The sequence below is a fragment of the Waltera acetigignens genome (genome assembly GCF_025567015.1).
GTDB classification, from domain to species: domain Bacteria; phylum Bacillota; class Clostridia; order Lachnospirales; family Lachnospiraceae; genus Acetatifactor; species Acetatifactor acetigignens.
In genome coordinates this window covers 1-92,792 of the sequence record NZ_JAOQJO010000018.1, presented here as the reverse complement: position 1 = coordinate 92,792, position 92,792 = coordinate 1, and the positions used below count along the sequence as shown (strand labels likewise).

The 92,792-nt window shown below is 47.1% G+C and carries 95 protein-coding genes and 1 pseudogene; 87 read left to right on the top strand and 9 right to left on the bottom strand.

Annotated elements, in window-relative coordinates; translation table 11 throughout:
* Positions 1–745 precede the first annotated feature (745 nt).
* From OCV96_RS15790 to OCV96_RS15760, 7 genes are all read left to right on the top strand, one after another.
* Positions 746–1,507: a hypothetical protein gene (locus OCV96_RS15790; protein WP_262594905.1), complete on the top strand. Its 762-nt coding sequence runs from the start codon at positions 746–748 to the stop codon at positions 1,505–1,507.
* Positions 1,508–1,787: 280 nt separating this feature from the next.
* Positions 1,788–3,077, top strand: a complete 1,290-nt coding sequence (locus OCV96_RS15785) for a CapA family protein (protein WP_262594904.1) — start codon at positions 1,788–1,790, stop codon at positions 3,075–3,077.
* Between the two features lie 285 nt (positions 3,078–3,362).
* Positions 3,363–5,417, top strand: coding sequence for an oxidoreductase (locus tag OCV96_RS15780; RefSeq protein WP_262594903.1), 2,055 nt, complete (start codon positions 3,363–3,365; stop codon positions 5,415–5,417).
* Positions 5,418–5,431: 14 nt separating this feature from the next.
* Entirely contained in the window at positions 5,432–6,712 is a 1,281-nt protein-coding gene (locus OCV96_RS15775; RefSeq protein ID WP_176862334.1) for an aconitase X, read from the top strand.
* Positions 6,709–7,152 carry an aconitase X swivel domain-containing protein gene (locus OCV96_RS15770; protein ID WP_262594900.1) on the top strand — a complete coding sequence of 148 codons (444 nt, stop codon included), beginning with the start codon at positions 6,709–6,711 and terminating at the stop codon, positions 7,150–7,152. The genes OCV96_RS15775 and OCV96_RS15770 overlap by 4 nt, the downstream gene beginning before the upstream one ends.
* A gap of 190 nt (positions 7,153–7,342) precedes the next feature.
* Positions 7,343–7,873 (top strand): RNA polymerase sigma factor, encoded by a 531-nt coding sequence (locus tag OCV96_RS15765; protein ID WP_118549976.1) that lies wholly within the window; start codon positions 7,343–7,345, stop codon positions 7,871–7,873.
* The gene (locus tag OCV96_RS15760; protein WP_262594899.1) at positions 7,851–9,014 is read left to right on the top strand and encodes a DUF4179 domain-containing protein; all 1,164 of its coding nucleotides are present in this window, start codon (positions 7,851–7,853) and stop codon (positions 9,012–9,014) included. The genes OCV96_RS15765 and OCV96_RS15760 overlap by 23 nt, the downstream gene beginning before the upstream one ends.
* Positions 9,015–9,190: 176 nt before the next feature.
* On the opposite strand, the gene OCV96_RS15755 is transcribed toward OCV96_RS15760, so the two are convergent.
* Positions 9,191–9,628, bottom strand: a complete 438-nt coding sequence (locus tag OCV96_RS15755) for a GatB/YqeY domain-containing protein (RefSeq protein WP_262594898.1) — start codon at positions 9,626–9,628, stop codon at positions 9,191–9,193.
* Between the two features lie 328 nt (positions 9,629–9,956).
* On the opposite strand from OCV96_RS15755, the gene OCV96_RS15750 reads away from it, so the two are divergent.
* From OCV96_RS15750 to OCV96_RS15630, 25 genes are all read left to right on the top strand, one after another.
* Positions 9,957–10,613: an HD domain-containing protein gene (locus OCV96_RS15750; protein WP_262594897.1), complete on the top strand. Its 657-nt coding sequence runs from the start codon at positions 9,957–9,959 to the stop codon at positions 10,611–10,613.
* A 1,085-nt stretch (positions 10,614–11,698) separates the two neighbouring features.
* Complete coding sequence (locus OCV96_RS15745; RefSeq protein WP_227061430.1) at positions 11,699–12,373, top strand: DNA alkylation repair protein; 675 nt, start codon at positions 11,699–11,701, stop codon at positions 12,371–12,373.
* A 17-nt stretch (positions 12,374–12,390) separates the two neighbouring features.
* Positions 12,391–12,963, top strand: a complete 573-nt coding sequence (locus OCV96_RS15740; RefSeq protein ID WP_262594896.1) for a GNAT family N-acetyltransferase — start codon at positions 12,391–12,393, stop codon at positions 12,961–12,963.
* A 46-nt stretch (positions 12,964–13,009) separates the two neighbouring features.
* Positions 13,010–13,969, top strand: a complete 960-nt coding sequence (locus OCV96_RS15735) for a GTP-binding protein (protein ID WP_227061428.1) — start codon at positions 13,010–13,012, stop codon at positions 13,967–13,969.
* Complete coding sequence (locus OCV96_RS15730; protein WP_227061427.1) at positions 13,957–14,703, top strand: DUF5058 family protein; 747 nt, start codon at positions 13,957–13,959, stop codon at positions 14,701–14,703. The genes OCV96_RS15735 and OCV96_RS15730 overlap by 13 nt, the downstream gene beginning before the upstream one ends.
* Positions 14,704–14,892: 189 nt before the next feature.
* A complete protein-coding gene (locus OCV96_RS15725) occupies positions 14,893–15,714 on the top strand; it encodes a hypothetical protein (protein WP_262594894.1) in 822 nt (273 codons plus the stop codon).
* Positions 15,715–15,812: 98 nt separating this feature from the next.
* Complete coding sequence (locus tag OCV96_RS15720) at positions 15,813–17,252, top strand: M20/M25/M40 family metallo-hydrolase (RefSeq protein WP_262594893.1); 1,440 nt, start codon at positions 15,813–15,815, stop codon at positions 17,250–17,252.
* 12 nt (positions 17,253–17,264) lie between these two features.
* Positions 17,265–17,813 carry a phosphohydrolase gene (locus OCV96_RS15715; protein WP_262594892.1) on the top strand — a complete coding sequence of 183 codons (549 nt, stop codon included), beginning with the start codon at positions 17,265–17,267 and terminating at the stop codon, positions 17,811–17,813.
* Positions 17,803–18,171, top strand: coding sequence for a hypothetical protein (locus OCV96_RS15710; RefSeq protein ID WP_262594890.1), 369 nt, complete (start codon positions 17,803–17,805; stop codon positions 18,169–18,171). Before OCV96_RS15715 ends, OCV96_RS15710 begins: the two co-directional genes overlap by 11 nt.
* Before the next feature lie 175 nt (positions 18,172–18,346).
* On the top strand, positions 18,347–19,147 hold the full coding sequence (locus OCV96_RS15705) for an SDR family NAD(P)-dependent oxidoreductase (RefSeq protein WP_262594889.1): 801 nt from the start codon (positions 18,347–18,349) through the stop codon (positions 19,145–19,147).
* A 150-nt stretch (positions 19,148–19,297) separates the two neighbouring features.
* On the top strand, positions 19,298–19,831 hold the full coding sequence (locus OCV96_RS15700; RefSeq protein WP_118537807.1) for an RNA polymerase sigma factor: 534 nt from the start codon (positions 19,298–19,300) through the stop codon (positions 19,829–19,831).
* Positions 19,828–20,700: a ferritin family protein gene (locus OCV96_RS15695; protein WP_262594888.1), complete on the top strand. Its 873-nt coding sequence runs from the start codon at positions 19,828–19,830 to the stop codon at positions 20,698–20,700. Before OCV96_RS15700 ends, OCV96_RS15695 begins: the two co-directional genes overlap by 4 nt.
* Positions 20,701–20,966: 266 nt before the next feature.
* Complete coding sequence (locus OCV96_RS15690; protein WP_118537805.1) at positions 20,967–21,335, top strand: BlaI/MecI/CopY family transcriptional regulator; 369 nt, start codon at positions 20,967–20,969, stop codon at positions 21,333–21,335.
* Positions 21,332–23,074: a M56 family metallopeptidase gene (locus OCV96_RS15685; RefSeq protein ID WP_262594886.1), complete on the top strand. Its 1,743-nt coding sequence runs from the start codon at positions 21,332–21,334 to the stop codon at positions 23,072–23,074. Before OCV96_RS15690 ends, OCV96_RS15685 begins: the two co-directional genes overlap by 4 nt.
* Positions 23,075–23,358: 284 nt before the next feature.
* A complete protein-coding gene (locus OCV96_RS15680; protein WP_172594791.1) occupies positions 23,359–25,896 on the top strand; it encodes a PRD domain-containing protein in 2,538 nt (845 codons plus the stop codon).
* A gap of 17 nt (positions 25,897–25,913) precedes the next feature.
* Positions 25,914–26,231 (top strand): PTS lactose/cellobiose transporter subunit IIA, encoded by a 318-nt coding sequence (locus OCV96_RS15675; RefSeq protein WP_118503411.1) that lies wholly within the window; start codon positions 25,914–25,916, stop codon positions 26,229–26,231.
* Between the two features lie 21 nt (positions 26,232–26,252).
* A complete protein-coding gene (locus tag OCV96_RS15670) occupies positions 26,253–26,552 on the top strand; it encodes a PTS sugar transporter subunit IIB (protein WP_118537803.1) in 300 nt (99 codons plus the stop codon).
* Positions 26,553–26,601: 49 nt separating this feature from the next.
* Entirely contained in the window at positions 26,602–27,894 is a 1,293-nt protein-coding gene (locus OCV96_RS15665) for a PTS sugar transporter subunit IIC (RefSeq protein ID WP_118537802.1), read from the top strand.
* Complete coding sequence (gene ascB / locus OCV96_RS15660; protein ID WP_262594885.1) at positions 27,894–29,396, top strand: 6-phospho-beta-glucosidase; 1,503 nt, start codon at positions 27,894–27,896, stop codon at positions 29,394–29,396. Before OCV96_RS15665 ends, ascB begins: the two co-directional genes overlap by 1 nt.
* Positions 29,393–29,659: an HPr family phosphocarrier protein gene (locus OCV96_RS15655; RefSeq protein ID WP_118503419.1), complete on the top strand. Its 267-nt coding sequence runs from the start codon at positions 29,393–29,395 to the stop codon at positions 29,657–29,659. The genes ascB and OCV96_RS15655 overlap by 4 nt, the downstream gene beginning before the upstream one ends.
* A 15-nt stretch (positions 29,660–29,674) precedes the next feature.
* Positions 29,675–31,336 (top strand): phosphoenolpyruvate--protein phosphotransferase, encoded by a 1,662-nt coding sequence (ptsP, locus tag OCV96_RS15650; protein WP_262594884.1) that lies wholly within the window; start codon positions 29,675–29,677, stop codon positions 31,334–31,336.
* A gap of 85 nt (positions 31,337–31,421) precedes the next feature.
* Entirely contained in the window at positions 31,422–32,039 is a 618-nt protein-coding gene (locus tag OCV96_RS15645) for a TetR/AcrR family transcriptional regulator (protein WP_176862629.1), read from the top strand.
* Positions 32,040–32,275: 236 nt separating this feature from the next.
* Positions 32,276–34,051, top strand: coding sequence for an ABC transporter ATP-binding protein (locus tag OCV96_RS15640; RefSeq protein WP_262594882.1), 1,776 nt, complete (start codon positions 32,276–32,278; stop codon positions 34,049–34,051).
* Position 34,052: 1 nt separating this feature from the next.
* Positions 34,053–35,789: an ABC transporter ATP-binding protein gene (locus tag OCV96_RS15635; protein ID WP_118730860.1), complete on the top strand. Its 1,737-nt coding sequence runs from the start codon at positions 34,053–34,055 to the stop codon at positions 35,787–35,789.
* Positions 35,790–35,929: 140 nt separating this feature from the next.
* Positions 35,930–37,291: an MATE family efflux transporter gene (locus OCV96_RS15630; protein WP_118730859.1), complete on the top strand. Its 1,362-nt coding sequence runs from the start codon at positions 35,930–35,932 to the stop codon at positions 37,289–37,291.
* A gap of 12 nt (positions 37,292–37,303) precedes the next feature.
* Here OCV96_RS15630 and OCV96_RS15625 read toward each other — a convergent pair whose 3' ends face one another.
* Both OCV96_RS15625 and OCV96_RS19655 read right to left on the bottom strand, forming a co-directional pair.
* Positions 37,304–38,782: an alanine/glycine:cation symporter family protein gene (locus tag OCV96_RS15625; RefSeq protein ID WP_118730858.1), complete on the bottom strand. Its 1,479-nt coding sequence runs from the start codon at positions 38,780–38,782 to the stop codon at positions 37,304–37,306.
* 330 nt (positions 38,783–39,112) lie between these two features.
* On the bottom strand, positions 39,113–39,295 hold the full coding sequence (locus tag OCV96_RS19655) for a MerR family DNA-binding transcriptional regulator (protein WP_334303217.1): 183 nt from the start codon (positions 39,293–39,295) through the stop codon (positions 39,113–39,115).
* Between the two features lie 360 nt (positions 39,296–39,655).
* Here OCV96_RS19655 and OCV96_RS15615 point away from each other — a divergent pair, with 360 nt between their 5' ends.
* Positions 39,656–40,798: a hypothetical protein gene (locus OCV96_RS15615; RefSeq protein ID WP_118537793.1), complete on the top strand. Its 1,143-nt coding sequence runs from the start codon at positions 39,656–39,658 to the stop codon at positions 40,796–40,798.
* Positions 40,799–40,806: 8 nt separating this feature from the next.
* On the opposite strand, the gene OCV96_RS15610 is transcribed toward OCV96_RS15615, so the two are convergent.
* Positions 40,807–41,670, bottom strand: coding sequence for an AraC family transcriptional regulator (locus tag OCV96_RS15610; RefSeq protein WP_262594881.1), 864 nt, complete (start codon positions 41,668–41,670; stop codon positions 40,807–40,809).
* A 368-nt stretch (positions 41,671–42,038) separates the two neighbouring features.
* On the opposite strand from OCV96_RS15610, the gene OCV96_RS15605 reads away from it, so the two are divergent.
* Positions 42,039–42,965 (top strand): helix-turn-helix transcriptional regulator, encoded by a 927-nt coding sequence (locus OCV96_RS15605; RefSeq protein ID WP_262594880.1) that lies wholly within the window; start codon positions 42,039–42,041, stop codon positions 42,963–42,965.
* Here the strand turns inward: OCV96_RS15605 and OCV96_RS15600 are convergent.
* Complete coding sequence (locus tag OCV96_RS15600) at positions 42,907–43,608, bottom strand: response regulator (protein WP_262594879.1); 702 nt, start codon at positions 43,606–43,608, stop codon at positions 42,907–42,909. The genes OCV96_RS15605 and OCV96_RS15600 overlap by 59 nt on opposite strands.
* 63 nt (positions 43,609–43,671) lie before the next feature.
* Positions 43,672–44,808 carry a sensor histidine kinase gene (locus tag OCV96_RS15595; protein WP_262594877.1) on the bottom strand — a complete coding sequence of 379 codons (1,137 nt, stop codon included), beginning with the start codon at positions 44,806–44,808 and terminating at the stop codon, positions 43,672–43,674.
* A 294-nt stretch (positions 44,809–45,102) separates the two neighbouring features.
* Here OCV96_RS15595 and OCV96_RS15590 point away from each other — a divergent pair, with 294 nt between their 5' ends.
* The 4 genes from OCV96_RS15590 to OCV96_RS15575 all read left to right on the top strand — a co-directional run bounded on the left by OCV96_RS15590 (position 45,103) and on the right by OCV96_RS15575 (position 49,247).
* Positions 45,103–45,795 (top strand): PrsW family glutamic-type intramembrane protease, encoded by a 693-nt coding sequence (locus OCV96_RS15590; protein ID WP_118537788.1) that lies wholly within the window; start codon positions 45,103–45,105, stop codon positions 45,793–45,795.
* Between the two features lie 109 nt (positions 45,796–45,904).
* A complete protein-coding gene (locus OCV96_RS15585; RefSeq protein WP_262594876.1) occupies positions 45,905–47,440 on the top strand; it encodes a DUF1538 domain-containing protein in 1,536 nt (511 codons plus the stop codon).
* 11 nt (positions 47,441–47,451) lie between these two features.
* Complete coding sequence (locus OCV96_RS15580) at positions 47,452–48,141, top strand: P-II family nitrogen regulator (RefSeq protein WP_262594875.1); 690 nt, start codon at positions 47,452–47,454, stop codon at positions 48,139–48,141.
* Entirely contained in the window at positions 48,138–49,247 is a 1,110-nt protein-coding gene (locus tag OCV96_RS15575) for an acyltransferase (RefSeq protein WP_262594874.1), read from the top strand. Before OCV96_RS15580 ends, OCV96_RS15575 begins: the two co-directional genes overlap by 4 nt.
* A 56-nt stretch (positions 49,248–49,303) precedes the next feature.
* Here the strand turns inward: OCV96_RS15575 and OCV96_RS15570 are convergent, their stop codons facing one another.
* On the bottom strand, positions 49,304–50,203 hold the full coding sequence (locus OCV96_RS15570) for a class I SAM-dependent methyltransferase (RefSeq protein WP_262594873.1): 900 nt from the start codon (positions 50,201–50,203) through the stop codon (positions 49,304–49,306).
* A 251-nt stretch (positions 50,204–50,454) separates the two neighbouring features.
* On the opposite strand from OCV96_RS15570, the gene OCV96_RS15565 reads away from it, so the two are divergent.
* The gene (locus OCV96_RS15565; protein WP_262594871.1) at positions 50,455–58,431 is read left to right on the top strand and encodes a YDG domain-containing protein; all 7,977 of its coding nucleotides are present in this window, start codon (positions 50,455–50,457) and stop codon (positions 58,429–58,431) included.
* A 160-nt stretch (positions 58,432–58,591) separates the two neighbouring features.
* Here OCV96_RS15565 and OCV96_RS15560 read toward each other — a convergent pair whose 3' ends face one another.
* The gene (locus OCV96_RS15560; RefSeq protein WP_172594787.1) at positions 58,592–59,383 is read right to left on the bottom strand and encodes a DUF3800 domain-containing protein; all 792 of its coding nucleotides are present in this window, start codon (positions 59,381–59,383) and stop codon (positions 58,592–58,594) included.
* Positions 59,384–59,684: 301 nt separating this feature from the next.
* Here OCV96_RS15560 and putP point away from each other — a divergent pair, with 301 nt between their 5' ends.
* From putP to OCV96_RS15390, 34 genes are all read left to right on the top strand, one after another.
* A complete protein-coding gene (putP, locus tag OCV96_RS15555; protein ID WP_118537783.1) occupies positions 59,685–61,220 on the top strand; it encodes a sodium/proline symporter PutP in 1,536 nt (511 codons plus the stop codon).
* 1,238 nt (positions 61,221–62,458) lie between these two features.
* Positions 62,459–62,776, top strand: a complete 318-nt coding sequence (gene rpsJ, locus OCV96_RS15550; RefSeq protein ID WP_117465468.1) for a 30S ribosomal protein S10 — start codon at positions 62,459–62,461, stop codon at positions 62,774–62,776.
* 178 nt (positions 62,777–62,954) lie between these two features.
* Positions 62,955–63,638, top strand: coding sequence for a 50S ribosomal protein L3 (gene rplC, locus OCV96_RS15545; RefSeq protein ID WP_022154515.1), 684 nt, complete (start codon positions 62,955–62,957; stop codon positions 63,636–63,638).
* 26 nt (positions 63,639–63,664) lie between these two features.
* Positions 63,665–64,285, top strand: a complete 621-nt coding sequence (gene rplD, locus OCV96_RS15540) for a 50S ribosomal protein L4 (protein WP_117465469.1) — start codon at positions 63,665–63,667, stop codon at positions 64,283–64,285.
* The gene (gene rplW / locus OCV96_RS15535; RefSeq protein ID WP_022154315.1) at positions 64,285–64,584 is read left to right on the top strand and encodes a 50S ribosomal protein L23; all 300 of its coding nucleotides are present in this window, start codon (positions 64,285–64,287) and stop codon (positions 64,582–64,584) included. The genes rplD and rplW overlap by 1 nt, the downstream gene beginning before the upstream one ends.
* Before the next feature lie 79 nt (positions 64,585–64,663).
* A complete protein-coding gene (gene rplB / locus OCV96_RS15530; protein ID WP_022154314.1) occupies positions 64,664–65,506 on the top strand; it encodes a 50S ribosomal protein L2 in 843 nt (280 codons plus the stop codon).
* A gap of 16 nt (positions 65,507–65,522) precedes the next feature.
* Positions 65,523–65,804: a 30S ribosomal protein S19 gene (rpsS, locus tag OCV96_RS15525; RefSeq protein WP_117465471.1), complete on the top strand. Its 282-nt coding sequence runs from the start codon at positions 65,523–65,525 to the stop codon at positions 65,802–65,804.
* Between the two features lie 178 nt (positions 65,805–65,982).
* Positions 65,983–66,372 (top strand): 50S ribosomal protein L22, encoded by a 390-nt coding sequence (gene rplV, locus OCV96_RS15520; protein ID WP_117465472.1) that lies wholly within the window; start codon positions 65,983–65,985, stop codon positions 66,370–66,372.
* Between the two features lie 22 nt (positions 66,373–66,394).
* Positions 66,395–67,054, top strand: coding sequence for a 30S ribosomal protein S3 (gene rpsC / locus OCV96_RS15515; RefSeq protein ID WP_118537781.1), 660 nt, complete (start codon positions 66,395–66,397; stop codon positions 67,052–67,054).
* Entirely contained in the window at positions 67,054–67,485 is a 432-nt protein-coding gene (rplP, locus tag OCV96_RS15510; RefSeq protein WP_022154310.1) for a 50S ribosomal protein L16, read from the top strand. Before rpsC ends, rplP begins: the two co-directional genes overlap by 1 nt.
* Positions 67,482–67,685, top strand: coding sequence for a 50S ribosomal protein L29 (gene rpmC, locus OCV96_RS15505; RefSeq protein ID WP_022154309.1), 204 nt, complete (start codon positions 67,482–67,484; stop codon positions 67,683–67,685). Before rplP ends, rpmC begins: the two co-directional genes overlap by 4 nt.
* Positions 67,686–67,715: 30 nt before the next feature.
* Positions 67,716–67,970 (top strand): 30S ribosomal protein S17, encoded by a 255-nt coding sequence (gene rpsQ, locus OCV96_RS15500; RefSeq protein WP_022313401.1) that lies wholly within the window; start codon positions 67,716–67,718, stop codon positions 67,968–67,970.
* Positions 67,971–68,028: 58 nt separating this feature from the next.
* Positions 68,029–68,397 (top strand): 50S ribosomal protein L14, encoded by a 369-nt coding sequence (gene rplN, locus OCV96_RS15495; protein ID WP_022154307.1) that lies wholly within the window; start codon positions 68,029–68,031, stop codon positions 68,395–68,397.
* A gap of 12 nt (positions 68,398–68,409) precedes the next feature.
* A complete protein-coding gene (gene rplX / locus OCV96_RS15490; RefSeq protein ID WP_022154306.1) occupies positions 68,410–68,721 on the top strand; it encodes a 50S ribosomal protein L24 in 312 nt (103 codons plus the stop codon).
* Positions 68,722–68,744: 23 nt separating this feature from the next.
* On the top strand, positions 68,745–69,284 hold the full coding sequence (gene rplE / locus OCV96_RS15485) for a 50S ribosomal protein L5 (RefSeq protein ID WP_022313402.1): 540 nt from the start codon (positions 68,745–68,747) through the stop codon (positions 69,282–69,284).
* An 18-nt stretch (positions 69,285–69,302) separates the two neighbouring features.
* A complete protein-coding gene (locus tag OCV96_RS15480) occupies positions 69,303–69,488 on the top strand; it encodes a type Z 30S ribosomal protein S14 (protein ID WP_022154304.1) in 186 nt (61 codons plus the stop codon).
* 333 nt (positions 69,489–69,821) lie between these two features.
* The gene (gene rpsH / locus OCV96_RS15475; RefSeq protein ID WP_022154303.1) at positions 69,822–70,223 is read left to right on the top strand and encodes a 30S ribosomal protein S8; all 402 of its coding nucleotides are present in this window, start codon (positions 69,822–69,824) and stop codon (positions 70,221–70,223) included.
* Between the two features lie 144 nt (positions 70,224–70,367).
* Positions 70,368–70,910: a 50S ribosomal protein L6 gene (rplF, locus tag OCV96_RS15470; RefSeq protein WP_118503467.1), complete on the top strand. Its 543-nt coding sequence runs from the start codon at positions 70,368–70,370 to the stop codon at positions 70,908–70,910.
* Between the two features lie 20 nt (positions 70,911–70,930).
* Positions 70,931–71,299 (top strand): 50S ribosomal protein L18, encoded by a 369-nt coding sequence (gene rplR / locus OCV96_RS15465; RefSeq protein ID WP_022154301.1) that lies wholly within the window; start codon positions 70,931–70,933, stop codon positions 71,297–71,299.
* Positions 71,300–71,320: 21 nt separating this feature from the next.
* On the top strand, positions 71,321–71,830 hold the full coding sequence (rpsE, locus tag OCV96_RS15460; protein WP_117465474.1) for a 30S ribosomal protein S5: 510 nt from the start codon (positions 71,321–71,323) through the stop codon (positions 71,828–71,830).
* Positions 71,831–71,878: 48 nt separating this feature from the next.
* Positions 71,879–72,064 (top strand): 50S ribosomal protein L30, encoded by a 186-nt coding sequence (gene rpmD / locus OCV96_RS15455; protein ID WP_022154299.1) that lies wholly within the window; start codon positions 71,879–71,881, stop codon positions 72,062–72,064.
* A 21-nt stretch (positions 72,065–72,085) separates the two neighbouring features.
* Positions 72,086–72,526, top strand: coding sequence for a 50S ribosomal protein L15 (gene rplO, locus OCV96_RS15450; RefSeq protein WP_022154298.1), 441 nt, complete (start codon positions 72,086–72,088; stop codon positions 72,524–72,526).
* On the top strand, positions 72,526–73,839 hold the full coding sequence (secY, locus tag OCV96_RS15445; RefSeq protein ID WP_117465475.1) for a preprotein translocase subunit SecY: 1,314 nt from the start codon (positions 72,526–72,528) through the stop codon (positions 73,837–73,839). The genes rplO and secY overlap by 1 nt, the downstream gene beginning before the upstream one ends.
* A gap of 175 nt (positions 73,840–74,014) precedes the next feature.
* Positions 74,015–74,656: an adenylate kinase gene (locus OCV96_RS15440; RefSeq protein ID WP_022312016.1), complete on the top strand. Its 642-nt coding sequence runs from the start codon at positions 74,015–74,017 to the stop codon at positions 74,654–74,656.
* A gap of 57 nt (positions 74,657–74,713) precedes the next feature.
* A complete protein-coding gene (gene map, locus OCV96_RS15435) occupies positions 74,714–75,466 on the top strand; it encodes a type I methionyl aminopeptidase (RefSeq protein WP_022312015.1) in 753 nt (250 codons plus the stop codon).
* A 45-nt stretch (positions 75,467–75,511) separates the two neighbouring features.
* Entirely contained in the window at positions 75,512–75,784 is a 273-nt protein-coding gene (locus tag OCV96_RS15430; protein WP_022312014.1) for a KOW domain-containing RNA-binding protein, read from the top strand.
* Between the two features lie 48 nt (positions 75,785–75,832).
* On the top strand, positions 75,833–76,051 hold the full coding sequence (gene infA, locus OCV96_RS15425) for a translation initiation factor IF-1 (protein WP_022154292.1): 219 nt from the start codon (positions 75,833–75,835) through the stop codon (positions 76,049–76,051).
* 24 nt (positions 76,052–76,075) lie between these two features.
* Complete coding sequence (locus OCV96_RS15420) at positions 76,076–77,386, top strand: hypothetical protein (protein WP_262594870.1); 1,311 nt, start codon at positions 76,076–76,078, stop codon at positions 77,384–77,386.
* Between the two features lie 67 nt (positions 77,387–77,453).
* Positions 77,454–77,567: a 50S ribosomal protein L36 gene (rpmJ, locus tag OCV96_RS15415; protein ID WP_031271335.1), complete on the top strand. Its 114-nt coding sequence runs from the start codon at positions 77,454–77,456 to the stop codon at positions 77,565–77,567.
* Between the two features lie 322 nt (positions 77,568–77,889).
* Entirely contained in the window at positions 77,890–78,261 is a 372-nt protein-coding gene (gene rpsM, locus OCV96_RS15410) for a 30S ribosomal protein S13 (RefSeq protein WP_022154290.1), read from the top strand.
* Between the two features lie 76 nt (positions 78,262–78,337).
* Positions 78,338–78,733 (top strand): 30S ribosomal protein S11, encoded by a 396-nt coding sequence (gene rpsK, locus OCV96_RS15405; RefSeq protein ID WP_022154289.1) that lies wholly within the window; start codon positions 78,338–78,340, stop codon positions 78,731–78,733.
* 137 nt (positions 78,734–78,870) lie between these two features.
* A complete protein-coding gene (rpsD, locus tag OCV96_RS15400) occupies positions 78,871–79,464 on the top strand; it encodes a 30S ribosomal protein S4 (RefSeq protein ID WP_022154288.1) in 594 nt (197 codons plus the stop codon).
* Positions 79,465–79,568: 104 nt separating this feature from the next.
* The gene (locus tag OCV96_RS15395; protein ID WP_022154287.1) at positions 79,569–80,528 is read left to right on the top strand and encodes a DNA-directed RNA polymerase subunit alpha; all 960 of its coding nucleotides are present in this window, start codon (positions 79,569–79,571) and stop codon (positions 80,526–80,528) included.
* 153 nt (positions 80,529–80,681) lie between these two features.
* Positions 80,682–81,287, top strand: a complete 606-nt coding sequence (locus OCV96_RS15390) for a bL17 family ribosomal protein (RefSeq protein WP_022154286.1) — start codon at positions 80,682–80,684, stop codon at positions 81,285–81,287.
* A gap of 137 nt (positions 81,288–81,424) precedes the next feature.
* Here OCV96_RS15390 and OCV96_RS15385 read toward each other — a convergent pair whose 3' ends face one another.
* Positions 81,425–82,366: a M15 family metallopeptidase gene (locus tag OCV96_RS15385; RefSeq protein ID WP_262594868.1), complete on the bottom strand. Its 942-nt coding sequence runs from the start codon at positions 82,364–82,366 to the stop codon at positions 81,425–81,427.
* 226 nt (positions 82,367–82,592) lie between these two features.
* Between OCV96_RS15385 and OCV96_RS15380 the strand changes: the two genes are divergently transcribed.
* From OCV96_RS15380 to OCV96_RS15315, 14 genes and pseudogenes are all read left to right on the top strand, one after another.
* Entirely contained in the window at positions 82,593–83,456 is an 864-nt protein-coding gene (locus tag OCV96_RS15380; protein ID WP_227061375.1) for an energy-coupling factor transporter ATPase, read from the top strand.
* Positions 83,457–83,503: 47 nt separating this feature from the next.
* Positions 83,504–84,364 carry an energy-coupling factor transporter ATPase gene (locus OCV96_RS15375; protein ID WP_262594867.1) on the top strand — a complete coding sequence of 287 codons (861 nt, stop codon included), beginning with the start codon at positions 83,504–83,506 and terminating at the stop codon, positions 84,362–84,364.
* A gap of 97 nt (positions 84,365–84,461) precedes the next feature.
* Positions 84,462–85,271, top strand: coding sequence for an energy-coupling factor transporter transmembrane component T family protein (locus OCV96_RS15370; RefSeq protein WP_262594865.1), 810 nt, complete (start codon positions 84,462–84,464; stop codon positions 85,269–85,271).
* A 122-nt stretch (positions 85,272–85,393) separates the two neighbouring features.
* Positions 85,394–86,173 (top strand): tRNA pseudouridine(38-40) synthase TruA, encoded by a 780-nt coding sequence (gene truA / locus OCV96_RS15365; RefSeq protein WP_262594864.1) that lies wholly within the window; start codon positions 85,394–85,396, stop codon positions 86,171–86,173.
* 373 nt (positions 86,174–86,546) lie between these two features.
* Positions 86,547–86,975: a 50S ribosomal protein L13 gene (gene rplM / locus OCV96_RS15360; RefSeq protein ID WP_117465480.1), complete on the top strand. Its 429-nt coding sequence runs from the start codon at positions 86,547–86,549 to the stop codon at positions 86,973–86,975.
* Positions 86,976–87,000: 25 nt separating this feature from the next.
* The gene (gene rpsI / locus OCV96_RS15355) at positions 87,001–87,396 is read left to right on the top strand and encodes a 30S ribosomal protein S9 (protein ID WP_022154279.1); all 396 of its coding nucleotides are present in this window, start codon (positions 87,001–87,003) and stop codon (positions 87,394–87,396) included.
* A 467-nt stretch (positions 87,397–87,863) separates the two neighbouring features.
* Positions 87,864–88,685: a ParA family protein gene (locus tag OCV96_RS15350; protein ID WP_005335951.1), complete on the top strand. Its 822-nt coding sequence runs from the start codon at positions 87,864–87,866 to the stop codon at positions 88,683–88,685.
* Positions 88,642–89,577: a ParB/RepB/Spo0J family partition protein gene (locus OCV96_RS15345; protein ID WP_215650771.1), complete on the top strand. Its 936-nt coding sequence runs from the start codon at positions 88,642–88,644 to the stop codon at positions 89,575–89,577. The genes OCV96_RS15350 and OCV96_RS15345 overlap by 44 nt, the downstream gene beginning before the upstream one ends.
* 12 nt (positions 89,578–89,589) lie before the next feature.
* Positions 89,590–89,865 carry a DUF5720 family protein gene (locus OCV96_RS15340; RefSeq protein ID WP_118626762.1) on the top strand — a complete coding sequence of 92 codons (276 nt, stop codon included), beginning with the start codon at positions 89,590–89,592 and terminating at the stop codon, positions 89,863–89,865.
* 18 nt (positions 89,866–89,883) lie between these two features.
* Complete coding sequence (locus OCV96_RS15335) at positions 89,884–90,075, top strand: hypothetical protein (RefSeq protein ID WP_425609812.1); 192 nt, start codon at positions 89,884–89,886, stop codon at positions 90,073–90,075.
* 67 nt (positions 90,076–90,142) lie between these two features.
* The gene (locus OCV96_RS15330) at positions 90,143–91,003 is read left to right on the top strand and encodes a helix-turn-helix domain-containing protein (protein ID WP_262594862.1); all 861 of its coding nucleotides are present in this window, start codon (positions 90,143–90,145) and stop codon (positions 91,001–91,003) included.
* A gap of 50 nt (positions 91,004–91,053) precedes the next feature.
* Positions 91,054–91,365, top strand: a complete 312-nt coding sequence (locus tag OCV96_RS15325) for a DUF5720 family protein (protein ID WP_008728385.1) — start codon at positions 91,054–91,056, stop codon at positions 91,363–91,365.
* Positions 91,366–91,462: 97 nt separating this feature from the next.
* Positions 91,463–91,963: a PcfB family protein gene (locus OCV96_RS15320; RefSeq protein ID WP_004797477.1), complete on the top strand. Its 501-nt coding sequence runs from the start codon at positions 91,463–91,465 to the stop codon at positions 91,961–91,963.
* Positions 91,960–92,721: pseudogene (locus OCV96_RS15315) on the top strand (type IV secretory system conjugative DNA transfer family protein); the annotation flags it as partial. The gene OCV96_RS15320 and the pseudogene OCV96_RS15315, both read left to right, overlap by 4 nt.
* Positions 92,722–92,792 lie beyond the last annotated feature (71 nt).

The window sequence follows — 92,792 nt, the reverse complement described above, 5'->3', positions numbered from 1 at the left end:
ATTTTCACTACTTCTTATATGCTTGTAAGTACATAATTTTTGCAGTCATGACACAAGAAAAGCTCCCTCACAGGAAGGAGCTTTGTCTACAGTCTGTGGGGAAGTACTTGTACTTCCCCATTTTTTTACACAATAACGCAGAATAGTAACGCAGAATAATAATTCAAAAAATTAATTCAAAGATCAGTTTTTCTTTTAACCATTTAATGACACAGCTCTGTGTCGGATATTTCAAGATATTTATTTCAATTATTACTTTAATAACATTATTTTTTTAGAGGTTAGTTTGTGAAAATTATACATGTATAGGAAATATATGAGGAGCAACGTGTAAAATACATGCGAGGGAGGGGAGAATTATGGATTAGGTATGTGCCAGAAGCAAAGGAATACATGCGAAATAAGAAAAAAGATGAAATAGGTATGTGCCAGAAGCAAAGAAATACATGCGGAAACAGAAAAAAGATGAAATAGGTATGTGCCAGAAGCAAAGGAATACATGCGAAATAAGGAAAAAGATGAAATAGGTATGTGCCAGAGGCAAAGGAATACATGCGGAAACAGAAAAAAGATGAAATAGGTATGTGCCAGAGGCAAGAGAATACATGCGAGAAAGAGAAAAATACAGATTAAATGAAAAGCAATAAATGAAAAAAATGTACAACGGGAGGAAAAGGCTATAAAGGACTTTCTATATGAACAATTGCTAAAAAGAGAACGTTGGCTAAGGGATTTGAAACAAAATTTGGAAACGAGTATACATAATGCACCTTTAGGCAATCTGAAAGTAATTAACTGCAGAGGAGTTGAGCAATATTATTTGGACTCTGCTGAAACTAGAACATCCTATCCAAATGGAAAATATCTGCGAAAATCTGATTTTGAATTGGCAGGTAAGCTTGCACAACGAAATTATGATGAAAAATTGCTGTCAGAGGTAGAAAAGCAATTAAAGAATATACAAAATATTATTATAAAATATGAAAAACAAGAAATAGTACAGGTAGAAGAACTATATAGTGTCTATGACAGAATGAGTCCATCCAGGAAAAAAATGGTGGATGCGAGGATAATATCGGATAAGGAATATGTGAATCAGTGGTCAGCAAAAATATATTCAGGTAAAGATTTTGCAGAAGGACAGGCGGAAATCTACACAGAAAAGAAAGAAAGAGTCAGATCAAAGTCAGAAAAGATCATTGCAGATATGTTGTACCATAAAAATATCCCATACAAGTATGAATGTCCTATAAACCTAAAGGGTTTGGGAATGATATATCCGGATTTTACATGCCTGCGGTTAGCAGATCGTAAAACGATTTTATGGGAGCATTTGGGAATGATGACAGATCCGATTTACTGTCAGAAAGCTATGAAAAAAATAGACATTTACGCCAAGAATGGGTTTATACAAGGTAGAGACATTATATATACATTTGAATCAGAAAAATACAGTCTAAACACAATGAGTGTGGAAAATCTCATCAATCAAATATTTAGTACATAAAAGATGTCTGAAAAAGGAAGCAAATCAATCCCATATAATCAAACAGTTTCTGATCATATATGCTGATAATCCCACGATATGCGAATAGAGGGTAGGGTGCTATGTGCCAGTGGCACATGTTTAGCACGGACCGAAGCGGAGCGGAGACGTGGGAGTGCATAGCACGGAGCAATCCGTAGGCATCAAAGTCGGGGGCTTTTGACCCCGAAATCATAGGTATGTTATAATGGGACATAGTAAGAAGAAAAAAATACAGAAAAATCAGTGAAAAGGTAGAAAAATGTCAGATAGAAGATTTTTGACTTTAAGAAAAGCAATAATGTTTTATATTTGTATAGGGAACATTTTTTTATTATTCGGCTGTGCGAAGACTGAGGTGGTGTCTGAGGACAATACAGTAACAAATGAAAATATTGCCAGTACCACAGGAACTATTGCAATAGAAACAGAAGCAATAGAAACAGAAACGCAGGATGCAATCCAGCCATCTTCCGACCAACCACCGGAAGCCACCCCAGAGTACAAGATCATCATGGTAGGGGATGTACTGCTTCACACTCCAGTGGAGGAAAGCTGTCTGCAGCCGGATGGAAGTTACGACTATGATTCGCTGTTTTCCAACACAAAAGAGGAGATCGCGGCGGCAGATCTTGCCCTGGTGAACCAGGAGGTGATCATAGGCGGTGCGGATCTTGGAATCTCCGGGTATCCCTGCTTCAATGCGGATTACAGTCTCTGCGATTCACTGGTGGGAGCAGGATTCGATGTCATCTGTCATGCCACGAACCATGCTATGGACAAGGGACGTGCGGGCTTGGTAAACTGTGCGGAGTACTGGAGGGACGAATACCCGCAGATCACTGTCCTGGGTATACATGATACTGCGGATACCTCCACTTCCTGTGGCGCAGACCCATCGATCATTGAGCTGGGAGACATGCGGATTGCAGTCCTGAACTACACTTACGGAACCAACGGAATTTCTCTGCCGGCGGATATGCCCTATGCGGTGGATCTTTTGAATGAGGAACAGGTGGCGGCAGATATTCAGAGGGCAGAGGAACTGGCGGATTTCACCATCGTATGTCCGCACTGGGGAACGGAGTACAGGCTGACATCAGATGCTTCGCAGGAGAAATGGACCAAGATATTCGCGGAAAACGGTGCGGATCTGATCCTGGGTACCCACCCGCATGTCATTGAACCCATAGAATGGGTGACAGATGAAGCGAGCGAGCATGAAATGCTTGTGTATTATTCGCTGGGAAATTTCGTGAACTGGACCTCCGGCACCGGAGAGGGAGTCGCTAACCGCATGGTGGGCGGCATGGCAGAGGTAACGATTACGAAAAATGATCATGGAGAGGTGGAGATCGCAGACTATGGGGTGAAACCGATGATCAGTCATGTGGCTTCCGGTCCCGAAGGTGTGACAACATATTTTCTGGAGGATTATCCGGAAGAACTGGCAGAGGAAAATGAGATCGTTTCGCAGGATCCGGAGTTTTCCAGAGAATACTGTGTCAATTTGTGTGATTCCATATGGGGAGATCTCTGGAAGGCAGAGTAGACAAACTGTAACATGTTTGTTACAATAAAGAAGTTGTTGACAACGCAACAAAACATGAGGGAAGTTTACAGGAGAAGAACGAAATGATGTTCTGAAATTTTGAAGCGTATGCAGAACGGTCGTTAAATGGATAGCAGTACATTCTGGTTCATGCAGGGCATTTGTCTGGAAACCGGTGAAGAATTTTATTCCAGGGAATGAGTTATCAGGGGAATACTATTAAAATGTGTTATTATAAGATTGTGTAATGGGGTAAGCAAGAGAGAAGGCAAAGGAGGAGTTACGATGAAACAACAGTTGGAACCGTTGTTTACGCCGTGGAAGATCGGAAACTGCGAGATTAAGAACCGCATTGTTCTGACATCCATGGGTGGCACAAACCTGTTGGGATGGATGGAAGTGAACCATTTTGACAAGGATGGTGCGAAATTTATTCTGGAGGTAGCGAAAAATAATTGCGGTCTGGTGCTTCCGGGATGTCAGCCGGTATACAATCCCATGTACGGACAGTGGCTATATAAGAAGAAAAAAATGTATGAGGATCTGGCAAAGTGGATGCCGGAGTTCCACAAGACAGGAGCAAAGCTGTTCGTCCAGCTGACGGCAGGTTTCGGCAGATCATTTACCATCAGTGAAATGATGGAGACCCTGTACACCAATAAGGCATTGCGGGTACTGGCGAAACCTTTTATGGATCTCGACAAGATCACAGCCGCACCCAGCCCGTCTCCGAACCGCTGGTCAGATAAAGTGCCTTCCCGGGAGATGACCGTGGAGGAGATTCAGGAGTTCATCACTGCATTCGGCAAGACAGCAAAATTATTAAAGGATGCCGGTGTGGACGGTGTGGAGATCCATGCGGTACATGAAGGCTATCTGCTGGACCAGTTTACTTTAAAATATGTGAATCAGCGTACCGATGAATACGGCGGTTCTTTTGAAAACAGATATCGTTTTGCTGTAGAGATCGTAAAAGAGATCAAGAAAGTCTGCGGGCAGGATTTCCCTGTGTCTCTTAGGTACAGTGTGGAATCCAAGACCAAGGGCTTCCGTGAGGGAGCACTTCCCGGAGAAAGCTTCACAGAAGCAGGCCGTGATATGGCAGAATCCGAAAAAGCAGCGAAGTATCTGCAGGATGCCGGTTATGATATGTTAAACTGCGATAACGGTACTTACGATGCCTGGTACTGGGCACATCCCCCTATCTATATGCCGGAGAACTGCAATCTGGAGGATGTGGCGCATATCCGTAAATTCGTGGATATCCCTGTGGTATGCGCCGGACGTATGGATCCGGAGACGGCTGCGGCTGCTATTGCAGACGGAAGAATCGATGGTGCCGGATTCGCCAGACAGTTCCTGGCAGACCAGGAATGGGTGACCAAGCTGATGAATGATAAGGAGGACGACATCCGTCCCTGTATTCTGTGCCACAACGGTTGCTTCAACATGTGTCACTATAAGGGAGTTCCCAATGATCAGGCATTATCTGATTCTCTGCATCTGGCACGCTGTGCGGTAAATGCCGAGACCATGCAGTGGGAGAAGCACAAGATCGTCCCGACCACCAGCCCGAAGAAGGTACATATTATCGGTGGAGGTATCGGCGGCATGGAGGCTGCCAGAGTACTGAAGCTGCGGGGACATGAGCCGGTGATTCACGAGCAGACAGACCATCTGGGCGGAACCTTTATTGCCGCCAGCGCGGAAAGCTACAAGGGAAAACTGCGGGATCTGCTGACCTGGTATCGGAAGCAGATGGCAGATTTGGGAATCGAGATTCATTACAATGAAAAAGTGGAGAGCATCGCTCCGTTTGCCGGTGCTCCTATAATCATCGCTACCGGTGCAGTGCCCAGAGTACTGAGAAAAGTGCCCGGTTATGAGAAGATGGTTGAGGCATGCGAATACCTTACCGGTACTCTCGTAGGAGAAAAGGTTGCCGTCATCGGCGGCGGACTCACCGGCTGTGAGATTGCTTATGAACTGGCTCTGCAGGGCAAACAGCCTGTAATCGTAGAGATGAAAAACGATCTCATCGCCCAGACCGGAGTATGCCTGGCCAACAGCTCCTATCTGAGAGAGTGGTTCGCCTGGAAAAAAGTGCCCGTATATCTGGAAACTACGCTGCAGGAAGTAAAGGATGACAGCATCGTATGCAAGGATGCTTCCGGAAAAGAGATCACAATTCCCTGTGACAGTGTGATCAGCTCCGCAGGATACATTCCCAATCCACTGGCACCGAAGGGCAGCAATGTCAGCCTGGTAGGTGACTGTGACGGTGTAGGCAATCTGCGAAGTGTCGTATGGCGCGCTTATGAAGTTGCCATGAAGATTTAAAGGGAGGGAAATCAATGAACTTAACAAAAGAACAACAGGAAATATATGATGGAAAACAGGGAGCGACCCTGGCGAAGGTCATGCAGACGCTGGTGCGCTACGGCGAGCTGTTCGGTGCGGACGGTATGGTGCCTGTGACCAGTAAATACAACCATCTGGTAACCTCTTTCGGATTGAAAGCACTGGCGCCGGTGTATGAACTGATGAATCAGCTGATCGAATCCGGCAATGTATCCAAACAGAAATTTTCCGCCGATCCGAGACCACTGGATCCCAATGTGCCCAGTTCTTTTTTACAGGATTTTGTGTTCAAGAATTTCATGTACTCCAAGCAGGATGACTACGAGAAACAGCTGACACAGCTGGGTATCATGGAAAAGGATGCTTACACCTGCACCTGTTACATGGATGAAGTGGGAAATACCCCGGCCATGGGAGAGGTGCTGTCCTGGTCGGAATCTTCCGCAGTGGTTTATGCCAACTCCGTATTGGGGGCAAGATGCAATCGTAACTCTGGTATCATTGACCTCATGGGCTCGGTAGTAGGCTATGTGCCCCGTTTTGGTCTGTTAACGGATGAAGGCAGAAAAGCCACCTGGATCGTGAAGATCGAGACCACGAAAAAGCCGGAAGCACAGCTGCTTGGATCTGCCATCGGTATGAAAGTGATGGCGGATGTTCCCTATATCGTAGGACTGGACAAGTGGCTGGGCGGTGAACTGGATGATGCAGCAAAGACCTATCTGAAAGACTTCGGCGCAGCGACTGCTTCCAACGGTGCGGTAGGTCTGTACCATGTGGAAAATATCACTCCGGAGGCTGTAAAATACGGAAAAGATCTGATTGCGGAGGATGCAAAAGTCTACGTGGTAGATGATGCGGAACTTCAGAGGGTCTATGAGAGCTATCCGGTGATCTGGAAAAAGAAGGATGCAAAGCCGAAGCTGTGTTTCATGGGATGCCCCCATATGAGCTTACAGCAGCTCATCGACTGGACGGAAAAAGTCTCTCAGAGCCTGAAAGAAGCCGGTAGAGCCAGAGTGTGTATTCCTACCGTATTCACAGCGGCACCTGCGGTACTGAAAAAGTTTCAGGAGACCCCTTATGCGGAGACATTAAAAGCAACGGGAGTCATTACTTCCTATATCTGCCCGTTAATGTATATGAATAATCCTCTCAGCGAGAAGATGCCGGTCATTACTTCCAGCAACAAGCTGCGTACCTATACCAGCGCAAGATATTATACCGATGCTGAGATCTTAGAGCAGATTACGAAGGGAGGAGCGGACAGATGAAAGAATTTAAAGGAAGAATCGTAGCCTCCGGAACTGTAACAGCCAAGGTACTGGTATCTCACGGGGGTCTGAACACACTGGCATCTTTCCAGAAGGCATTGCAGTTCGGCGATAAAAAAGCAACCTGCGGAGATCAGAATAACCCCGATCTCTACGGCAAACAGATGGCGGGCAAGGCCTTGTGCCTGCCGACGACCATAGGATCTACCACCGGCGGACTGGTACTTTACTGTGCCTGCTCCATGAACAGGCAGCCGGCATGTATGCTGTTTTCCGAACCCATTGATTCCCTGGCAGCAGCCGGAGCTATTCTGGCAGATGTGTGGCTTGACAATGTGCGGATGCCTGTCATTGACAGTCTGGGGGAAGAGTTCCTGGAATATGTGAAGGATGATATGGATATTACCGTAAAAGAAGACGGTACGGTAGTAGTGGAATAGTTTAAATAGCTTTAATAGTTTTAAGAACAGCTTTCGGAGGAAACTTCGGAAGCTGTTTACTATTTTATGGAAAAAACTTTTATGAAAAAAATTTATTTTTCTGCAACCGAAAATACGATATGCTTATCTAATGTATGTGAACACAAAATACCTTGCAAGGCATCCGGCCGGATGAAGAACGGGAGGAACCATGGAGAAACTGGTGAAAAAAGCGAAAAAAGGAGACGCGGAAGCTTTCATCGCTCTGATGGAACAGAACAGGCAGAGCATGATACGGATCGCGTTCGCTTATCTGGGGAACGAAGAGGATGTTGCCGATGCCATGCAGGAGAGCATACTTTCAGCTTTTGAAAAGCTGGATACCTTACGAAGAGCTGAATATTTCAGAACCTGGCTGATTCGTATTCTGATCAACCAATGTATTGCAATGAGACGGCACAGGAGTCGGACGGTTCCCATGAACGAGGCGGAGGAAGCTTCACAGTTCTATGATTTCAGTACGGATCTGGAATTCAATGATCTGTTGAAAACTCTGCCGGAGGACAGCCGGCTGATCTTCCAGATGTATTATGGGGAACAGTTTTCCATAGGAGAGATCGCACAGCTGCTCCATATGAAAGAAAATACGGTGAAGAGTAAAATTCACCGGGGCAGAGAACATCTGAGATCGCAGATGGGTGTAGGAAAGGAGAATAGCCATGACAAACAGTCCGTTGATTGACAGAAAAATAGAGGAAGCATACGGAATTATCAGAGAAAGATCGGAAAAGAAAAAAAGACAGAGTCGAAAAAGAAAGTTTGTGCAGACGGGGGCTGCAGCTGCAGCGATTGTTGTAGCTATTGGATTCTGTGCGGCAAATCCGGTCTTGGCAAAAGAACTGCCTCTGATCGGCAGCGTGATAGAACGAGTACAGGAGCTGCTGGGGTTCCAGGAGATTCCGACAGAAGAAATTGTAACGCTGGTACCAACAGGGCAAGGAAAATACAATGCCGGGGAGAGAGAAGAGGCTGGGGACAACAATACCGGAGCCACTGGGATCCAGAGTACGGAAACCAGTGTGGAAGCTACAGAACCGGCGCAGTATCAGGTATCGGATCAGGGCTACACCATTACCTTGACGGATTATTATGCCACAAACCAGGCAATTTTCCTGGGGGTAAAAATGGAGAGCGAAGAGGGATTCCCGGAGATGTCAGCGGACAGCGACGGAAAAAGTCAGATCATGATCGCAACGCTGGAGGAGTATTCCTTCCGAAGCGGCGATCCGGTACACGGGGGCAGGGCGCTTGTGGGGCAACTTGTGGATAAACATACTTTTCTGGGACTGATCCGTATCGATTACAAATCGATCCAGACAGGGAATCAGGGATACTATGAACAGATTCCGGAAGACATGACACTGCAACTGGAAATCCCGTATTTTTTCCTATATCCGAAGGGGGCTTCTAAGGAGACAGTACGCGGAAGTTGGAAATTCCCGGAGTTTTCCATTGCGCAGAGCGATAAGGAAATGCAGGTCATAGAGATAGGCGAAACGAATGCAGCGGGCTTCGGGCTGGACAGAATCGAAGTCTCTCCGGTGGAGCTTACGGTATATGACATTTTCCCGGAAGATCATCTTGTTATGACCGTGGTGTTGGATAAAGATGGAAGAAAACTGACATACGCAGGAAACAATACCAACGAGCTGGCGGTCAGCGGATACGATATATCCGAGATCACAGTGTACCTCTATGATTATGACGAATACATGGAGATCAAGGGGCTGGCACTGGGAGAAAATTCGACAGCATTCCGGGAAATACTTGAGAAAAATGCTCTTTATGAAAAAAAGATTTCGATAGAAACAGACAAGTCGTAGTATATCTGCTGTGCCAGCCGCAATGACAGCTGAAGGCGTAGTTAGCATAGCTGCGGTTCATGGAAAGCAGAAAATAGTGAAGCTACAGGCGAAGTGGAAACAAAAACGGCTTTCGGAGATCTCCCGGAAGCCGTTTGATGATGGAATTCAAAATCGCTGATAATGCAGCGCGCATATTATTTGGTCAGTTCAGCAACGACCTGATTGATGACCTTGCCGTCAGCCTTGCCCTTCAGCTCTCCCATAACAGCCTTCATGATCTGACCCTTATTTTTCGTAGCCAGAACATCTGCGAATTTCTCTTCCAGAATAGCTTTCACTTCTTCGGCGGAAAGCATCTTGGGAGCAAACTCGCTCATGATCTCGTAGCGCTTTTTGTATTCTTCCAGCAGCTCGGTACGCTCTGCGGGGCAGGTGTCGATCTGTTCTTTTACGGACTTGATCTCTTTTAAGATAGCTTCATTGGCCATCTCATCGGGGATATTGTCGCGGCAGCCGTTGTCGATTCCCTTTTTCTTTACAGCAGATACCAATGCGGAGATGGCATCCTTTCTGAATTTATCTTTTGCCTTCATGGCAGCGATCATTGCGTCCTGTAATTCTTTTAATTTCATTGTGGTCTCCTCTCTGGAACAAAATCTCCAAATATTTTCTGTGTTTTATTATACTCTCACAGATGAAAACTGAAAAGAAGAAAATGTGAATATCTGTCAGCTTATATCCGGCTTGTTTACACAGATATTACATGTTGTTTACCCGCCCGGGATAGTGTTGCTGAAACGGTTTTGGTAATATAGAATGCGCCTTGGAGAAAAAGCAACTGCGAAACAGGATGTAGAGTATCATAGCACGAATTCGTGAGCGTATGGTACAATGAACACGAAATAAGATGTATATAAAGACACGGGAATTAACACAGGATGGAAGGAAAGAAGTAGAAGAATGACATATAGTGAAATCAGAAAAAATGAAGAAGTACTGACATTTATTAAAAAAGGAAATGCGGATCTGGGTGCCATGGGATTCACCGATCATTCGGAGGCACATTCGGGACTTGTGGCAGAGCGGGCAGCAGAGATTCTGAAAAAAATCGGCTATCCGGAAAAAGATATTGAACTTGTGAAGATCGCCGGATTCATGCACGATATCGGAAATGCGGTGAACCGTAGCCATCATGCAGAGTACGGGGCGCTGCTTGCAAATGATATTCTGAAGAAGACAGATCTGCCCCTGGAGGACCGGGTGCAGATCGTGTCTGCTATCGGATTGCATGACGAATCTACCGGCGGTGCTACCGATCCCATCTCAGCGGCGCTGATCATTGCAGATAAGACCGATGTCCGCAGGAGCAGAGTCCGGGAGAAGAATAAGGCGACCTTCGATAAACACGACCGCGTCAATTATGCGGTTACCGATACAAAGCTTAAGATCAATGTGGAGAAGAGAGTGATTTCACTGAATCTGCAGATTGATCCGAAGATCTGCAGTATGTATGAGTATTTTGAGATTTTCCTCGGACGCATGATGATGTGTAAGCGCGCAGCGGAAGTGCTGGAGGCGTCTTTCAAGCTGACCGTGAATGGGGCAAAGGTATTGTAAATAGAAAGTTACGCGAGCAATGAGCCGCGCATAGGCATAGTGAAGACAGCGATGGGCGCTTGCGCACAATTCGCTGTCTTTACTTATGCCGAGATGCGGCGAACGCCGCGATATGAAATAAGATTGGCAGCGTTCTTTGCTGACAATCTTATGAATAGCGTGGCTCATTGCGGATGGTAGTTTCAAATCCACGAACGTCCACAGCAAACGGAACATCCTTCCGCGGTGGGCATCGCAGCATTTATTATAGCCTACGTTACGAAATGCCTTGTAATCTACATTTTTTCTCTGCTGAGCCCCGGAAGATTCCGACAAGCGGGGCGTAATTCGTGTTTTTTCTCTGCTGAGCCCCGGAAGATTCCGACAAGCGGGGCGTAATTCGTGTTTTTTCTCTGCTGAGCCCCGGAAGATTCCGACAAGCGGGGCGTAATCTACATTTTTTCTCTGTTGAGCCCCGGAAGATTCCGACAAGCGGGGCGAAATCCGTGTTTTTTCTCTGTTGAGCCCCGGAAGATTCCGACAAGCGGGGCGTAATCTACATTTTTTCTCTGTTGAGCCCCGGAAGATTCTGACAAGCGGGCGTAATCTACATTTTTTCTCTGTTGAGCCCCGGAAGATTCCGACAAGCGGGGCGTAATCTACATTTTTTCTCTGCTGAGCCCCGGAAGTTCCTGACAAGTGGGGCGTAATCCATTTTTTTTCTCTGCTGAGCCCCGGAAGTTTCCGACAAGCGGGGCGTAATCCATGTTTTTTCTCTGCTAAGCCCCGGAAGTTTCCGACAAGCGGGGCGTAATCTACATTTTTCTTCTACTATGTCCCGAAGATAAAACCCTCCGCAATGAGCCACGCTATTCATAAGATTGTCAGCATAAAACGCTGCCAATCTTATTTCATATCGCGGCGTTCGCCGCATCTCGGCATAAGTAAAGACAGCGAATCATGCGCGAGCGCCCATCGCTGTCTTCACTATGCCTATGCGCGGCTCATTGCTCGCGTAACTTTCCAGTTACATGCATGACTGTTTTGCATATACATATAGCTTGTGTTACAATAAACAGAAAAGCAGGAATTGGGGAGAGAATTGTATGAAAGCACAGGGATTATTGTTTCAAGTGCAAGATAAAGGTTACCGTGATTTTCAGAGCAAGCTGATCCCGACGATCCCGGCGGAGACGATTATTGGCGTCCGCACGCCGGCTATACGGAAGCTAGCAAAAGAATATGCCAAGGATCCGGAGAGTGCAGCGTTTTTGATGCAACTGCCGCATACTTATTACGATGAGAATATTCTGCATGCCTTGCTGGTGGCGGAGATAAAAGATTACGACACCTGTGTAAAAGAGGTGGAACGTTTCCTGCCCCATGTGGATAACTGGGCAGTGTGTGATATTTTTTCTCCGAAGGTGTTTAAGAAAAACAGAGACAGATTAATCAAAAAAATAAAAGAATGGACAGCTTCGGACCACCCCTACACCTGCCGCTTCGGAATGGAAATGCTGATGATGCATTTTCTGGATGAGAATTTTCGACCGGAATATCTGGAGATCCCGGCAGCGGTGCATTCCGAAGAATATTATGTGAACATGATGATTGCCTGGTTCTATGCCACGGCACTGGCAAAACAGTGGGATGCTGCCGTCAGCTATATCGAAGAGAAGCGCCTGAATCCATGGACACATAATAAGACCATACAAAAAGCACGGGAAAGCTACCGGATCACACCGGAGCAGAAGGAATATTTGAAGACACTGAAGGTGTAAACGGAGGATAGGACAGCATGAAGGATTGTTATATGGAATTTCGCAGGGCACGCAGAGAAGAAGCAGAAGAGATCCTGCAATTATACCAGTCACTGATTGGAACCGAATATTGTGTCTGGACAGAAAATTATCCCACAGAGCGGGAAGTGGAATTTGACCTGTCGAGAAATGCATTGTTTTGTCTGTATGAGAGAATGCCGGAACCTGACGAGAGAGAACAGGGGGCGAGGCTGTCGGAAGAGCAGACAGCGGGACATCTGCCGGTTACGCGAGGACGATTAATGGGTGTGATCTCTATGGATGATGACCCAGAAGTGGAGGCACTGTCCTGTTGGTCAGAGGACCTTACCCCGGTGGCAGAACTGTCCAGACTGGGAGTGGCAGCAGAATATCAGAATCGCGGTATTGCCAGGATCCTGTTGCAGGAAGCTATGGCGGAATTGAAATCACAGGGTTATAAGGCGGCACACATATTAGTGGCAAAGGACAACGTGAAAGCCCTGCGTTCTTATGAAAAATTGCATTTTACCACGGCAGGGGAATGTGAACTTTTCGGGCATTCCTACTGGTGTTATGAGAAAGAATTATAGAAGTGATCACTATGCAAATCAATGAAACAGAGAGGAAAGACGATATATGGTAACGATCGATCTAATCACAGGCTTCCTGGGATCCGGAAAGACTACTTTTCTGAAAAAATATGCAGAGTACCTGATGGATCAGGGACTGCATATCGGTATTCTGGAAAATGATTTCGGTGCCATCAACGTGGATATGCTGATGCTCCACGAACTCAGGGGAGATCAGTGCGAACTGGAGATGATCGCCGGAGGATGCGATGCGGAGAGCCACAGGAGGCGTTTCCGTACGAAGCTGATCTCCATGCGAATGTGTGGTTATGACAGGGTGCTGGTGGAACCGTCGGGAATCTATGATGTAGATGAGTTTTTTGATGTACTTCGGGAGGAGCCGCTGGACCAATGGTACGAGATCGGCAATGTCATCGCCATACTGGATGCGAGACTGGAGAAAAATCTTTCACAGCAGGCAGACTATCTGCTGGCATCGGAGGCTGCCAATGCCGGAAAAGTGATCCTGAGCCATGCGGATGCAGCCACCAGGGAACAGTGTGAGGACACGGTGGCACATCTCAACCGGGCACTGGAACAGATCCGCTGCGACCGGAGAATCGACCCTGAAAAAGATATCTTACAGAAAAATCTCACGGATCTGACAAAAGAAGATTTAGAGGAAGTATCAAAATGCGGTTATCGTCTGGAAAGTTACCGTAAGATGGATTTAGAGAATGAGCAGAGCTTCGACTCTTTATTTTTCATGGAAGAGAAGATTACCTCGGAAGCTTTGGAGCGGGCGGTCCCCAGGCTGTTTGCCGACAAGTCCTGTGGGGAAGTATTCCGTATTAAGGGTTTTGTGAAAAATAAGGACGGACAATGGATGGAATTAAATGCAACCCATGACAGCAGAACATTAGACCCCATCGCAGTGGGGCAGGAGGTGCTGATCGTCATCGGAGAGCATTTACAAGAAGATAAAATCAGAGAGATTCTGAAGGAGGAAGAGACATGTCAATCTTAAGCCAGTTAAACAGTGTACCGATGTACCTGATCTGTGGAGGTATCATTGCTTTTGTGGCGGTGGTCTGTGTGATTTTTCTGGTGAGGGCTTACTGCGCCGGGCAGGCACTTGGTATGGATACCACGAAAATGAAGCGTACGATTATCTCCAGTGCGACCTTTTCCCTGTTGCCCAGTGTGGGGATTCTGTTAGGTGTCATCGCCCTGTCGGGAAGTCTGGGAACGCCCTGGCCGTGGCTTCGATTATCCGTGATCGGTGCCCTGCATTATGAGACCCAGGTGGCACAGGCAGCAGCGGAGCAGGTGGGAATGGATACATTGTCTGCTGCGGAAATGACACCACAGGCATTTTCCACGATTGCACTGCTCATGAGTATCTGCATTATCTGGGGAATGACATTGTCCATTTTCCTGAATAAAAAATATACACAGAAGTTGACCTCGAATAAAAAATCCGGCAAGCCGGGCTTCGGAGATATGGCAATGACTGCCATGTTCATCGGACTGGTCAGCACCTACATCGGAAGATATTTCGGTGGTTTTGTATCGGAGAACGGATTGTTTACGTTTCACGGAGATTACATTCCGTTAGTGGTAATGGCGGTATCGGCACTGGTGATGGCAGGTTTTGTATACCTCATTGAGAAAAAAGGAAAAGCCTGGGTGGACAGCTTTTCCATTGCCGGAAGCATGATCATCGGCATGACGGCAGCCGTACTGGTGGGGTTGCTGTAAAGTGCTCTTCTGAAAAAGTTTTAAGTATCTATGAAATGTCGGAAAGCAAATGAAATAGTTGAAATAAAGATATTGTGTGGAAAACAGAAAAGCTGAAATCTGAAACAGATATTCAGGATTGAGCGTCCGAAGCTGAAAGCTGAATCATTAGGAAGAGCAATATATTCCAAGATGAAAGGAATAAAAATTATGGAAAATAATTTAGAATTAAATAATATCGAACTAGATAATACAGGTGTAAATACCCCCGACACAGTCGGTGTCGATGCAAATACACAGCAAACACAGGGTGACAAGTCTGCCTGGGATATTTATACAAAGAAAACACATGTCATCGGGCGGACTGTGAGCATCATTACGCTGGTGATGCTAGTGGGAGCACCGTTTCTCATCGGTAAGCTTTTAGGTGCGTATCCGGATCTGGGGGCTGTCGGAAAGGGGTTTCTCTCTGTGGGAATCGTATGGCTGGTCAGCAGCATCGCGGAGTTTTTGATCTACACACCGATGCTGGGAGCCGGCGGCGGATACCTGGCATTTATCACCGGTAATCTGATCAATATGAAGATTCCCTGTGCCGTCAATGCCAGAGATATGGTGGGAGCCAAGACAGGAACCCCGGAGAATGAGATCATTTCCACAATCTCTATTGCTACCTCTTCTCTGGTGACGATCCTGGTACTGGCACTGGGAGTATTGCTGATGGTGCCCCTGCAGCCCGTTTTGCAGAGTGAGGTGTTGCAGCCAGCCTTTGAAAATGTGGTTCCGGCGTTGTTCGGTGCCATGGCGTACAAATATTACCGGAAAAATATGAAGATCGCTGCATTGCCGCTGATCCTCATGAGCCTGTTGTTCATCCTGGTGCCGTCACTGATCGGCTCCACCAGCTTTATGATCGTTCCGTCCGGTGCCATTGCCATCGGTGTGGCATATCTGATGTTCCGGAAAAAGAATATGCAGAGCCCGGAACAGACAAAAGCTGATCCCGACAGGGCAAATACCGGGGATGAATAGTCAGAAGGCTATACGAACAGAAAACAGATGAATGGAAAAAGGGCCAAACCTGTCAGGTTATGTGAGTAATAGAAGGAAGCGCCCGGAAAAGAGGAAATATGAAATATATAGGTTTCATTTTACTGGCAGTGATCATCGCAATTATATTGTTGTTACTGATCGCGGTGATCCGTACCTTACTGATGCCTGGGAAGACTTCTTCCTACGTAGCAGAGGAACCGGAGGAGGAATCCCTGGCACTGGCACAGAAACTGTCGAAAATGATCCAATATGACACCACCTCCTATACCAACGTGGCAGAGGTGGAGAAATTCTTAGGCTTCCATAAGGTGCTGGAGGAACTGTTCCCTCTGGTACATGAGAAGCTGGAGAAGACAGAAATCGATGGGAATCTGTTATTTTACTGGAAGGGAAAAAGCTCTGAGAAGCCGATCCTGCTCATGAGCCATCAGGACGTAGTGCCGGCGGAGGGTGAGTGGATCCATGCACCTTTTTCCGGAGATATTGCGGAAGGAAAGGTATGGGGGCGAGGTGCGTCCGATACCAAATGCTCTGTGATGGCATTTTTCCAGGCAGTGGAAGAATTGTTGGCAGAGGGCTTCATACCACCCACTGATGTCTATCTGGCAAGTTCCTGTACGGAAGAGTGGGGTGGGGACGGTGCACCGAAGATCGTAGCGGAGCTGCAGCGCAGGGGGATTGAACTGTTCCTGGTATGTGATGAGGGCGGTGGTATCATCACGGAGCCCATCGGTGGAATCCACGGTAATTTTGCCATGGTGGGAGTATTTGAAAAAGGCAAGGCGGATGTGAAATTTACCGCGAGGAGCAACGGCGGCCATGCCAGCACACCGGTAAAGGGAACCCCTATCGCCAGATTGTCGGCATTCGTCAATGAAGTGGAGACGCATTCACCGTTCCGGAAAAAGATGCTGCCGGAGGTATCCGCCATGTTCACAGCACTGGCGCCTTATGCCGGGTTTGGAATGAAACTGGTATTTGGAAATCTGTGGCTGTTTGGCCCCTTATTAAAAGCGGTGATGCCATCGCTCAGTGCACAGGCAGGAGCGATGTTAAAGACCACGATAGCGTTTACGGTACAGAAGGGATCCGATGCCTATAATGTGCTGCCCCAGGAGGCTTATGTGGGTGCCAACATGCGTTTTATTCCCCATCAGGGAGAGAAAGAGAGCCTGGAGATCATCAAAAAAGTGGCAGACAAATACGGTCTGGAGACCGAAGTGCTGCATGCCAATGATTATACGCCCCCTGTGGATATTCATGGAGAAGCATTCCATCTGGTGGAGCAGACCATCGCAGATACTTTCCCGGGACTGCCTTCCAGCCCTTATGTTATGACAGGCGCGACAGATGCACAGTTCTATCAGCCTATCTGTAAGAGCTGTATCCGTTTTGCACCGGTGATCTATGGACCGGAGCAGATGAAGGGAATGCATGGATTGAACGAAAATATTGAGTATAACTGTCTGCCCGGAGCAGTCCGTTTTTACAAGAATCTGATCCGTGCGGAGAAATAAGGAGCAAAAGCTATGAACACCATGACGACCTATTCCGGCAGAAAATTCGATCCCATGCAGATGACACCGGGAGATGTCTATATCGAAGATATCGCCCATGCGCTGAGCTTACTGTGCCGGGGCGGTGGACAGCTGACCTATTTTTATTCGGTGGGACAGCATTCGCTCAACTGTGCTACGGAAGCGAAAGCCAGAGGGTGGTCGGAGAGGCAGCAGCTCGCCTGTCTGCTTCATGATGCCAGTGAGGGATATATTTCTGATATTATTCGCCCGGTGAAGATATACCTGTCCAATTATCTGGAAATTGAAAGTAAGATTATGGGAACGATCCTCACGCATTTCGGACTGGATGACCTGACGGAAGAAGAGAGCTGTCGTTGGAAGCAGATTGATGATGAGATCCTGGAACTGGAACTGAAGACATTGCTTCATGGCGAAGAGAACAGAGCAGTGCCGCCGCTTTTTTCCGTGCCGGATCTGGCGGAGCATACGCCCGGAGAGATTGAAGTCAGATTCTTACAAGAGGCAGAGCGGCTGGGGGTGTACGGAAGTGATCGTTGAGAAAAAGCCGGAGCGCAGTTATTCTACGACAGTAATGTACCTTCTGGCATATTTGGATCGTTATGGCTATCCGGTATTGATTCTGATAGCCGGAGCGCTGGCAGATTTCTACCGGGGGAGAATTACAATGTTGTTTGTACTGGCAGTGGGAATATTATTGGATGGCATCTATAATCTGGTGGGGTATCTGTGTCGTTGGAGACATATTTATCTCTGCTATCAGAGCATGTGCCATACGAAGATGACACCTTCGCGGATTGAGTGGGATCGGCTGGCAAAAAAAGATGCTTACGGTGTGCCGGCTGCGCTGATTATTGGCGGAATCGTGGGGATATTGGTGAGTATTTTTCTCAAGTAGTGGGAATAAATACTGAATATGTGAAAAAAGTTGTGGAAAAGTCTGACAAGTGTGCTATAATAAATGTAAGTGCTTACATGGACTTGTATCATAAATAGAAATCAATGACATATGTTCCGGAAGGCATGGTATATTTTAGAATAGCAGATCGTCAGATTGGAAAGGGAGGTTATTTATGGGATTTTTAACAGGAAAGACAGCAATCATCACAGGCGGAGGAAGAGCGGTATTGAGTAACGGAGAGTGCGGATCCATCGGTTATGGAATCGCCACCGCTTATGCAAAAGAGGGTGCCAATCTGGTGCTGACCGGACGTAATGTACAGAAGCTGACGGATGCGAAGGAAGAGCTTGAGAAAAAGTACGGTATCAAGGTACTTCCCGTACAGGCAGATGTCAGTGCCGGCTCAGACAATGAAGCGATCGTACAGAATGTGGTGAAGCAGGCAATTGATACTTTCGGAAGGATCGATGTACTGATCAACAATGCGCAGGCTTCCGCTTCCGGTGTAACCATCGCAGATCATACCACCGAGCAGTTTGACCTGTCGGTATATTCCGGTCTGTATGCAGCATTCTACTATATGAAGGCCTGCTATCCTTATCTGAAGGAGACCAAGGGGTCCGTTATTAACTTCGCCTCCGGTGCAGGTCTCTTCGGTAATTTCGGACAGTGCGCTTATGCGGCAGCCAAGGAAGGTATCCGCGGACTGACCAGAGTCGCAGCTACCGAGTGGGGTCCCGATGGCATCAATGTCAATGTGGTATGTCCTCTGGCATGGACCGCGCAGCTGGAGAAATTCGAGCAGGCATATCCCGATGCTTTCAAGGCAAATGTCAAGATGCCTCCCATGGGACATTACGGTGATGTGGAAAAGGAGATCGGCCGCGTCTGCGTACAGCTGGCTTCTCCTGACTTCAAGTATATGAGCGGTGAGACCCTGACACTGGAAGGTGCTATGGGACAGAGACCGTAAGTGGTTGGAAAATTTTATATAATAAACCTACCTGTACTGGTCAAGTGACAAGGTAGGTTTATTTTTTCGCAAAAAATCGGGACATTTCCATGTGCTCTTCCGTCTAATAGTCATAAGACGTATACTTATGAGGAAGAAAGGACGAGGCATATGGGAGAGGTAGAACAACTGGTGCGCAGGTCGAAGAAGCGGAATCCGGATGCTTTCACGGAGCTGATGCAGCTTCATGAACGGGATATGTACCGTACGGCCAGTGCAATCCTGTCGCAGGATGCGGATATTGCGGACGCCATGCAGGAGACGATTCTCACCTGTTGGGAGAAAATAGACACGTTGCAGAAAAATCGGTATTTCAAGACCTGGATGATCCGTATTCTGATCAATAAATGCAAGGATATCCTGCGCCTGGGGAGGCGGATGGTCTGCGTGGAGGAATTGCCGGAGCAGGAAACGGGGAGTACAGTAGAGGCGGAGGCCAATCTGGAATGGAAGGAAGCCCTGCGGGGACTGGATGAAAAATATCGTCTGATCGTGGTGCTGTTCTATGCGGACGGACTGCGGACAGCAGAGATTGGAAAGCTGTTGCAGCTGCCGGACAGTACGGTACGCACAAGGCTTGCCAGAGGACGGGAGCAGTTGGCAAAGTATTATGCGGAGACAGAGGAAGGAGGCGGAAGAAAATGAGACGAATACAGGAAATAGAAATAGAACTTCCACAGATCGTGTTGGAGCGGGCAGATGCAGCCTATGCACAGATCAGACAACATGCAGCGCAGGAGAGTCCTGCGGGCAGGAGAGTCAGAAGCTTTCCCCGGGCAGCAGGCATCCTGTTGGCGGTAGTAATACTTTCCGCCACAGCTGTCTCGGCCGCTGCCGTCGGAATCGTTGGTTACCGTAGGTACATGGCGGAACGCATGACAGACATTGGTACCGAGGAGTTGGGGCATTTGGAGATGGTAGCGGAGCAGGGCAATGTCACAGCAGAATTCAGTAGAGAGTTGACAGCGAGAGAACGGACCATTTATGAGCAGCTGACAAGAGAATACGAAGCGGACGGCAAATATCCGGCGGGACAGATCCGGGAACTAGCCGAAGACGAGAACTATTCCGGCACTGGTGTGGCAGTCCGAAGTACTCCCGGAGAAGAATACGGTTGTCTGATCTATCTGCCGGATACTGTGCTCACAGAGGAAGAGTGGCTGGAGATTATAGAGTATCTGCATAAACTGGACTACAGCCTTCGGGAAAAACTATGGCAGCAGAAGTATTCCGAGGTTTCCTATTTTGACAGATATGAACAGATGACGGATGCGGAGATTGATGAATTATATGCCTTACTGGCTTCTGCACCAGTAGATGTATGGGGAACAGACAGTCGTAACCTGACAGCAGAGGAACAGAGCCGCTATGAGCAATGGACGGAAAAGTATGAAGTGGAAAATGCCTATACAGAGTCAACAATTAAGGTCATAACTGATCCGGAAGATATGATGGACAGGAGCTTGCCTATTGCATCAGTGATGCGAGGTTCTATGAGCCGGAGCGTGAGCTGACGGATGAGGAAATGCTGCAGATGATCGATCTGGAGCACAAAAACCAATATATCTTTGAAAGGATCGGCCGGGAGATCGAGTGCGGAAAACGGGCAGGATGGCCACAGACATATCATTTGCAATAGAAAAGATACTTGACAATAGAGACCACATGTTGTAGTCTGTAGTTAGACCACAACATGTGGTCTCTCTACTTTTGCAAAAGTAAAATAAGAAGATCAAAAGAAATCTATGTAATCAGGAAAACAGTAATAGGAGGAAACAACATGGCAGAGATTCAGTTAGGTGTGGTCGAGGCGCGGTATGCGGATATAATCTGGGAGCATGAACCGGTGTCTTCTTCGGAGCTGGTGAAGCTGACGGAGGAAGCATTTCACTGGAAGCGCACCACGGCGCATAATGTGCTGCGCAGACTGTGCGATAAGGGGCTGTTTCGCAATGACAACGGAACGGTGACTTCCCTGATCTCCAGGGATGAGTTCTATGCGATGCAGAGCAGACAGTTTGTGGAAGACACCTTTGAGGGGTCATTGCCTGCGTTCCTTGCCGCATTTACGAAAGATCGTGCGCTGACCGCAGAAGAAGCTGCGAAGATCCGTAAGATGATCGATGAGGCAGAAGGGGGAAAAGGATGAGCCGCATATTTTCAGGTGTATTACAGATGAGTATTGCAGCGGCATGGATGATCTTAGTCGTAATGGTGCTCAGACTTTTGCTGAAACGGGCGCCGAAATGGGTAAATCTTGTGCTGTGGGGACTTGTGGGACTGCGGCTGGTGTGCCCTTTTGTGCCGGAGAGCCGGTTCAGTCTGATGCCGAAGCTGCCGATATTGTCGGGCTATTTGTACGGAAATATGATAGGCAATCCGGCAGGAAATGCGTTCCGGGCTGATACGCTGCAAACCGGAACTAATTTTTCCAACAATATTTCCCAGGTAGCTTTAGACGGTAGCATGGGCGCAGCCAGATCCGGCATGGGCGGAGTGTTCGGAATTACCGGAAGCGGCATCAGAGCATTTGGGACAGGAGTGTGGAGGATACCGGAACGGCTATTATCTACATTTTCGATTCTCTGGCTGACAGGTGTGATCCTTTTTACAGGTTATGCGGTATACAGTTACGTCAGGGTGCGGAGGCAGATAGCGGAAGCTATGTGGCTGAGGGAGAACCTGTGGATCTGTGATGAGGTAAAATCCCCCTTTATCCTGGGATTGCATAAGCCGAAGATCTATCTGTCCTCGAGTATGGACGAAGCGCAGTACCCTTACGTCATCGCTCATGAGCAGGCGCATCTGAAACGGGGCGACCAGTGGTGGAAGCCGCTTGGATTTCTGATCTTAGCGATTCATTGGTTCAATCCTTTTGTCTGGGCAGCGTATATCCTGTTCTGCAACGATCTGGAACTGGCATGCGATGAGAGTGCGGTGAAGAAGCTGAATGCTCAGGAGCGAAAAGACTATTCCTATGCACTGCTTTCCTGCAGTATGCAAAGGCGGCTGGTGACGGTATGCCCGTTGGCCTTTGGGGAAGTAGGGGTGAAAAAGAGAGTGAAAGAGATATTGAATTATAAGAAGCCGACCTTTTGGGTGGTGCTTGCCGCTGTGGCGGTCTGTGTGATCGTAGCGGTATGTTTTCTGACGAATCCAAAGCAGGGGACGACAACCACAATCCTGCTGACGAATGAGGCCGGAAAGAGCGAAAACGGTGTGGATGCCGGGAATGTCGCAAGCGCAGACGAAGTCAATGCGCAACAGGAGACGGACGCCGCATTGCAGGAGGCGCTGGATAAACAGAGAGAACAGGCAGAGGCGGTGAAGGAAGCAAGCGCTGCAGAGCAGGAGAAACAGGCATCGGAGAATCCTGCCGGCTGGATCCCAATGCAGAATGGTAATACTACTACATGGATGAATATGCAGGACGGTGCAACCGCCGGTTTTGTAACAGGAAAGGAAGATGCAGCGTATGCGCAGGTAAAAGTCGGTGATACGACTCTGTTGTTATTATCGGACGGAATTTATCAGGACGGAGAGCATACCTATGCCATGTACTGTGATGTCTACGGTATCGGAGAGGATGCAGCACCGGTGCAGATCGGCAAGCTCCTAAGTGAGGGAACCGCATATCCGATCTGCGTCGGAATGTCTGGGTTCTACGTGACCTCCGGGCACAGCATCGAAGTGTACAATCTTGATACTGCGACCGGACAGCTGGTACTGACTACTTCCAATACAGAAAGCTTTGACGAGAACGGCAATGCAACCTATTATCGTCTGGACAGCCGGGGACAGCGTGTGGAGAGTACCGAGGAGGAGTATCTGCAGGCATGGGAGGAATACAGAAAAGATGCGCAGCCGGTAGAATTCACGACACCATAACAAAAAACTTATACACTTCTGAAAAACAAAATAAAATCATATACACTAAAAAGAATCCGAATGATCCTTCATCCGGATTCTTTTTATGGTTCTGTAAAAAAGTACCCAAAAATCATAATAAAAATCATCAAAATCAATGAATAAATATATTTTTTATGACAAAAACAGATACACAACTTCTTTTGACGAAATATTCGGAAAATGATAGATTGCATATTGTATAGAGTGTATAATTTTCTTTGGATATACACATAGATGCAAACGTTGAAAAGGAGATGCACCCTATGAAATCAAACAAAGAAAAGGTATATGACTTTATCAGACTTCATGCAGATGAAAAGGCAGACAGAGGAATATCCACCGCATACATAGCGGATGCCATGGAACTACAGCGAACGAATGTAAGCAGCATACTGAATCTTCTGGTACAGGAAGGCAGGATACAAAAATGTAACGGCAGACCGGTTCTCTATAAGGTTGGAAGAGAAGAAAGCACATTGGAAGAATGCTTTTCTGATTTGATCGGAGCGGACGGAAGTCTGAGGCAGACCATTCAGCTGGCAAAGGCAGCAGTACTCTATCCACAGCGAAGTCTCAATACGTTATTGGTGGGAGCCCGTGGAACCGGTAAGAGCCGCTTGGCACAAAGAATGTACCGTTTTGCGGTGGAACAGAAGATTCTGCCGGAAAATGCTCCGTTTCTTCACATCGATTGCCACGATTATGCAGCAGGCGGAGAAGTCAGTGCTGAGTCGGATGACAGCTGGAAACAGTCGGAGCAGGGCTTTGTATTTTTCGATAATATTCAGTTTTTAAGCCCGAGAGCCAGAAAAAGGGTGCTGGAGTATCTGCAGTCACCATCCAGAAAATATGCGGTGGCGGTAAGCTGTACAGACAAAGAACAGCTGTCGGATGAGTTCCTGGCAGAATTTTCAGTACAGTTACAGTTACCGACATTGTCGGAGCGGCCGCTGAGGGAACGGATGGAAATGATAAAACACCTTTTTTCCAAAGAGGCTGTGCGGATACAGAGACCGCTGATCGTCAGAGGAGATTTGATGACATGCCTGCTTTTCTATGAGTGTGAAGCAAATTATTATCAGCTCAAAGGAGATATCAAGATCGGCTGCGCCAATGCCTATGTGAGAGAATATGGGAAAACAGGAGATATTTCATTATTTATCAGCGATTTTTCCAATAATGTGCGCAAAGGCATGTTAAAGTACCGGAGAGAAGCAGAGGAGTTGATCGATTTTGAACAGAGATTCACGTTCAGCGGAAAAGAAATCCGGGTCAGCAGGCCGGAAGACGGAACACTATATGACAGAATCAGCCGGAAGGCAGCAGCATTAAAGGAGACAGGAATAGAGGAGGAAGAGATCAACCTTTTGCTGAGCATGGAGGTAGAAAGGACTTTTGATAAATATCGGAAAGCCCTGATACAGGATGTGACGGATAAAAAACAGTTGGAAATCCTGGTGGAAGAAAAGCTGATCAATATTGTGGAAGCATTTTTGCAAAAGGCAAAGGAACAGCTGAAACGTAATTTCTCTCCGTCTGTACTATATGGGCTGTGCCTTCATCTCAATGCAGTGATTACGGGAAAAAGAGAAAAAAGTGCTCCGGACAAAGAAAGTATTGCAGAAATACTGGTATATCACAGAGCAGAATATCTGCTAAGCGAAGAACTTGCAGAACAGATCAAAGCAGAATACGCAGTGGAATTGTCCATGGAAGAAATCTTACTTCTCACAATGTTTTTGTGCTATCAAAATGAGGAAAAGACGGAAAATGCAAGACCGGTATTGATATTTGCATTCTACGGTGTGGGAATAGCTTCCTCCATAGCACAGACGGTCAGTAACATGACAAAGCTGGATAATATTTTTTCTTATGAAATTACCAGTGAGAGAGCCTCCGCAGAGGTATATGGGACACTGAGAAATTTCCTGAAAAAAGTGCAGCAGGGCAAGGGAATTCTGGTCATCTATGATAGTAGTTTTTTGGGAGAAATGCTTCTGGAGATAGAAAATGAACTGGAAATTCCAATCCGGCAGGTCAGAGTTCCGGTAACTACACTTGGAATTGAGCTTGCAAGGCGGACCCTTACAGAAAATGATCCCGACAAGATATTGCAAAGCACAGTGGAGAGTATAGATGGTCTGGACTGTTACAGAAAATACATTGTAACGCTCTGTACCACCGGGAAAGGCGGGGCAGAGGAACTGAAACGTTACATCGAAAAATATGGACAGTTGGAAGATACAGAGGTGATCCCGATGTCGGTTACAGACAAAGAACTGTTGCGTGATAACCTGAAACACCTGATGACCACGGGAGTGGTTCAGTGCATTGTGGGAACCTATGATCCGGGAATGTTTGCAATTCCCTTCCTGCCGATCAGTGAAGTATTCGGAGCCAGAAAAGAGAGTCTTCCAAGATTGCTCCGACTGGAAAAAGAGGCAAAAGCAAAGATAGATTATGATGCAATGTTTGCATATCTGGGAGAACAGCTGACACACACCGATATTGAAAAGCTGAGAAAAATACTGCCGGATATTATGAAAGAAATCAATGCGGCGCTTAGGGAGTTATCTTTGGATGCGGAAGCCGGCTTGTTGATTCATATTTCCTGTTGTATTGACAGGCTGCTTGCAAAACAGGAAGTTGCCACAAATCCCAGAAAAGCAGCAATATTGCTTCAATATGACAAGGAATTTAAAAAACTGCTTAAAATAGTAAAACCGTTGGAAAAGACATTTCATGTCATTATCAATGATGATGAGATAGCAAATATTCTGACGATCATATATCAGCTCTAAGAATAGGAGGTTACAAAATGGAAGAAAATATGCAGGAAAAGCTGGAAGAAATCGCGATGATGATCATAGCCAATTCCGGACAGGCAAGATCAGATGCCTTCGCTGCACTGCAGGAGGCGAAAAAAGGAAATTTCGAAGACGCAGAGAAACTTCTGAAGGAGGCAGAAGAGAGTCTTCAAACAGCACATGAATCTCACAGAGAACTGTTGAAAATGGATGCGTCCGGAGAAGTGACGCAGGTAAGTATTTTATTGTGTCATGCGCAGGATCATCTGATGGGAAGTGCACTGGCACTGGATTTGATCCGGGAAATGATCGTTTTATATCAAAAGTAGGGAAAAGCAAGGAGGAATCGTATGGAACGAAAAGTATTATTGATCTGCGCAGGTGGGATGTCTACCGGAATTCTGATGCGTAAGATGGAAAAATATGCAGAGGAACAGGGAATTTCTCTGAAGATCGAAGCAGTGGGAATGTCAGCATATGAAGATGTGTACAAAAATTATGATGTCATTCTGTTGGGACCGCAGGTATCTTATAAAAAGGGTGAGATCGAGCAAAATACGCAAAAACCTATTGCGGTGATTCCGGCATATGATTATGCAATCGGTAATGTGGCCAATATTATGAAGCAGGTGGAAGACTTGTATCAATAAGTCTGCAAAACGTAAAAAGAAGGTATTTCAACAGGGAAGGAGTAAAGGTATGGCAAATTTTTATGAAAGCAAGCCCATGCAATGGGTGAAAAAAGCAGGGGAAAAAGTAGTGGGAAATAAGGGAATACAGGCGATTTCCTCCGGTATGATGATGGTAATGGGTGTAATATTGTTGGGAGCGGTATTCCAATTACTGGCAGTCATATTACAGACGATCGGTATTATCGATCAGAGTTCCGGAATCTATAGTGCACTTATGGTGCCGTATAAGGTGTCTATGGGATTTATTTCGCTGTATGTAGCTTTTACCATTGCCTATTCTTATGCAAAGTCTTTAAAAATGCAGGCGCTGATGGCAGGACTGAATTCGATTCTGATCTTTTTGATTGCAGCCGCGCCGATCAAAACAGTAGATCTGGCCGGGGAAGCGGGCGGAACTTTTACCGGAATGGATACCATGGCGCTTGATGCGAAGGGTATGTTTGTAGCCATTATTGTAGCGCTGACCAGCGTACAATTGACACATTTTTTTGAAAAGCATCATCTGGTTATCAAGATGCCGGATGCGGTTCCGGAATTTCTGCAGGATACCTTCCGTTCTCTGATCCCTCTGGTAGTAAATGCGATTATCTGGACGGTATTGGGTTATGGCTGTGTGGCATTGACACAGACAGCGCTTCCGGTACTTATTACCGGTCTGCTGGGAATGCCGCTGGCAGCACTGACAAGTGTTCCCGGAATTATTATTATCGTAATCATTGCCAGTCTGTTATGGACAATGGGTGTACATGGAACAGTGGCGGTATATGCGGCAATCGCAGCACCGTTAATGCAGTATTATGCAACCAACTATGCCAATCATGAGGCCGGTCAGGCGCTTGTATTTATGCCAATCGCGTTATTCGGTATTATCAATTGCTGTGGCGGAACCGGCAATACACTGGCGCTCTGCGTGATGGGATTATTCTCGAAATCCGAACAGCTGAAAGCAGTCAGCAAGGCAGCAATCGTGCCCGGTCTGTTTAATATTAACGAGCCTGTGATCTTCGGTTATCCTATTATGTATAATCCGATCATGTGCATTCCCTTTATCCTGAACCCTGTAATTACCATGATCATCTGTTATTTTGGATATATGATAGGATTTTTCAAACCGGCTTACATTTCCATTACGGCGAACCTTCCGGTTGGATTTGCACAGTATCTGACGACTTTGTCCTGGACCAATATCTTTATTCCGGTGATTGCATTTGCGGTAGCGTTTGCATGCTATTGGCCGTTCTTCAAAGTATATGAAAAGGAACTGGTAGCAAAAGAAGCACAGGCAAAGGAAGAAAAATAATGGAAGAAAAGCAGAAAATATTTCCACCGGGATTTCTATGGGGCGGTGCCGTGGCAGCCAATCAGGCAGAAGGTGCCTGGCAGGCGGACGGGAAAGGAGATTCTGTAGCGGATCACATTACTGCGGGGACAAAAACGTCCCCGCGGCGATTCACGGAACAGATCCGCCCTGAGGAGAACTATCCAAGTCACGAAGCTATAGATTTCTATCACAGATATGAGGAGGACATTGCACTATTTGCGGAAATGGGATTTAAAGTATTCCGGATTTCGATTGCATGGACCCGTATTTTTCCCAAAGGTGATGAGATATCGCCCAATCGTGCCGGGATTGCGTATTACAGGAAAGTATTTGAAACCTGTAAAAAATACGGAATAGAACCGTTGGTTACCTTGTCTCATTATGAAATGCCTTATTACCTGTGTGAACATTACGGCGGCTGGACCAACCGGCAGACGATTGCATTTTTCCTGCGGTATTGTGAGACGGTATTCAGAGAATATCAGGATCTGGTTCATTACTGGCTGACATTTAATGAAATGAATACCCTGGTCAGCCGTTTCGGAACGCTCCTTGCGGGAGGCATTTTACCCGAGGACGGAGAAGACCTATTCGGGACAAAACGACTGGGATCCCCCGAGACCGCGGCAGAAAAGAGTCGCAGATTCACTGCATTGCATCATCAGTTTCTGGCCGGTGCACAGGCAGTAAAAATAGCACACGAGATCAATCCCGAAAATAAAGTGGGATGTATGCTGTCTGCAGCCGGTGTGTATCCATATACCTGTAGTCCGGAAGATGTATTGGAAGCACAGGCCCAGATGGAACGCAGCAACTGGTTGTGCGGAGATGTGTGCGTAAGAGGAGCATATCCTTATTTTGCGGAACGCTTTTTTAGGGAAAATGGGGTACAGATCCGAAAAGAGACCGGGGATGATGAAATATTGAAGAATGGAAAAGTGGATTTCTTAAGCTTCAGCTATTACAGTTCCCGTTGTGCCACGGCAGACCCGAAAGTGATACAGACAGCAGGGAATATGATGCTTGGTGTGCCCAATCCCTATCTGGAAGCAAGCGAATGGGGATGGATCATTGATCCTAAGGGATTACGTTACCTCCTGAATGAACTGTACGGCAGATATCAGATTCCGCTGATGGTCGTAGAGAACGGACTGGGAGCGGTGGATCGTGTGACAGAAGACGGACAGATTTATGATGATTACCGGATTGCTTATTTAAGCGAACATATCAGACAGATGTGGGAAGCAGTAAATGATGGTGTGGAGTTGCTGGGATACACTCCGTGGGGATGTATCGATTTGATCAGTGCAAGCACCGGTGAAATGAAAAAACGCTATGGCTTTATCTATGTGGACAAAGACGATGAAGGAAAAGGAACCTTGGAACGAAAGAAAAAAGATTCCTTTGCCTGGTATCGGGAGTGCATCAGGACGAATGGAGCCAGCGTACTTTCCACGAATAAAAAAGAGGATAAATTATGACAAAAAAACAGGTTGAGATTGTGAATAAGACAGGACTGCATGCCAGACCGGCTTCTGATTTTGTACTGGAAGCCAAAAAATATGAAAGCAAAATTACGATTTGCAGAGAAAACGGCGTACCGGTGAATGCAAAATCCGTTGTACGGATTCTGGCGGAAGGAATCGGACAGGGAACCAAAATAGAGATTGCTGCGGAAGGCGCAGATGAAGAGCAGGCGGCAGCGTCTCTTGCCGCCTTGGTGGAAAGCGGATTTGGAGAATAAAGGCGGTAAATGTGTATGGAAGAAAGATTACAGGGAAATCCGGTATCTGAGGGAATTGCTTATGCGAAATCTTATATTTACATTCCCGGTACATTGACAAAGGCTCCGGGATTTTTCCCAAAGGGTCAGGAAGAGGAAAAATATCGGGAATTCAGGGAAACCTGTGAAAAGGCAGACGGTGAACTGGTGACATTGTACAACGGTATGTGTAAAGAGGATCCGGATAAGGCAAAAATCTTCAGTGCACATCGGGAATTACTCCAGGATGAAGAAATCCTTGATGAGATCCGGGAGGCAATCTGTGCGGAAAGCATGAATCCGGACAGCGCGGTCAGTAAGGTGTATACGGAATTTGCAGAATTGCTGGCAGGTGTGGAGGATCCGTTGATTGCCGAGCGCGCGGCGGATCTTAGAGATGTCAGAGACCGGCTGCTCCGGATTCTGTCGGGGCAGGAAACGTCTAAGCTGTCTTCGTTTTCGGAAGATGTAATTCTGGTAGCCCATGACCTATTACCCAGTGATACGGCCACCATGGACAGAAAACATATCAAAGGAATCCTGACGGAGGTTGGCGGAGTGAATTCACATTCCGCAATCCTGGCAAGAAGTTACGGAATTCCTGCAATTCTGGGAGTTCCGAATGTTACGGAAAAAATTCCTACAGATACTATGCTTGCCATGGATGGTTTGACCGGAGAAATATTTGTCACACCGGGAGAAGAATGTATTCGCGATATCAGGGAAAAACAGACATCTTTTTTCCGCAAAAAAGAAGCAGAAAAAAATTTTTTAAACAAACCTGCAATTATGAAGGACGGAACAGAAATAAAGATAGGAATCAATATCGGCTCGCAGGAATTTGATGTTCCGACAGACCGGTACGATTTCATCGGCTTGTTCCGTACAGAATTTCTTTATATGGAAGGGAAGGAACTTCCGGGGGAAGAAACACAATTTGAAGCCTATAGGCAGGTTGTGCAAAAGGCAAAAGGACATCCGATTACTTTGCGGACACTGGATATCGGCGGAGATAAGACATTGCCCTACATGGAATTGCCAAAAGAGGACAATCCTTTTTTGGGGAAAAGAGCAATCAGGCTTTGTTTTGCGGAAAAAGAGTTATTTTTAACGCAACTGCGTGCGGCACTGCGTGCTTCTGCTTACGGACCTCTGCAAATCATGTTTCCGATGGTCGGGAGTCTGGAAGATATTCGCAAGGCAAAAGAGTACCTGAATCTGGCAAAAGAGCAGCTGAAAGAGAGAAAGCAGCAGTTTGATGAACAGATCCGAATCGGTATTATGATAGAGATTCCCGCGATTGCCTTGATTGCAGATCTGGCGGCGGAAGAGGTGGATTTTGCAAGCATAGGATCCAATGACCTGACGCAGTATTTGTCGGCTGCGGATCGGATGAATCCGGAGGTGGCCGCTTATTACAAAAGCGATTCTACGGCAATGCTTCGGCTACTTGGGTTTGTATTTCGGGAGTTTTCCAAACGGGAAAAGGAGATATCTGTCTGCGGAGAAATGGCAGGAAATCCGGAGACCGCCCAATTGCTGGTGGGACTGGGAGCGAGAAAGCTGTCTATGAGCAGTGGAAATATCGCCGGTGTAAAGGCAAAACTGGCTGAATGTACATTACAGGAGCTGACAGCTTTAGCAGAGAAAAAACTATGATCCCTCTTGACAAAAAAATGAAATGTGTTTATATTCATAACAGTGTTATATAACGCTGTTATGAATATTTTTTTTGGAGGAAAAAGTGACAAAACCAATCGAAGGAGTTTCAGAGAGAATTCTCGTCTGTGCCAGAGAAGAATTCCTGGAGAAGGGCTATTCCGAAGCGTCGCTTCGTACGATCGCAGCCAAGGCAGACACTACTACCGGATCCATCTATTCCCGGTTTGGGGACAAGGAAGGATTGTTTTGTGCGATTGTGGAACCGGCTGCGGAAGGGCTGACGCAGATATTCCTTAAGACCCAGGAGGCGTTTCATGCCAGAGAGGCAGAGGAACAGCCGAAGGTAATGGAGGATTATGTGGTAGGCGGTATGGATGAAATGCTTGACTATGTCTATGACCGGTTCGATGATTTCCGGTTACTGCTGGATGCCTCTTACGGTACCAAGTATCAGGATTTCGTGGAGCATCTGGTGGACATTGAGACGGAGTATACCTACAAGTATATGGAAGCTACGAAATTCCTACAGGAAGGCAGCATGATCACTGAGGAGTTCCTACATATCATGGCGAGAGCCATGTTTGACAGCATGTTCGAAGTCGTCAGACACCGCATGGACAGGGATACTGCCAGAAAATATCTGCATATGCTGGAGAAGTATCACTACGGCGGATGGGGAGCCATCATCAAGCTGGGGTGAAGCATAAGATAAGACTGCTATGGAAGATTACGGTAGCAGTCTATCTTAAAAACCGACGGTTAGTTGAAACTAATTATCAATAAGCGGTGTTAGATAGGAAAGACAATAGAGCCTCAAATGTCCGGAAAAGAGAAATGATGAAAAGCAGGGCAAAATGAAAAGAAATTCTAGAAATTAAAGAGTTACATTAAATCCAAAAAATTAATTTAAATCAAAGGGAAAGAGGGAAAGATCACATGAAAAAAGAAAGCTCTATGCAGAAGCTGTTCGCTTATGCGGGCAACTACAAGTACCTGACCATTGCGTCATGGATTCTGTCCGCGGTCAGTGCACTGATTGCATTATTGCCGTTCTATTACATATGGCGGATCATGCAGGAAGTGGTGTTGGTAGCACCGGATTACAGCAAAGCGCAGAATCTGTACGTCTTGGGCTGGCGTGCGGTGGGATTTGCACTGTTATCTATGTTCATCTATATCTGCGGACTGCTGTGCTCCCACATTGCGGCATTCCATGTGCAGGCCAACATGCGCAGCATCCTGATGCGGCACATTCTGACACTTCCCATGGGGTTCATGGAAAGTGAAGGCAGTGGCAAAATCCGCAAGATCGTCAACGAATCCACCGCAGCCACGGAGACCTACCTGGCGCATCAGCTGCCGGATAAAGCTGGAGCGGTGGCAACACCTGTGGGACTGTTGCTTTTGCTGGTAGTATTTGACTGGAAACTGGGCTTATTAAGTCTGGTGCCTGTAGTATTTGCTTTTCTCATCATGGGAGCCATGACCGGACAGCGCATGAAAGATAAAATGACAGAATACCAGAATGCGTTAGAGGAGATGTCCAGTGAAGCCGTGGAATATGTCCGCGGTATTCCGGTAGTGAAGACCTTCGGACAGTCGGTATTTTCTTTCAAGCGTTTCCAGACCTCTATTAAAAAATATGAAAAATGGACCATCGCTTATACCAAAGAACTGATGTGGCCCATGGTAGGCTTTACCACACTGATCAATGCGATCTTCGCCGTTCTGATCGGTGCCGCATATTGGTTCGGTGGAGCAGGCGGGGATCCTGAGGTGCTGATCAACCTTCTGTTCTACATCATTATCACTCCGGTACTGACCGTTACATTAGGCAAGATCATGTACGGCGGAGAGAATCAGATGATCGTGGAGGATGCTCTGAAAAGAACTGATGGTATCTTAAGCCGTAATCCTCTGCCGGAAGCAGAAAAAGAGCAGAACATCAAGGATCATTCCATTGCGTTACAAAATGTATCCTTCCGCTATGAAAATGCGGGAAGAGATGCTCTGCATCAGATCAATCTCGATATCAAAGAAGGAGAGCATGTGGCATTTGTCGGTCCCTCCGGCGGCGGTAAGACCACGCTGGCAAGTCTCATTGCCCGTTTCTATGATACCACAGAAGGTAAGGTATGCATCGGCGGCGTGGATGTGAAGGATATTCCTTCCGCACAGTTGATGAATATGGTGTCCTTCGTATTTCAGGACAGCAAATTGCTTAAGATGTCCATTTACGATAATGTCCGCATGGGCAAAAAGGATGCCACCAGAGAAGAAGTCATGGAAGCTCTGAAAAATGCCCAGTGTGAGGACATTATTGCAAAGCTGCCGGACGGTGTGGATACCGTCATCGGAAGCCAGGGTACTTATGTATCCGGAGGTGAGGCACAGCGCCTGTCCGTTGCGAGAGCGATGTTAAAAAATGCACCGATCCTGATCCTGGATGAAGCTACCGCTTTTGCTGATCCGGATAATGAGGCGAAGGTACGGCAGGCATTTACGAAGCTTTCCGCAGGCAAGACCGTGATCATGATCGCACACAGATTGTCCTCGGTTGTGGATGCCGACCGCATCTGTGTGTTGAAGGATGGCGGAATTGTGGAACAGGGAAACCATGAAATATTGCTGGGACAAAACGGACTGTATGCCCATATGTGGGAAGAGTACAATAAATCCGTCAGCTGGAAAGTAGGAAAGGGGGAGAAATAGAATGAGTAGCTTACAGGCAAAATTGCAGCATAAATACGCGCTTTCCGAAAAAGGTGCGAAGGATATGATAAAGGCATTTGTATCCGTAACATGTTCCGATCTGGTGTTGATGTTCCCGGTATGGATGCTGTATTTTCTGGTAAGAGATTATTTACAGGGCACCATGGCAGGCAGAGGTGTTTTCTACATTGTGGGCTGCGTACTCTGTCTTCTTCTGATCGCGCTGACAACGTTGGTGCAGTATCGTGCCACGTTCCTGGCAACTTATGTGGAGAGCGGTGTGCGCAGAATTGCTCTGGCAGAGCAGCTGCGTAAGATCCCGTTATCCTTCTTCGGAAAAAAAGATCTGTCCGATCTGACAAGTACCATTATGGCGGACTGTGCCACCATGGAGACTGCATCCTCCCATTTCATTCCGGAACTGGTTGGTTCCTGTATCTCCACCACACTGATCGCTGTGGGTACCTTTTTCATGAACTGGAGAATGGCAATCGCAGCACTGTGGGTACTGCCTGTGTCTTTCCTCATTGTGGGATGTTCCGGCAGGGTACAGAAGAGCTTAAGTAAGAAGCAGATGAAATTAAAAATGGACTGTGCTGACGGCATTCAGGAATGCCTGGAGACCGTACGTGACCTTCGGGCCAACAATGCCCAGGCTGAGTACATGGAAGGCTTAGAGGGCAAGATCCGTGCCGTGGAAAAACATGCACTGGTGACGGAGCTTGGTACGGCAGTCTTTGTAGGCGGTGCCCAGATGATCTTAAAGCTTGGCATCGCTACCGTGGCATTGACCGGCGGTGTGTTGTTAGTAAAGGGAGAGATCGACATCCTGACCTTCTTCGTATTCCTCCTGTTGGTATCCAGAATGTATGATCCCCTGCAGGTGGCACTGCAGAATCTGGCAGCTATTATCAGTACCAGTGTGCAGTGTGACCGTCTCGACGAGATCCTGTCCCATGAGATCCAGACCGGTGCCAGCACCATGGATCCTAAGGGGTATGACATCGAATTTTCCCATGTGGGATTCTCCTATGACAGTCAGGATACCGTACTTCGCGATGTCACTTTCACGGCAAAACAAGGCGAAGTGACCGCATTGATCGGACCTTCCGGCGGCGGTAAGACCACCGTGTCCAGACTGGCTTCCCGGTTCTGGGATATCCATAAAGGTAAGATCACCGTGGGTGGCATGGACATCTCCACCATCGATCCGGAGACACTGATGTCTCTGTACGCTATCGTATTCCAGGATGTGACACTGTTCAATAATACGGTGATGGAAAATATCCGTATCGGCAGGCAGAATGCTACGGATGAAGAAGTGCTGGCTGCGGCAAAACTGGCGCATTGCGATGAGTTCGCGGAGAAACTTCCGAACGGCTGGCAGACCATGATCGGTGAGAACGGTTCGGAACTGTCCGGCGGTGAGAGACAGCGGATCTCCATTGCCAGAGCCTTTTTAAAGGATGCTCCCATCATCCTCATGGATGAGGCAACCGCTTCTCTGGATGTAGATAACGAGACACTGATTCAGGAATCCCTTTCCAGGCTGATCCGCAATAAGACCGTTATGATCATTGCGCACCGCATGCGTACCGTGGCGGACGCAGACAAGATTGTTGTATTGAAGGATGGCGTGGTGGCAGAGCAGGGAACGCCTGCCGAACTGGAAGCAAAAGACGGCATTTACCGGCATATGAAAGCCACTCAGATGGAGGCTGCCGGCTGGACATTATAATCAAACAGCCTTTTTAAAAGGAGCGGTCCGCTTGTTTACAGGCGGATCGCTTTTAGCATATTGCGTAATTCCTGCGAACGACATATAATACAATCCAACGGCAGAAAATTATCCAATGGAGAGGAACACAGAGGAATACCATGCAGATAACAGCAATGAAAAAAGACGATTTTTACAGACAGATGTTCAAACTGACCATCCCGATCATTATACAGAATCTGCTCAGTGCAGCAGTGAATTCCGCGGATGTTATTATGCTAAACTATGTGGGACAGTCCGCAATATCCGCAGTATCCCTGGCGTCAAATTTTTCGAATGTCCTGTTTATGGTATATTACGGACTGGGGACGGGAGCCACTCTCTTGTGCGCCCAATATTATGGAAAGGGGAACCTGGAAGCAATTCATACTGTAGAAGGAATCACACTTCGTTTCTCTATGGCAATTTCAGGTATAGTTGCGCTGATTGCATTTTTCCTCCCTCAGAAGATGATGCTTCTCTTTACTCCTGATCAGGAGCTGATCACTATCGGCGCCTCTTATCTGCGGATCATGGGCATCACATACCTGTGCTGGGGCATCACGGAAGTATATCTAGCCATTTTGCGAAGCGTAGGTCGTGTGACGGTCAGTATGGCGTTGAATATGCTGGCTTTCGTATTGAATGTCATTCTGAATGCCACATTTATCTTCGGACTGTTCGGCATGCCAAAGCTGGGAGCTACCGGTGTCGCCATTGCCACAGCCCTGTCCCGACTGGTGGAACTGGTGGCATGCGTCATTGTATCTTCCTTGAGCAAAAATGTAAAACTGCATCCGAAGTACCTGTTTGTTCACAGTAAGGTGCTGACACAAGATTTCATGCGTCTGTCTCTGCCAGCACTTTGCAATGATGTGTCCTGGAGTGTGGCGTTTTCCATGTATTCCGTGATCCTGGGGCATCTGGGAACAGATGCGGTGGCTGCTAATTCACTGGTCGTCGTAGTGCGCAATATCGGTACGGTGTTCTGTTTTGCCATTGCCAGTGCAGGTAGCATATTGCTGGGAAATATTATGGGACAAGGCGATCTGGAGAAGTCAAAGAGTTACGCTTCCCGGATGTTGAAGATGACGGTAATCGCCGGAGCTATAGGCGGCCTGATCGTACTGGCAATTACACCCTTTGTGTTACGGTTTGCTACATTGAATGACACTGCCATGCATTATCTGAAATATATGCTGCTCATTAATACTTATTATATTATGGGCGCTGCCGTGAATACGGCGCTGATCGCCGGAGTATTCCGTGCCGGCGGAGATACGAAGTTCGGACTGATCTGCGATACGATCGATATGTGGTGTTATGCGATCCCTCTGGGATTCTTCGCCGCATTTGTACTGAAACTTCCGGTACTGTGGGTCTATTTCCTGTTATGTACCGATGAATTTGTCAAGTGGCCCTGGGTCATTAAGCATTACCGAGAGGGTAAATGGGCGAAGAATATTACCAGAGAAGAAGTATGATTCTAAGTTAAATTACATGGCCTTTTCCTGTTCTTCCTGAATCTCTGGGAAGACAGATAACATGGGCTTTACGTCTTCTTTTTTAATGATACGTGCCACGTAATTTTTCGTGATCTTCATTACTACGGGAGACAGGGCTATGACACCGATCAGGTTGGGAATCGCCATCAATCCGTTGAAGGTGTCGGACAGATCCCAGGCCAGACCAAGGTTCATGGTGCAGCCGATGAAGATCATCAGTACGAACACTACCTTGTAGACAATGGTGGATTTCGTACCGAATAAATATTCACAGGCCTTGGATCCGTAGTGGCTCCAGCCCAGTACGGTAGAGAATGCAAACAGCAGGATCGCAATGGCGATGAAGGCAGGGCCGAAGCTGCCGAATACGGTAGCAAAAGCCTGACCTACCAGAGCGGAACCGGACACATCCACCAATACGGCACCGGTGTCCAGATCGATCAGGCCGGAGGACAGAACTGCGAAAGCCGTCAGTGTACATACGACCATAGTGTCAGCGAATACCTCGAAGATGCCCCACATACCCTGACGCACGGGTTCTTTTACATTGGAACTGGAATGTACCATAACGGAGGAACCAAGGCCGGCTTCGTTGGAGAACACGCCGCGCTTCATGCCCCAGGTCAGAGCCAGCTTCACACCGGAACCTACGATACCGCCGCCCACGGCGCGCAGACCGAATGCTCCTTTGAAAATAGCGGTAAATACGGCACCCACGTGACCGATATTTGCAAAGAAGATCACCAGTGCACCGATGACATAAGCGATGGCCATAAAGGGAACCAGCTTCTCGGTGACGGCAGCGATGCGCTTTAACCCACCGACAATGACCAGTGCACCGATGATCACCAGTACGATGCCGGTTACCGTAGCGGGAATGGAGAAGGCGGAAGTCATGTTGGCTGCAATGGAATTGACCTGACTCATGTTGCCGATACCGAAGGAAGCCAGCAGGCAGAAAGCAGAGAACAGCACAGCCAGTACGGCACCGATCTGTTTGCAGCCCTTATAGGAGCCGAGACCGTCCTTCAGATAGTACATGGCACCTCCGCTCCATTCCCCTTTGAAGTTCTTGCGGCGGTAATAGATGCCCAGTACATTTTCTGAGTAGTTGGTCATCATGCCGAAGAAAGCTACAATCCACATCCAGAAGATGGCGCCGGGACCACCGGCTACCAGAGCACTTGCCACGCCGACGATATTACCGGTACCGATGGTGGCAGCCAGTGCGGTGCACAGCGACTGGAACTGGGAGATGGACTGATCATCAGCATCCGTGTGCTTTGTTACGTGTTGGTCGTGAAAGATGCCGCCTACTGTATTTTTGAACCAGTGTCCGATGTGGGACAACTGGAAAAATTTCGTCAGGATCGTCATCAGGATACCGGTGCCCACCAACAGCACCAACATGGGAACACCCCATACGAAACCATTGATGGCATTGTTCACATTGGCTATGAGCTCTACCATATACATTCTCCTCCTTTGTTTTCAGGTAAAAGAAAAAGCGCAGACACCCGAAGATGTCCACGCTGACATAGTTACCTGATCTGTATTTCGTTTCTGATTTTTTCCCAGTATAACATATAGGAAAAGATGCCGCAAGAGAAAATTTTTCTCAAAACCCCTATTGACCTAAAGTTAGCTTTAGGTATTATGATAAAATCATCCCGTAAGAAATGTCTCTAACGTGGAAAATCAAGCATATCGAAAGCTACGGCGCCAACAGCGGCTTCCCTGTATACGGCGGAAAACTGTAAGGCGAACCGTCAGTGTGACGAAAACAGGAAATGCGAGCGATTACGAAAAGTAATGGCTCGCATTTTTAGCTTTGTATTTCGAATTCATGCGGATGGAGTCCAATTCCGCCTTACTGAACCGGCGGATCCCGGACTGCTTCTCCAGATTCGGGAAAAAGCCCTCTTTATCATAATATCTTAAAGAGGAAATCGGTAAATTTGTCATTGCGGAAACTTGTCCGATACTGTACGTATATAATCCTCCTTGTTTTTGCGAAGCAAAAATCCGAGCTTCATGTCGAGGAGAGGATTTCGTCTCCCTGCATAAAATTATCTAAAGCTGACTTTAGGTATTACTACTGTTATTATAAAGTGGCAATATGCAAAAAACAAGAGTTTTGTACTATAAAGTTTCCCCCGGGCTGTGTCGATACTATTTATATAGGAAAATACATACACCATGGATGGATAAATAGCTACGGATGGCTGCCTCATGTGAGGCGACCATCCGTTTTTGTGTGAAGCGAGAACATCGCATGCCTGCATGAAGATTTGACGGGCATTGCGACAGGGCAGCAATCACTGCTCAGAGAGGGAGAGTACTATGGCAATAACAGGAATCGGCTACGGAAGGACATTTGTGTATGAGGCACAGAAGCGAGTAAATGCAGGGGATGTACAGAGTGCGCAGGGAAGTGCGACGGAGACAGCAGAATCCCGTTTCGCGGAGAGCATTGAGGAATTGGCAAAAGAAGACAACACCGTGAAGACTCCGGTGACCCGCGGCGTACAGCTGGCCCGCCATATCGAGGGAAAGGACAAGGTGCCCTATGGAGAAATGGCTGAGGACGGCGTCATTGAATACAACGGGGTGACCTTCGTCTGTGATTATGAGCACAACCGCCTGACACTGGGGGATACCACCAATAAAGAGGATTGCATTAATATTCCGTTGTCCGGCGGCGGAAGCCTGCTGGTGAACCGAGACAACATTGATGCCCTGTCCAAGGCCATCGGCATGTTCAGGCCGGAGGATGTGAAACGGATCCTGGAGGCGCTGGCAAAGGATAACAAGATTCAGCAGATGAAGAAAGAACTGGATGACATGGAGAACGGCGATGATGTGGATAACAGTGAGGAAGCATCGGAGACCGCCGACACGGACAAGGCAGCGGGAACGGATCCTTCCGGGACGGCCGGAGAGCCGGGAAAAGAGGATTTAAGTCTCATGGCACAGATCAAAGAGAAGATGCAGGAGATCTACGACAAGCTTCAGAACGGAGACACGGATACCAAGTTCCAGATCGGCAATCAAGAATTTACGATCAAGGAGTGGGATCATTTCTTAGAGAAATTCGACAGTGTGCAGGATGCCACCCGGGCGGCACTGGAGGAAAAAATCGAAAAGGAAAAGGTAGAACGGCTGGAAGAGAAACTGACAGGTATGTCGGAGACAGCAGAAGAGCCGGATGAGGTGGATAGTATCCTGGCCCAGAGTGTGAAAACCACAGAAGAGGGCAGTGACCCTAAGACCTGGTATATCACCTGCTTTAGCGAAGATGGCATCTGGTGTAAGAAATTCACCGAAGGACAGGAAGGAGAGGATCTGTGGCGTATGGAATTTACGGATCCTTCCCAGTACCAGAAGGTGTTAAATTATTTACAGAGCTTCGCAGAGGGGGAAGAAGTTCCGCATGCAGAGGAAGAGGACTTCTGGAGAAGATTCCTTGAGGAAGACGCACGGTAGATCTGGCGTCAATCAGGATTTTTCCGATATTCCCGAGGAGACTTTCCGTAAACTTTTTTGAACAGGTCCTTAAAATAGTTGCTGTCGTTGAAGCCGTATTCCAGAGCAATATCCGTGATGGAACTGTCGGTGGTGAGAAGCGCCGTCTGGGCGTGCTTGAGCCGCACGTAGTTTAAGTATTCCTTGAATCCCATGCCGGTGATCAATTTGAATTTCTTGCTGAAGTAAGTGGGGCTTAAGGAAGCCACGGAGGAGACTTCCTCCAGTGTCAGGGGCTTGCGGAAGTTGTTGTAAATGTATCTTGTGGCAAGCAGGATGTCCGCATCCCGGGAGTTCAGCAGATCCGGTTCCTTCTCATTCATGACGGAATGGCGCATCAGAATGAGCAGAAGCTCTTCCAGATAGCATCGCTCAAAATGCTCAGAGTATTCATCGAACCGGGAATTCTCAGTGAGCATCCGGGTTAGCAGAGAGTGCAGATATTCCCGGTATACCGTAGGAACGCTGCCCATGAAGGAATGCAGCTGCAGCCCCTGCCCGGATATGGAAGTGAGGCTGTCGGCAGACCGGTCCGATAAATGCAGATATTCTTCTTTGAAATAGATCATCACGATCTCGCAGATCTCTCCGGCGGAATACAGAGAGTGATGCAGTTCTCCCGGAGCGATGAAGACCAGATCTCCGGCTTCCATCTGATAGACCGTATCTTTTAACAGGAAACGGCAGCTTCCCGACCAGAGATAAAAAATTTCATAAAAGCTGTGATAATGATCGGGCTGCAGGGGAGAAAAATCACCTCTGCGGCCCTTTTCCACGATAATCCGGTCAATATCTTTTCTGCCACGTCTGCCTTTTTTCGTTGTGATATCCATAGCGTTCCCTCATTTCCGGTGTATCCCAGTGCTGCAGTCAGAATACCACAAAAAAACAGTATTTTCAACCAAAACAAGCTATAAAAACAGCAGTAAATATAAATTAATTACGCTATTATAATAACTGAAAAAGGAACCCGCCTCTTTCAAAAATACTTTTCTCTCTATCCCCCTCGGTACACTCCCCCCTCGCCGAGGGGAATTTTTTGCGCAAAAATCACGGAAAACAGGCAGTCTCGTTACAATGGATTGCGCATTTTCCAAAGGATTGTTACCATAAGGGTACAGATCGGCCGGCATACGGTGCTAAAGCAAAGGTGCTAAAGCACCTGAGGGTTTGCAGAGTACAGAAAGGTATAGGGATTAGTATGGATAAAAAGAAAACTGGCAATCTGATCCGGGAAGCCAGACAGCGCAAAAATTATACCCAGAGTGAACTGGGAAAGATGTTAGGGGTGACCAACAAGGCGGTATCCCGGTGGGAGAACGGGGAAAGTTTCCCGGATATCGGTGTCCTGGAGTCTCTGTCCCATCTGTTGGAACTGCCGATTCAGGATATTGTGACCGGAGAGAGTGTGGCGGATCAGGAGAATGCCGTGACAGAACTCGTGAGACTGGCCAAACTTCAGGAGCAGCGAAAGCGTGAAAAGAGGCTCCTGTATCTGATTATGCTGGGGCTTTTGATCTATCACTGTGTCATCGGGATCTGTTTATTTTCAGGAAGAGGGTTGTTTGGGGGAAGAGATATTGCCTGCCAGGTGGCCGGAATCTCCATGGCGGGGACACTGACGATGCTAGGGCTTGTATACCGGTATTTCGGAAAGGAAGAGGATGTGAAAATGATTCCCTCCAGTCAATTAAGCAGAGGACTTGGAATAGCATCCCTTGCGATGCTATTGTGGAGTGTTGGAATCATGTATTTAAGCTTCGGAATGGTCCGGGCAGGAAGTGTTCCCCTTGGTATGGAACTCAGCTCACTGGGACCGTTTTTGAACAATCAGCTTTGTGCGGGCTATGCCCTGAATGTAATATTTCTGGCAGTGGAAATGTACCGTCTGCTCATGGAGCGGACGGTACTGCATCCGGGATGTGTGATCTCACCGGCGGTCATCTATCTGGATTTCTTTTACATAGACATTCTGGGCCGGATGGATACCCTGGACAGCGTCTGGAAGGCACTGGACAGAGGGACGGTACTCATTTTGCTGGAGGCAGTGCCGGGAATTGTATTTCTGTTTATACAGTCCCACCGTTCTCATTCTCACGCATCCGATAACCCACGCCGATCTCAGTGAAGACATATTGGGGCTGGGCGGGATTCTGCTCCAGCTTTCTGCGGATGTTCGCCATGTTGACCCGGAGGATCTGATTATTATTGTCCATGTAGGGTCCCCAGATGGCATTCATGATGTAACTGTAGGTCAGGACTCTGCCGGAATTCTCTGCTAACAGTGTGAGCAGCTGGTACTCAATCTGGGTCAGGTGGACTTCTTCGCCCCGCAGGCGGATCAGCCGCTTTTCGAAATCAATCTCCAGATCCAGTGCCTTATACACATGACCGGGAGCCTGGGCGTGGCTGTGCCGCAGAGAAGTACGGATTCTGGCCATAAGCTCACCGGTGCCGAAGGGTTTCGTGATATAATCGTCCGCACCCAGATCCAGAGCGGAGACTTTCTCCTGCTCCTTGGTGCGGGCAGATATGATGATCACCGGAACATCGCTCCAGGAACGGAGTTTCTGTAATACCTCCAGCCCGTCCATGTCCGGCAGCCCTAAATCTAACAGGATCACATTGGGGCAGAAAGAAGTGCTGAGACTAAGTCCCTCTCTGCCGTTTAAGGCATGCATGATCTTGTAGCCTTCCCGGTCCATGGTAGCGGTGATGAAATTACTGATACTTCTATCGTCTTCGATTAAGAGAACTTTGATCTTATTCATATCTGAGATCCATATCCTTTCCGGTATTTTCAACAGTTCTATCGTATGTGGCTGAGAGTACACTTATTTTTCCGAAGCGAGAGCTTCCGCCTTGGGAAGTGTGAAACAGAATTCCGCGCCATCCGCATGATTCCTGCCACTCAGCGTTCCGTGATGGGCGGTGATGATGGTCTTGCAGATGGACAGACCGATACCCATGCCTTTGCGGGAATCCGAGCTCCGGGAATTGTTGTAGGTACCCGTCTCGAACAGATTCTGTAATTTTTCTTCCGACAGTCCTTTTCCGTAGTCTCTCACAATAAAAGAGACATGCTCCGGATGATCCTCCACGATGAAATCAATGGGCAGGATACTTCCGGAATGAACGATGGCATTTTCCAGCAGATTGATGGTGACCTGCTCGATCAGCACCGCATCCATGGGTATCATCAGAAATTCCTCGGGGATCTTGACCCGGATGGCGGCATCGGGATAGCGTTTTTTCAGCTTCTCCAAAGCTTCTCCCACCACTTCCTCCACCGGCTCCTCTGTGGTATTGATGCTTAAGCTGTCTCCCTGGATACGGGTGACGGACAGCAGATTTTCCACCATATTCAACAGCCAGTTGGAATCCTCGTAGATATTGGTCATGATCGTACGCTGTTCGGTGGAGCTTAGATCGTTCTGACTTTCCAGAAACAGGGAGCTGTTGCCGATGATGCCGGTGAGCGGCGTGCGCAGATCGTGGGAGATGGCGCGCAGAAGATTCGCACGCATCTTTTCCATTTCGGCCTCTGCCAGCCGCTTTTCCCGCTCTGCGATCATCTCGGACTGGATGGTCATATGGGAGGTCATGGTACACAGGATCAGAGTGATCCCGCTCATCAGCAGGAAGGTGATAGGGTAGCCGGTCAGTGTGAAATTAAGCTTATAATACGGATAGGTGAACAGATAATTGATCGCTATTACGGAAAAAAGGGTGCAGACAATGCCGTAGCCGTAGCCCACCGTCCATCTGGCGATGATCACCAGTGCCAGAATGTAGAACAATGCTACATTGGCATGGTTGTCCGGGACAATATGCTGATATAAAAAAGAGGCAAGTGTGGCGCACAGCATGCAGGCAGCACAGATCAGGATACTGATGGCGTGCCTGGTAAAGGGTGGTTTTAAGCGGAAGCTTTTCCGCGGTGATTTTTTATCGGAAAATGATCGGAACACGGTGTGATCCTCCATGAAATATTGTTAGTTGTTTTTTAAATTTATTATAACTATAGTACCATTACTTTGCAATGCAAGGTGTAAAGAAGTAGTTAAGGATATATGACAACCGGTATATTTTCCCCTAAAGCGGAGGCAAAAGGCAGGCAGGTATCCTCCGGAAAAGCTAAGACACAAAAAATAGGAACATATACTTTCGTTAGGTTGACATCAGGAAAAACATTAGATTAAAATGTAGTATGGCGGCGGTCCTGAAAGGGCGGACCGTCTATGTGGACAGGAGAGGAGTAGGTTATGTTTCTGACAGGATTGGCACTATTGCCGGCCATCGCACTGGTGGTATGGATCTACAGACAGGATAAGGTGGAGAAGGAGCCGAGGGGATTATTGTGGAAAATATTCCTGTTCGGCGTGTTGTCCGTGATACCGGCCATGATACTGGAAATCATTCTGGATGAAGTATTTCTGGTATTTGTGGATGCAGATACGCTGTGCTACGTGATCCTGGATAATTTTATCGGGGTGGCATTGATCGAGGAACTTTGCAAGATGAAAGCGGCCAAATGGGCGGCATGGAAGCATCCGGCCTTCAATTATAAATTCGATGCCATCGTGTACTGCGTGACTTCGGCATTGGGATTTGCAGCCATTGAAAATGTTCTGTATTGTCTGGGCGGTGACTTTGGGACGGCAGTGACCAGAGCCCTGTTGTCCGTGCCTTCCCATGCCATCGATGGCGTGATCATGGGATATTTCTTCGGTGTGGCGAAGGAGGCAGAACTTGCAGGCGATAAAAAACGCAGGAAACGCTACCTGAAGCTCAGCGTGTTCATGCCGATGATCGAACACGGTATCTATGATTCCGCATTGTCTCTGGATGCGGACTGGATCTTCGTTTTCTTTTTCCTGTTTGTGATCGTGGTGGATGTCTGGGCCTATAAATTTGTGAAAAAGCAGTCTGGGCAGGACCGGGAGCTGTCTGCATAAAGATTGCGTTAAGAACCCGTGAAAATTTTATAAATTCACGAAAAACGGTAGGATCGGGTCTTTGCTTCATGTTAAGATAAAGAAAACCTAAAGAAAGGAAAGACCAATATTGAAGTTATTGAATCCAAAGATCCGGCAAAAATTTGCAGAATCCTTGAAGGCGGTCCTGCCGGTAGTAGGGATCGTGATCGTATTAAGCTTTACCATAGCTCCAATTACCTCCAGTATCCTGCTGTGCTTTCTGGTGGGAGCGGTGATGGTCATGGCCGGTATGATGTTTTTCACCCTGGGTGCGGAGATGTCCATGACCCCCATGGGAGAAAAAGTGGGTGCCAGAATGACCCAGAGTAAAAATATTCTGCTGATCGTAGTGTTATCTTTTCTGTTGGGAGTGGTGATCACCATTTCCGAGCCTGACTTGCAGGTGTTGGCGACACAGGTGCCTTCGGTTCCGAACATGACGCTGATCCTGGCAGTGGCAGTGGGCGTGGGAATCTTCCTGGTCATTGCCCTTCTGCGTATGCTGATCGGTGTGGCACTGCCGCCGTTGTTAACTTTTTTCTACATAGCAGTGTTCGTTCTTGCATTTCTCGTACCGGAGAACTTTCGGGCAGTGGCGTTTGATTCCGGAGGTGTGACCACGGGACCCATGACCGTTCCTTTTATCATGGCACTTGGTGTCGGTATTGCGTCCATCCGTAATGACCATCATGCGGCAGACGACAGCTTCGGTCTGGTAGCACTGTGCTCCATCGGCCCAATCCTGGCGGTTATGGTGCTGGGGCTGATCTACAAGCCGACCAATGCGGATTACCAGCCGGTGGCGATCCCGGAGATCGCTGATTCCGTGGAACTGGCGCAGCTTTTTGCCCATGGGATTCCGGATTATATGAAAGAAATCGCACTCTCATTACTTCCCATTGTATTGTTTTTCGGTCTGTTCCAGATATTTGCCCTGCGGCTGTCGGGGAAGACACTGGCGAAGATCCTGATCGGGCTGGTGTATACTTATATCGGTCTGGTATTGTTTCTGACCGGCGCAAATGTGGGCTTTATGCCAGCCGGTAATTACCTCGGTCAGGTCATGGCAGCCAGATCCTACAGGTGGGTACTGGTGCCGGTGGGAGCACTGATTGGTTACTTTATCGTAAAAGCGGAGCCAGCGGTCTATGTATTGAATCATCAGGTAGAGGAGCTGACGGACGGCGCTATCTCTGCCAGATCCATGGGCATTTCTCTGTCCGTGGGCGTATCCTTATCCGTAGCACTGGCGATGATCCGCGTGCTGACGGGGATCCCGATTCTATGGTTTTTGATCCCGGGCTACGGTGTGGCGATAGGACTATCCTTTTTTGTACCGAAGATATTCACAGCGATCGCCTTCGACTCCGGCGGTGTGGCAAGCGGTCCCATGACAGCTACCTTTTTACTGCCGTTAGCGCAGGGTGCCTGTGTGGCGGTGGGCGGCAATTTAGTCGCAGATGCTTTCGGTGTGGTAGCAATGGTAGCCATGACACCGCTGATCACGATTCAGATATTGGGAATGGTATATCAGTTAAAGCAGCAGAAGAGCGGTGCAGGCGTATTTGCCGGTGCGGCGGATGCATTTGGTGCTTTGGATGAGAATGCCATCATTGAACTGTAGGAGGTGTGCCCATGAGTGAATTATATATGATGGTCACCATCACCAATCGTCAGCTGACGAGGAAATTCGTGGAATGCTATAAAGAAAACGGCGCACAGGTCGGCAGTGTTACCGTCGGCATGGGAACCGCGGCGAATGAGATCTTAGATTATTTTGGACTGGACGGCATGGAGAAGAGCGTATTGTTCCATCTTGTCACAGATGCTGCCTGGCGGCAGATCAAGCCTGCTCTGCGTAAGAAAATGCAGATCGATCTCCCGGGAATGGGAATCGCATTTATTATTCCCGTGAGCAGTGTCGGCGGCAAGAAAGCATTGAATTACCTGACCTGCGGGCAGGAATTCGTAAAAGGAGAGGAGTCCACATTGAAAGAGACGAAGAATGAGCTTCTGGTAGTGATAGCCAATCATGGATATACGGAGCTGGTCATGGATGCAGCGAGAGAAGTACATGCGGCGGGCGGTACCGTCATCCATGCCAAGGGCACCGGAACAGAGAATGCACAGCAGTTTCTGGGCGTGACACTGGTGCCGGAAAAAGAAATGTTGTTCATTGTGGTAAAAAGTGAGCAGAAAAATTCCATCATGCGTGCTATAATGGAAAAAGCAGGACTGGAGAGTAAGGCACAAAGCATAGTATTCTCCCTTCCTGTGACAGATACTGCAGGCATGCGCCTGATGGAGGAGATGGGAGAGACATGACAAACGGCTTATCCGGACCCAGGAAGCAGTTCCTGGACGTGCTCCGGGTACTGGCAACCTGTGCAGTGGTGCTGATGCATGTACTGACAGGTGCGACAGATGTGACAGATGCGTCGATAGTGCCGGAATACCGGTCATTATTGCTGTCAGTTATGGATCTGGTGACCTGGTGTGTTCCTATATTTTTATTGATCTCGGGATATTTGTTCCTGAATCCGGAACGTACATTGACTTATCCGGTCATGATTAAAAAATATTGCAGGAGGATTGCGCTGGCGATCCTCCTATTCGGCGTCCCGTATGCAGCTTCCGAGCTGGTAGTGACGGAGCGGACCTTCCGGATCAGGATGATCCCGGAGGCACTGAAGATGACTCTGACGGGACATACCTGGTCCCATATGTGGTATCTGTATCTGATCTTGTTTTTATATCTGATCACGCCGCTTCTGAAAAAAGTGCTGCGGGTGCTGCCGGTGTGGGGTGTTGCGGCAGTGATGGCAGTGATCTTCTTAGGAAGCAGTGTGGCACCGTTTCTGAATAAGGTACTGGACGTCAACAGTATTCCGGTATTGCCGGATGGCGGTGTGTATTTCCTGTATTATCTGTGTGGATATTTCTTCGCGGTGAGAGAAGTATGTGTGGACAAGGGAAGGAACGTATGGCTGACAGCTGCAGTAGCGGTTCTGGCTCTGGGAATGATCCTGAGCAGAACACTTGCGGGATTCTCCATTCAGATGGCATACAATTATCCGTTTACAGTACTGCTTGCAGTGCTTCTGTTCGCTGCAGGATGGAATGGGGGAGGAGATGGCGCGGCTTTGGCTGCCCGGGAGAAGGACAGAATACACCGGATCCCCTGGCAGGAGGCGGGAGCCTTGAGCTTCGCCGTATACCTGGTACATCCGGTGTATGTGAACCTGTTGTATAAATTCGTGAAAATCACACCCTTTACGGTGTTGGAACAATGCGGTGTGCAGTCTGTAGCCGCGGGACAAGCGGTATTGATTTTGCTGCTGGCTGCATTCTGCCTGGTAGTGCTGGCACTGGCAACGGCAACCGCATGGGTGCTGCGCAAGATCCCGGTGTTAAGAAAATATGTGCTATAGAAGAAAGGAGCCTCACGAGGGGGCTCCTTTTTGCGATTGCTTGTTATGCGTATAATTTAGTCACGCTGCCAGCGCCCGGAAGCGCCGCAAGGCAGTACCAGCCCACTCTCGGTGACAGGGAGGCCGATCTCTTCGGCTTCCACATGACCGCCGAACTTTTTCGTCAGGGTGGAATTCATCATATAGGACAGCACGGCGGGCTGCAATCCTGTAGTGTACGAATTGATCAGGAAGAACAGCGCATCATCGGATAAAAGCTGTGCGGTCAGTCCTACGAAATCCCAGATATTATCTTCTATTTTCCAGATCTCGCCCTTAGGACCTCTGCCGTAGGAAGGGGGATCCATGATGATGCCGTCGTATTTGTTGCCACGGCGGATCTCACGCTCTACGAACTTCATGCAGTCGTCCACCAGCCAGCGGATAGGAGCATCGGCAAGCCCGCTGGCAGCAGCGTTCTCCTTCGCCCAGCCGACCATACCCTTGGACGCATCCACATGGGTCACAGCAGCTCCCGCAGCCGCAGCGGATACAGTAGCACCGCCGGTGTAAGCGAAGAGGTTCAGTACTTTCACGGGGTGGCCTGCCTCATGGATCAGACCGGAGAACCAGTCCCAGTTCACCGCCTGCTCCGGGAACAGACCGGTATGTTTGAAACTGAAGGGCTTCAGATGGAAGGTCAGAGGATCAGTCTTACCGCAGGCTTCCTTCTGAAAAGGCAGGGTGTAATGAATCGCCCATTCATCCGGCAGATGGAAGAACTCCCATTCTCCGCCGCCCTTGGCACTTCTGTGGTAATGACCGTTTTTCTGCTTCCAACCCTTATGATCGTGGGGTGTCTTCCAGATGACCTGGGGATCCGGACGGACGAGAATATAATCTCCCCAACGCTCTAACTTTTCTCCGCTGGACGTATCCAGCACTTCATAATCTTTCCAATGATCTGCAATCCACATATAGAAACCTTTCTGTGTGTATACTTTGTAACTGATTTTTATAGGACATAATAATAGAATATAATACCGGAAAGACTTTTTCAAGGAATACTTGCTATTGAACCGCATTGAGCCATTTAAAGTCCTCTTCGGTCGATTCATGACATATTTGGGTCGATTCATGCAGCCCCTGGTTCCGCTGAGAGAAAGTGTGGTACGTTATCTTTAAGATAATGGGTATCACTATGCCCATCGGAAAGAGGTAAAACGCTATGAAAAAACGAGTATTGAGCATGTTACTGGCATTTATTCTCTGCTTCTCAACACTGCCCATGACAGCATTCGCACAGGAGGCTGATGCGGTGGCAGAACAGGAAGAACAGCAGGAAACAGACTCTGCGGCAGAGCAAGAGGAAGCAGAAGCAGCTGCGGCACCGGGGGAAGAGACTCCGGCTGATAAGAGCACCACTGCGGCAACTCCCGGTACGGAAGATTCCACTGCGGGCGAAGCCCCCGATACTGTGGAACCCTCAGTGGAAAGTGTCAGCGATAGTGATGCCGGCACGCAGGATACCTCGGCAGACGATGAGAAGAAGGCAGCAGTGCAGAAGGTACAGGCACTCATCGATGCTCTGCCGGACGAAGTGACGGTGGAAAATGCAGAAAGTGTCGGTGCGCAGCTGGAAGCCATCGACGAGGCTATGGAGTCACTGACCAAGGAGCAGATCGCAGAACTGGATATGACACGACTTCATGCTATTTCTGAAGCGTTGAATACACCGATGACGGTTCCGATGACGGTGGCGGAAGGTCAGCATGTTGACCATCCCATCTGCGGCGCGACATGCACAGATAAGTATAAGCATAGCATTGTGACAGAGTGGAAGTCCATAGACAGTGAAGCAGCACTGCAAGCTGCAACGGAAGGATATTACTACCTGACTCAGGATATCGTGACAATGGAAACATGGAAACCGAACAATAACGTGGTGCTTTGTCTGAATGGTCACAGCATTGCGGCAAACGGGGATTTTGTTGTCATTGAGATAGATAAGGGACAATTTACTCTCTGTGACTGCAATAGTAGTGAGAGTATGCACTATTTCACCACAAGCAAGGAAGGTCTGTTCACTCGATGGGTGCCGTGCGAGGAAAATACGGAGAACCGCATCTCCGTTACAGGTGGAGTTATCACTCACAGCGTGGGAAGGTCGGATTTAGGTGTGAAAGTGGATAATAACGCCACTTTTACCATGTACGGTGGAACTATTTGTGGTAATAAGCTCCAAGGCAGTTATAATGGAGCCGGTGTGTATGTGCATAATAGCACATTTAATATGTATGGCGGTGCAATCAGAGGCAATGCTGCAAGTTGGGGTGGTGGCGTCGCTGCGCTCGGTAGCACATTTAACATGTATGGTGGTGTAATCAGCGACAACATGGTCTCTGCTTCTGCTGGCGGTGTACTGTTGTCGGACAAAAGCGTCATGAACATGTCCGGCAATGCACAGATTAGTAACAACATTGCTCCCACCAAATGGACGACATCAGGTGGCGGAGTGTATATATTTGCCAGCACTGACGGAGAAGTCGGTAACTGCTTATATATGTCCGATAATGCGAAAATCAGCGGCAATACAGCCACCCAAGGAGGTGCTGTGTATGTACGTAAAAACGGTCAGGTTACCATGAGCGGCAATGCGCAGATTAGCAATAACACGGCAACCGAGAATGGTGGCGGCGTCTATGTAGAAAATAGTACTTTTAAAATTGCCGGCGGTGCTCCTCGGGTCTGTGACAACTTGTGTCAAGATGTTCAGAACAATGTCTATCTGGCTACCGGCAATGCAATTCGGATTAGTAAATTATCCACATTCGCCGGAAAAATCGGCGTATCCACCCAGGATACACCCACCGAGAGCAACCTCGTAACGGTTGCCGCGGTAGCTGTGGAGGCTGGGGGTGGCGGTCACCTGACCGAAGAAGATTTGGATCATATTTGCAGTGATAAAGAGAACCTCTATCCAGTTCTTGTGGGTGGCGAGGTGAAATTGTCGGCGACCGAACCGCATCGGCATCCCGTTTGTGGCGCAACCTGTGGTGACAGCGAGAATCATGGAAATCAGACCTGGATAGGCGTTTCCAATCTGACTGACATCAAGAGTGGGGGCTATTATTATCTGACAGACAATGTTAAATTGAATGATACATGGATCTGCACTTATGATGTAGCACTCTGTTTAAATGGAAAAACAATCACCTGTGCAGCAGAAGTTGATGCCATTCAGGTTGCGAAAGGAACGAAGCTGATTATCACCGACTGTCAGAAAGTGGTCGGCAAGATTACCCATGCACAGGATAATATAGGACGAGGTATAATGTCCTTGGGTACCTTGATACTGTATAACGGCGAAATTACCAAAAACCAGATTGCCAAAGGTAGTGGTGCCGGTGTATACGTAGATGGTGGTAATTTTTACATGTATAAGGGCAGTATCTCTGATAACAAAGTAACCATAAACGGTAACGGCGGCGGTGTGTATGCAAAAGATAGCACCAACTTCGTTATATCCGGTGGTAGTATTGACAGCAACCATGCACCGTCTAGCGGTGGTGGTATATACTATGAATCTACAATTAGTAAGTCAGTAAAATTCAATATATCTGGTGGTAATATCGTTAGAAACACAGCCGTTACTGGTAACGGTGGTGGTATATGGCTGAAGAGTGCATATGGAAATATGAGGTTTACCATGTCCGGTGGTAGGATTTCAAACAACGTCGCTAGCAAAAACGGCGGTGGTGTATATATTTCTGAGCCCTATTACGGCAAGTTTACTGTGTCCAGTACGGCACAAATCACCGACAACGCGGGTAATGGAAACGATAACAATGTCTATTTGCCCAGCGGCAAGACCATTCTCATCGGTGCGAACGGGTTGAGCAGCTCCGCCAAGATTGGCGTGACCATGGGACAGCAGCTCGCCGAGGGTGTGCGAGTTGCCATCGCCAAGGGTACAAGCGATGATTACACACTGACCGCGGATGACCTGAATGCTTTCAACAGCGATACCGGCTATTACAAGTATGCGTTAGACAACGCTGTCAACTTTTCAAGCGGCGAATTACATGTGCATGGTCTCTGTGGCACGGCGAACTGCACTGAGAGTAAGAATCACAAAAATGTGCTGTGGACTGCGATCAGGACGGAAGAGGATCTGCGCAACATCAAGGGTGGAAGTAGTAGCTCACACAGACAGTATTACTATTTAACGACTAATATTGCTCTGAATAATACGAGCTGGAATCCGACAGGCTACATCTCACTTTGTTTGAATGGTTACAGCATCACAGCTAACGGCAATTTTGACACCATTACCGTAGGTGAAGGAAAAGATACGGATTCACTTACACTTTGTGACTGTAACGGCAGCGGTAACAACACAGGAGAGATTACCCATGTTGACGGTATGAAAGGGCGTGGCGTATATTTAAAACCCTTCAGTGACCTTAGCCTGTATAGTGGAAACATCACCGGCAACAACACTGATGACCACGGTGGCGGTGTGTATTTGGACGGCAGTTTCTTCTACATGTACGGCGGCAGCATCACAGACAACAGCGCAAACAATGGCGGTGGCGTGGCTGGACGTGTAAGTAATTATAAAGTGAACGGGGGGTATGTCGTTGGCAGACTCTTGATGTTAGGTGGAACGATTACCGGCAACAAGGCAGCCGCCAACGGTGGCGGCGTTGACATGGATTGCGCCTTTGAGATGTGTGGTGGCAGCATCACCAGTAACGAAGCCGATGCCAACGGCGGCGGTGTTGCCGTGAAAGGTGATCATAGCGTCGAATGGAGTGGTGGCAGTGTCACCGGTAACACGGCGAAGAACAACGGTAGTGGTGTGTATGTAGCTGAGAGTGTTGAAGCCATGGAAGTCAACGGGGATGTGAACATTACCGGCAACACCAATGGCAATGTTTATTTGCCTGGCGGCAAGACTATCACCGTCGGCTCGACTAGGGGCAGCGGCACAAGTTTGACGGATGGTGCAAACATTGGTGTGACGCTGGAAAAGCTGCCTGCGGAGGGAGATTTTATGAAGTTCGCCGAGGCAGCCACGGGTATTACCCTGACGGATGAAATTGCGGGCAAATTCACCATCGACAATAATAGCAGCAACACATACAGCGTGCAGAACATCGACAACAGTCTGTATGTGGTAAGTGGCGAGCTGCATGAGCATGCAATCTGTGGCAGTGCAGACTGCAGTCACAAGACTAAGCATGACGATGTGTTGTGGACTCCCCTGACCTATAATGCAGATACACAGGCGCTGATGCGCGGCGGAACGAAAGTAAGCAGTAGCAATGGCACAGAAGGGATGGAATACAAACTTCCTGCGGGCAACTACTACTTACTGAACGATATTACGTTTGCCGGTACGATCAAAATCTCAGGCAACGTAAATCTCTGCCTGAACGGAAAGAGCATCACCAATTCGGCACAGGATGCTTCGACGTTTGTTATTCCCAAGAATGGCAATCTGACCCTGTGCGACCACGAGAGCGGTACCATCACCTCAACCGATAAGAAGTCTGATGGTGTGCAACTCAATGCTCACTCTAGCACTGACACTGCTACATTCACCATGTATGGCGGCACCATCACCGGAAATAGGAATGGTGTGGATGGGATTTCCGGTACTGATGTGTTTAATATGTATGGCGGTACCATCACCGGCAATAAAGTAGGAGCAGATATTCCTGCGAATGTTACAATGACGGTCGGCGGCACGGCAAAGATTACCGGCAACACCGACATGAATGTTCTCCTGTTCGAATATGATGAAAACTCGAAATCATTTATCAACATTGATTCAAGCCTGACGGATGCCGCAAGTATTGGTGTGTCTATCACCAATAGCCCCACGGCAGAAGTTCCGGTTCAGATTGCTACCGGAGCAACCGGCTTGGTGGACTATACTAAGATTTTCAAGCCGGACAATACAGATAGGGGCTATATGGTTATAAAGGATGCGCAGGGTAATCTGTACCTTAGCGCCCACCAGCACAGTTGGCAATACACGCTGGGCGCAGACGGCAAGTCGATTACCGCCACCTGCGTTAATACAACGAACTGTCCCAACATTGACGGCGGCAGCGTGACCATCAAGGCACCTGAGGAGAATACTCTGATCTACGATGGCAGCAACAAAAAGGCAATACTTGAGAACAAACTGCTCACCGGTGAGAAGGATCCCACAATCAGCTACACGGTTGGAAACGGACAGGGTGCTACACTCCCTGACGGTTCCTATCCCACCAATGTCGGTGCTTATACCGCAAGCATCACAGTGGGTGGTGTGACAGCCAGTGTGACTTATGAGATTCAAAAGGCAGATCCCGCAGCGAAAAATTTTGTCTTTACCGCACCGGGCAGCTTGACATATGACGGCATGGCAAAGACTGCAGACATCAAGACTGCGACGAACATCACCGGCATGGGCGATGTTATGGTGAAATACTATCAGGGCGAGACGGAAGTGCAGCCCATGAATGCGGGTGAATACAAGGTTAAAATCAGTGTGGCGTACGGCTCGAATTTTAACGCAGCAAGTGACCTGACGGATGAAAACTGGGCGTTTAGGATTACTCCCATTATTACCGAACCGACTGTGGAACTGAGCGGTAACACAACTTATACTTATACCGGCGAACGGATTACACCGGATGTTACCGTAACCATCGATGGCAGACCGCTGACGAAGGGTACGGACTACACCATTATTTACGGTGATAACGTAAACGCCGGTACGAATGCCGGTTTCGTAACCGTTAAGGCAAAGGGGAATTATGGATTTGCAGATGTTGTTAAGAAATTTGCCATTGAGAAGGCGGATCCGAAGCTGAGCTTTGAAAAGTCCACTGTGACGACCTCCTATGGAACGCAGCCTGCCAACAATAAGCTTACCAATATGGGCAACGGCGTGGTGACTTACCAAAGCAACGACAATTCCGTTGCAACTGTGAATGAAAAAGGTGAGGTTACCGTTGTCGGAGTGGGCGAGACAACCATTACCGCGACAGCCGCCGAGACGAAGAACTATAAGTTAGGCACGGCAAGTTACACACTGACGGTGAATAAGGCACGTGTTCATATTGTACAGGCTACCGTTGCCAACAAGGAATACGATGGAAGCGTGAATGCTGACGTCACAGGGGTAGTTTTTGCCAACGAGGCAGACGTGAGAATAGATAGTCTGGTAGCGGGTATGGACTACACGGTGACCGGTGCTTTCCAAAGTGAAAACGCCGGGAAACAGGATGCAGAGGTAACGGTAAAACTTCTTGGTGAGTTTGCCTCTCACTATGAACTGACCGGCGGAACATATAAGACCAGGGCAACTATTACTGCAAAGCCTATCAGCATTGCAACCGCGCGCACGCAAGACCGCAGCTACGAGCGGAATAATACCTCCGTGACCATTTTAGAAGTGACCTTCAAAGACAGCACAAACACACTTGTTGCAACGCTGACAAGTTCCGATTATACCGCGACCGGCAAGATGGTTAATGCGAATGTCGGCACAGACAAAAAAGTTACCGTTACGGTGACCCTGCAGGGAAAAGCGGCAGACAACTATAAGCTTGTTTCCAACATGACCACCGCAAAGGTAGCGATTACGCAGGCTAAGGGTGGTGTATTGCAGGAGGAGAACTTAAAGCAGAAATTCTCCGACCGGAAGCAGAAGACCTTCACACCCGATTACACAGGACTTCCTGCCGGGGAGACATGGACATACAGCATTTCCGAGGCACAAACTTCGGGATCTGCAAAGGTGGAACCGGCTATGATTAATACAGCCGGAAAGATCACCTACAGGCTGACAGCCGGTGCGGAAAATGACACCATCTGTTGGACGGTAACGATTTCCAATCCAAATTATAAAAACTTTACCAAGGATCTGGTACTGACCCTGACGGCAAAGGAACCTCAGGAGACATTGCGCATCACCGGTGACAACACTGTGGTCTATGGACAGAAGCTGCAACTGAGCACGGTCGGCGGCTCCGGAACAGGCGAGATTACTTACAAAGTGGATGAAGTAAGAAGCACAGGCGATGCGACGATTGATGAGAATGGCGTTCTGACTCCGGTTAAGGTCGGAAGCGTTGTTATCACAGCAACCAAGGCAGGTGATGTCGATTACAGTGAGATCACCAGTGCACCTTTTGTCATTATGATTACCCAGGCTGCTACAAGCGGTGAACCGAAGTACCATAAGATTACCACAGGCGGTAAGACCCTGGCAGACGCAGGACTGACGTTGGCAGGCAGCACCATTCATCCGGCAGACGGTACACTGGAGTGGATAGATGATGCAGGTGTACTTCCCAATGACACGGCAGTCGATATGAACAAGACTTACAAGTGGCGCTTCACCCCTGCGGATACCAATTATGAGATTCTGACCGGTGAAATCGAACTTTACCATGTGGATGCTCCGGCAGTCACTGCACAGCCCAAGAGTGTATCTGTGACAGTAGGAGACACAGCAACGTTTGAAGTTACTGCAACCGGTACGGACGTAACCTATCAGTGGCAGATTGACAGAAATGACGGCAAGGGATTTGTAGACATCACCGGAGCTACCGGTGCAACCTACACCATAGGAGTAACGGATAGAGACTGCAACGGATTTAAGTACCGGTGTGTTCTCAGCAATGCAGCCGGTTCTGCTACTACCGATACCGTAGTATTGACGGTACTGTATCAGATCATTGAAGGCGCGAACGGCTCCTGGAACCAGAGTACGGACGGAGAAAGTCTCAGAATCAGAGGAAACGGTGAATATTCCAAGTTCCAGAATGTAAAGGTAGATGGGAATATCATTGATTCCAAGAACTATACCGTGAGTGAGGGCTCCACGATCATCGAATTACATGCAGATTACCTGAAGACTCTGTCCGAGGGCAGTCACACCTTTGAGATCGTATGGACAGACGGCGCCGCAGGCACCGGCTTTACGGTAGCAAGGAACACCTCCGGCAGCAATAATACCGGCAATAACGATAATAATGACAGTACGGACAACTCAGCTGCCGCAGCTCCCACCGCTGCTACTGCCCAGGAACTGGACAAGGTTCCGGCTACCGGAGATCCTCTCGGTATCTGGCTGATGCTCTTTGCGATATCCCTGACCGGACTCGCGGGAATGCTGGCAAGAAGAAAGAAGAACTAAGAATAACGTAAATAATATAGAAGCCTCGCTACAGAGATGATACCTGTAGCGAGGCTTTTTGTCTTGCAATCTTATTTTTCATTTATTATTGACACTATACTTACCTTTTATTATAATATAAATGAACCACTGAACTCGCGAATGCGATGTAGGTGGTGCTTTATTTTGGATATATTACTAATCCATACATATTTGTCTCATTTGCTTTCAAATTTAATTTTTCCGCTTCCTTTAACGTCACCATAACCCGTTTTACAAAGAGTTTGTCAATTACAGTTCCCACTCGTTTGGGTAACTCTTCTTTCCGAATTTCGATTTTGAAATATAAATGTACAAAAAATGAAACGAAATCACATATTTGAATAAAATAGGATTCTGATGAATTTTTTTCCATAATATCCTCGATCATATTGCTGATCGGATGATTGACAAACCCAGGCAAATATTTGGATTGGATCGGATTAAATGCACGTATAGCTCTGGCTGTCTTTCTCATAGGTGCTATTCTGCCCTCATCCGTAATCACTAAATAATTCCATTGCCCATCGCTGTCATTCTCGATACGTTGTATATTATATTTCAATGCATTTTCAAGAACGTGATAGTTATTATCTTTAAATTTTTTCTTATCAATAATCACATTTACAATCTTTAAATCCATCTTTGCAATTGTTAACGTAAATGCTTTTATTATATCTTGTTTTGTTTCTTTTGACCAATGATACTCACGATATGGATTTTTATCCGTCAAAAAATGTTTTGTATGCATCTCTTCTGATACATGAAAGCCATATTTATCTTTCAATTCTCTTCTCAAAATACGCATTTTTTCAAAATTTTGCTGCCAGCTCTCTGCAGGCATATACAAACTTGTTAAAATAAAATGGTCTGATGAATTTATTGTTACTCCGTCATCCCCTGTTTCATCAAAATATGCTATATATGTTTTCATCAATTCCCCTTTCATATTTTAGACATTTTAATGCCATTCATTTTTAATAATGAAAACTATGGTGATTCACCAAAATACTGAAATTAAATAAGATTTGAAATAGAAAATTTACTTATAGATAGAGAATAGCAAACTATTCTCAGCCTGTCAACATGACAAAATAACATTCAAATCAGGCTTTCGCACATTACAGCGATAGCAAACTAATCTGTTGACGATAAGCCATTTCTTGTATATAATAAATCGTATCACTGTATACAATTAAGAAAATGTACAAGAAGAAAAATTTGAGGAGGCTATTATGACAGGAAATACGTTAGGCTGGGTAATTGTGGCATTCGTGCTGTATTTACTCATGATGATCGCTATCGGAGCGTTTTATGCAAAGGGCAATAACAATTCCGAAGACTACTTTTTGGGAGGCAGAAAGCTGAACGGCTTCGTCGCTGCGCTGTCCGCGCAGGCGTCGGATATGAGCGGATGGCTGCTGATGGGGCTGCCGGGAGCTATTTACTTAACCGGTGTCGGAGGTGACGGCTGGATCGCCATCGGACTTTTCATCGGCACGACGCTGAACTGGCTGTTCATTGCCACGAAGCTGCGCAGATATACGATCCGCGCCAACAATTCCGTTACGCTGCCGACTTATTTTGAGAACCGCTTCCATGATGAGAAGAAGGTATTGATGGCGGTTTCTTCTATTACTATTGTAGTATTTTTCCTGGTATATTGCGCGTCTGCGCTTTCTGCCGGAGGTCAGCTGTTTGAGTCCGTGTTCGGTATTGATTATCATGTGGCACTGACCATCGGTGCGCTGGTAGTTTTGGTCTATACCTTCCTCGGCGGATTTACCGCGGTATGTGTGACAGACTTTATCCAGGGTATGCTGATGCTAGTCGGTATTCTGGCAGTACCGCTGTTCGCTTATCATTTTCTGACAACCGGCGGCACTACATTGTCAGCCGGTCTGGAAGCCAGCGGTGCTGACAGTGCCAACTTCCTGAACCTGATGAAGAACGGTGACGGCAGCAACAATATCATCAGCGTGATCTCCGGTCTCGGCTGGGGACTGGGATATTTCGGAATGCCCCACATCCTGGTACGATTTATGGCAGTCCGGGATGAGAAGGAAATGACCAAGTCCAAGGCTACTGCCATCAGCTGGGTAGCATTATCCCTGGGATTTGCAGTATTTATCGGTATCCTGGGCAGAGCTTATCTGCCGGAGCTGGTGAATGGCAATAATGAGAAGGTATTTATTGAGATGATCAAGAAGGTATTTACCGTGGAGATGCGGGCTCCGTTCATTGCAGGATTGTTCCTCTGTGGTATCCTGGCAGCGATCATGTCCACGGCGGATTCCCAGCTGTTAGTCAGTGCCTCCAGTGTGGCGGAAGATATCTTCAAGGGACTGCTCAAGAAGGATGCGGATGACAAGACGGTCATGAATGTCAGCCGTGTCACTGTACTGGTGGTAGCTGTGCTGGCTTACATCATCGCATGGAATCCGAACAACACCGTCATGGGACTGGTATCCAACGCGTGGGCAGGTTTAGGTGCTGCCTTTGGTCCGCTGGTAGTGATGTCCTTATATTGGAAGAGAACCAACTTCCCAGGAGCGGTAGCCGGAATTGTCACCGGTGCACTTGCCGTTATCATCTGGGATTACATCCCTCTCGTGGGCGGACAGACTCTGGGCAAAGCTACCGGATTGTATTCCCTGGTAGTAGGCTTCGGGCTGGGACTTATCGCTATCATCGCAGTCAGCCTCACTACCAAGACTCCTTCCGAGGAAATGCTGCAGGAGTTCGAGGATGTGAAAGCGAACCGGCTGTAACAGACCGTTGATGAAATAAATATTGACAGACAAAAATACTGATGGACAGCGAAGACATCTGCCTGTCAGTATTTTTATGTATTTGTGTTGGCGAGGGTATGGGAGGCAAAAACAAGCTATCTGTACCCAGCAGAACTTGCGAAAGCGGGTATGTGAGACAAAATCAGGTCGATTATACCCTCCACCTTTGTACATCGGGGCACAGATAAGGATTTTGCCGTAATAAGCCCCGTCGATACCGGGATATCGGGGCGTAGATAAGGATTTTGCCAGAATAAGCCTCGTCGATACTGGGACATCGGGGCGCAGAAAGAGATTTTGTCAGAATAGGCCCCGGGGATATCGGACCAGCGGGGCGCAGCAAGAGATTTTGCCAGGATAAGCCCCGGGGATCTCGGACCAGCGGGGCTTAGAAAGAGATTTTGCCAGGATAAGCCCCGGGGATCTCGGACTAGCGGGGCTTAGAAAGAGATTTTGTCAGAATAAGCCCCGGGGATCTCGGACCAGCGGGGCGCAGAAAGAGATTCTGTCAAAATAAGCCCCGGGGATCTCGGACTAGCGGGGCTTAGAAAGAGATTTTGTCAGAATAAGCCCCGGGGATCTCGGACCAGCGGGGCGCAGAAAGAGATTTTGCCAGGATAAGCCCCGGCGATATCAGAACAGCGGGGCGCAGCAAGAGATTTTGCCAGGATAAGCCCCGACGATATCGGACCAGCGGGGCGCAGCAAGAGATTTTGTCAGGATAAGCCCGACGGCAACTGAGAGCATCCAAGGGGGAACGGTTTCATTTGCCATAAAAAATATTGGGCAATATTATACTGGGCTATATTATATAAGAAGAAACTCACAAAAATACAGTGGCGAACCTGTGCAAAACAGAAAAAAAGAATTGTATCTAAAAAAATACAATTTTTTGAAAAAAAGTCTTGCAATGCCCGTAAATTCAATGTATACTAATCCTTGCTGTGGCATGATAGCTGTGAAACGTGAGGTTGCCGGTTTCCAGTAATGGAGATCGGGTTTTCCGTGGAGCGAATGTCAAGTTAGAAAACTGACGGCAAGTCACTGTACCAATTAACATCTGCCTTGAGCAGTAACAACGTGTAAGTTTATGACCGGAGAGAAGAAAGCGTTGCACAAAGGTCGCAGACACACACGGGAAAGTGTACAGTCACCGCTTGTCCGTACAAAAAGTAAGTATCTACTTACAAAAGTGCGAAAAGGAGGCGACTTTTTTTATGGCAAATCAGGTAATGAGAATTACATTGAAAGCTTATGAACATCAGCTTGTTGATGCATCTGCCAAAAAAATCATCGAAACTGTTAAGAAGACCGGAGCTCAGGTGAGCGGTCCCGTACCTCTTCCTACCAAGAAGGAAGTTGTTACCATTCTGAGAGCAGTACACAAGTACAAGGACTCCAGAGAACAGTTCGAGCAGAGAACTCACAAGAGACTGATCGACATCATGGCTCCCACTCAGAAGACTGTTGATGCTCTTCAGAGACTGGAAATGCCTGCCGGTGTTTACATCGACATCAAGATGAAGAACAACTAATAAGTAAGTTTTTCAAAGTAAAGCCAAAACAACAAAAACCTCTACTTAGACGTAAGAACACAGCGCGATGAACAATCGCCAGGGAAATGCGCGAAGCGTATTTCTAAGTGTTTCGCAGAAACACTTTGGGTTTTGCAAGAAACACTTTGGTCCGCTATGTAGAACACAGGAGGTAAAAATGAAGAAAGCAATTTTGACAACAAAAGTTGGAATGACTCAGATCTTCAATGAAGATGGCGTGCTCGTTCCCGTAACCGTGCTTCAGGCTGGTCCCTGCGTGGTTACTCAGGTAAAGACCGTGGAGAATGATGGCTACAGTGCTGTACAGGTAGGCTTCGTTGACAAGAAGGATAAGGTTGTTAACAAGGATGCCAGCGGCAAGAAGCAGATCGTACACAGACATGGTGTTAACAAAGCAGAGCAGGGCCACTTCAAGAAGGCTGGCGTAAGCTCCAAGAGATATGTAAGAGAGTTCAAGTTTGAGAACGCTGAGGAGTACACCCTTGGTGCAGAGATCAAAGCTGACATCTTCGCTGCAGGCGATAAGGTAGACGCTTCCGCAATCTCCAAAGGTAAGGGCTTCCAGGGCGCAATCAAGAGATTTGGACAGCACAGAGGACCTATGGCTCATGGTTCCAAGTTCCATCGTCATCAGGGTTCCAATGGTGCATGTTCCTCCCCTAGCCGTGTATTCAAGGGCAAGGGAATGCCTGGACATATGGGTTGTGTAAAGGTAACTGTTCAGAATCTTGAGGTCGTAAGAGTAGATGCTGAGAAGAATCTGCTTCTGGTAAAGGGCGCAGTTCCCGGACCTAAGAAAGCTTTAGTAACCATCAAAGAGACCGTTAAGGTTGAGGCATAGTTTAGGACGAAAGGAGGACCAATCAGATGGCAAACGTATCTGTTTACAATATGGAAGGCAAAGAAGTTGGTACAATCGAATTAAACGATGCAGTGTTTGGTGTTGAAGTGAACGAGCACCTGGTACACATGGCAGTTGTACAGCAGCTTGCAAATAATCGTCAGGGAACTCAGAAAGCAAAGACCCGTTCTGAGGTATCCGGTGGCGGAAGAAAGCCCTGGAGACAGAAGGGAACCGGTCATGCAAGACAGGGTTCAACCAGATCTCCCCAGTGGGCAGGCGGTGGCGTAGTATTCGCTCCCGTTCCCAGAGATTACTCTTTCAAGCTTAACAAGAAAGAGAAGAGAGCAGCTCTGAAGTCTGCACTGACCAGCAAGGTTCAGGGAAGCAGCCTGATCGTAGTTGATGAGCTGAAATTCGACGAGATCAAGACCAAGAACTTCACCAATGTTATGAATAACTTAAAGGTAGAAAAGGGACTGGTAGTGATCGCTGATAACGATACTAACGTAGTTATGTCTGCTAGAAACGTAGCTGATGTAGATACCACCCTGGTAAATACCATCAACGTTTACGACGTAATGAAGGCTAAGACAGTTGTCCTGACCAAGGATGCTGTTGCAAAGATTGAGGAGGTATACGCATAATGGCTGATATTAAATACTATGATGTAATCCTCAAACCCGTTATTACCGAGAAGAGCATGGCCGGCATGGGCGAGAAGAAGTACACCTTCCTTGTTCACACCGAAGCTAACAAGTCTCAGATCAAAGAGGCTGTTGAGAAGATGTTCGAAGGTACCAAGGTTAAGAGTGTTAACACCATCAATATGGATGGCAAGAACAAGAGACGTGGAATGGTTACCGGCAAGACCGCTAAGACCAAGAAGGCAATTGTTCAGTTAACTGCAGATAGCAAAGAGATCGAGATCTTCGCAGGTCTGTAAGAGTAAAGCTACTGCTTAAGATTCAAGTATGCGGCACTTAAGTGCTCGCGCAAAAAATCATCGTAAAGGAGATACAGTAATGGGAATTAAGACATATAACCCCTATACACCTTCCAGAAGAAACATGACTGGTTCTGACTTCTCTGAGATCACTAAGACCTCTCCCGAGAAGAGCCTGTGTGTTTCCCTGAAGAAGAACTCCGGCCGTAACAATCAGGGTAAGATCACTGTGAGACATCGCGGCGGCGGTTCCAGAAGAAAATACAGAGTAATTGATTTCAAGAGATACAAGGATGGCATCCCTGCTACCGTAATCGGTATCGAGTACGATCCTAACAGAACAGCAAACATTGCGCTGATCTGCTACGAAGACGGTACCAAGTCCTATATCCTCGCTCCCGAAGGCCTGACCGACGGAATGAAGGTTATGAACGGTGCAGAGGCCGAGGTTAGAGTAGGTAACTGCTTACCTCTGTCCGAGATCCCTGTAGGTACTCAGGTACACAACATTGAGTTATATCCCGGCAAGGGCGGCCAGCTGGTTCGTTCCGCCGGTAACAGCGCACAGCTGATGGCAAAAGAAGGTAAGTACGCTACTCTTCGTCTTCCCTCCGGTGAGATGAGAATGGTTCCCCTGGTTTGCCGTGCAACTGTTGGTGTTGTAGGTAACGTTGATCATAGCCTGGTTAAGATCGGTAAAGCCGGACGTAAGCGTCACATGGGCATCCGTCCCACCGTACGTGGTTCCGTCATGAACCCCAACGACCATCCTCATGGTGGTGGTGAAGGTAAGACCGGTATCGGTCGTCCCGGCCCCAGCACACCTTGGGGTAAACCTGCTCTTGGTCTGAAGACACGTAAATCTAAGAAGGCTTCCAACAAGCTGATCGTAAGAAGACGTGACGGCAGAGCAATCAAATAGTTAAGGAGGAAAGATCATGGCTAGATCACTGAAAAAAGGACCTTTTGCAGACGCAAGCCTGTTAAAGAAAGTCGACGCTTTAAATGCATCAGGACAGAAGCAGGTTATTAAGACCTGGTCCCGTCGTTCTACAATTTTCCCTTCCTTCGTAGGACATACGATTGCTGTTCATGATGGTAGAAAGCATGTTCCCGTATACGTTACTGAGGATATGGTTGGCCACAAGCTCGGTGAGTTCGTAGCAACCAGAACCTTCAGAGGTCACGGCAAGGACGAGAAGAAATCCAAGGTTAGATAATTTTATTATTGACCTGGAGCTAAAAATATGCTATCTTTTATAGATGGCTGGGAGAGCTATGCGCTCTCCCGAGGGTCTTCCCTCGAAAGAGGAAAGAAGACAGGATATTTTTGTGCGCAGCACTTAGGAAACACACGGGTGCGTTGCGCGGTTTCAGTTTGAAAGGAGGACCAAATCTATGGCTAAAGGACATAGATCCCAAATTAAGAGAGAAAGAAACGCTCAGAAAGATACAAGACCTTCAGCTAAGCTGTCTTACGCAAGAGTATCTGTTCAGAAGGCTTGTTTCGTATTAGATGCCATCAGAGGCAAAGATGTACAGACTGCACTTGGTATTCTGGAGTACAATCCCAGATATGCTTCCAGCCTGATCAAGAAGCTGCTTGAGTCAGCAATCGCTAACGCTGAGAACAATAACGGTATGAATACCGAGAACCTTTATGTTGCAGAGTGCTTTGCAAACAAAGGACCTACCATGAAGAGAGTAAAGCCCAGAGCACAGGGTAGAGCTTATAGAATCGAAAAGAGAATGAGCCACATTACCATCGTTCTTGATGAGAAGAAGTAGGGAAAGGAGCTATTAAAAGTTTATGGGACAGAAAGTTAATCCTCACGGCCTGAGAGTCGGTGTTATTAAAGATTGGGATTCCAAGTGGTACGCTGATGCAGAGTTTTCCGATTATCTGGTAGAAGACTACAACATCAGAAAGTTCCTGAAGAAGAAATTATACAGTGCAGGTGTTTCCAAGATCGAGATCGAAAGAGCATCTGACAGAGTAAAGGTTATCATCTATACTGCTAAGCCCGGTGTTGTAATCGGTAAGGGCGGCGCTGAGATCGAAGTAACCAAGAAAGAGCTCGCCAAGTTAACCGATAAGAAGGTTATGGTTGACATTAAAGAGATCAAGAGACCTGACAGAGATGCACAGCTGGTAGCTGAGAACATCGCTCAGCAGCTGGAGAACCGTGTATCCTTCAGACGTGCAATGAAGTCCTGCATGGGCAGAACCATGAAGTCTGGTGCTATGGGTATCAAGACCTGCTGTTCTGGTCGTCTGGGCGGTGCTGATATCGCTCGTGCTGAGTTCTACAGCGAGGGAACCATTCCTCTGCAGACACTGAGAGCAGATATCGATTATGGTTTTGCTGAAGCAAACACCACCTATGGTAAAGTTGGAGTTAAAGTTTGGATTTATAAAGGCGAGATACTTCCTACAAAAGGAAATCAGATGGAAGGGAGCGATAAATAATGTTAATGCCGAAGAGAGTAAAACGTCGTAAACAGTTCCGTGGATCCATGGCCGGAAAAGCTTCCAGAGGTAACACCCTGGCGTATGGCGAATTTGGTCTGGTTGCTACAGAACCCTGCTGGATCAAGTCTAATCAGATTGAGGCAGCCCGTATTGCGCTTACCCGTTATACCAAGCGTACCGGTAAAGTATGGATTAAGATTTTCCCCGATAAGCCCGTAACTGTAAAGCCTCTCGGTACTCGTATGGGTTCCGGTAAAGGCGCTGTAGATTGCTGGGTAGCAGTTGTTAAGCCCGGACGTGTAATGTTCGAGATCGCTGGTGTTCCCGAAGAGGACGCTCGTGAAGCATTACGTCTTGCTATGCACAAGCTCCCTTGTAAGTGTAAGATCATTGCTAAGGCAGATGTGGAAGGCGGTGTGACAGAATGAAATCAAATAAATTTGTAGAAGAATTGAAGACAAAGTCCGATGCAGAACTGGCACAGGAGCTGGTAGCTGCTAAAAAAGAACTTTTCAATTTGAGATTCCAGAACGCAACCAATCAGTTAGATAATACTGCAAGAATCAAAGAAGTTAGAAGAAACATTGCACGTATTCAGACTGTTATCACCGAGAAGGCTAGAGCGTAACGCGTGGGTGCGTAGAAAGGAGATCAAACCGTGGAAAGAAATTTGAGAAAAACACGTACTGGTAAGGTTATCAGTAATAAGATGGATAAAACTATTGTAGTTGCAATCGAAGAGCATGTTAAGCATCCCCTTTACAAAAAGATCGTAAAGGACACCTACAAGCTGAAGGCGCATGACGAGAATAACGAGTGCAACATTGGCGATATCGTAAAAGTTATGGAGACAAGACCCCTGTCCAAGGACAAGAGATGGAGACTTGTTGAGATCGTAGAAAGAGCTAAATAAATTAGCACGCGAATATTAAGTTTGTAAGAAACCGCGGAAGCGGTGAAGGAGGAATAACATGGTTCAGCAGGAAAGTAGACTGAAAGTTGCTGATAACACCGGCGCAAAAGAGTTACTTTGCATTCGTGTTATGGGCGGTTCTACCAGAAGATATGCACAGATCGGCGACGTGATTGTTGCTTCCGTTAAAGATGCAACACCAGGTGGCGTTGTAAAAAAAGGTGATGTAGTAAAGGCAGTTGTAGTTCGTTCCGTAAAGGGCGCTCGTCGTAAAGACGGTTCTTACATCAAGTTTGATGAGAACGCTGCAGTTATCATCAAAGATGACAAGACTCCCAGAGGAACCCGTATCTTTGGGCCGGTTGCAAGAGAGCTTCGTGAGAAACAGTTCATGAAAATTGTTTCCCTGGCTCCCGAAGTATTATAAGGAGGTTGCCACATGTCTACAATGAAAATTAAGAAGGGCGACACCGTTAAGGTTATCGCTGGTAAAGACTTAGGTACAGAGGGCAAGGTTCTCTCTGTAGACGTAAAGAATCATAAAGTCCTGGTTGAGGGCGTTAACAAGATCACAAAGCATGCAAAGCCTTCTCAGGCAAACCCCAATGGCGGTATTGTTGAGAAAGAAGCTCCTATTGATATTTCAAACGTTATGCTTGTTGTAAAAGGCAAGACCACAAGAGTTGGCTTCAAGGTTGAAGACGGCAAGAAAGTACGTTTCGCAAAGTCAACAGGCGAAGTGATTGACTAATCAATAGGAAGGAGGAAATATAAGTGAGCAGACTGAAAGATTTATATAACAATGAGATCGTCGATGCTATGACCAAGAAGTTCGGTTATGCTAATGTAATGGAAGTTCCCAAGCTCGACAAGATCGTTATCAACATGGGTGTTGGTGAAGCAAAAGAAAACGCTAAGATCCTTGAGAATGCAGTTGCTGATATGGAAGCTATCACCGGACAGAAGGCAGTTCTGACCAAGGCTAAGAATTCCGTAGCAAACTTCAAGATCCGTGAGGGCATGCCCATCGGATGTAAGACCACTCTGCGTGGTGAGAAGATGTATGAGTTCCTGGATCGTCTGGTTAACCTCGCTCTTCCTCGTGTCCGTGACTTCAGAGGCGTTAACCCTAACGCATTCGACGGCAGAGGTAACTATGCACTCGGTATCAAAGAGCAGTTCATCTTCCCTGAGATCGAGTACGATAAGATTGACAAGACCAGAGGTATGGATATCATTTTCGTAACAACTGCTAAGACCGACGAAGAGGCACGTGAGCTGCTGAGACTGTTCAACATGCCTTTCGCAAAGTAATCAAGGAGGTAAATTCTGATGGCAAAGACATCAATGAAGATTAAACAGCAGCGCAAACCTAAGTTCTCTACTCAGGCTTATACCCGCTGCAAGATTTGTGGTCGTCCCCACTCTGTACTGAGAAAATACGGAATTTGCCGTGTTTGCTTCCGTGAACTGGCATACAAGGGCGAGATCCCCGGAGTTAAGAAGGCATCTTGGTAAGGATAAAAAGTAATTCTAAGGCGTCAAAGTACGCCGCCTAAGAATTACTAAGTTTTATCCCTAAGAGAATTCCTTGCGGAATTCTCCGGAGTGAAAAGATTTTATAAGCCAGCAAAATACGCTGGCTAACAAAATCTAGATTTTGCTCCTAAGAGAATTTTCCCGGTGGGAAAATTCTCCGGGATGAAAAGAAATTCTAAGGCGTCGAAAGACGCCGCCTAAGAATTTCTGCAAAAGTTTTGGTTATAAGAATTATCTTATAATATAGATGGTATATACAAGGTGTATGTACTTAGCATGATTCAAGTCAAATAATAAGGAGGAAACTAAATCATGACAATGAGCGATCCTATCGCAGATATGCTTACAAGAATCCGTAATGCAAATACTGCAAAACACGACACCGTAGACGTACCTTCTTCCAAGATGAAGCTGGCTATCGCACAGATTCTGCTGGACGAGGGATATATTAAGAAGTACGACATCGTTGAAGACGGTGGTTTCAAGACCATCCACATCACTCTGAAGTACGGCGCAGACAAGAACGAGAAGATCATCTCCGGCATCAAGAGAATCTCTAAGCCCGGCTTACGTGTATACGCTGGCAAGGAAGATCTGCCTAAGGTTCTTGGCGGTCTGGGTATTGCTATTATCTCTACCAACCAGGGTGTTATCACCGACAAGAAGGCTCGTGAGCTTCAGGTTGGCGGCGAAGTATTAGCATTCGTTTGGTAAGAGCAAAAAGATTTTCTAAGTCAGCAAAATACGCTGACTAATAAAATCTAAGTTTTGCTCCTAAGAGAATTTTCCGCAAGCGTAAAATTCTCCGTGGCGAAAAATGTAACTATTGTTTTCTATAGAATTATAGGAGGTACGGGCATGTCCAGAATAGGTAGAATGCCAATCGCAATTCCTGCAGGTGTTACTGTAGAAGTTGCAGAAAATAACAAAGTGACTGTGAAAGGTCCCAAGGGTACTCTGGTAAGAGTATTACCCTCTGAGATGGAAATTAAAGTGGAAGGTGCAGAAGTTCTCGTCAGCAGACCCAACGATCTGAAGAAGATGAAGTCTCTTCACGGCCTGACAAGAACTCTGATCCACAACATGGTAGTAGGTGTTACCGAAGGTTTCGAGAAGAAGCTGGAAGTAAATGGTGTTGGTTACAGAGCTGCTAAGTCCGGCAAGAAGCTGACCCTGAACCTTGGTTACTCTCATCCCGTAGAGATGATCGATCCCGAAGGCATTGAAGCTGTAGTTGAAGGCCAGAACGTGATCATCGTTAAGGGTATCGACAAAGAAAAAGTTGGCCAGTACGCTGCTGAGATCCGCGACAAGAGAAGACCTGAGCCTTATAAGGGCAAGGGTATCAAGTATGCCGATGAGACCATCAGACGTAAAGTTGGTAAGACTGGTAAGAAATAATAGATAAGGAGAGTATGAAGATGGTTAGTAAAGAGTCCAGACAGTTAGTACGTGCAAAAAAGCACATGAAAATTCGTAACCGCTTCAGCGGCACTGCTGAAAGACCTCGTCTTGCAGTGTTCAGAAGCAATAATCATATGTATGCTCAAATTATCGACGATACAGTTGGTAACACTTTAGTATCTGCATCCACTCTTGAGAAAGAGATCAAGGCAGAGCTGGAGAAGACCAATAACGTTGATGCAGCAGCATATCTTGGAACTGTTATCGCAAAGAGAGCAATCGAAAAAGGTATCAAAGAAGTTGTTTTCGACCGTGGCGGTTTCATTTATCAGGGTAAAGTAGCAGCTTTAGCCGATGCAGCCAGAGAAGCTGGCCTGGAATTCTAGGAAAGGAAAGAGGAATACACCATGAAACACACAATCATAGATGCAAGCCAGTTAGAGTTAAATGATAAAGTTGTTACCATCAAGCGTGTAACCAAGACCGTTAAGGGTGGTCGTAACATGAGATTCACCGCGCTGGTAGTTGTTGGTGACGGCAACGGTCATGTAGGCGCTGGTCTGGGAAAGGCTGTAGAAATTCCCGAAGCTATCCGTAAGGGTAAGGAAGACGCTGTAAAGCATATTGTCGAGATCAATCTGGATGAGAACAATTCCATCACCCATGATTTCATCGGTAAGTATGGTTCTGCTAACGTTTTACTGAAGAAGGCTCCCGAAGGTACCGGTATCATCGCTGGTGGTCCCGCTCGTGTCGTTTGTGAGCTTGCAGGTATCAAGAATATCCGTACCAAGTCTCTTGGCTCCAACAATAAGCAGAACGTTGTTCTTGCAACCATCTCCGGTTTAAGCCAGATCAAGGCTCCCGAAGAAGTAGCAAAGAATCGTGGAAAGTCTGTTGAGGAAGTTCTGGCGTAAGCCGGATCTTCCCGTTAAGTTGACAGGGCCAACAGAAAGGAGTAGAGTATGGCAGACAAGAAGTTAAAGATCACTCTGGTAAAGTCCACCATCGGCGCTGTGCCGAAGAATAAAGCAATCGTGGAGTCTATGGGACTGCGCAAGATCGGTAAGTCCGTAGTACTGCCTGATAATGATGCAACAAGAGGACAGATCCGTCAGGTGAATCATTTGATCAAGGTAGAAGAAGCATAATCAGATAAGGAGGTGTTAGGAATGGAATTATCCAATTTAAGACCTGCAGAAGGTTCCAAACACAGTGATAATTTTAGAAGAGGCCGTGGACACGGTTCAGGAAATGGCAAGACCGCAGGTAAGGGTCATAAGGGACAGAAGGCTCGTTCCGGAGCTCCCAGACCTGGTTTCGAAGGTGGTCAGATGCCTTTATACAGACGTATTCCTAAGAGAGGTTTCACTAACAGAAACACTAAGGAAATCGTTGCTATCAATGTAAGTGCTCTGGAGTGCTTTGACAACGGTGCTACCGTTGATGTAAACGCATTGGTTGAAGCAGGAATCATTAAGAACCCCAGAGATGGAGTTAAGATCCTTGGAAACGGAGAACTTACCAAAAAGCTTGATGTAAAGGTAGATGCTTTCAGCGCATCCGCAAAAGAAAAGATCGAGGCTCTTGGTGGAACTGCTGAGGTGATGTAATGCTTACAACACTGAAAAACGCATTTAAAATCAAAGAAATCAGACAGAAGATTCTTTTTACACTGGGAATGTTAGTTGTGATCCGTATCGGATCACAGCTTCCCGTACCCGGGGTGGACACGAAGTTCTTTTCTCAATGGTTTGCCCAGCAGACAGGCGGTGCGTTCAGTTTCTTTGATGCCATTACGGGCGGTTCTTTCCTGAACATGTCTATTCTGGCATTGAACATCAACCCTTATATTACATCTTCCATTATCATGCAGCTGCTTACAATTGCTATTCCAAAGCTGGAAGAAATGCAGCGTGACGGTGAAGACGGCCGTAAAAAAATGGTTGCCATCACCAGATACGTTACCGTAGCGCTTGCACTGATCCAGTCCACAGCAATGGCAATCGGTTTTGGCAGACAGGGCTACTTGATCGAGTTCAACGCTCTGAATGTAATTACCACGATCACAGCACTTACCGCTGGTAGTGCTTTCCTGATGTGGGTTGGTGAACGAATCACAGAAAAAGGTATCGGAAATGGTATTTCCATCGTACTGGTGATCAACATCATTTCCCGACTGCCTCAAGACCTGAGCAACCTGTTTGAGCAGTTCGTATTCGGAAAAGCTCCGGCAACCGCAATCCTTGCAGTAGTTATCATCTTCGCAATTATTATTGCCATGGTGGTACTGGTTATCATCTTAAATGATGGTGTGCGCAAGATTCCGGTACAGTATGCCAAGAAAATGCAGGGCAGAAAGATGGTCGGCGGACAGACTTCCAATATTCCGTTGAAAGTAAATACTTCCGGCGTTATTCCCATCATTTTTGCACAGTCCATTATGCAGTTCCCCATTATTATCTGTTCCTTTATCGGATATAACGGAACCGGCGTATGGGCAGAGATCCTGAAAGGTCTGAATTCCGGTTACTGGTGCAAACCCAGTCAGCCGATTTATTCCCTGGGACTTTTGCTGTACATTGTATTGATTGTATTTTTTGCATACTTCTATACATCCATTACATTTAATCCTTTGATGATTGCCGATAACATGAAGAAGCAGGGTGGTTTCATCCCCGGTATCAGACCTGGTAAGCCTACCAGTGATTATCTGAACAAGATTCTGAATTATATCGTATTCATCGGTGCGATTGGCCTGATCATTGTATCTGTGATCCCGTATTTCTTTAACGGTGTGTTCGGCGCAAGTGTATCCTTCGGCGGTACCAGCCTGATCATTATCGTAAGCGTAGTACTGGAGACCATGAAGCAGGTAGAATCTCAGATGCTCGTTCGCAACTACAAGGGATTCCTGGAAGATTAGTAGCATAACAGTAACCGGATGGTTTGTAATCATCCGGTTATTTTTGCATTATTGTATTATAGGAAAATGTATTGCAAAAAAGCCGCATAAAAGTTAAAATGTAAATGTTGGACTGTATTTGTAGCTTATCTATAGAAAGAGCAGAGCCTGTAGCAACAGGCAGATAGGAGCAAAGATGAAAATTATCATGTTAGGCGCACCCGGCGCAGGTAAAGGTACCCAGGCAAAGATGATCGCTGAAAAGTACGGAATCCCTCATGTATCCACAGGCGATATTTTCCGTGCAAATATCAAGAACGGAACCGAACTTGGTATGGAAGCAAAGAAATACATGGATCAGGGACAGCTGGTTCCCGATGAACTGACTGTTAAGATCCTCTTAGACAGAGTAGCACAGGATGATTGCAAGAACGGTTATGTACTGGATGGATTCCCCAGAACCATTCCTCAGGCAGAAGTACTGGACAAGGCACTGACTGAGCTGGGAGATGCCATTGATTTTGCAATCGATGTAAATGTTCCCGATGAGAATATCGTGAAGAGAATGTCCGGCAGACGTGCATGCCTGTCCTGCGGCGCAACCTATCACATTGAGCATATTCCTCCCAAGAAGGAAGGCATCTGTGACAAGTGCGGACAGGAACTGGTACTGCGTGACGATGATAAGCCTGAGACCGTACTGAACCGTCTGAAAGTTTATCATGATCAGACCCAGCCTCTGATCGAATTCTATACCAAGAAAAATGTATTAAAGACCGTAGACGGCACCAAGGATATGAAGGAAGTATTCGCAGATATCGTAGCAATTCTTGGCTAGGAAAAGTCCGGATCACTGATCAGCAGCAGTAAGGTCCGGAACAGAAAGGTGAATAAAATGGCAGTAACTATCAAATCACAGCGTGAAATTGAGTTGATGAGAGAATCTTGTAAGATTCTGGCGGATGTATTCAGCGAGATGGAGAAGGCAGTACACCCCGGGGTATCCACTCTGGATATCAATAACCTGGGAGAGAAACTGATCCGTGCCCATGGCTGCATTCCCAACTTCTTAAATTACAACGGATATCCGGCATCTATCTGTGTATCCGTGAATGATGAAGTCGTACATGGTATACCTCACAAGGATCATATTCTTCACGAAGGTGATATTGTAAGTCTGGATGCAGGACTGATTTATAAAGGATACCATTCCGATATGGCACGTACTTTCCCGGTAGGGCAGGTAAGTGAGGAAGCAAGACTTCTGATGGAGAGGACCAAAGGAAGCTTTTTTGCAGGAATAGAGATGGCAAAGGCAGGCAATCATCTGTATGATATCTCCAATGCCATTGATGCCTATATCAGGCCTTTTGGCTACGGAATCGTAAGAGATCTGGTAGGTCACGGCATTGGTACCAGCTTACATGAGGATCCCCAGATCCCCAACTTCGCACAGCATAGACGTGGACTGAAGCTTCAGGCCGGTATGACGCTGGCAATCGAGCCCATGATCAATATCGGAAGACCGGATGTGGCATGGCTGGACGATGATTGGACTGTAGTTACCGAGGATGGATCCCTGTCTGCACATTATGAGAATACCATCCTGATCACAGACGGTGAGCCGGAGATCCTGACCATGTATTAAGGAACGGGTAACGGCAGACCCGGAGAAGAAAGGTAAGATTTTGATATGTTAGGAGAATTTGCAACTTCAAAGGCCGGACACGATAAGGACAGACTGTACATGATCGTCGGTGAAGAGGAAGAATGGGTCTATCTGTGCGACGGAAGGCTGCGCGGTGTGGAACATCCGAAGAAGAAAAAGAAAAAACATATCCAGATCATACATTCTTCGGCAGAGGATGCGTTGATACAAAGCATGCAACAGAACCTTCCGGGGGAGAAAGACGAGATCAACAGACGAATCTGTAAGACCCTGGAAGCGTATCTGTGTAATAAGTAATATAAAGCAGTAAAAGTAGTAAAGAGTAGAAAGCTATGGAGGAAATTTATGTCTAAAAGTGATGTAATCGAAATCGAAGGAACCGTTGTGGAGAAACTTCCCAATACCATGTTCCGTGTAGAACTGGAAAACGGACACAGAGTACTGGCTACCATCAGTGGTAAGCTTCGTCAGAACTTCATCCGTATCCTTCCCGGAGATAAGGTAACACTGGAACTGTCTCCCTACGATCTGAGCAAGGGACGTATTATCTGGAGAGATAAGTAAATACCATCTGGAGAGAAAATAGCTATGGCTAAAAAAATACGTAACTTTGCTGCCATTCTGGCGGTCAGTGCGGTAGTGGGAACGATACTGTTAGTACTGGTATTCTTGCTTCCGGTAGGACCTATGAGAAAGAATGTGGAGAAAAGTGTCGGGGATATGCTGAAGACCGGAGACGAGATACCGGAAGATGCATTTTCGCAGTACCTGTGGAAAAACAGAGAGACCTACACCGATGCTATTATGGTGCAGAATGCCATAGAGAGATTGTCGGACAAAAATGCCTACGAACACGCTATGTGGATGTACCACTATGATCTGGAAGAGGATGTATGGACACCGGAGGATTCTCTCAAATCCTTCTGTGAATCCCATGAGAACGTCAATAACATGTATCTCCACATTTATGCGAGATACTGGCACGGCTATCTTTTATATTTAAAGCCGCTGTTACTGTTATTTTCCTGGCAGCACGTGGTATGGCTGGAGCTGGCGGTGCAGATCGCGCTTATGATCTGGGTGCTGGTTACGGCAATCCAAAAGCAAAATGCAGGTGTCGCAGTCGTGACTCTGGGAAGTTTTCTGTTTATGAAGCCGGTGCTGGTTCTTGTATCACTGACCATGTCAGTGTGTTGGATCTTGACGCTTCTGGCGGTGGAATACATGCTGTTACATCATGACAGACTGCACGAAAAAGGACAATATCCGGAATTCTTCCTGATCGTGGGAATTCTGACGTCTTATTTTGATTTTCTGACGTATCCCGTTGTTACTTTGGGAATTCCTCTGTGCTGTTACTTCTTATTAGAAAGTGATCGCCTGTGGAATAATATCAAAAGACTGACCGGCTTCAGTGTAAGCTGGGCAATCGGCTATGCGGGAATGTGGGCAGCAAAATGGGTCATTGCAGATCTGACATTACATACCGGTACGATCAAGGATGCTATCTGGTCCATTATCGGCCGTACCGAAGCTATTGGCGGCAGACCCCGGATGAACGGGGGGTTCTATGTCATCGGACTGAATCTTCAGGAATATCCGGCCTATATTGGAATTGCTGCAGGAGTGCTGGCAGCGATAGCGATAGGAATGCTTGTGATGATAATCGTCACGGGCAAATGGAAGGAAATATTTGCACAGCTGGTTCCCGTAGTACTCACAGCTGCAATTCCCTTCGTCTGGATCATTGCAGTACAACATCATTCAGCATTGCATGCGAGATTTACCTTCCGAATTTTAAGTGTTGCAGCGGCTGCGGCTATCACTTTTATCGTTTTGAATGTAAAGCAGGCAAAAAAGCAACAAAAAAATCAAAAAATATTAAAAAAAGCGCAATAATACGCTTGCAAAGGAAAGACCGTCATGCTATAATGTAAAACGGTCTTTTTTGAAAGGAGGGTTTAACATGAAAGTTAGATCATCAGTAAAACCGATTTGCGAAAAGTGCAAAATCATCAAGAGAAAAGGACGCATCAGAGTAATCTGTGAGAATCCGAAGCACAAACAGAGACAGGGATAATCACCGCTTGATCGTCATTTGATCAGGTATGTGAGTTCTTGTCCGGTTATTATGTGCGGCTGAATTGATAATATCAATTTTCATAATAGATTTGGATAGAGCTTACGGGAGATTACTTGTTGATACCATGACGAAAAGATTTTCTAAAATTATCGTCGTGGAAAGATCGGATCGTGTCCGATTGGGTGAGAGCCCCAATCAATTAGTAACTATTGGGCGTACAATTAACAGACCAAAACGTACGCACACACAACGAAAGTTGTGAGCGCAGAAATGTTGCGCAAAGCGTAAGAGATTACGCAGGAAAATGGAGGAAACGTAAATGGCTCGTATCGCAGGTGTAGACTTACCTAGAGAAAAACGAATTGAGATCGGTTTGACCTATATCTATGGAATAGGCAGACCTACTGCTGACAAGCTGTTAGCAGAAGCAGGTGTAAATCCTGATACCAGAGTGAGAGATATTACCGATGATGAGGTAAAGAAGATCAGTGAAGCTATCGAAAAGCTTGGCGTTATGGTAGAAGGTGATCTGAGAAGAGAAATCGCTCTGAATATCAAGAGACTTCAGGAAATCGGCTGCTATCGTGGTATTCGTCATCGTAAAGGACTTCCTGTTCGTGGTCAGAAGACTAAGACCAACGCAAGAACTCGTAAGGGACCTAAGCGCACGGTGGCAAACAAGAAGAAGTAATTAAGATCGTAATGTAACTGTGAGAGGGAAGCAAATGTAAGCATCCCCAGGAAATGAGAAAGTAGGTTAGTTTAAAATGGCTAAAAAAGTTGCAAAGAAAGTAACAAAAAAGCGTGTAAGAAAAAACGTTGAACGCGGACAGGCACATATTCAGTCTTCTTTTAACAACACAATCGTAACGTTAACTGATGCTGAAGGTAATGCTCTTAGCTGGGCAAGTGCCGGTGGTCTTGGTTTTAGAGGTTCAAAGAAATCTACTCCATATGCTGCACAGATGGCTGCTGAAACAGCAACAAAGGCTGCTCTTGTTCACGGATTAAAGTCCGTTGACGTATTCGTAAAGGGTCCTGGTTCAGGACGTGAAGCAGCAATCAGAGCTCTGTCTGCAAGTGGACTGGATGTCTTAAGCATTTGTGATGTAACTCCTGTACCTCACAATGGATGCCGTCCTCCTAAGCGTCGTCGCGTTTAGTGAGAAATCGTCAGAAGACGAAGCAATTAATTTTAATGAAGTAACATTAGAACAAGTTGGATGAAAGTGCCGCATTGCGGCACTGTAAACAACCCTCGGAAGTCACTTCCGAAGTATAAAGAAGGGAAAATAAAAAAATGGCAGTAAATCGCGTACCTGTACTGAAAAGATGTAGAGCCCTTGGCCTTGAGCCTTCTTACCTGGGCTATGACAAGAAGTCTAACAGAACCTCTGCAAGAGCAGGCAAAAAGGTATCTGAGTACGGACTTCAGTTAAGAGAAAAGCAGAAGGCTAAGTTCATCTATGGCGTTCTGGAGAAGCCTTTCCGTAACTACTATGAGAAGGCTGATAGAATGAAGGGCATGACCGGTGAGAACCTGATGACCCTGTTAGAGAGCAGACTGGACAACGTAGTGTTCAGAATGGGCTTTGCAAGAACCAGAAGAGAAGCAAGACAGATCGTTGACCACAAGCATGTACTTGTAAACGGTAAGTGTGTAAACATTCCTTCTTACCTGATCAAGGCTGGCGATGTTATCGAGATCAAGGAGAGCGCTAAGTCCATGCAGAGATACAAGGATATCCTTGATGTTACTGCTGGAAGATTAGTACCCGAATGGATCGATGCTGATGTTGAGAACTTTAAGGGAACCATCAAGAATCTGCCTACCAGAGAGATGATCGATGTTCCTGTTGACGAGATGCTTATCGTCGAGTTGTACTCCAAGTAAGTTTTATGTAACCCCAATGAACATTTCCTGTGGAATATTATTCCATGGGATATTGTTCGTAAGAACATGTCAACATATAAAGTTCGCAAAGGAGGGTATTGGCAGTGTTTGATTTTGAAAGACCTAATATTGAGGTTAGCGAGATTTCAGAAGACAAAAAGTATGGTAAATTCGTAGTAAAACCCCTGGAAAGAGGCTATGGTATTACTCTGGGTAACTCCCTGAGAAGAATCATGCTGTCTTCCCTGCCCGGTGCTGCAGTGAGCCAGATCAAAATTGAAGGTGTTCTTCATGAGTTCAGTTCTATTCCCGGCGTAAAGGAAGATGTATCTGAGATCATCATGAACATCAAGAGCCTTGCGATCAAGAACAACAGCGAGACCAACGAGGCTAAGACTGCATATATCGAGTTTGAAGGCGAAGGTGTTGTAAGAGCTTCTGATATCCAGTGTGATCAGGATATTGAAATTCTGAACCCCGACCTTGTTATCGCAACTCTGAGCGGTAAAGATACCAAGCTTTACATGGAGTTAACTATTACAAGAGGCCGTGGCTACGTAAGTGCCGACAAGAACAAACACGAAGATTTACCAATTGGCGTAATTGCTATTGATTCTATCTATACACCTGTAGAGAGAGTTAACGTTACGGTAGAAAATACCCGTGTAGGTCAGAGTACTGATTTCGACAAGCTTACATTGGATGTATACACCAACGGAACCCTGGCTCCCGATGAGGCAGTCAGCCTGGCAGCTAAGGTGCTCAGCGAGCATCTGAACCTGTTCATCGACCTTTCCGAAAATGCTAAGACCGCTGAGGTTATGGTAGAGAAGGAAGACGACGAGAAGGAAAAGGTTCTGGAGATGAGTATTGACGAGCTGGAGCTTTCCGTTCGTTCTTACAACTGCTTGAAGAGAGCAGGTATCAATACTGTAGAAGAGTTAACCAATAAGACTTCAGAAGATATGATGAAGGTTCGTAACCTCGGACGTAAATCTTTGGAAGAAGTTCTGGCTAAACTGAAAGAGCTGGGATTACAGCTGAACCCCAGCGATGAGAACTAATTTCAGCTGAACATAAAAAGTTAGATTTCCGTATCCGGTAAGCCCAAAGTGTTCGGATACGGTTTATCTCTAAATGGCAAAAAACAACGCATTCGGTAAGTAAGTCCAAAGTGCATGGCCGGATGTACCATGAATGGAGAAAGGAAAATTATCATGGCAAAGTACAGAAAACTCGGCAGAACATCTGCACAGAGAAAGGCATTATTAAGAAATCAGGTAACTGCAGTGATTAACAACGGCAAGATCGTTACCACCGAAGCTAAGGCTAAGGAAGTACAGAAGATCGTTGATGGACTGATCGCTCTGGCAGTAAAAGAGAAGGATAACTTCGAAACTGTTAAAGTTACCACCAAGGTTGCCCGCAAGGACAAGGACGGCAAGCGCGTAAAGCAGATCGTTGACAAGGAGACCGGTAAGGTCCTGGCTGAGTCCCATCGCGATAAGGATGGCAAGCTGGTTAAGATCGAGAACGGTGTTACCGTTACTGTATACGACGAAGTTGAGAAGGAGATCAAGAAGGATCTGCCTACCAGATCTCATGCACGTCGTCAGATGCTGAAGGTTCTGAACCCTGTAGTTGAGGTTCCCGCTGATGCAGCAGGCAAGAAAAAGAACACCAAGGAAGTTGACCTGGTTGCAAAGCTCTTCGATGAGTATGCTCCCAAGTATGCTACCCGTAAGGGTGGTTACACCAGAATCGTTAAGATCGGTCAGCGTAAGGGTGACGCAGCTATGACTGTTGTTCTGGAGCTTGTTTAAGCTACGAGCAAAGTAAGGATAAAAAGAGACAACCGCTAGGGAATGCTTGCATTCCCTAGCGGTTGTCTTTTTTTAGACTTATTTGGCGACAGCCGTATAATGAGGGGATGCTCCGCATTCCCTCGTTGCTTTGCGGATTACTCCACCACCTTCTGGAAGTGCTGGTAATCCTTGCAGGAGTTCCAGTGACCTCCCCAGGTGAAGCCATGTTCTTTAAATAACTGATAGCACAGATCGTTTTCGTCAATTTTGTAGGGGAAGGAAGCGGCTCTGTCTGCATAGGTGGAAGCATTTGCAGGAGATACCTTTTCGCTGCCATCCTTATTGTAAGTAATATAAGGATTATAAAAGGGATTGATATCAATTGCCAGCCCTAATGCATGCTTGGACAGGGAGGAAGTCCCCTCTACCGGGCGGTAGTTGAAGCAGGAGGTATTGTTATCCTCCATGGATGCGAGGTCGTCCCCATCATATTCATCGATCAAAAGTACCTTTTCTAGTTGATATTCATTACAATACAGTTCATAAAAGATCTCCGTCAGGTCCTGCGCGATTGCTTTGTTACAGATCAGCTCACCTTCTGCAGGATTTCCTTCAAAATTGTAATGCCGGATATGCACATATCTCAGATCGTCATAGCTGATTTCGACAGATTTCAACAGGTCTTGTGAGGCTTCTCCGGAGTTATCCACAGTAGCAGGATAAGAAACACCTGTTATATATCTCTGTAATTTCTCGGATAACGGTTCATAATAAAAGCCGTCGGACAGCGTGGTCCGCTGGTCGGTCAATAGCTCTCCGTTCAGGGAATATCCGGTCAAAACGGTAGTTTCTGCCATGGAAGATCCTTCCTGCAAGTTTTCTGTCGCATTTGCATTGGAATTGTCGACGGCCGGTGTAGGTTCCGGGGTAGGTGATGGCTCTGATGTCTGATAAGCCAGGGAAGGATTGTCCGTCGCATAATCCCCCAGAGTGTAGGAACTGTGCTGGGATACTCTTAGCAGTCCTCCGGCAACGACAGTGATGAGCGCAAGAATACCCACCATCTTCCATATTTTATTGCGATCGATCGGATTCATAGAATGCCTCCTCGTTTTATTTTCTGAAATGTTCTGCAATAGAAAGATACAACCATAACTATAAAGGTTTTTGGAAAGCAGTACAAGAGATTTTGAAAAAGTCGGGTCAGTTCCCTGTTAAGTGTTGTAAATCTGTGCATAATCTAGTAAAATAGGAGCGATATCTTGCAAAAGCAGAAGATAGCTGATTCTCCGGCACAAAGCGAATATGGAATGGAGATTATTTATGGAGATCATTAAAGCAAATAATGTAGTATATGAATATATTCGTCGGGATGAAGAGGGAAATGTGGAAGGGATCACAAGAGCGGTGAATGATGTTTCTCTTGATATAGAGCAGGGACAGTTCATAGCCATCCTCGGACATAACGGTTCCGGCAAGTCTACTTTGGCAAAGCATATGAATGCCATCTTAAATCCGACAGAGGGAACGCTCTGGGTCGACGGTATGGACACGAAGGATGAGGACAACATCTGGAAGGTCCGTCAGACAGCCGGCATGGTGTTTCAGAATCCGGATAACCAGATCATAGGACAGGTAGTGGAAGAAGATGTGGGATTTGGCCCGGAGAACATGGGGATCCCCACGGAGGAGATCTGGCAGCGTGTGGAAGAGAGCTTACGTGCGGTAGGTATGTACGAATATCGAAAGTATTCCCCGAATAAGCTGTCCGGTGGGCAGAAGCAGAGAGTGTCTATTGCCGGAGTACTGGCTATGCATCCCAAATGCATTGTATTGGATGAGCCGACTGCCATGCTGGATCCCAGTGGACGTAAGGAAGTCATCCGTGCAGTCCGCGGATTGAATCAGGTGGAAGGCGTCACGCTGATCCTGATCACCCATTATATGGAAGAAATTATTCATGCGGACAAGGTATTTGTCATGGATGAGGGGAAAATTGCCATGCAGGGTACCCCCCGGGAAATCTTTTCACAGGTGGAGCAGCTGAAAAAGCTACGGCTGGATGTGCCGCAGGTAACGCTGTTATCGTATGAATTGCAGAAACGCGGAATTCCGCTGCCGGATGGCATATTGACAAGAGAAGAGCTGGTCAGTGCACTGGGCTATGGAAAAACCGACAGGAAATAGTGGCGGGGATGGCAGCGAATGAAAGTACACGGGAAAGGATCGAAAAAATGTCTATCATATTAGATCATGTGAATTATGTATACGGTGCAGATACACCGCTGGCAGTTCATGCCCTGAACGATGTCTGCCTGAAGATACCGGATGGACAGTTCATCGGTATTATCGGGCATACCGGTTCCGGTAAGTCCACGCTGATGCAGCATATGAACGGATTGATCCGTGCTACCGACGGACATATCTATTTTAACGGAGAAGATATCTACGACAAGGATTATGATATGAAGAAGCTCCGCAGCAAGGTAGGGCTGGTGTTCCAGTATCCGGAGCATCAGCTGTTTGAGATCGATGTATTCAGCGATGTCTGTTTCGGACCGAAGAATCTGGGACTGGATAAAAAAGAAGTGGAGCTTCGTGCATACGATGCTCTGAAAAAAGTAGGACTGCCGGATGAGCTTTTCTATCAGTCCCCCTTTGAATTGTCCGGTGGACAGAAGCGTCGTGTGGCGATCGCCGGCGTGCTGGCCATGAAGCCGGAGGTACTGATCCTGGACGAGCCGACAGCCGGACTGGATCCCAAGGGAAGAGATGAGATCCTGCAGCAGATCAAAAAACTGCAGACAGAGACCGGACTTACCATCCTGCTGGTATCCCACAGCATGGAAGATGTGGCGGAATATGTGGACCGCATCATTGTAATGAACAAGGGCAGTGTCATGTATGACGATACGCCGAGAGAAGTATTTAAACATTACAAAGAACTGGAAGAGGTGGGGCTGGCAGCACCGCAGGTTACTTATATTATGCACGATCTGAAGGCAAGAGGTGCAGATGTGGACGTGGATGCCACGACGATCGAAGAAGCAGCGGAAGAAATTGCAAGAGTCTGGAAACAGAAAAATCAGAAGTAATGATTTGAACTGCAATGCTCAAATTGCAGCATGAGCAGAGAGAAGATACGAGTTCTGACCCGACAGGAGCCGGGCAGAAACTCTGGTGAGGAGCAATATGCTTAGAGATATTACATTAGGACAATATTATCAGACAGAATCCGTGATACACAGGATGGATCCCAGAGTCAAGCTGGGAGGCACCCTCCTGTTTATCATATCACTGTTCTTTTTTAAAAATTACGCAGGATATGTGATCGCAGCCCTGTTTTTGGGGATGGTGATCCGGCTGTCAAAGGTACCGTTCAAGTTCATGGTAAAAGGAATGAAGACTATCGTCATGCTGATGATGATCACAGTGGTATTCAATCTGTTTCTGACACAGGGAACACCGTTAGTGACGATCTGGAAGCTGACCATTACGCAGGAAGGACTGAAAATGGCCATTTCCATGGCTGTCCGGCTGACACTGCTGATCATCGGATCCTCCGTGATGACACTGACCACCACACCGAACAACCTGACGGATGGTATGGAGAAAATGATGGGACCCTTAAAAGTATTCAAGGTGCCCGTACATGAGGTGGCCATGATGATGTCCATTGCACTTCGTTTTATACCTATATTATTAGAAGAAACGGATAAGATCATGAAAGCACAGATCGCCAGAGGTGCGGATTTCGAGAGCGGCAATCTATTCAAACGCGCCAAGGCAATGGTGCCCCTTTTAGTACCGCTGTTTATCTCTGCATTCCGCAGAGCCAACGACCTTGCCATGGCAATGGAGGCCAGATGCTATCGCGGCGGAGAGGGCAGGACGAAGATGAAACCGCTGATCTATCATAAGAGAGATTACATTGCTTACGGCTGTATTGCCGCATATATGGTGATTAGCATTGTGGTAGGAAGGTTACCTTTTTTACCGTAAATTTTTACTGCAAAACAATAATGCCCATAACAGATAGTATATCGTCAAATACAGGAAAGAATGCCGGGGAACCTAAGACAGGTGGCAGGAGAGAAGGCGGGTGAAATGCAGTGGAATCGGAAATGACAATGGAACAGCTGTCAAAGCAGACAGAAAAAGAGAAAAAGCGTGTCCGCCTGACCGTGGCCTACGACGGAACGAATTACCATGGTTGGCAGATCCAGAATAACGGGATCACCATCGAAAGCGAATTGAACCGGTGTCTGACCGATCTGCTGCGAGAGCCTGTTGAGGTCATCGGTGCCAGCCGGACAGATTCCGGGGTGCATGCACTGGGGAATATCGCTGTGTTTGACACGACCAGCCGGATGCCTGCGGAGAAAATCTCCTACGCATTGAACCAGAGACTTCCCGAGGATATCCGTATCCAGAAGTCCGAACAGGTGGAAAATGACTGGCATCCCCGGAAATGCGACAGCCGCAAGACTTATGAGTACCGGATCTACCGGGCAGAATTTCCCATGCCGGTGAAACGGCTGTATTCGCTGTTCACCTATCATGAACTGGATGTGAGCCGGATGCAGGAAGCTGCGGCTTACCTGGAGGGAGAACATGATTTCAAAAGCTTCTGCCAGACCGGTGCCCAGGTAGAATCCACCGTGCGTACCATCTATTCCGTGGAAGTGGAAGAGCAGGGAGAAAATGATCTGGTGATCCGCGTCTGCGGTAATGGCTTTTTATATAATATGGTGAGGATCATTGCCGGAACCCTGTTAGATATCGGACAGGGCAAGCGGGATCCCATGGATATTTTCACGATCCTCGAGGCAAAAGACCGCAGTGCAGCGGGACCTACCGCACCGGCCCATGGACTGACGCTGATGAAATACGAGTTCCTGTGACCGTCATCCGCAATGCCGGGTTATTGTGTTTTCCGTCACTGCGTCACTATCTTAGCTCATATATAGGCATCTGGTTCATAGAATGTCAAAAAAAGTGCTTTGGGTGCAGTATCTAATCGTTGATGCGGTCGTTCTATGGCTGAACTGTAAAAAGTTTTAAAATTATCTTGACACTAATTGATTGGTGCCATATAATATATGACTGTGACAGTGTTTCAATATGCTGAGTCAAAGCCCCGACGAAGCATTGAAATAAAGTATTCAACCGTTTTGGGAAGAAGTAAAATGTAGCCGGACATCTGCATATTACTATCAGACCGGAACACTGAAAAAGTCGATCATGAATCGGCGAAAGTAATATGGAGGGAACATAATGAAAACATTTATGGCTAGTCCAGCTACAATCGATAGAAAATGGTATGTAGTAGACGCTACTGACATGACCTTAGGCCGTCTGGCATCTGAGGTTGCTAAAGTGCTGAGAGGCAAGAATAAGCCTATCTTCACTCCCCACATCGACTGCGGTGACAACGTTATCGTTATCAATGCTGAGAAGATCAAAGTAACCGGTAAGAAGATGGATCAGAAGGTATATTATCATCATTCCGATTACGTTGGTGGCTTAAAAGAAGCTACCCTGAGAGAAAAGTTAGCAAAGAAGCCTGAGCAGGTTATCGAACTTGCAGTTAAGGGCATGCTTCCCAAGGGACCTTTAGGAAGACAGATGTTCACCAAACTTCACGTATATGCAGGACCTGAGCACAAGCATGAAGCTCAGAAGCCTGAAGTACTGACATTCTAAAGGACTGAGAGGAGGAAAATAAATCATGGCTAAAACAGAAAGATACTACGGAACCGGTAGAAGAAAGAAATCCATCGCCAGAGTATATTTAGTACCCGGTAATGGTAATATTACAATCAATAAGAGAAGCATTGATGAGTACTTCGGTCTGGAGACTCTGAAGGTTATCGTTCGTCAGCCTCTGGCAGCTACTGAGACTGCTGAGAAGTTCGACGTTCTGGTTAACGTTCGCGGTGGCGGATACACCGGCCAGGCTGGTGCGATCAGACACGGTATTTCCAGAGCTCTGCTTCAGGTAGACGGTGATTTCAGACCCGTTCTGAAGAAGGCTGGATTCCTTACCAGAGACCCTCGTATGAAGGAAAGAAAGAAATACGGTCTCAAAGCAGCTCGTCGCGCTCCGCAGTTCAGCAAGCGATAATCGACTGCTCAGACTATATCAAAATGGTTCAAAAAGCCCGGAAAATCAAGGTTTTCCGGGCTTTTGCTATATCTAAACGGGCTGATATGGTTTGACCAAATTTGGCAAAACGGGAGCCGATTTCATCCAATTTTTAGTGGTTAAATATAGGACAACCGGCAAAAATGGGGTCAAAAAACGGCCTTAGTGGTTAAAAAATAGGACAACCAGAGAGCAATTTTGGGGGTGTTTTTGAGGGTGATTTGGCACTCTCAGACACCGGATTTTTCGCTGGAGGGTTTGGCATAATCTGACCAAATCTGAACAATTAAATACGATTCTAATGCAGGCACTCAGTAACAAATAACTGGGTGCTTTTTTTGTTTCAGAGATTCCGGCATTAGAAAGGGCCGTCACTTTATGATTTTGAAGTGGCGGTTTTTTCTATTTCCAGAAACAACAGCAACAATCAGAAATGAGGTGAAGTCATGAACACACAAATCATCGCCATTGCCAACCAGAAAGGCGGCGTTGGCAAAACAACAACCTGTGCGAACTTGGGAATAGGTCTGGCACAGGCCGGAAAGAAAGTGCTTCTGATCGATGGGGACCCGCAAGGAAGCCTGACAATCAGCTTGGGAAATCCGCAACCAGACAAGCTGCCATTTACACTGTCGGATGCAATGGGCAAAATTCTGATGGATCAGCCTATACGCCCCGGAGAAGGTATTCTGCATCATGCAGAAGGCGTTGACCTGATGCCTGCGGATATTCAGCTCTCCGGTATGGAGGTTTCTTTGGTAAACGCCATGAGCCGTGAAACGATTTTACGGCAATATCTGGACACACTGAAGGGACAATATTCCCATATCCTCATCGACTGCCAGCCCTCCCTTGGTATGCTCACAGTTAATGCGCTGGCCGCTGCGAATAGGATCATTATTCCCGTTCAGGCAGAGTATCTGCCCGCCAAAGGACTGGAACAGCTTCTATCTACGGTCAGTAAGGTGAAACGGCAGATCAATCCAAAGCTCCAGATTGACGGTATCCTGCTGACGATGGTGGATAACCGCACCAACTTTGCAAAAGAGATTGCTGCTTTGCTGCGGGACACCTATGGAAGTAAAATCAAAATCTTTGGAACGGAGATTCCACACTCTGTCCGTGCAAAGGAAATCAGCGCAGAGGGAAAAAGTATTTTCGCCCATGACCCTGGCGGCAAGGTGGCAGAGGGGTATCGAAATCTGACGAAGGAGGTGTTGAAACTTGAAAAGCAGCGCGAAAAAAATAGAGCTGGCCTCGGTAGATGATCTGTTCTCCACCGAAGAAGGCCGTCAGGATGCAAAGCTGGAAAAGATTCAGGAGATTCCGCTGTCTGAACTGCATCCCTTTAAGAACCACCCATTCAAAGTCAAGGATGACGAAGCCATGATGGAGACCGCTGACAGTATCAAGCAGTATGGCGTTCTGGTTCCGGCGATTGCTCGACCGGACCCGGAGGGCGGTTATGAGCTGGTAGCCGGACACAGGCGGCACAGAGCCAGTGAGCTGGCAGACAAGGAGACCATGCCGGTCATTGTTCGGGATTTGGATGATGATGCCGCCACAATCATTATGGTTGACAGCAATCTGCAACGGGAAAGTCTGCTCCCAAGTGAAAGGGCTTTTGCTTACAAGATGAAGCTGGAGGCTATGAAAAGGCAGGCTGGCAGACCGAGTAAAGAAAATTGTTCCCAAGTTGGGAACGATTTTGGGAAGAAGTCCAGCGAGGTTTTGGCAGAGCAAGTAGGTCAGAGTAAAAACCAGATTTTTCGTTATATCCGTCTGACTGAACTGATTCCTGAATTGATGGATATGGTCGATGAGAAGAAAATCGCCCTGAACCCTGCCTATGAGCTGTCCTTTCTCAAAAAGGAGGAACAGGTAGACCTGTTGGACGCGATGGACAGCGAACAGGCTACCCCTTCTCTTTCTCAAGCCCAGCGGCTCAAAAAATACAGTCAGGAGGGGTATCTGACTCTCGATATGATGCGTGTCATCATGGGTGAGGAAAAGAAAAGCGATCTGGACCGAGTGACATTTACCTCTGACACCTTGCGGAAGTATTTTCCTAAAAGCTATACGCCCCAGCGGATGCAGGAAACCATCATCAGGCTGCTGGAGGCATGGCAGAAAAAGCGTCAGAGAGACCAGGAACGATGAAAGGAGCCGCCTATGAGGGATATTTCAGCCCGTGAGCTGAAAGGACACAAAATTCTCGCCGTAGAGAGGTTTTGGGATAACACCCGCTGGATGATTGAGTTTTTCGTCCTGCGTCCCAGCACAGCTTACGGCAACCCCGGAGAGGAAATGCGGCTGTTTTTGACCGAGGACGGGTATCAGGCTGCCCTACAAAGCCAGCAGCGTCGGGAGATTAAGATCAAGCGTTACGCTCGTGTGATTGAGGGACATATCCTCGATTTCAAACCGGGAAAACGCCGTCGCTCATAAACCCATACAACGAAAGGAATGACTATGTGTACGGTAAAGGAAATTCAAGAAGCAATCCGGGAAGATTGCAAATCTCAGCATGACATGGAATCAACGGATATTGACCGAGTGATGCAAACACTTCCTTTCGCCCAGGAGGAGTCATTTACAGGGGCGCGTCCTCGAAAGCCGCTGTTTTGGTTCTATGCAAGAAAATTTGAAAAGTGTTGAACACCGCAATTCTTTGGAATGAGGATTGCGGTTTTTTTGTACCCAAAATTCGGAAGGAGTGAGGTCGATGGCCGTTTTTCGCATTGAACGGACCCGTGATTATACCGTGATGAGCAATCATCATTTACGAAATGCAAACCTGTCGTTAAAAGCCAAGGGACTGCTTTCCATGATGTTATCTTTGCCAGAGGACTGGAATTACACCACCCGTGGTCTTGCAAAGATCTGTAAGGAGGGCGTGGATGCCATAGGCGCTGCGTTGCGGGAATTGGAGGCTGCCGGTTACATTGTGCGGCACAAGCTGCGTGACCGGCAGGGACGCATCAGCGATACAGAGTATGTCATATACGAGCAGCCACAGCTTAGAAAACCAGATACGGATTCACCAGATACGGAAAACCCGTATATGGATAAACCGGATACGGAAAAGCCCGCAGAATTAAATATAGAGAAATCAAATACTCAAAAACAAAATATTTATGGATCAAGTACCGATTCCATTCCCTTCCGGGATTGCGCGGCAGATTGTCTGCCGGAACGGAAAGGAAGGAATGCGATGTCACTCACAGAGATAGAGAGTTATCGGGAATTGATTCAGGAGAATATCGGGTATGAATACCTGTGTCAGCAGTATGAAACTTATCGGGAGGATTTGGATGAGATTGTGGAGCTAATCGTGGAAACGGTCTGTGCAAAGCGAAAGACCACCCGTATTGCAGGAAGTGATTTTCCGCATGAAATCGTTCGTTCCAGATTCTTGAAGCTGGATAACTCGCACATTGAGTTTGTCATGGACTGTTTACAGAAGAACACCACGGAAATTCGTAACATGAAGCAGTATCTTCTGACCGTTCTATTCAATGCACCGACCACGATAAGCAATCATTACACCTCACAAGTAAATCACGATCTGTATGGCGGCTGGTAAATGGTCGCTTTTTTATTGCCCGGAACTGCCGGGAGAAAGGAGCAAGCATGATGTCTGAGGGAAAGACCATAGGGCAGCTGATGGAAGAAATGCGGGCAAAGGCAGGAGCGCAGAATTATCACGGTCATGGATATATGGATCTCCAGCGTTTTGCGGAGGACACCCGGCACATGATTATTTTTGATGTGCTGACGAACGATTCCCCTGTTGGCTGGAAAGGCGAACGAACCCGCCTGTTCCTGTCGGATACCGGTTATGAAAAAGCACTGGATAGTCAGGAAAAGGGGCAGATTAAGATTTTGAGTCACGCAAAGGTACGTCAGGGCAATCTGCACTATGACCGTTCTGACCAGTTACGCTAAGGAGGGCGGTATGAAGCGTTATCTTCTGCGGCGGCTGGTGGTTCCGCCTTAGCAAAAAAGAGATTCCCTGCAAACTTCGTGGAAAGGAGGCGAGAAAATGCAGGAAGAAGTGGAAAACAGAACTTTGACGCTTGTTGTCAGTGGAACAAAGTTTACCGGCAGAATGTTTAAGGCTGCCATAAGCAAGTACATGGCACATCGCAAGGAAAAGAAGCTGGAAAAACAGAGAAGCCGTGATGCGCCGGTTGTTCCGCATGGAAAACAGACTGTGAAGCAGCTTGTCGGGCAGAATCAGGGAATATCCAACATTGAGATCACAGACCCCTCTATCAAGGAGTTTGAGAAAATCGCCCGGAAATATGGTGTGGATTATGCGGTGAAAAAGGACCGCAGCAGTTCTCCGCCAAAGTACCTAATTTTTTTCAAAGGCCGTGATGCAGATGCTCTGACAGCAGCTTTTACAGAGTACACCAACAAAAAGGTCAAAAAGGCAACGAAAACAGAGCGCTCGTCCGTACTGGCAAAACTTAACCAGTTCAAAGAGATGGTTAAAAATGCTGTGGTGGATCGCACCAAGCGAAAGGAGCTGGAACGATGAAAAAGACATTGGACATCAAAAAGCTCATCTTGCTGAATATGCCGTATATCCTGATGGGACTGTTTGCTACCAATTTTGGAGAGGCATGGCGAATGGCACAAGGGGCGGATGCTTCAGAAAAGTTTCTTTCGCTGATTGCGGTTCTGCCTGGGGCGCTGCAAAGTTTCTGGCCAAGCCTGCATCCATTGGACTTGTTGGTAGGGCTGTGCTGCGGTGTTGGTCTGAGGCTGGCGGTGTATCTTAAAAGCAAGAACGCCAAGAAATATCGACATGGTTTGGAATATGGTTCGGCCCGCTGGGGAACCCGTGAGGATATTGCACCTTACGTTGATCCTGTATTTCAGAACAATGTGATTCTGACGAAAACGGAGAGCCTGACCATGAACAGCCGCCCCAAGGACCCCAAGACTGCCAGAAACAAAAATGTACTGGTGATTGGCGGCTCCGGTTCCGGTAAGACCCGATTCTGGCTGAAACCCAACCTGATGCAGATGCACAGCTCCTATGTTGTGACGGACCCGAAGGGAACCATTTTGGTGGAGTGCGGAAAAATGCTCCAAAGGGGCGCACCCAAGCCGGGGAAAGACGGAAAGCCCATGAAGGATAAGCACGGCAAGGTCATTTATGAGCCGTACCGAATCAAGGTCCTAAATACAATCAACTTCAAGAAGTCCATGCATTATAACCCTTTCGCCTATATCCATAGCGAAAAGGACATCTTGAAGCTGGTAACAACGCTGATTGCCAATACCAAAGGCGCGCGCCCAGATAGGGCGTAGTAAGAAGTAGAATCAGGCACTACCCACTCAGATAACAGTGGAAACGACCC

What these genes read in the sequence shown, in the direction of transcription:
- OCV96_RS15720 (WP_262594893.1), top strand. Translation starts at nt 15,813, where the DNA reads ATGAAATATATAGGTTTCATTTTACTGGCAGTGATCATCGCAATTATA.
- ptsP (WP_262594884.1), top strand. Translation starts at nt 29,675, where the DNA reads ATGGAAGAAAGATTACAGGGAAATCCGGTATCTGAGGGAATTGCTTAT.
- OCV96_RS15625 (WP_118730858.1), bottom strand. Translation starts at nt 38,782, where the DNA reads ATGGTAGAGCTCATAGCCAATGTGAACAATGCCATCAATGGTTTCGTA.
- OCV96_RS15600 (WP_262594879.1), bottom strand. Translation starts at nt 43,608, where the DNA reads ATGAATAAGATCAAAGTTCTCTTAATCGAAGACGATAGAAGTATCAGT.
- OCV96_RS15785 (WP_262594904.1), top strand. Translation starts at nt 1,788, where the DNA reads ATGTCAGATAGAAGATTTTTGACTTTAAGAAAAGCAATAATGTTTTAT.
- truA (WP_262594864.1), top strand. Translation starts at nt 85,394, where the DNA reads ATGACAATGGAACAGCTGTCAAAGCAGACAGAAAAAGAGAAAAAGCGT.
- OCV96_RS15370 (WP_262594865.1), top strand. Translation starts at nt 84,462, where the DNA reads ATGCTTAGAGATATTACATTAGGACAATATTATCAGACAGAATCCGTG.
- putP (WP_118537783.1), top strand. Translation starts at nt 59,685, where the DNA reads ATGACAGGAAATACGTTAGGCTGGGTAATTGTGGCATTCGTGCTGTAT.
- rplX (WP_022154306.1), top strand. Translation starts at nt 68,410, where the DNA reads ATGTCTACAATGAAAATTAAGAAGGGCGACACCGTTAAGGTTATCGCT.
- OCV96_RS15755 (WP_262594898.1), bottom strand. Translation starts at nt 9,628, where the DNA reads ATGAAATTAAAAGAATTACAGGACGCAATGATCGCTGCCATGAAGGCA.
- OCV96_RS15730 (WP_227061427.1), top strand. Translation starts at nt 13,957, where the DNA reads ATGTCAATCTTAAGCCAGTTAAACAGTGTACCGATGTACCTGATCTGT.
- rplR (WP_022154301.1), top strand. Translation starts at nt 70,931, where the DNA reads ATGGTTAGTAAAGAGTCCAGACAGTTAGTACGTGCAAAAAAGCACATG.
- rpsE (WP_117465474.1), top strand. Translation starts at nt 71,321, where the DNA reads ATGAAACACACAATCATAGATGCAAGCCAGTTAGAGTTAAATGATAAA.
- OCV96_RS15665 (WP_118537802.1), top strand. Translation starts at nt 26,602, where the DNA reads ATGGCAAATTTTTATGAAAGCAAGCCCATGCAATGGGTGAAAAAAGCA.
- rplC (WP_022154515.1), top strand. Translation starts at nt 62,955, where the DNA reads ATGAAGAAAGCAATTTTGACAACAAAAGTTGGAATGACTCAGATCTTC.
- rplF (WP_118503467.1), top strand. Translation starts at nt 70,368, where the DNA reads ATGTCCAGAATAGGTAGAATGCCAATCGCAATTCCTGCAGGTGTTACT.
- OCV96_RS15715 (WP_262594892.1), top strand. Translation starts at nt 17,265, where the DNA reads ATGAACACCATGACGACCTATTCCGGCAGAAAATTCGATCCCATGCAG.
- rplD (WP_117465469.1), top strand. Translation starts at nt 63,665, where the DNA reads ATGGCAAACGTATCTGTTTACAATATGGAAGGCAAAGAAGTTGGTACA.
- OCV96_RS15380 (WP_227061375.1), top strand. Translation starts at nt 82,593, where the DNA reads ATGGAGATCATTAAAGCAAATAATGTAGTATATGAATATATTCGTCGG.
- OCV96_RS15570 (WP_262594873.1), bottom strand. Translation starts at nt 50,203, where the DNA reads ATGTGGATTGCAGATCATTGGAAAGATTATGAAGTGCTGGATACGTCC.
- rpmC (WP_022154309.1), top strand. Translation starts at nt 67,482, where the DNA reads ATGAAATCAAATAAATTTGTAGAAGAATTGAAGACAAAGTCCGATGCA.
- OCV96_RS15615 (WP_118537793.1), top strand. Translation starts at nt 39,656, where the DNA reads ATGGCAATAACAGGAATCGGCTACGGAAGGACATTTGTGTATGAGGCA.
- infA (WP_022154292.1), top strand. Translation starts at nt 75,833, where the DNA reads ATGTCTAAAAGTGATGTAATCGAAATCGAAGGAACCGTTGTGGAGAAA.
- rplP (WP_022154310.1), top strand. Translation starts at nt 67,054, where the DNA reads ATGTTAATGCCGAAGAGAGTAAAACGTCGTAAACAGTTCCGTGGATCC.
- OCV96_RS15770 (WP_262594900.1), top strand. Translation starts at nt 6,709, where the DNA reads ATGAAAGAATTTAAAGGAAGAATCGTAGCCTCCGGAACTGTAACAGCC.
- map (WP_022312015.1), top strand. Translation starts at nt 74,714, where the DNA reads ATGGCAGTAACTATCAAATCACAGCGTGAAATTGAGTTGATGAGAGAA.
- OCV96_RS15685 (WP_262594886.1), top strand. Translation starts at nt 21,332, where the DNA reads ATGAGCCGCATATTTTCAGGTGTATTACAGATGAGTATTGCAGCGGCA.
- OCV96_RS15735 (WP_227061428.1), top strand. Translation starts at nt 13,010, where the DNA reads ATGGTAACGATCGATCTAATCACAGGCTTCCTGGGATCCGGAAAGACT.
- OCV96_RS15375 (WP_262594867.1), top strand. Translation starts at nt 83,504, where the DNA reads ATGTCTATCATATTAGATCATGTGAATTATGTATACGGTGCAGATACA.
- OCV96_RS15680 (WP_172594791.1), top strand. Translation starts at nt 23,359, where the DNA reads ATGAAATCAAACAAAGAAAAGGTATATGACTTTATCAGACTTCATGCA.
- rpsC (WP_118537781.1), top strand. Translation starts at nt 66,395, where the DNA reads ATGGGACAGAAAGTTAATCCTCACGGCCTGAGAGTCGGTGTTATTAAA.
- OCV96_RS15745 (WP_227061430.1), top strand. Translation starts at nt 11,699, where the DNA reads ATGAAAGCACAGGGATTATTGTTTCAAGTGCAAGATAAAGGTTACCGT.
- OCV96_RS15775 (WP_176862334.1), top strand. Translation starts at nt 5,432, where the DNA reads ATGAACTTAACAAAAGAACAACAGGAAATATATGATGGAAAACAGGGA.
- rplO (WP_022154298.1), top strand. Translation starts at nt 72,086, where the DNA reads ATGGAATTATCCAATTTAAGACCTGCAGAAGGTTCCAAACACAGTGAT.
- OCV96_RS15575 (WP_262594874.1), top strand. Translation starts at nt 48,138, where the DNA reads ATGACAAACGGCTTATCCGGACCCAGGAAGCAGTTCCTGGACGTGCTC.
- OCV96_RS15605 (WP_262594880.1), top strand. Translation starts at nt 42,039, where the DNA reads ATGGATAAAAAGAAAACTGGCAATCTGATCCGGGAAGCCAGACAGCGC.
- OCV96_RS15750 (WP_262594897.1), top strand. Translation starts at nt 9,957, where the DNA reads ATGACATATAGTGAAATCAGAAAAAATGAAGAAGTACTGACATTTATT.
- OCV96_RS15635 (WP_118730860.1), top strand. Translation starts at nt 34,053, where the DNA reads ATGAGTAGCTTACAGGCAAAATTGCAGCATAAATACGCGCTTTCCGAA.
- OCV96_RS15590 (WP_118537788.1), top strand. Translation starts at nt 45,103, where the DNA reads ATGTTTCTGACAGGATTGGCACTATTGCCGGCCATCGCACTGGTGGTA.
- OCV96_RS15705 (WP_262594889.1), top strand. Translation starts at nt 18,347, where the DNA reads ATGGGATTTTTAACAGGAAAGACAGCAATCATCACAGGCGGAGGAAGA.
- OCV96_RS15655 (WP_118503419.1), top strand. Translation starts at nt 29,393, where the DNA reads ATGACAAAAAAACAGGTTGAGATTGTGAATAAGACAGGACTGCATGCC.
- OCV96_RS15430 (WP_022312014.1), top strand. Translation starts at nt 75,512, where the DNA reads ATGTTAGGAGAATTTGCAACTTCAAAGGCCGGACACGATAAGGACAGA.
- OCV96_RS15690 (WP_118537805.1), top strand. Translation starts at nt 20,967, where the DNA reads ATGGCAGAGATTCAGTTAGGTGTGGTCGAGGCGCGGTATGCGGATATA.
- OCV96_RS15630 (WP_118730859.1), top strand. Translation starts at nt 35,930, where the DNA reads ATGCAGATAACAGCAATGAAAAAAGACGATTTTTACAGACAGATGTTC.
- rpsS (WP_117465471.1), top strand. Translation starts at nt 65,523, where the DNA reads ATGGCTAGATCACTGAAAAAAGGACCTTTTGCAGACGCAAGCCTGTTA.
- ascB (WP_262594885.1), top strand. Translation starts at nt 27,894, where the DNA reads ATGGAAGAAAAGCAGAAAATATTTCCACCGGGATTTCTATGGGGCGGT.
- OCV96_RS15610 (WP_262594881.1), bottom strand. Translation starts at nt 41,670, where the DNA reads ATGGATATCACAACGAAAAAAGGCAGACGTGGCAGAAAAGATATTGAC.
- rplM (WP_117465480.1), top strand. Translation starts at nt 86,547, where the DNA reads ATGAAAACATTTATGGCTAGTCCAGCTACAATCGATAGAAAATGGTAT.
- rplV (WP_117465472.1), top strand. Translation starts at nt 65,983, where the DNA reads ATGGCTAAAGGACATAGATCCCAAATTAAGAGAGAAAGAAACGCTCAG.
- rpsI (WP_022154279.1), top strand. Translation starts at nt 87,001, where the DNA reads ATGGCTAAAACAGAAAGATACTACGGAACCGGTAGAAGAAAGAAATCC.
- OCV96_RS15780 (WP_262594903.1), top strand. Translation starts at nt 3,363, where the DNA reads ATGAAACAACAGTTGGAACCGTTGTTTACGCCGTGGAAGATCGGAAAC.
- secY (WP_117465475.1), top strand. Translation starts at nt 72,526, where the DNA reads ATGCTTACAACACTGAAAAACGCATTTAAAATCAAAGAAATCAGACAG.
- OCV96_RS15695 (WP_262594888.1), top strand. Translation starts at nt 19,828, where the DNA reads ATGAGACGAATACAGGAAATAGAAATAGAACTTCCACAGATCGTGTTG.
- OCV96_RS15765 (WP_118549976.1), top strand. Translation starts at nt 7,343, where the DNA reads ATGGAGAAACTGGTGAAAAAAGCGAAAAAAGGAGACGCGGAAGCTTTC.
- OCV96_RS15390 (WP_022154286.1), top strand. Translation starts at nt 80,682, where the DNA reads ATGGCAAAGTACAGAAAACTCGGCAGAACATCTGCACAGAGAAAGGCA.
- OCV96_RS15340 (WP_118626762.1), top strand. Translation starts at nt 89,590, where the DNA reads ATGAGGGATATTTCAGCCCGTGAGCTGAAAGGACACAAAATTCTCGCC.
- rplN (WP_022154307.1), top strand. Translation starts at nt 68,029, where the DNA reads ATGGTTCAGCAGGAAAGTAGACTGAAAGTTGCTGATAACACCGGCGCA.
- OCV96_RS15580 (WP_262594875.1), top strand. Translation starts at nt 47,452, where the DNA reads ATGAGTGAATTATATATGATGGTCACCATCACCAATCGTCAGCTGACG.
- OCV96_RS15740 (WP_262594896.1), top strand. Translation starts at nt 12,391, where the DNA reads ATGAAGGATTGTTATATGGAATTTCGCAGGGCACGCAGAGAAGAAGCA.
- rpsD (WP_022154288.1), top strand. Translation starts at nt 78,871, where the DNA reads ATGGCAGTAAATCGCGTACCTGTACTGAAAAGATGTAGAGCCCTTGGC.
- OCV96_RS15640 (WP_262594882.1), top strand. Translation starts at nt 32,276, where the DNA reads ATGAAAAAAGAAAGCTCTATGCAGAAGCTGTTCGCTTATGCGGGCAAC.
- rpmJ (WP_031271335.1), top strand. Translation starts at nt 77,454, where the DNA reads ATGAAAGTTAGATCATCAGTAAAACCGATTTGCGAAAAGTGCAAAATC.
- OCV96_RS15440 (WP_022312016.1), top strand. Translation starts at nt 74,015, where the DNA reads ATGAAAATTATCATGTTAGGCGCACCCGGCGCAGGTAAAGGTACCCAG.
- rplB (WP_022154314.1), top strand. Translation starts at nt 64,664, where the DNA reads ATGGGAATTAAGACATATAACCCCTATACACCTTCCAGAAGAAACATG.
- OCV96_RS15760 (WP_262594899.1), top strand. Translation starts at nt 7,851, where the DNA reads ATGACAAACAGTCCGTTGATTGACAGAAAAATAGAGGAAGCATACGGA.
- OCV96_RS15350 (WP_005335951.1), top strand. Translation starts at nt 87,864, where the DNA reads ATGAACACACAAATCATCGCCATTGCCAACCAGAAAGGCGGCGTTGGC.
- OCV96_RS15480 (WP_022154304.1), top strand. Translation starts at nt 69,303, where the DNA reads ATGGCAAAGACATCAATGAAGATTAAACAGCAGCGCAAACCTAAGTTC.
- OCV96_RS15335 (WP_425609812.1), top strand. Translation starts at nt 89,884, where the DNA reads ATGACTATGTGTACGGTAAAGGAAATTCAAGAAGCAATCCGGGAAGAT.
- OCV96_RS15560 (WP_172594787.1), bottom strand. Translation starts at nt 59,383, where the DNA reads ATGAAAACATATATAGCATATTTTGATGAAACAGGGGATGACGGAGTA.
- OCV96_RS15320 (WP_004797477.1), top strand. Translation starts at nt 91,463, where the DNA reads ATGCAGGAAGAAGTGGAAAACAGAACTTTGACGCTTGTTGTCAGTGGA.
- rpsK (WP_022154289.1), top strand. Translation starts at nt 78,338, where the DNA reads ATGGCTAAAAAAGTTGCAAAGAAAGTAACAAAAAAGCGTGTAAGAAAA.
- OCV96_RS15700 (WP_118537807.1), top strand. Translation starts at nt 19,298, where the DNA reads ATGGGAGAGGTAGAACAACTGGTGCGCAGGTCGAAGAAGCGGAATCCG.
- OCV96_RS15325 (WP_008728385.1), top strand. Translation starts at nt 91,054, where the DNA reads ATGTCTGAGGGAAAGACCATAGGGCAGCTGATGGAAGAAATGCGGGCA.
- rpmD (WP_022154299.1), top strand. Translation starts at nt 71,879, where the DNA reads ATGGCAGACAAGAAGTTAAAGATCACTCTGGTAAAGTCCACCATCGGC.
- rpsM (WP_022154290.1), top strand. Translation starts at nt 77,890, where the DNA reads ATGGCTCGTATCGCAGGTGTAGACTTACCTAGAGAAAAACGAATTGAG.
- OCV96_RS15670 (WP_118537803.1), top strand. Translation starts at nt 26,253, where the DNA reads ATGGAACGAAAAGTATTATTGATCTGCGCAGGTGGGATGTCTACCGGA.
- OCV96_RS15420 (WP_262594870.1), top strand. Translation starts at nt 76,076, where the DNA reads ATGGCTAAAAAAATACGTAACTTTGCTGCCATTCTGGCGGTCAGTGCG.
- rpsJ (WP_117465468.1), top strand. Translation starts at nt 62,459, where the DNA reads ATGGCAAATCAGGTAATGAGAATTACATTGAAAGCTTATGAACATCAG.
- rplW (WP_022154315.1), top strand. Translation starts at nt 64,285, where the DNA reads ATGGCTGATATTAAATACTATGATGTAATCCTCAAACCCGTTATTACC.
- OCV96_RS15330 (WP_262594862.1), top strand. Translation starts at nt 90,143, where the DNA reads ATGGCCGTTTTTCGCATTGAACGGACCCGTGATTATACCGTGATGAGC.
- OCV96_RS15725 (WP_262594894.1), top strand. Translation starts at nt 14,893, where the DNA reads ATGGAAAATAATTTAGAATTAAATAATATCGAACTAGATAATACAGGT.
- OCV96_RS15675 (WP_118503411.1), top strand. Translation starts at nt 25,914, where the DNA reads ATGGAAGAAAATATGCAGGAAAAGCTGGAAGAAATCGCGATGATGATC.
- OCV96_RS15565 (WP_262594871.1), top strand. Translation starts at nt 50,455, where the DNA reads ATGAAAAAACGAGTATTGAGCATGTTACTGGCATTTATTCTCTGCTTC.
- rpsH (WP_022154303.1), top strand. Translation starts at nt 69,822, where the DNA reads ATGACAATGAGCGATCCTATCGCAGATATGCTTACAAGAATCCGTAAT.
- OCV96_RS15385 (WP_262594868.1), bottom strand. Translation starts at nt 82,366, where the DNA reads ATGAATCCGATCGATCGCAATAAAATATGGAAGATGGTGGGTATTCTT.